Origin of the sequence: Collinsella aerofaciens (assembly GCF_015555045.1) — a bacterium.
Lineage (GTDB): Bacteria > Actinomycetota > Coriobacteriia > Coriobacteriales > Coriobacteriaceae > Collinsella > Collinsella aerofaciens_W.
In genome coordinates this window covers 1-99,109 of the sequence record NZ_JADNJQ010000006.1, presented here as the reverse complement: position 1 = coordinate 99,109, position 99,109 = coordinate 1, and the positions used below count along the sequence as shown (strand labels likewise).

General features: G+C 61.4%; 83 protein-coding genes, 3 tRNA genes and 1 pseudogene. 64 read left to right on the top strand and 23 right to left on the bottom strand.

The annotated features are described in order from the left end of the window. Positions 1 to 56 precede the first annotated feature (56 nt). On the top strand, positions 57 to 1,343 hold the full coding sequence (locus tag I2E45_RS03745; RefSeq protein ID WP_195444358.1) for an MATE family efflux transporter: 1,287 nt from the start codon (positions 57 to 59) through the stop codon (positions 1,341 to 1,343). A gap of 84 nt (positions 1,344 to 1,427) precedes the next feature. Here the strand turns inward: I2E45_RS03745 and I2E45_RS03740 are convergent. Both I2E45_RS03740 and I2E45_RS10600 read right to left on the bottom strand, forming a co-directional pair. Further along, positions 1,428 to 1,586: pseudogene (locus I2E45_RS03740) on the bottom strand (cob(I)yrinic acid a,c-diamide adenosyltransferase); the annotation flags it as partial. Continuing rightward, positions 1,577 to 1,645, bottom strand: coding sequence for a cob(I)yrinic acid a,c-diamide adenosyltransferase (locus I2E45_RS10600; RefSeq protein WP_148331232.1), 69 nt, complete (start codon positions 1,643 to 1,645; stop codon positions 1,577 to 1,579). The pseudogene I2E45_RS03740 and the gene I2E45_RS10600, both read right to left, overlap by 10 nt. A 122-nt stretch (positions 1,646 to 1,767) precedes the next feature. Between I2E45_RS10600 and ftsH the strand changes: the two genes are divergently transcribed. From ftsH to I2E45_RS03720, 3 genes are all read left to right on the top strand, one after another. Further along, positions 1,768 to 3,660, top strand: a complete 1,893-nt coding sequence (ftsH, locus tag I2E45_RS03730) for an ATP-dependent zinc metalloprotease FtsH (protein WP_171021520.1) — start codon at positions 1,768 to 1,770, stop codon at positions 3,658 to 3,660. Positions 3,661 to 3,735: 75 nt separating this feature from the next. Next, a complete protein-coding gene (locus tag I2E45_RS03725) occupies positions 3,736 to 4,227 on the top strand; it encodes a 2-thiouracil desulfurase family protein (protein ID WP_195444357.1) in 492 nt (163 codons plus the stop codon). Between the two features lie 177 nt (positions 4,228 to 4,404). Further along, positions 4,405 to 4,632, top strand: coding sequence for an IS3 family transposase (locus tag I2E45_RS03720; RefSeq protein ID WP_411161276.1), 228 nt, complete (start codon positions 4,405 to 4,407; stop codon positions 4,630 to 4,632). A 114-nt stretch (positions 4,633 to 4,746) separates the two neighbouring features. Here I2E45_RS03720 and I2E45_RS03715 read toward each other — a convergent pair whose 3' ends face one another. Both I2E45_RS03715 and I2E45_RS03710 read right to left on the bottom strand, forming a co-directional pair. After that, on the bottom strand, positions 4,747 to 5,349 hold the full coding sequence (locus I2E45_RS03715) for a Type 1 glutamine amidotransferase-like domain-containing protein (RefSeq protein WP_195444356.1): 603 nt from the start codon (positions 5,347 to 5,349) through the stop codon (positions 4,747 to 4,749). Between the two features lie 517 nt (positions 5,350 to 5,866). Beyond that, positions 5,867 to 6,949 carry an iron-containing alcohol dehydrogenase family protein gene (locus I2E45_RS03710; RefSeq protein WP_195234982.1) on the bottom strand — a complete coding sequence of 361 codons (1,083 nt, stop codon included), beginning with the start codon at positions 6,947 to 6,949 and terminating at the stop codon, positions 5,867 to 5,869. A gap of 510 nt (positions 6,950 to 7,459) precedes the next feature. Between I2E45_RS03710 and ileS the strand changes: the two genes are divergently transcribed. The 25 genes from ileS (at position 7,460) to I2E45_RS03585 (ending at position 33,249) form a co-directional block, all read left to right on the top strand. After that, positions 7,460 to 10,237: an isoleucine--tRNA ligase gene (gene ileS, locus I2E45_RS03705; protein WP_229058814.1), complete on the top strand. Its 2,778-nt coding sequence runs from the start codon at positions 7,460 to 7,462 to the stop codon at positions 10,235 to 10,237. Positions 10,238 to 10,531: 294 nt separating this feature from the next. Further along, on the top strand, positions 10,532 to 11,059 hold the full coding sequence (gene lspA, locus I2E45_RS03700; protein WP_249934429.1) for a signal peptidase II: 528 nt from the start codon (positions 10,532 to 10,534) through the stop codon (positions 11,057 to 11,059). Continuing rightward, positions 11,059 to 12,072 carry an RluA family pseudouridine synthase gene (locus I2E45_RS03695; RefSeq protein ID WP_195444354.1) on the top strand — a complete coding sequence of 338 codons (1,014 nt, stop codon included), beginning with the start codon at positions 11,059 to 11,061 and terminating at the stop codon, positions 12,070 to 12,072. The genes lspA and I2E45_RS03695 overlap by 1 nt, the downstream gene beginning before the upstream one ends. 82 nt (positions 12,073 to 12,154) lie before the next feature. Beyond that, complete coding sequence (locus I2E45_RS03690) at positions 12,155 to 13,450, top strand: glycosyltransferase family 2 protein (RefSeq protein ID WP_195444353.1); 1,296 nt, start codon at positions 12,155 to 12,157, stop codon at positions 13,448 to 13,450. An 81-nt stretch (positions 13,451 to 13,531) separates the two neighbouring features. Continuing rightward, entirely contained in the window at positions 13,532 to 13,954 is a 423-nt protein-coding gene (locus I2E45_RS03685; protein ID WP_006233998.1) for a prepilin peptidase, read from the top strand. Between the two features lie 31 nt (positions 13,955 to 13,985). Then, positions 13,986 to 15,233 (top strand): deoxyguanosinetriphosphate triphosphohydrolase family protein, encoded by a 1,248-nt coding sequence (locus I2E45_RS03680; protein ID WP_195444352.1) that lies wholly within the window; start codon positions 13,986 to 13,988, stop codon positions 15,231 to 15,233. A 61-nt stretch (positions 15,234 to 15,294) separates the two neighbouring features. Further along, positions 15,295 to 16,644: a replication-associated recombination protein A gene (locus tag I2E45_RS03675; RefSeq protein WP_195444351.1), complete on the top strand. Its 1,350-nt coding sequence runs from the start codon at positions 15,295 to 15,297 to the stop codon at positions 16,642 to 16,644. 100 nt (positions 16,645 to 16,744) lie between these two features. Beyond that, positions 16,745 to 17,332, top strand: a complete 588-nt coding sequence (locus tag I2E45_RS03670; protein ID WP_195444350.1) for a hypothetical protein — start codon at positions 16,745 to 16,747, stop codon at positions 17,330 to 17,332. Continuing rightward, positions 17,325 to 17,702, top strand: coding sequence for an ATP-binding protein (locus tag I2E45_RS03665; RefSeq protein ID WP_006233993.1), 378 nt, complete (start codon positions 17,325 to 17,327; stop codon positions 17,700 to 17,702). The genes I2E45_RS03670 and I2E45_RS03665 overlap by 8 nt, the downstream gene beginning before the upstream one ends. 1 nt (position 17,703) lies before the next feature. After that, positions 17,704 to 18,495, top strand: a complete 792-nt coding sequence (locus I2E45_RS03660) for an RNA polymerase sigma factor SigF (protein ID WP_022094589.1) — start codon at positions 17,704 to 17,706, stop codon at positions 18,493 to 18,495. Continuing rightward, the gene (locus I2E45_RS03655) at positions 18,492 to 19,901 is read left to right on the top strand and encodes an AI-2E family transporter (RefSeq protein WP_195444348.1); all 1,410 of its coding nucleotides are present in this window, start codon (positions 18,492 to 18,494) and stop codon (positions 19,899 to 19,901) included. Before I2E45_RS03660 ends, I2E45_RS03655 begins: the two co-directional genes overlap by 4 nt. A 151-nt stretch (positions 19,902 to 20,052) precedes the next feature. Beyond that, on the top strand, positions 20,053 to 22,710 hold the full coding sequence (gene alaS / locus I2E45_RS03650; RefSeq protein WP_195444346.1) for an alanine--tRNA ligase: 2,658 nt from the start codon (positions 20,053 to 20,055) through the stop codon (positions 22,708 to 22,710). A gap of 17 nt (positions 22,711 to 22,727) precedes the next feature. Then, positions 22,728 to 23,156: a Holliday junction resolvase RuvX gene (gene ruvX, locus I2E45_RS03645; protein ID WP_035138185.1), complete on the top strand. Its 429-nt coding sequence runs from the start codon at positions 22,728 to 22,730 to the stop codon at positions 23,154 to 23,156. Then, positions 23,149 to 24,582, top strand: coding sequence for an endolytic transglycosylase MltG (gene mltG / locus I2E45_RS03640; RefSeq protein ID WP_229058810.1), 1,434 nt, complete (start codon positions 23,149 to 23,151; stop codon positions 24,580 to 24,582). Before ruvX ends, mltG begins: the two co-directional genes overlap by 8 nt. A gap of 1 nt (position 24,583) precedes the next feature. Continuing rightward, complete coding sequence (locus I2E45_RS03635) at positions 24,584 to 25,081, top strand: YqeG family HAD IIIA-type phosphatase (RefSeq protein WP_117769616.1); 498 nt, start codon at positions 24,584 to 24,586, stop codon at positions 25,079 to 25,081. An 8-nt stretch (positions 25,082 to 25,089) separates the two neighbouring features. Further along, a complete protein-coding gene (locus I2E45_RS03630) occupies positions 25,090 to 25,623 on the top strand; it encodes a shikimate kinase (protein WP_195444344.1) in 534 nt (177 codons plus the stop codon). Further along, positions 25,620 to 26,729, top strand: a complete 1,110-nt coding sequence (locus I2E45_RS03625) for a hypothetical protein (protein WP_195444342.1) — start codon at positions 25,620 to 25,622, stop codon at positions 26,727 to 26,729. Before I2E45_RS03630 ends, I2E45_RS03625 begins: the two co-directional genes overlap by 4 nt. Before the next feature lie 132 nt (positions 26,730 to 26,861). Continuing rightward, positions 26,862 to 27,992 carry a M24 family metallopeptidase gene (locus tag I2E45_RS03620; protein ID WP_055309495.1) on the top strand — a complete coding sequence of 377 codons (1,131 nt, stop codon included), beginning with the start codon at positions 26,862 to 26,864 and terminating at the stop codon, positions 27,990 to 27,992. Positions 27,993 to 28,151: 159 nt separating this feature from the next. After that, positions 28,152 to 28,715 carry an elongation factor P gene (gene efp / locus I2E45_RS03615; protein ID WP_006233983.1) on the top strand — a complete coding sequence of 188 codons (564 nt, stop codon included), beginning with the start codon at positions 28,152 to 28,154 and terminating at the stop codon, positions 28,713 to 28,715. Positions 28,716 to 28,739: 24 nt separating this feature from the next. Further along, on the top strand, positions 28,740 to 29,102 hold the full coding sequence (locus I2E45_RS03610; protein WP_006233982.1) for an Asp23/Gls24 family envelope stress response protein: 363 nt from the start codon (positions 28,740 to 28,742) through the stop codon (positions 29,100 to 29,102). Between the two features lie 3 nt (positions 29,103 to 29,105). After that, the gene (gene nusB / locus I2E45_RS03605; protein ID WP_195444340.1) at positions 29,106 to 29,693 is read left to right on the top strand and encodes a transcription antitermination factor NusB; all 588 of its coding nucleotides are present in this window, start codon (positions 29,106 to 29,108) and stop codon (positions 29,691 to 29,693) included. A 2-nt stretch (positions 29,694 to 29,695) separates the two neighbouring features. Further along, positions 29,696 to 29,935, top strand: a complete 240-nt coding sequence (locus I2E45_RS03600; RefSeq protein ID WP_006233978.1) for an exodeoxyribonuclease VII small subunit — start codon at positions 29,696 to 29,698, stop codon at positions 29,933 to 29,935. Positions 29,936 to 29,970: 35 nt separating this feature from the next. Further along, positions 29,971 to 30,774, top strand: coding sequence for a TlyA family RNA methyltransferase (locus tag I2E45_RS03595; protein WP_195444370.1), 804 nt, complete (start codon positions 29,971 to 29,973; stop codon positions 30,772 to 30,774). After that, positions 30,771 to 31,631: an NAD(+)/NADH kinase gene (locus I2E45_RS03590; protein ID WP_035138200.1), complete on the top strand. Its 861-nt coding sequence runs from the start codon at positions 30,771 to 30,773 to the stop codon at positions 31,629 to 31,631. The genes I2E45_RS03595 and I2E45_RS03590 overlap by 4 nt, the downstream gene beginning before the upstream one ends. After that, complete coding sequence (locus tag I2E45_RS03585; protein WP_195444338.1) at positions 31,621 to 33,249, top strand: DNA repair protein RecN; 1,629 nt, start codon at positions 31,621 to 31,623, stop codon at positions 33,247 to 33,249. Before I2E45_RS03590 ends, I2E45_RS03585 begins: the two co-directional genes overlap by 11 nt. Positions 33,250 to 33,308: 59 nt before the next feature. Here I2E45_RS03585 and I2E45_RS03580 read toward each other — a convergent pair whose 3' ends face one another. Next, the gene (locus I2E45_RS03580; RefSeq protein WP_229058809.1) at positions 33,309 to 34,166 is read right to left on the bottom strand and encodes a MurR/RpiR family transcriptional regulator; all 858 of its coding nucleotides are present in this window, start codon (positions 34,164 to 34,166) and stop codon (positions 33,309 to 33,311) included. 272 nt (positions 34,167 to 34,438) lie between these two features. Here I2E45_RS03580 and I2E45_RS03575 point away from each other — a divergent pair, with 272 nt between their 5' ends. The 10 genes from I2E45_RS03575 (at position 34,439) to I2E45_RS03530 (ending at position 45,294) form a co-directional block, all read left to right on the top strand. Then, entirely contained in the window at positions 34,439 to 36,442 is a 2,004-nt protein-coding gene (locus I2E45_RS03575) for a fructose-specific PTS transporter subunit EIIC (RefSeq protein ID WP_195444333.1), read from the top strand. A 547-nt stretch (positions 36,443 to 36,989) separates the two neighbouring features. Then, positions 36,990 to 37,253, top strand: a complete 264-nt coding sequence (locus I2E45_RS03570) for an HPr family phosphocarrier protein (RefSeq protein WP_022094575.1) — start codon at positions 36,990 to 36,992, stop codon at positions 37,251 to 37,253. 133 nt (positions 37,254 to 37,386) lie between these two features. Continuing rightward, positions 37,387 to 39,090, top strand: coding sequence for a phosphoenolpyruvate--protein phosphotransferase (gene ptsP, locus I2E45_RS03565; protein WP_035138206.1), 1,704 nt, complete (start codon positions 37,387 to 37,389; stop codon positions 39,088 to 39,090). Positions 39,091 to 39,164: 74 nt separating this feature from the next. Further along, positions 39,165 to 40,097, top strand: coding sequence for a 1-phosphofructokinase family hexose kinase (locus I2E45_RS03560; RefSeq protein WP_006233969.1), 933 nt, complete (start codon positions 39,165 to 39,167; stop codon positions 40,095 to 40,097). Positions 40,098 to 40,282: 185 nt separating this feature from the next. Next, on the top strand, positions 40,283 to 41,215 hold the full coding sequence (locus tag I2E45_RS03555) for a 1-phosphofructokinase family hexose kinase (RefSeq protein WP_195240317.1): 933 nt from the start codon (positions 40,283 to 40,285) through the stop codon (positions 41,213 to 41,215). Between the two features lie 195 nt (positions 41,216 to 41,410). Further along, on the top strand, positions 41,411 to 42,805 hold the full coding sequence (locus tag I2E45_RS03550) for a CCA tRNA nucleotidyltransferase (RefSeq protein WP_195444331.1): 1,395 nt from the start codon (positions 41,411 to 41,413) through the stop codon (positions 42,803 to 42,805). A gap of 127 nt (positions 42,806 to 42,932) precedes the next feature. Continuing rightward, positions 42,933 to 43,009: transfer RNA gene (locus I2E45_RS03545), tRNA-Glu, on the top strand. 22 nt (positions 43,010 to 43,031) lie between these two features. After that, positions 43,032 to 43,108: transfer RNA gene (locus tag I2E45_RS03540), tRNA-Glu, on the top strand. 150 nt (positions 43,109 to 43,258) lie between these two features. After that, entirely contained in the window at positions 43,259 to 44,566 is a 1,308-nt protein-coding gene (locus I2E45_RS03535) for a lysylphosphatidylglycerol synthase transmembrane domain-containing protein (RefSeq protein ID WP_195444328.1), read from the top strand. 116 nt (positions 44,567 to 44,682) lie between these two features. After that, positions 44,683 to 45,294: a TetR/AcrR family transcriptional regulator gene (locus tag I2E45_RS03530; protein WP_195444326.1), complete on the top strand. Its 612-nt coding sequence runs from the start codon at positions 44,683 to 44,685 to the stop codon at positions 45,292 to 45,294. Positions 45,295 to 45,389: 95 nt separating this feature from the next. Here I2E45_RS03530 and I2E45_RS03525 read toward each other — a convergent pair whose 3' ends face one another. From I2E45_RS03525 to I2E45_RS03505, 5 genes are all read right to left on the bottom strand, one after another. Further along, positions 45,390 to 46,724: an ABC transporter ATP-binding protein gene (locus I2E45_RS03525; RefSeq protein WP_195444324.1), complete on the bottom strand. Its 1,335-nt coding sequence runs from the start codon at positions 46,722 to 46,724 to the stop codon at positions 45,390 to 45,392. After that, positions 46,725 to 47,747, bottom strand: coding sequence for a FecCD family ABC transporter permease (locus I2E45_RS03520; RefSeq protein ID WP_195444322.1), 1,023 nt, complete (start codon positions 47,745 to 47,747; stop codon positions 46,725 to 46,727). A gap of 22 nt (positions 47,748 to 47,769) precedes the next feature. Further along, positions 47,770 to 49,341: an ABC transporter substrate-binding protein gene (locus I2E45_RS03515; RefSeq protein ID WP_195444320.1), complete on the bottom strand. Its 1,572-nt coding sequence runs from the start codon at positions 49,339 to 49,341 to the stop codon at positions 47,770 to 47,772. Positions 49,342 to 49,345: 4 nt separating this feature from the next. After that, positions 49,346 to 49,879, bottom strand: a complete 534-nt coding sequence (locus tag I2E45_RS03510) for a hypothetical protein (RefSeq protein ID WP_035138217.1) — start codon at positions 49,877 to 49,879, stop codon at positions 49,346 to 49,348. 145 nt (positions 49,880 to 50,024) lie between these two features. Then, the gene (locus I2E45_RS03505; RefSeq protein ID WP_195444318.1) at positions 50,025 to 50,951 is read right to left on the bottom strand and encodes a sirohydrochlorin cobaltochelatase; all 927 of its coding nucleotides are present in this window, start codon (positions 50,949 to 50,951) and stop codon (positions 50,025 to 50,027) included. 458 nt (positions 50,952 to 51,409) lie between these two features. Here I2E45_RS03505 and cobM point away from each other — a divergent pair, with 458 nt between their 5' ends. The 17 genes from cobM to cobK are packed head-to-tail and all read left to right on the top strand — an operon-like array spanning position 51,410 to position 67,156. Next, positions 51,410 to 52,201 carry a precorrin-4 C(11)-methyltransferase gene (gene cobM / locus I2E45_RS03500; RefSeq protein WP_195361483.1) on the top strand — a complete coding sequence of 264 codons (792 nt, stop codon included), beginning with the start codon at positions 51,410 to 51,412 and terminating at the stop codon, positions 52,199 to 52,201. A 1-nt stretch (position 52,202) separates the two neighbouring features. Next, positions 52,203 to 53,387 (top strand): cobalt-precorrin-5B (C(1))-methyltransferase CbiD, encoded by a 1,185-nt coding sequence (gene cbiD / locus I2E45_RS03495; RefSeq protein WP_271742265.1) that lies wholly within the window; start codon positions 52,203 to 52,205, stop codon positions 53,385 to 53,387. Then, complete coding sequence (locus tag I2E45_RS03490; protein WP_195361484.1) at positions 53,380 to 53,613, top strand: SAM-dependent methyltransferase; 234 nt, start codon at positions 53,380 to 53,382, stop codon at positions 53,611 to 53,613. Before cbiD ends, I2E45_RS03490 begins: the two co-directional genes overlap by 8 nt. A 42-nt stretch (positions 53,614 to 53,655) precedes the next feature. Continuing rightward, positions 53,656 to 54,747, top strand: a complete 1,092-nt coding sequence (locus I2E45_RS03485; protein ID WP_229058808.1) for a cobalt-precorrin 5A hydrolase — start codon at positions 53,656 to 53,658, stop codon at positions 54,745 to 54,747. A gap of 14 nt (positions 54,748 to 54,761) precedes the next feature. Beyond that, entirely contained in the window at positions 54,762 to 55,490 is a 729-nt protein-coding gene (gene cobJ, locus I2E45_RS03480) for a precorrin-3B C(17)-methyltransferase (protein WP_271756188.1), read from the top strand. After that, positions 55,478 to 56,725 carry a precorrin-6y C5,15-methyltransferase (decarboxylating) subunit CbiE gene (gene cbiE, locus I2E45_RS03475; protein ID WP_195444314.1) on the top strand — a complete coding sequence of 416 codons (1,248 nt, stop codon included), beginning with the start codon at positions 55,478 to 55,480 and terminating at the stop codon, positions 56,723 to 56,725. Before cobJ ends, cbiE begins: the two co-directional genes overlap by 13 nt. Continuing rightward, the gene (locus I2E45_RS03470) at positions 56,722 to 58,104 is read left to right on the top strand and encodes a cobyrinate a,c-diamide synthase (RefSeq protein ID WP_271742263.1); all 1,383 of its coding nucleotides are present in this window, start codon (positions 56,722 to 56,724) and stop codon (positions 58,102 to 58,104) included. Before cbiE ends, I2E45_RS03470 begins: the two co-directional genes overlap by 4 nt. Beyond that, positions 58,019 to 59,239 (top strand): nicotinate-nucleotide--dimethylbenzimidazole phosphoribosyltransferase, encoded by a 1,221-nt coding sequence (locus I2E45_RS03465; protein WP_229058807.1) that lies wholly within the window; start codon positions 58,019 to 58,021, stop codon positions 59,237 to 59,239. The genes I2E45_RS03470 and I2E45_RS03465 overlap by 86 nt, the downstream gene beginning before the upstream one ends. Next, positions 59,236 to 59,784 carry a bifunctional adenosylcobinamide kinase/adenosylcobinamide-phosphate guanylyltransferase gene (locus tag I2E45_RS03460; protein WP_195444312.1) on the top strand — a complete coding sequence of 183 codons (549 nt, stop codon included), beginning with the start codon at positions 59,236 to 59,238 and terminating at the stop codon, positions 59,782 to 59,784. Before I2E45_RS03465 ends, I2E45_RS03460 begins: the two co-directional genes overlap by 4 nt. Further along, positions 59,670 to 60,548, top strand: a complete 879-nt coding sequence (locus tag I2E45_RS03455; RefSeq protein ID WP_324249325.1) for an adenosylcobinamide-GDP ribazoletransferase — start codon at positions 59,670 to 59,672, stop codon at positions 60,546 to 60,548. Before I2E45_RS03460 ends, I2E45_RS03455 begins: the two co-directional genes overlap by 115 nt. Continuing rightward, a complete protein-coding gene (locus I2E45_RS03450; RefSeq protein WP_195444308.1) occupies positions 60,545 to 61,546 on the top strand; it encodes a histidine phosphatase family protein in 1,002 nt (333 codons plus the stop codon). Before I2E45_RS03455 ends, I2E45_RS03450 begins: the two co-directional genes overlap by 4 nt. Continuing rightward, positions 61,546 to 62,520, top strand: a complete 975-nt coding sequence (cbiB, locus tag I2E45_RS03445; RefSeq protein ID WP_161161406.1) for an adenosylcobinamide-phosphate synthase CbiB — start codon at positions 61,546 to 61,548, stop codon at positions 62,518 to 62,520. Before I2E45_RS03450 ends, cbiB begins: the two co-directional genes overlap by 1 nt. Beyond that, positions 62,517 to 63,740, top strand: coding sequence for a pyridoxal phosphate-dependent aminotransferase (locus tag I2E45_RS03440; protein ID WP_195444306.1), 1,224 nt, complete (start codon positions 62,517 to 62,519; stop codon positions 63,738 to 63,740). The genes cbiB and I2E45_RS03440 overlap by 4 nt, the downstream gene beginning before the upstream one ends. Further along, entirely contained in the window at positions 63,733 to 65,232 is a 1,500-nt protein-coding gene (locus tag I2E45_RS03435; RefSeq protein ID WP_271742264.1) for a cobyric acid synthase, read from the top strand. Before I2E45_RS03440 ends, I2E45_RS03435 begins: the two co-directional genes overlap by 8 nt. After that, positions 65,229 to 65,744, top strand: a complete 516-nt coding sequence (locus tag I2E45_RS03430) for a cob(I)yrinic acid a,c-diamide adenosyltransferase (protein ID WP_195444303.1) — start codon at positions 65,229 to 65,231, stop codon at positions 65,742 to 65,744. The genes I2E45_RS03435 and I2E45_RS03430 overlap by 4 nt, the downstream gene beginning before the upstream one ends. After that, positions 65,745 to 66,386 carry a precorrin-8X methylmutase gene (locus I2E45_RS03425; RefSeq protein ID WP_195233206.1) on the top strand — a complete coding sequence of 214 codons (642 nt, stop codon included), beginning with the start codon at positions 65,745 to 65,747 and terminating at the stop codon, positions 66,384 to 66,386. Continuing rightward, complete coding sequence (gene cobK, locus I2E45_RS03420) at positions 66,383 to 67,156, top strand: precorrin-6A reductase (protein ID WP_195444301.1); 774 nt, start codon at positions 66,383 to 66,385, stop codon at positions 67,154 to 67,156. Before I2E45_RS03425 ends, cobK begins: the two co-directional genes overlap by 4 nt. Positions 67,157 to 67,367: 211 nt before the next feature. Here the strand turns inward: cobK and I2E45_RS03415 are convergent, their stop codons facing one another. The 6 genes from I2E45_RS03415 to metK all read right to left on the bottom strand — a co-directional run bounded on the left by I2E45_RS03415 (position 67,368) and on the right by metK (position 76,003). Next, positions 67,368 to 68,582 (bottom strand): ABC transporter permease, encoded by a 1,215-nt coding sequence (locus I2E45_RS03415; RefSeq protein WP_195444299.1) that lies wholly within the window; start codon positions 68,580 to 68,582, stop codon positions 67,368 to 67,370. Then, on the bottom strand, positions 68,579 to 69,352 hold the full coding sequence (locus tag I2E45_RS03410) for an ABC transporter ATP-binding protein (protein ID WP_195444297.1): 774 nt from the start codon (positions 69,350 to 69,352) through the stop codon (positions 68,579 to 68,581). The genes I2E45_RS03415 and I2E45_RS03410 overlap by 4 nt, the downstream gene beginning before the upstream one ends. Next, positions 69,352 to 70,788 (bottom strand): efflux RND transporter periplasmic adaptor subunit, encoded by a 1,437-nt coding sequence (locus I2E45_RS03405; protein WP_195444295.1) that lies wholly within the window; start codon positions 70,786 to 70,788, stop codon positions 69,352 to 69,354. Before I2E45_RS03405 ends, I2E45_RS03410 begins: the two co-directional genes overlap by 1 nt. Before the next feature lie 132 nt (positions 70,789 to 70,920). Beyond that, positions 70,921 to 72,654: a L,D-transpeptidase gene (locus I2E45_RS03400; protein ID WP_195444293.1), complete on the bottom strand. Its 1,734-nt coding sequence runs from the start codon at positions 72,652 to 72,654 to the stop codon at positions 70,921 to 70,923. A gap of 149 nt (positions 72,655 to 72,803) precedes the next feature. Continuing rightward, positions 72,804 to 74,411, bottom strand: coding sequence for an L-serine ammonia-lyase, iron-sulfur-dependent, subunit alpha (gene sdaAA, locus I2E45_RS03395; protein WP_195444291.1), 1,608 nt, complete (start codon positions 74,409 to 74,411; stop codon positions 72,804 to 72,806). A 311-nt stretch (positions 74,412 to 74,722) separates the two neighbouring features. Next, complete coding sequence (metK, locus tag I2E45_RS03390) at positions 74,723 to 76,003, bottom strand: methionine adenosyltransferase (RefSeq protein ID WP_195444288.1); 1,281 nt, start codon at positions 76,001 to 76,003, stop codon at positions 74,723 to 74,725. Between the two features lie 403 nt (positions 76,004 to 76,406). Here metK and gltX point away from each other — a divergent pair, with 403 nt between their 5' ends. From gltX to I2E45_RS03365, 5 genes are all read left to right on the top strand, one after another. Next, positions 76,407 to 77,882, top strand: coding sequence for a glutamate--tRNA ligase (gene gltX / locus I2E45_RS03385; RefSeq protein WP_195444286.1), 1,476 nt, complete (start codon positions 76,407 to 76,409; stop codon positions 77,880 to 77,882). Positions 77,883 to 77,971: 89 nt separating this feature from the next. Continuing rightward, complete coding sequence (gene priA / locus I2E45_RS03380; protein ID WP_229058805.1) at positions 77,972 to 80,425, top strand: replication restart helicase PriA; 2,454 nt, start codon at positions 77,972 to 77,974, stop codon at positions 80,423 to 80,425. An 18-nt stretch (positions 80,426 to 80,443) separates the two neighbouring features. After that, the gene (gene def, locus I2E45_RS03375; protein WP_195444284.1) at positions 80,444 to 80,980 is read left to right on the top strand and encodes a peptide deformylase; all 537 of its coding nucleotides are present in this window, start codon (positions 80,444 to 80,446) and stop codon (positions 80,978 to 80,980) included. Positions 80,981 to 81,307: 327 nt separating this feature from the next. Further along, positions 81,308 to 82,228 (top strand): methionyl-tRNA formyltransferase, encoded by a 921-nt coding sequence (gene fmt, locus I2E45_RS03370; RefSeq protein ID WP_195444282.1) that lies wholly within the window; start codon positions 81,308 to 81,310, stop codon positions 82,226 to 82,228. Further along, positions 82,225 to 83,625: an RsmB/NOP family class I SAM-dependent RNA methyltransferase gene (locus I2E45_RS03365; protein WP_195444280.1), complete on the top strand. Its 1,401-nt coding sequence runs from the start codon at positions 82,225 to 82,227 to the stop codon at positions 83,623 to 83,625. Before fmt ends, I2E45_RS03365 begins: the two co-directional genes overlap by 4 nt. Before the next feature lie 139 nt (positions 83,626 to 83,764). On the opposite strand, the gene I2E45_RS03360 is transcribed toward I2E45_RS03365, so the two are convergent. From I2E45_RS03360 to glgB, 7 genes are all read right to left on the bottom strand, one after another. Next, positions 83,765 to 84,001: an FmdB family zinc ribbon protein gene (locus I2E45_RS03360; RefSeq protein ID WP_195444278.1), complete on the bottom strand. Its 237-nt coding sequence runs from the start codon at positions 83,999 to 84,001 to the stop codon at positions 83,765 to 83,767. A gap of 88 nt (positions 84,002 to 84,089) precedes the next feature. Next, positions 84,090 to 87,386, bottom strand: coding sequence for a 4-alpha-glucanotransferase (locus I2E45_RS03355; protein WP_195444276.1), 3,297 nt, complete (start codon positions 87,384 to 87,386; stop codon positions 84,090 to 84,092). A gap of 218 nt (positions 87,387 to 87,604) precedes the next feature. Further along, the gene (gene glgA, locus I2E45_RS03350) at positions 87,605 to 89,929 is read right to left on the bottom strand and encodes a glycogen synthase GlgA (RefSeq protein ID WP_229058804.1); all 2,325 of its coding nucleotides are present in this window, start codon (positions 89,927 to 89,929) and stop codon (positions 87,605 to 87,607) included. Positions 89,930 to 90,019: 90 nt separating this feature from the next. Further along, a complete protein-coding gene (glgD, locus tag I2E45_RS03345) occupies positions 90,020 to 91,147 on the bottom strand; it encodes a glucose-1-phosphate adenylyltransferase subunit GlgD (RefSeq protein ID WP_195444272.1) in 1,128 nt (375 codons plus the stop codon). A gap of 4 nt (positions 91,148 to 91,151) precedes the next feature. Beyond that, a complete protein-coding gene (locus I2E45_RS03340) occupies positions 91,152 to 92,300 on the bottom strand; it encodes a glucose-1-phosphate adenylyltransferase (protein WP_118205661.1) in 1,149 nt (382 codons plus the stop codon). 107 nt (positions 92,301 to 92,407) lie between these two features. Then, complete coding sequence (locus tag I2E45_RS03335) at positions 92,408 to 94,834, bottom strand: glycogen/starch/alpha-glucan phosphorylase (RefSeq protein WP_195444270.1); 2,427 nt, start codon at positions 94,832 to 94,834, stop codon at positions 92,408 to 92,410. Between the two features lie 93 nt (positions 94,835 to 94,927). Continuing rightward, positions 94,928 to 97,177, bottom strand: coding sequence for a 1,4-alpha-glucan branching protein GlgB (glgB, locus tag I2E45_RS03330; protein ID WP_195444360.1), 2,250 nt, complete (start codon positions 97,175 to 97,177; stop codon positions 94,928 to 94,930). A 331-nt stretch (positions 97,178 to 97,508) separates the two neighbouring features. Between glgB and I2E45_RS03325 the strand changes: the two genes are divergently transcribed. The 3 genes from I2E45_RS03325 to I2E45_RS03315 all read left to right on the top strand — a co-directional run bounded on the left by I2E45_RS03325 (position 97,509) and on the right by I2E45_RS03315 (position 98,995). After that, entirely contained in the window at positions 97,509 to 98,198 is a 690-nt protein-coding gene (locus I2E45_RS03325; protein WP_006233915.1) for an HAD family hydrolase, read from the top strand. Positions 98,199 to 98,207: 9 nt separating this feature from the next. Continuing rightward, complete coding sequence (locus I2E45_RS03320; RefSeq protein ID WP_195444268.1) at positions 98,208 to 98,849, top strand: thiamine diphosphokinase; 642 nt, start codon at positions 98,208 to 98,210, stop codon at positions 98,847 to 98,849. Between the two features lie 70 nt (positions 98,850 to 98,919). Beyond that, positions 98,920 to 98,995: transfer RNA gene (locus I2E45_RS03315), tRNA-Ala, on the top strand. Positions 98,996 to 99,109 lie beyond the last annotated feature (114 nt).

Here is a 99,109-nt window from a genome sequence, read left to right as displayed (position 1 = left end):
CATTGTGGCATCCCGAGCCCGCGGAAAGAAGCTGCGCCGCGGGGGAGGCGACCCAAATGGCTTTCTCATATCGTCTTAGTTCGTTTTTTCAGCAGGCCTACACGCTTATCGGTACGTATATCGTCGGCCAGTTTGGCGGCAAGCTCGCGCTGGGTGGCATTCAAGCCACGATGGTGCTCACCGAGCTCTGCATTGGCTTTTGCGTTGGCGTCGGCGCCGGCTGCGCGGTCATTACCGGTCAGTATTTTGGCCAGCACGATGATGAACGACTGAGTCGTTCGGTTCACACGGCCATGACGCTCGCGCTGGTGGGCGGTATCGTCTTCTCCATTCTCGGCATAGTGTTCGTTGAGCCCATGCTGGTGCTTATGAACACGCCGCATGAACTATTGGCAGAGGGCGTGGCCTATGCTCGCTGTTATTTTGCCGCGATGGTTGCGGCACTGCTGCTAAATATGGGAACCGCACTGCTGCGTGCCGTGGGCGACACGCGCGGGCCCGCCGTGATCATTGCCTCTGGCTGCCTTGTTAACGTGGTGCTGGATATCATCTTTGTCGCTGTGTTGCATATGGAGGCGCTGGGCTGCGGCATCGCAGTGGCGCTGACCATTTGCTCCAATGCAACGATGATCGTGTTGCGCATGATGCGCGCTCCGGGTGCATGGCGTCTTTCGCCGTCTAAGTTCGGTATCGATCGCGGTATTTGCAAGAGTATGATCTCGTGTGGTCTGCCACTCGGTTTTCAATCGGCTGCCTATTCGATCTCGAACGTGCTGATCCAGGTGTCGGTTAATTCGTTTGGCGCCGATGTCACGACTGCTTGGGGTCTATCTGGGCGCCTGGATGGCATTATCTGGATGGTGACCGAGGCGCTCGGCGTATCGATCGCTACGTTCTCGGCGCAGAACTTTGGCGCGCGCAACTACGAGCGCATGCGCAAGGGCTACCATACGTCGCTCGTGCTGTCGTTTATGCTCATTGGTGGCCTGTCTGCCGTGCTGCTGGTGTTCTCGGGCCCGCTGTCGCGTTTGTTTGTCGACGATGCTTCGATTTCGGCGTACACCACGACTATCCTCCATTTCATTGCGCCGTTCTATGCGATTTTCTCGATTATCGAGAACGCCTCGGGTTCCATCCGCGGCGCCGGCGTGAGTTTGCAGCCTATGATGCTCACCATCTTTGGCACCGTTGTCTTGAGGGTGATCTGGGTGTTTGCGATCATGCCCTTCGATCCGTCGCTCGAGCATCTACTGCTGGTCTACCCCGTAACGTGGCTCATTACGGCCACGATGTTCACCATCTACCACCACAGCGGCAACTGGCTAGGCCGCGCCACCGCCTAATGATCCCTTGGGGCGGAAGAAAATGGATCATTGCTCTCCGTCGTGATGTCGATGATCCGTTTTCCTCCGTCCCCTTCGGATCAATTAGTATTCGATGCCTTGGCGGGCCAGGAGGCCTTCGTCGAAGTAGTGTTTGACGGGGCGCATTTCGGTGACCAGGTCGGCGAGGTCGGCCAGCGGCAGCAGCCCGCGGCCGGTTAGCACGAGCTCCGTGGTGGCGGGCTTTATCGCAATCAGTTCCTCGACATCCTCTCGCGCCCCAAAGCAGCCTTCGTCTTGCCCTTGCCGTCTCCCGTATAGATTTGAACCTTGCCGACTTACAGTGATGCCATCTCTGTCCTTTCGTGCCCGGCGTCGGTTTATCGCCGTCCGGGTTGGGTATTCTAGAAAGCATTATCAACCCCAGTAGATGGAGTTCAAGCAGATGGAGATGGATGACAACAAGCGTAGACGGAATATGATCCTCTACGTGCTCATCGCCTTCGTCGTCTACCTCGTGCTCTCGACCGTTCTGTTCCCTAACATCGGTCACACGCAGCAGATTACGAAGACCGATTATTCGACGTTTGTCAAAGCGCTCGACAAGAAGAGCGTCGACAAGGTCGAGTACAACACGGACGATTACTCGATTTATTACACCAAGAAGGGCGAGGACGAGAACATCGCCTATAAGACGACCGGTGTGCCGAATGATGCGGGCTTTACCGATCGCGTGCTTGAGTCTGGCGCTTCGCTGGAGTCGGTCGTTCCCGATAAAAACTCGGGTTTGATGACCTACTACCTGCTTACGCTCATTCTTCCCATGGCGATTTTCTTCCTCATCGGTTGGTGGCTCAACCGCCGCATGAAGAAGGCCATGGGTGACGACGGCCCGTCGATGAACTTTGGCGGCGGCGGTTTTGGCGGCGGCGGACTGGGTAAGTCCGGCGCGCGCGTGATCGCCTCCAAGGACGTGGGCGTGACCTTTAAGGACGTCGCCGGCCAGGAAGAGGCCAAGGAGTCTCTCAAGGAGGTCGTCGACTTTCTGGAGAAGCCGCAGCGCTACGAGGAGATCGGCGCCAAGCTGCCGCGCGGTGCTCTCCTTGTTGGCCCTCCGGGTACCGGTAAGACTCTGCTTGCCAAGGCTGTTGCCGGCGAGGCCGGTGTTCCGTTCTTTAGCATTTCGGGCTCTGAGTTCGTTGAGATGTTTGTTGGTCGCGGCGCTGCAAAGGTTCGTGACCTGTTTAAGCAGGCCAAGGAAAAGGCCCCGTGTATCGTCTTTATCGATGAGATCGATACCATCGGTAAGAAGCGCGATGGCGGCGGCTTTAGCGGCAACGACGAGCGCGAGCAGACGCTCAATCAGTTGCTGACCGAGATGGATGGCTTCGATAACCACAAGGGTATCGTTGTCCTTGCCGCAACCAACCGCCCCGACAGTCTCGATCCCGCTCTACTGCGCCCCGGTCGTTTTGACCGCCGCATCCCCGTCGAGTTGCCCGATCTGACCGGCCGTAAGAACATCCTCGAGCTTCACGCCAAGAGTGTGAAGACCGAGCCGCCGATCGATCTGACCGCGATTGCCCGCGCCACGCCTGGTGCCTCGGGCGCCGACCTGGCCAATATCATCAACGAGGGCGCCCTGCGCGCCGTTCGCGAGGGTCGCAAGCGTGCAACCCAGGACGACTTTGAGGAGTCGGTGGAGGTTGTCATCGCCGGCCAGCAGCGCAAGTCCACGGTGCTTTCCGACCATGAGAAGCAGGTCGTTTCCTACCACGAGATCGGTCATGCCATCGTCGCTGCCCGCCAAAAGGGTTCCGCGCCGGTTACCAAGATCACCATCGTGCCGCGCACGAGCGGTGCTCTTGGCTATACCATGCAGGTCGAGGAGGACGAGCGCTTCCTGACGACACGCCAGGAGGTCTTGGACAAGCTTGCCGTCTACTGCGGCGGCCGTGCGGCCGAGGAACTCATCTTTGGCGAGATGACGACCGGTGCCGCCAACGATATCGAACAGGCCACCAAGCTCGCCCGTAACATGGTGACGCGCTTTGGTATGTCCGACGAGTTTGGCATGATGGCGCTCGGTACCGTGCAGAACGCGTATCTCAATCAGGATACGTCGCTCACCTGCGCCCCTGGTACGGCCGAGCGTGTGGACGCGATTGTCGCTAAGCTGATCGAGGATGCGCACGATCGCGCCCTGCAGATCCTCAAGGAGAACAAGTTCAAGCTCCATGAGCTGGCTCGTTATCTGTACAAGAAGGAGACCATCACGGGCGAGGAGTTTATGAATCTCCTCACGCGCGAGAATCCGCTGATGCCAAAGCAGCAGTAAGGCTGGTTACATAGCATCGCACGCCCCATTTGAGCTTTTATCTCAAATGGGGCGTTTTGCGTGGGAGGGATATGTATGAAGATCGTGGTGAGTGCCTGTTTGATGGGCGAGAGCTGCAAGTATAACGGGCTCGACAACTACCACCGCGCGTTGGTCGAGGCCTGCGAACGTACGGGGACCGAGGTCCTCTTGGTGTGCCCTGAGGTCTTTGGCGGCCTGCCCACACCGCGCAAGCCGTCCGAGATCGTGGACGGCGAGGTCCGTACCTGCGAGGGCATCTCGGTCGATCGCGAGTTTCGCCTAGGCGCTCAACGTGCGCTCGATATGTGCGAGCAAGCGGGCGGTCCGGAAGAGATCGCCGGGTGCATCCTGCAGGACCGCAGCCCCTCGTGTGGCGTAGGTCGCATCTACGACGGAACGTTCAGCGGTACGCTCACCGTGGGCAACGGTGTTTTCGTCGACCTGCTCCTGCGCCACGGCTACCGTGTGATCCCGGCAAGCGAGTTCGATCCCAGCATGTTGGAACATTGCCCACAGCACTCGAACCCAACACTTTCTCACGGGTGACCGTTTTGGCATCATCCGTGAATTTGATATTGAGTACGACCCGGTCATCAAAGACGTCGACCGAGTTGACAGGCGCCGTACCCAGGTAGCCCCTCCCCGCGGCCCTCGCGCAGGAACGCGTACACGGCCCTCCCGTCTCTTGCGCCCCTCCCGGAACTGTCCACATCGGTGTAGCCAATCCAGTCCGCCAAGGGCTGCAGCCCGGACAACGCGGCGATGGAGGGCTTCTTCGGCCTGCTCAAGAAGGAGTTCTGGCACGGCAGGGACTGGTCGGACTGGACCCCCGCCCGCTTCATCGAGGAGCTCGGGGGCTGGATCGGCCGATACAATACGGAGAGGCGCAGCGATGCGCTCTGTGGCCGCACGCCGGCCGAGTTCCGCTCCGCGCTGGGAAGGGCCGCGTAACGGTCCAAGAAATCGTCCGCTGTCCCCATTCTTGCCCCTTTGGGACGGCTTCTTGTTGGGGCGTGCCTGCCCCGGACCCTGCTAGGAACGAGTGTAGCAAACTGGAATTTTAAATTAGTCTTTGCAAATAACCTTTGAACCTTCACCATCAATTACAATTCCCTGACGATTGTTAATTGGGCATAGATTCAAATCCGAAAACTCAGTTATTATTTTCTCGGTAACTTTCTTAAATGGTGCTGTAAGAAAATGCGGAAGAACATAGAAATCAATCAAATTAAGCCCTGCATCATCTTCTTGTGAGTAGTCCTCCGGCTTTTCATCCATTTGCTCGATATATTGGATGTTTGGAGCGCATACAATCGCACCTGCTGATTCACCAATCATCAGTTTTCCCTTTGCCAATTCTTTCTTCAACAGCTCATCCGTTCCCGTTTTACGGAGCTGGTCTATAAGGAAAAAAGAATTTCCGCCGGTAAAATAGATCACATCCGCATCTTCAAAAAGAGACTGTATCGTTGAATAAGCCTCCGTTGAAATATCAATTTCAGTTACGATTGCTCCCAACTTTTTGAATAATTTTCGAGCCGAGCCGACATAACCGGTGTAGCCTTCACGCAGCGAAGCTGTTGGAATAAATGCGACTTTTTTATTTTCAATTTCTTCCTTTATCAGGCTTCCTACACTTGAAAAGTGCGAACATAAAAACAGTTTCATCAATATTCTCCTTTATATATAAATTCTTATTTGTTGAACTAAGCCGTGTATACCATACTCTCCAATGAAAGAACGCCCTGATATAGCATAATTTGCTGTTTTCCTACGTACGTGCGTACACACTCCACAGGAATTCTTAGGGCCCTGCCCCCTTAGCACACGGACTTTGGAACAAAGACTAGTGTGTTACGCCTTGCCAGAGGTGTACAGGCTCCCGGTAAGCACGTACGCAGCAATTGCCATCAATGCGCCATATAAGTGGCGATCAAGTTCGCATAAAGCGACCTTGGTTTCGCAAAATAAAAGGCAGGATACCATCATCACCACGATGATATCCTGCCTCTGTTCGTTCCTGTTTACCGTTCCGAATAGTCCTTCCGCAGAATTTCCGATAAACAAAAAACGTACCCGAACCCTTTCTCGTAAAAGAATCGGGTTAGAGTACGAACTGAATGCTGGATCAATAAAAAACCACCAGAAAGGTGCCTGTCCCCTTTGTGGTGGTTTTGGGCCAGTCCTAGAGCGTGTGGCCGTAAGCGTCGGCGGCCTTGATGGCGGCGGCGAACTTTTCGTCAGTGAAGGGCTCGGGGTTTCCCTGCTTCCACTCGTTGGTGGCGTGCGCGTATTCGCACAGGGCCGGGATATCTGCCTCGGTAAGGCCAACCTGCTCAAGCGTTACGGGCAGCCCCATCTGCTTGTTAAAGGCGGCGTAGCGCTCAAGGTTCTCGGTATCGCCCGTATAGGCAAACAGTACCAGCACGCCCAGGCTCACGACCTCGCCATGCAGGTAGGTGCCCTCACGCGGAATGCTGCAGGTGGCGTTGTAGAACGCGTGCGCCACGCTCGAGTTGTAGTAATAATCGTTCTGGTTGGTCAGGTTCGAGACATAGCCCGTGTTGACAACGATGTCGAGCGCGATCTGCTTGACGGCCTCGCTCGACAGATTCTGGCGCACATCCTCAAGACCCTGCACACCATAGGTAAACAGCGGCTCGGAGCAGGTGTGGGCGAGTGCCAGGCCAAGACCGGCGGTGTGCTCCAAATTACCGGCGCTCGTGGCGTACTCGACCTCGGGCTGCTTGGACAGGGCATCGCCTACACCGGCCCAGAAGTACTCTGCTGGCGCCTCGGCGATGATCTTGGGGTTGATGAAGATGTGCGCGGGGCGGTTGGGGTACGAATAGCCCTCGAGCGAGCCGTCGTCGTTGTAGACAACGGCAATGGCGGTCGCGGCGGAGCAGTTGGAGCAGATCGTCGGCACGGTAAAGACGATCTTCTTGAGCTCGATGGCCGCCGTCTTGACGGTATCGAGCGCCTTGCCGCCGCCGCAAGCAATGAGCACGTCGGCTTCCTGGCAGGCGGGGGAGTTTACGACCTTGGCGATATTGGCACGCGTACTGTTGGTACCGTAGACGCGCGTCTCCAGGACCTCGACATCGGTACCTTCAAGTGCCGCCTCGATTCCCGGCAGCGCCGCAGCCAGGGCTCGCTTGCCGCCAATGATGGCGACTTTCTTCGCGCCGTACTCCGCCAGTGCAGTTGGCAGCTTGGTAAAGCAATCCTCGCCAACGGTGTAGTCGCTCATTCCAATTGTGCGCATAGCAGCCTTCTTTCGTTCGATAAAGTGCTTTCAGGTATTTTGCTCCTAGTGAAGGCTTGTAATAGCGAGAAATTTCGAACGTATAAAACCAGTGTTGAGGGTTTTTTGCCGACGCGGAACGTGCTAGCATACACCGCATAAGCGTTGATGGGGACGAGTAGTCGGCCGTCCGCATGCTACAGAGAGCGGGAAGCGCTGAGAACCCGTGCATGCGACCGATGAAAATCACCCCGGAGCTGCGGTCCCAACGGACGTGCCGCGCAGACACGTCTTAGTAGATATCGCCGAGATGGTCGTCGATACAGGCCAGCCGAGTAACGGATGCGAGCGCGCGAATACGCGGGCGAGGGCATCTAAGCTGGGTGGTTAAACGAAGAGCTTTTGCGGGCGTACAGCTCGTTTTGTGGCGCTTCGTCCCAGCTTGTAGGGACGGGCGCTTTTTTGGTGCCCAACGGGCGTGTGCGCCCATGACATGAAAGGGGTACCGTGGCAAACGAGTACAAGCAGACGATGAATCTGCCCAAGACCGGTTTTCCCATGCGTGCCGGTCTTTCCAAGTCCGAGCCCAAGCGACTCAAGGACTGGCAGGACAACAAGGTCTACGAGCAGGTTCTGAAGAAGAACGAGGGTCACAAGAAGTTCGTGCTGCACGACGGTCCTCCGTACGCCAACGGCCCGATTCACATCGGCCATGCCATGAACAAGATCTCCAAGGACATGATCAACCGTTACTGGATGATGCAGGGCTATGAGGTTCCCTATGTTCCCGGTTGGGACTGCCATGGCCAGCCGATCGAGCATAAGGTCGAGGAGAAGCTCGGCACCGAGAAGTTCAACCAGACCTCCACGGCTAAGATCCGTGAGCTTTGCAATAAGTTCGCTGTCGAGAACATCGAGCTGCAGAAGGCCGGCTTCCGTCGCCTGGGCGTGCTCGGCGATTGGGACAACCCCTATCTGACGCTCTATCACCAGCATGACGCCGCCGACATCGAGGTTTTCAAGGCCATGTTCGACAAGGGCATGATCTATCGCGGTCACAAGCCCGTCCACTGGTGCAAGCACTGCCATACCGCACTTGCTGAGGCCGAGATTGAGTACTCCGACGAGACGAGCCCCTCCATCTTCGTTCGCTTTGAGATGACCTCCAAGCCCGCCGGCCTCGAGAACTTCGACGGCCCGGTTGACTTTATCATCTGGACGACCACGCCGTGGACCATCCCCTCCGACCAGGCCGTTTCTCTTAAGCCCGGCGCCGCCTACGTCGCCGTTGAGCACGACGGCCGCGCCGAGGTCATGCTCGAGGACCTGGCTCCCAAGTGCTGCGAGGAGTTTGGCTGGGAGTACACCCCGGTTGTGGTCGACGGCAAGCCCTATGTGGTTCCCGCCGAGACCTTCCACCACATCCACTACAAGCAGCCGATCTTTGACGGCGTTGAGGGCGTGGCGCTGCTGGCCGATTACGTCGGTGTCGATGACGGTACCGGTATCGTCCACAACTCGCCCGGCCACGGCGTCGACGACTACTTCGCCTGCCTCAAGGAGGGCATCACCGACATCTGCATGCCGGTCGATGACGACGGCAAGTTCTACACCGGTGAGGAGTTTGGCACCGGTGGCCCCTTCAGCGGCATGGATACCGATGAGGCCAACCCGCACATCATCGAGTTCCTGCGCGAGCGCGGCACCCTGGTCCTCGAGAAGAAGATCACGCACAGCTATCCGCACTGCTGGCGCTGCAAGCACCCGGTGCTCTTCCGTGCTACCGACCAGTGGTTTGTCTCGATGGACAAGACCGGTTTGCGCGAGCAGGCCGGCAAGGAGGTCCGCGAGAACGTCAAGTGGTATCCGGCCCACGCGGCAAACCGCATCGGCGCCATGGTCGAGCAGCGTCCCGACTGGTGCATCAGCCGTCAGCGCAACTGGGGTGTGCCTATCCCCAGCTACACCTGCGCCGACTGCGGCGAGAAGGTCATGAACGACGCCACGCTCGACGCCGTCATCAAGCTCTTCCACGAGAAGGGCTCCGACGCCTGGTTCACTGACGCTCCCGAGAGCTACCTGGGCGATGCCTGCGTCTGCCCCAAGTGTGGCGGCCATCACCTCAAGGCCGATAAGGACATCCTCGACGTGTGGTGGGACTCCGGCGTGTCTTGGAAGGCCGTTTGCGAGTACCGTCCCGAGCTGGAGTACCCGGCGGACGTGTATCTTGAGGGCTCCGACCAGCATCGTGGCTGGTTCCAGAGCTCGCTGCTCACTTCGGTGGGTGCCAACGGCCACGCTCCGTACAAGGCTGTCGTCTCGCAGGGCTTCACACTCGATGGCCAGGGCCGCAAGATGTCCAAGTCGCTCGGCAATGTCATCGACCCTAATAAGGTCTGTGACGAGATGGGCGCCGACATCATCCGCCTGTGGGTTGCATCTGTCGATACCAGCTCCGACGTGTCCATCGACCACGAGATTCTTGCTCGTACATCCGATGCCTACCGTCGTTTCCGCAACACGCTGCGCTTCCTGCTCTCCGAGCTCGAGGGTCAGTTTGAGCCCGAGACCGACGGCGTCGCCTTTGCCGACCTGCTGCCGCTCGACAAGCTCATGGTTGCCCGTCTGACCCAGGTTCAGGCCGAGGTCGACGATGCCTACGCCAGCTACGAGTTCCCGCGCGCCTACCGTGCGCTCTACGACTTCGTGGTTACCGAGCTCTCCAACGTGTATCTCGACGCCCTGAAGGACCGTCTGTACTGTGAGAAGCCCGGCTCGCTCGAGCGCCGCAGCGCCCAGACCGTGCTGGCCGAGCTCTTCTCGATGCTCATGCGCGACCTGCAGCCGATCCTTTCCTACACGGTCGACGAGGCCATGGCCTATGCGCCCGCCGGCTGCGTCGATCACCAGAAGTACGCCGCGCTGCTCGATTGGTACAAGTCGCCCATCACGTTCGACGAGGCCAATGAGTTTGAGGGCGTGCTCGAGGCTTCACTTGAGCTCCGTAGTGCCGTGACCAAGGCCCTCGAGGATGCCCGTTCTGCCGGCACCTTCACCAAGAGCCAGCAGGTCCGCGTCAAGGCGGTCGTTCCCGCCGAGATGTACGCGCTGCTGACCGGTGATAAGGCCGTCGACCTGGCCGAGTTCTACATCGTCTCCGATGTTGAGCTAACCCAGGGCGAGGAGCTCTCCGTTGCTATCGAGGCTGCCGAGGGCGAGTGCTGCGACCGTTGCTGGAACTACCGCACCACCGTCGGCAAGTACAACGGCCATGCTCACATCTGCGAGAGGTGTGCGAATGCCCTTTAAGGCACGGTAACTCGGCATTTTAGTTATAGGTAGAATTTGGGCGCCTTCGGCCCATTTGCTCCGCTGAATAAAAGCGGCATTCTGTTTTTCGGAATGCCGCTTTCTTTTTATGCTGGTTATTTCGCTTGTGTTGGTGGATATGTCGTGCGCTCTGCGTGTGGCAATATAAGATGGTTAATTGCGTTAAACGGAATTCGATGTTCTTGAGGGTAGGGGATTGATTTGGGTCGTGCTGGGGGTATGACGCCGCCTTTGCGTTGGCGGTTGGGTGTTGCTGGTGGGGTGGCGCTGGTTGTGCTGCTTCTTGACCAGCTGACCAAGCTTGCGGTTCGTGCCGTGGGCGACGCTTTGCATGTGACCGTCATCCCCGGTGTCATTGACTTTATGTTTGTCCGTAATATCGGTGCTGCCTTTAGCATGGGCGAGGGGCATGGCGTTGCGTTCGCTTTGCTGGCGCTTGCGGTCATTGTCGCCATTGCCGTGTACTTGCTTCGCACGCCCCAGCTTGCTCGCTTGGAGGTTGTGGGCATGGCCATGGTCGTGGGTGGCGCCATTGGCAACGCGATCGATCGCCTGGCTTTTGGCTTTGTGACCGATTTTATTGCCACCACCTTCATCGACTTTCCCGTCTTTAACGTGGCCGATATCGGCATCACCGTAGGCGTTGTGCTTGCCCTCATCGGCTACATGTTCTTGAGCCCTGCGGCCCGCGAAGTCGATGCGACTGCCGAGCTCAATGCCCGTGATGAGGCCCGCGCCAAGCGCAAAGCCAAGCAGCGTGGGGAGCGTGCCCGCAAGATTCGCGAAAGGAATGAGCGTTAATGGCCGACATCCATATTCTTGTTGCCGACGATTGCTCTGGCCAGCGTCTCGACGCCTTTCTGGGTGCCAACGACGGCTGCCCCACGCGCTCTGCCTGCGCGCATCTGATCGAGGGCGGCGCCGTAATCGTGAACGGCGAGACCTGCCTATCAAAAAAATATGCTGTGCGCTCCGGTGACCGCATCTCGGTCGACCTGCCCGAGCCGCATGATCCCACTGATGTGATTCCCGAGGCCATCCCCCTCGATATCCGTTACGAGGACGACTACCTCATCGTGCTCTCCAAGCAGCGCGGCCTGGTGTGCCATCCCGCCCATGGCCACGAGAGCGGCACGCTTGCGAACGCTCTGGTCTACCACTGCGGCATTGACCATCTGGGTACCGTGCAGGGTGAGGACCGCCCCGGCATCGTGCATCGTTTAGATCGCGATACCTCGGGCCTCATGCTTGCGGCAAAAGACGACGACACGCAGCGCGCGCTCCAAAATCTCATTCGCACGCGCACGCTCGATCGTCGCTATATCACGCTCGTTCACGGACATATCGCTATGGATGAGGGCACCATTAACACCGGCATTGCCCGTTCTACGCGTGACCGTGTCAAGATGGCCGTTTCGGACGATCCTTTCGCGCGCCAGGCCATTACGACCTTTAAGGTCCTCGAGCGCTTCGATTCCACGCGTTTTGACGACGGCTATACGCTCGTCGAGTGCCACCTGTTTACGGGCCGCACACATCAGATTCGCGTGCATATGCGCCATATCAACCACGCCTGCGTGGGCGATCCGCTCTACGGCAAGTGCGATGCACGCGCCGATCAGGGTCTGACCAGGCAATTCCTTCATTCCTGGCGTGTTGCATTCGACCATCCCGTGACGGGGGAGCGCATTGAGTGCCGCGACGAGCTACCGTGGGATCTCGCCGCGGTTCTTGACGACCTGGCCCCGCGCTCGCTTGGCCGCACCGCTGCCGGCGACGAAATCGTTCCGCAGCTCGGTCTGCTCGAAGCCTAGCCAGTATTAGGTGGTTTCTTGAACTCGGTAAGCCTGCGGTAAGATATACGGTTGTTTACGTAACGCGTTCTCGGGAGCCTGCATGCTCGCCTTTTTACAAACCAACACACCCATCGTGATCTTCAACCAGATTGTTGTCACGCTGCTCACGGTCTGCTTTCTGTACCAGGTGGTCTTCTTTGTCATTGGCGCTCTTCGTGGCGAGGTCGCGCCTCCCAAGGCCAAAAAACTTCACCGCTATGCCTTCTTCATTGCTGCGCATAACGAGGAAGCCGTAATTGCCAATCTCGTACGCTCCATCAAGGACCAGGACTATCCGTCCGAGCTTATCGAGGTCTTTGTCGTTGCCGACGCCTGCACCGACAACACCGCGCAGCTCGCACGCGAGGCCGGTGCCATTGTTTACGAGCGCAATGACCTGGCCCGCAAGGGCAAGAGCTGGGTCATGGACTTTGGCTTCGACCGCATTCTCAACGAGTATCCCGACACGTTTGAGGGCTACTTTATCTTCGATGCCGATAACGTTATCTCCCGCGATTACGTTTCCAAGATGAATGATGCCTTTGACCAGGGCTTCCATGTGGTCACGAGCTATCGCAATTCCAAGAACTTCGGCAGCTCGTGGATCTCGGCTGCTAATGCCACGTGGTATCTACGCGAGGCGCGCTTCCTCAACAACGCGCGTAATATCTGCAAGACGTCCTGCGCTGTTTCGGGTTCGGGTTACCTTATCTCGTCAAGCGTTATCGAGGGCATGCACGGTTGGCAGTTCCACACGCTGACCGAGGACATTCAGTTCACTACGTTCTGCGCCATTCACGGTATTCGCATTGGCTATGCGCCGGCGGAGTTCTTTGACGAGCAACCCGTGACGTTCAAGGCATCCTGGAAGCAGCGTATGCGCTGGACCAAGGGCTTTTACCAGGTGTTCTTTACCTACGGTAAGCATCTGGTCAAGTCGACGTTCCGCTGTCATCGCTTTGCCGCCTACGACATGTTCATGACGATCGCCCCGGGTATGCTGCTGTCGCTCATCTCGATGCTCGCCAATGCGACGTTCCTGATCGTGGGTGGACTCTCGCACGGCTTTTTGGCTACCGAAGTCGAGATGCAGGCCTGTGCCGCTTCGCTCATTATGACCTTCGCCATGATGTATCTGACTTTCTTTATCCTGGCGCTGCTCACGACTATCTTTGAGTACAAGCACATTCACTGCGCGCAAAAGTGGCGTCTGGTGACTAACCTGTTTACCTTCCCGATCTTTATGTTCAGCTATATCCCCATCACGGTGGCCGCGCTGTTCCTGAAGGTCGACTGGGTCCCGACGCAGCACGCCGTCAGCGTTACCCTTGACGAGGTCATGCAAGGCGCCAAATAACCACCACCAAAACCACCGCAAAGGGGACAGGCACCTTTGTGGTGGTTTTTGCTTTTGAGCAGCTGCTCAAGGAGGTTTTCGATGGTCTATATCCCGTTTTGGATTTGCATCTTTGCCGGCGTGGCAATTGATGCCCGAGAGCGACGGTTTCCCAATGGGCTTGCCGGCGCATGTGCCGTGACGGCGTTGGCGGGCGTTTGGCTCGACCTCGGTTTGAACACAGCGCTTGACCACGCCGGTCTTGCGGTCATCGTCTACCTTGGCCTTGTGCTTACCGAGTCGCTCTGGCGTAGAGTTCGCCACGCTCCTGGCATTGGCATGGGGGACGTCAAGGCACTCTTTGCCCTTTGTACCTTCGATCCCCTGGGCGGCGTTGTCGCGTTTGCGGTTGCGCTCCTGACCCTTGCCGTCGCTTGCCTCATCGCAAAATCGCGCTCCCTGCCATTGCTCCCGTTTTTAGTGCCGATTTTTGCCATAATCGAGGTCGTGGGCTGCACTTTGTAACCGATTGCGCATCCTTTTTAAGGAGCATGCCATGGAATCTAATCAAGAAACGGCCGTCATTAAGGCGCGCATGGACCGTATTCCCTCGGCGTTGTCGCCCAAGCTTGTCGAGCGCATTGCCGCCGATCGTGCTTCGGGCTATGTCAACCCGTATCGTTGCAACGACGATCAGGTCATTCGTCGTATTGATCGCGCCGCCGACAAAGGCACGCTTATGCGTCCGGCGTTTATGCGCGATACCGAAAAGATACTTCATCTTCCGGCGTACACCCGTTATGCAGGCAAAACGCAGGTCTTTAGCTTCCGTAGCAATGACGATCTGTCACGCCGCGGTTTGCACGTGCAGCTCGTCTCCCGCATTGCGCACGATATCGGTCGCGCCCTGGGGCTCAATTGCGATCTGATCGAGGCGATCGGCCTGGGTCACGACTTGGGACACACGCCTTTCGGCCATGCCGGCGAGCGCTTCCTCAACGATATCTATCATGAGCGTACGGGGCGTTATTTTTTCCATAACGTGCAGTCGGTCCGCGTGCTCGACACACTGTACGGCCGCAACGTGTCGCTTCAGACGCTCGACGGCGTGCTATGCCATAACGGCGAGTACGAGCAGCGTGTGTTTGAGCTCTCGGACATGAGCTCCTTTGACCAGTTTGACCAGACGGTTGAGGATTGCATTGCCACGGGCTATAGCGCAATTGGGCATCTGCGTCCCATGACGCTCGAGGGCTGCGTCGTTCGCATCTCGGATATTCTTGCCTACGTCGGTCGTGACCGTCAGGATGCGATCGCGGCGGGCCTGCTGTCACCCGACGCTTTTGATGATGGCCGGGGCGGTGCCTACAACAGTTGGATCCTCACGCATGCCTCCATCGATATCGTTGAGCACAGCTATGGTAAGCCGCGCATCGAGATGAGCGAGGACCTGTTTGAGGAAATCCGCCGAGCCAAGCGCGAGAACTACGAGAAGATCTATAGCAAGGGCGGTATCGAAGGCGATTCCGAGGTGGAGTTGCGCGAGGCGTTCGAAAAGCTCTACGACCGTTGCCTGCGGGATCTAAACAGTGGTGACGAGTCCTCGTACATCTTTAAGCACCATATTTCGCGCATTGAGCAGCAGCTTTCCTACTACGATCGCACCTATGCCTGGCAGGACGACAAGGATCAAGCCGTGGTGGATTATATCGCGAGCATGACGGACGGTTATTTCTGCGAACTGACGAGCAAGCTGTTCCCCGGTCTGGAGTTTCCGCACCGTACCTATATTAACGAACGGTAGTTCGTATCCTTTCGGTATACTGGTTAGTTGAAAACGTTTTTGATTGATGCACGGGATGGCTATGGACGACCTTTTTTCTGCCTCGACGCGCGAGCGTTCCTTTAAAAATGCGCCGCTCGCGGTGCGCATGCGTCCCAATTCGCTCGACGAGTACGTGGGTCAGCAAAAGGCCGTCGGTAAGGGCTCGTGGTTGCGTGCCGCGATCGAGCACGACGTGCTTTCGAGCGTGATTCTGTACGGGCCGGCCGGTACGGGTAAGACGACGCTGGCCCACATTATCGCCAACCATACCAAGAGCGAGTTTGTCGAGGTCAGCGCCGTGACGGGTACCGTAAAGGATCTTCGCCGCGTGATTGACGAGGCCAAGACGCGCCTGAATACCTACGACCGCCGCACCATCCTGTTTATCGACGAGATTCACCGCTTCTCCAAGTCTCAGCAGGATGCCTTGCTGCATGCGGTTGAGAACCGTACCGTCATTATGATTGGCGCCACGACGGAGAATCCGTACTTCGAGGTCAACTCGGCATTGCTCTCGCGCGGTCGCGTGGTGGAGCTTGAGCATCTTAAAGACGAGGATATCGCCACGCTTATCGAGCGTGCGCTCGAGGCGCCGCAGGGTTTGAACGGCAAGTTCTCGGCCGATGAGGATACGGTTAAGACCATCTGCACGCTGGCAGCGGGTGACGCTCGCTCGGCGCTCACGACGCTCGAGCTTGCGAGCGAGATTGCAGTCACGCGTCCCGATACCGAGGGAACGCCAGCGCCTGCGGCGGGGGAGCGCTATCCCATCACCGTGGATGACGTGAAGATTGCCAACCCGCGTCGCGGCTTTACGTATGACAAAAACGGCGACATGCACTACGACATCATCAGTGCGTTCATCAAGTCCATGCGCGGTAGTGACCCCGATGCCACGATCTATTGGCTCGCTCGCATGATCGATGCTGGGGAGGATCCTAAGTTTATCGCTCGCCGCATTATGATTCTCGCTTCTGAGGATGTTGGCAACGCCGACCCGCAGGCGCTTTTGGTGGCGCATGCCGCGTTTAAGTCTGCCGAGGTCATTGGCTATCCCGAGTGCCGCATTAACCTGGCTCAGGCTGCACTCTATGTGTGCTTGGCGCCAAAATCCAACGCGTGTGAGGCTTCGATCGATGCGGCGCTGGCCGATATCCATTCTAGTGGGCTTCGCGAGGTGCCGAGTTATCTGCGCGATCGCCATCGCCCGGGCAGCGATGAATACGGTGTGTATAAGTATCCACATGATTATCCCGAAGGCTGGGTCGATCAGCGCTATTTGCCCGAAGGCTTGGAACGCGGTGCATTTTGGCAGCCTGCCGGGCGCGGCTGGGAAGAGTGGCGCGTAGAGCAAAGCGAACGAGACCGCAGCGGGAATGCACCGAGGTAGCTGCTGATAATTTTGTCCCACGTTGCTGCTCTTGGCATGTTCGGTCCCCTTTGGGGTACCATGAAAAGCGTCTGTATTTCGATTCTTCCGGGAGGCTTGTATGAGTCCCATTCAAATCGCCCTGCTGCTGCTCGCCGTTGCCGGCGTGTGGGCCATCGCTGAGCTCGCGCTTACCCTGCGCAAGACCCGCAATGTTGTCGACTCGCTCGATAAGACCGTGAACGACCTCAACAACACCATCGCCGAGGCTCAGCCTGTGGTGGCAAAGCTCGATGGCGCTGTCGATGAGCTTACGCCGGCGCTTGCCCAGATGGAGCCGCTGCTTAAGTCGAGCAAGACGGCAGTTGATGCCCTTACCTCCAATCTCGTAGAGGTCGAAGCCGTGGTTCGCGACATTTCCGAGGTTACGGGCAGCATGGCCGAGGCCAGCAATGCTGTGTCGAGCGTGACCGACTCTGCCGCCGGTGCTGTGCAGAAGCTCTTCAATAAGGTGAAGGCTCCTGCAACCGACGCCGATCGCAAGCTCGCCGCTGCCGCTGCGGAGGCCGAGCAGCCTACCGAGCGCGTCCTAATTGGCGAGGACGAGGCCGCCGCGGGCGACGCTGATGGTCAGAAGTCTGTATCCAAGCCGGCGCAGTATTACACCTATACGCCCGCCGAGACCTTTGAGGAGTCCTGCAATGAGTAGCGAAGCAACCTGCCCTATCACGCTGACCGTTGCCGGTGACCCGCGTCTCGCTCGCCTTGTGCGCATGACGGCAGCCAACGTTGGTGCTCTGTGCTCTATGTCTGTCGATCGCATCGAGGACATCCGCATGGCTGCTGAGGAGGCTTTCATCTTTGGTTGTACCGCGGTCGACTGCGATGACATCACCATCAAATTCGATGTCGATGAGACCCACGTTGGCATGACTATTACCTTTGGCGACCAGGCTACGGTCGATGAAGACGACCAGGCTGCGGTGTATGCCGAGCTCATCCTCGCGAGCGTGTGCGACTCCTACGAAAAGACTACGGCGCCCCTGACGCTTTCCCTCGACCTCAAGGCGGATATCTAATATGACCGAACGTTCCCGGAGCGGCAAGACCGCTTGGGACAAGGAGAAAACCCGCGAGCTGTTTCGTCGTTACAAGGAGACCGGTGATCCGGACGCCCGTGAGCAGCTCGTCATGTCCCATATGAACCTGGTAAGGTTTCTTGCCAACAAATTTAAGAATCGCGGCGAGCCGCTCGACGACCTCATGCAGGTCGGCTATCTGGGCTTGCTCAAGGCTATCGACCGTTTTGATCCCGAGCGCGGACTCGAGTTCACGACGTTTGCGACACCCACTATCCTGGGCGAGATCAAACGCCATTTTCGCGACAAGGGCTGGAGTGTGCGCGTACCGCGTCGTCTGCAGGAGCTCTCGGCCAAGGTCAACCAGGCTACTGACAAACTTACCAACGAGCTGCAGCGTTCGCCCAAGGTTGAGGAGATCGCTGAGTATCTAGATGTGACTGTCGATGAGGTCCTCGAGGCTATGGAATCGTCTTCGGCCTATACCTCGGTGCCCATCGAGGCTCCTGGTGCGTCCGATTCCGACGATGCGCCCTCGATTCTCGACCGTTACGCCGACGATGACAACGAGCTCGACTTTACCGATGACCGCCTGGTGATCGAGGAAGCCATCCGCGATTTCTCGCCGCGCGAGCGCGAGGTGATCGAGCTGCGCTTTGTGAAGGGCATGACCCAGATCGAGATTGCCAAGAAGCTGGGCATCTCGCAGGTGCAGGTCTCGCGTCTGCTGCGCCGCACGCTTAAGAAGATTCAGGACAAGATCGACCCCGACGGAGTGATGATTCGTTCATGAGCGAGCACCCCCAACAAACCGATCGCGTGCTGCGCGACACCCGCGTTCTGACGCTGCGCATTTGGGCTGTTGTCGGCTGCATTGTTATTGCTGCTGTCATCTTTAACCTTATGGGCATCCTGGCGCCGGTTATCGAGTTTCTCGCTGTTGGTTCCATCATTGCCTTTGTGATGTCCCCGATCACCAACTGGCTCGAGCACCATGGCGTGAATCGCGGCATCGGTTCGCTTATCGCGCTTATTGTTGTTGTTGCCGTGCTCGTCGGTGTCGTTTGCATCTTGTCGCCGATTCTCTTTGGTCAGATCATGGAAGTCCTGAGCCGCCTGCCCGAGCAGCTTCGTGTTGCGGGTGGCGATCTCAATGAGATGATCTCGCATGCCAAGACGCTCAACAACACGCCGCTTAAGGAGTATTTGGACGATAATCTTTCGTCGCTGGTTGCCGTGGCATCGAAGTATGTGTCTCAGATCGCTGCCGAGCTTGGCCGCGGTGTGTTCCCGCTCATCACCAATACGGCTTCGCAGTTGTTCGTTATCTTCCTTGGTCTGGTGCTTGCGTACTGGATGGCCTGCGACTACCCTCGCATGCACCACGAGATTTGCACCATCATCGGTCAGGAGAAGGAGACCTCGTACCGCTTTATGGTCGCCATCCTTTCTCGCTCTGTCGGCGGCTACATGCGCGGTATGGTCGTGACGTCCATCTGCGGTGGTTTCCTCGCCTTTATCGGTTTTATGATCATCGGCCATCCGTATGCGGCGCTCATGGCTATCTTTACCGGCATCATGCATTTGGTTCCGGTCGTCGGTCCTTGGGTGAGCGCAGCAATCGCCACGGTGCTCGGTTTCATGTTCAGCCCCATGTTGGCGTTATGGACGCTCATCGTGACGATGGTCGCGCAAAACGTCACCGACAACGTGATTTCTCCTAAGGTCATGCAGAGCTCGGTGCAGGTGCATCCCATCATGAGCCTCACGGCGCTCGTTATTGGCTCGGCACTCATGGGCCCCATCGGCATGATTATTGCCATCCCGCTGTGCGCGGCCCTCAAGGGTATCTTCGTGTACTACTTCGAGAATGAGACCGGCCGCCAGCTTGTGGCCTATGACGGCGCCGTGTTTAAGGGCACACCGTACCGCGATGCCGATGGCAACCCGGTCGCCGCCTACGACGCGCTCGGCGACGACACCTTCATCTACGAGTCCGAGCTCATCGGCAACGAGACTGCACCCGAGGCCAAGGCCATGCCCAAGCCCGAGCTCGATAATCCCTGGATTAAGCTCTTGGGTCTGCAGCCCGATGCCACGGGCTTCTTCAAGAACCCCTTTGCCAAGGACGATGATTCCAACTCGGACGACGATACCAAAACCGGCATCGACGGCTCCATGGACGATGACGACAACTAGCGGGGTAATTCGGGTTAACATTCATACGTGCTAACATGCAATTTCGCTGGAGGGTCGCTGTTTGGCGACCCTCTTTTTTGCATAGGCGCGGTGGGATGGTAATATCGTTACGTTTGAACTGTTTCGATGTGAAACCGAGGAGATTCCCTCTATGAGTGCTGACTACCCGTCGATGACTACGGCCGAGATTCGCTCCAAGTTCCTCAACTTCTTTGAGGAGCGCGGTCTTAAGCTCTATCCTTCTTCGTCCCTTGTTCCCGACGATCCCTCGCTGCTGCTTGCCAACGCTGGCATGAACCAGTTTAAGGAGTACTACCAGGGCAAGAAGACCATGAAGGAGATCGGCGCGATCTCTTGCCAGAAGTGCGTCCGCACCAACGACATCGACTGCATCGGCGAGGACGGCCGTCACCTGTCGTTCTTCGAGATGCTCGGTGACTTCTCCTTTGGCGGCGTCTCCAAGGAGCAGGCCTGCGCTTGGGCTTTTGAGCTCATCACCAAGGAGTTCAAGCTGCCGCTCGACCGCCTGTACTTCACCGTCTTTACCGAGGACGACGAGACCCATGACGTGTGGCGCTCCCTGGGCGTTGCCGAGGATCACATCTCGCGTCTGGGCGAGGACGACAACTTCTGGGCCGCTGGCCCCACCGGCCCCTGCGGTCCGTGCTCCGAGATCTACTTTGACATGGGCGAGGAGGTCGGTTGCGGCAGCCCCGACTGCAAGCCCGGCTGCGACTGCGACCGCTTCTTGGAGTTCTGGAACCTCGTCTTTACCCAGTACGACCGCCAGGAGGACGGCTCCATGCCGGAGCTGCCGCACCGCAACCTCGATACGGGCATGGGTCTGGAGCGCATGGCCGCTATCATGCAGCACAAGACTGCTAACTACGACGGCGATCTGATGCAGCACCTCATCAAGCTCGGTGAGGAGATTAGCGGCAAGACCTATGACGCCGACGATTACTCCGGCGCCAGCCGCTCCCTGCGCATCATCGCCGATCACTCCCGTGCCGTCGACTTTATGATCTCGGACGGCATCCTGCCCGGTAACGAGGGTCGCGAGTACGTCCTTCGCCGTCTGCTCCGCCGTGCCGTGTTCCACGGTCGCCTGCTGGGCATCGAGGGTGCCTTCCTGACCAAGTTCATCGACGAGGTCAATGCTCAGATGGGAGAGGCTTATCCCGAGCTGCTCAAGAACGTCGCCCTCGTCAAGGGTATCGTCGCCTCCGAGGAGGAGCGCTTCTCCACGACGCTCGACAACGGCCGCGTCTATCTGGACGAGGCTCTGGCAGCGCTTTCCGAGGGCGCCGTGCTTCCGGGCGATGTCGCCTTTAAGCTGCACGACACCTTTGGTTTCCCCATCGATCTGACCGTCGAGATCGCCGGCACCGCTGGTCACGACGTCGACATGGATGGCTTTACCGCTTGCATGGAGGACCAGAAGGCCCGCGCCCGCGCCAACGCCAAGGGCGATGCCTGGGGCAGCTTCAACGACGTGTGGGTCGAGCTTTCCGACAAGGTCGCCGCGACCGAGTTCGACGGCTATGACAACGATGTGATCGAGGGCGCCAAGGTCGTCGCCATCGTGCGCAACGGCGAGTCTGTCGATTCCGCTGCCGCCGGCGAGGACGTCGAGGTCGTGCTCGACCGCACCCCGTTCTACGCCGAGATGGGCGGCCAGCAGGGCGACGCCGGCAAGCTTTCCGCCGAGGGCGTTGCACTGACCGTTTCCGATACCAAGAACCACAACGGCCTGTATGCTCATGTCGCCCACGTTGCCGAGGGCTCGCTTTCTGCTGGTGCCGCTGTGACCGCCGCTCTCGACGCCGAGCGCCGTGGCTTCCTGCGCCGCAACCACACCGCCACGCACCTGCTCGACGCCGCCCTTAAGCAGGTCCTGGGCGAGCACGTGTCCCAGGCCGGCTCGCTGGTGACGCCCGAGCACCTGCGCTTTGACTTTACGCACTTCGAGGCCCTTTCCTCCGAGCAGCTCAAGGCTGTCGAGGACCTGGTCAACCAGCAGATCTTCGCTTCCAAGCCGGTCGTGACCCGTGTCATGGGCATCGACGAAGCTAAGGCTGCCGGCGCTGTCGCTCTGTTTGGCGAGAAGTACGGCGATGTCGTCCGCGTCGTCTCCGTGGGCGCCGAGGACCAGCCGTTCTCCCGTGAGCTCTGCGGTGGCACGCACGCTGCCAACACCGCCGAGATCGGCCTGTTCAAGATTATTTCCGAGTCCTCCACAGGCTCCAATGTCCGCCGTATCGAGGCCGTGACCTCTAAGGGCGCTCTCGATTACATGGCCGACCGCCTGGCACTTGTTGACGCCGCTGCCGCTGCGCTCAAGTGCCGCGTCGACGAGGTTCCCGCCCGTGTGGAGAACCTGCAGGCCGAGCTGCGCGAGACGTCCAACAAGCTCAAAAAGGCTCTGACCGGTGGCTCCTCCGACGCCATTTCCAGTGCCATCGAGGGTGCTGTCGAGCTCGGCGGCTACAAGCTGGTCGTTGCTGAGCTCCAGGGCCTTGAAGCTGCCGACTTGCGCAACGTATGGGATACCGTGCACCAGAAGGTCGCCGGCCCTGTCGCTTGTGTCGTCGCCAGCGTGACTGAGAAGGGCACCCCGGCCCTGCTCGCCGCCGGCTCTGATGACGCCGTCAAGGCCGGTTTCCACGCCGGCAACGTGATCAAGCAGATCGCGGGCCTGGTCGACGGTCGCGGTGGCGGCCGTCCCAACATGGCTCAGGCTGGTGGCAAGAACGCCGCCGGCATCGCCGATGCCCTCGCGGCCGCCAAGACCGCGCTCGGCGCCTAAGAATCTAGGTAGTCGCTGTGGTCGCGCTTGCGCTGGACATAGGGGAGACCAGGATCGGCATCGCCGTCTCGAGCCGTGATGGCAAGATGGCGATGCCCGTCAAGGTGCTTCCGGCTGCCGAGGTCACTGGCATGGCAAAGACGTTTCGCTACTTGGTCGAGGACTATGAGCCCGATATCCTGGTAAGCGGACGTCCCTTGACCATGGCCGGTGAGCCCGGCCCCCAGGCCGAGCGCGTTGCCGCCGTGGCGCAAAAGATTGCCGACGAGCTCGATCTTCCGCTGGAGTTTGAGGACGAGCGTCTGTCCTCGCAAGAGGCCAAGCGTATCCTGCGCGAGCAGGGCCTCAACGAAAAGCAGATGAGGGGCAAGATTGACATGATTGCCGCCAGCCTGTTTTTGCAGACGTGGCTCGATCGTAAAAACGAGGAGGTTTCGCATGCCTAGTGCTTCCGATCCGCGCCAGCCGAATCGTACACGTCAGCCGGAGTCGCGCCCTGCCCAGCCTGGCCAGCGTCCGGCACAGCCGACGCAGCGCGCAGCTCAGCCTGCCGCGCGCCCGGTGCAGTCCTTCTCTCGTTCGGCCCAACCTGTTCAACGGACGGGTCAGCAGCCTTCTGCTCGTTCGGTTCAGCATCCGGCTTCTCATGCGGCTCAGCAGCCTTCTGCTCGTACGGCCCAGCCTGCAGGCGGCACCCGCTTTAAGCAGCAGGTACCTACCCAGCGAACGCAGACCCCCCAATCGCATTCGCATCACGCTCGCGGTTCGCATGGCGTTGCTCCGGCGACCCGCTCGAGCTACAACACGCATGCTCGTCGCGGTGCTCAAAAGAAGAGTTCTCCGGTTCCCATGATCATCGGCGTTGTGTTGGCGGTGCTCGCGCTTGCCGCGATCGTTTTCTTTGTCGTGCCAGCCGTCAAGGGCTTCTTTGGCGGTGAGGGTGCGAAAGTCGTTGCAGGCCAGCAGGTTACTATCACGATTCCCGATGGTGCCTCGGGTGACAGCATCGCTTCGATTCTCTCCGAGAACCATATCGTAGAAAATCCCAAGGATTACTATGCGGCGGTGAAAAAGCTCAACGCCGATATGTCGCTCAAGCCTGGTACCTATTCGTTCACCACACTCATGGATGCGACCAAGGTTGTTCAGCAGCTCATGGAAGGTCCCAACGCGGGCTCCAATGCGCTGACTATCCCTGAGGGCCTAACGGTCGATCAAGTCGCCGACCGTGTGGCCCAGGCCTACGACGGCATCTCTAAGGAAGACTTCCTCAATCAGGCCAAGGCCTCCAACTACGTGGATGACTATAGCTTCCTTAAGGGCGCGGCTAACGACTCGCTCGAAGGTTTCTTGTTCCCCAAGACCTATTCGCTGGGCGATTCGCCTACGGCCGATGACGTGATTCGCGCTATGCTCGATCAGTTTAAGACCGAGTATAAGTCGCTAGACTTTGCGAGCTGCGAAGCCAAGATCAAGGAGCGCTACGGTGTGGAGATGTCCGACTACGACATCGTCAACTTGGCTTCTATCGTTGAGCGCGAGGGCCTCAACGCCGATCAACGTGCGCACGTGGCCTCGGTCTTCTACAACCGCCTTGCCGGCAAGCTCGACGGTCTGCGCTATCTCAACAGCGATGCGACCATGATGTATGTCACCGGTGGAGAGGTTACCGCCGACGACCTGCAAAGCGATAGCCCGTATAACACCTATAAGCACGAGGGCCTGCCGCCCACGCCCATCTGCTCTCCGTCGCTCGAGGCGCTCAAGGCCACGCTTGAGCCGACCGACTCCGATGACCTGTATTTCTACATTACGCAGGACGAGGAGTACTTCTCGCAAACCTACGAAGAGCATCAACAGTCTTGGAATTAGCATGAGGATTTTTAGCCCCAAACGATACGTTGCCTCGGTCGATCGCATCGACCTCGATACCCTCTGGGCCGATGGCAAACGCGCCATTCTGCTCGATCGCGATAACACCCTGGTGCCGCGCGACACCGAGCAGGTTCCCGCCGCGGTTTCCGCTTGGCTCGATGCCGCCCGCGCCAAAGGCTTTAAGCTGTGCATGGTGTCCAACAACTGGCATCGCGACCAGGTCATGAGCTCTGCACGTGAGCTGGGACTCGAGGCCATCAGCCACGCCATGAAGCCGGCGCCGTTTGCCCTCAAGGCAGGTCTTAAGCGCCTCGGCGCCACGGCCGACGAGGCGGTGCTGATCGGTGATCAGCTCTACACGGACGTGTGGAGCGGCAACTTCGCCGGCGTCGATACCATCTTGGTAAAGCCGCAGGCGACGCAGGACCTGTGGTATACGCAGATCTTCCGTATCTTTGAGCGCCGGGCCCTGCGCGACCTTCCCTGCGAGGATTAGGTCTCGCTATGTCCCAGCACACCAAACACGGCTGCGACCATATCTTCTTTATCGGCTTTTTGGGCGCGGGCAAATCGACGCTCGCGCGCAACGTCGGCACTATGTTTAAGCGGCGTTTTGTCGATACCGACCGCCTGGTCGTGCGCCGTTGCGGCAAGTCGGTAACCGAGATTTTTGAGACCGAGGGCGAGGATCGTTTTCGCGAGCTCGAGACCTCGGCGCTCCGTTCGCTCCAAAGCGAGCGCAGCCTGTTGGTTTCGTGCGGGGGCGGTATCGTCGAGACGCCGGTGAATATTGAGCTGATGCACGAAATGGGTACGTGCGTGTACCTCGAGGGCGACTTCGAGGATTCAATTCGCCAGATTCGTCGGTCCGACACGCGCCCCGATTTTCGCTCGCCCGAGCATGCTGCGCGCCTGTTTGAGCTTCGCCGTCCGCTGTATCGCCAAGCCGCCGACCTTACCCTTGATATTCGCAACAAGTCCTTCGAGGACGTTTCCTACCTTTGTGCCGAGATGCTTTTGGAGCGTGGACTGCTATGATTCGCCGTCAACTGATCAATTTCCAAAACCGCAGTGTCGATGTCCGCGTCGGATTGGGCGCGTTCGAGGAGCTGTCGCGCATGTTTGCCTCGGTCGTTGGCAAGCCTAAGCGTGCGATGGTAGTTTGGAACGACGTCACATCCGAGCGTTTTGGTGAGGTCGTCGAGCATGCGCTGGTCGATGCCGGCTTTGCCGTGTCGCAGCTCGTCCTCGAGGTTTCGCCTGCCGGTGCTACGCTGGCCGATGCCGATGCTATCTTTGGCGCCCTGTCTGCCAACGGCGTTACCTGCGACGATCTGGTTGTCGCCGTTGGCGATGCCGCAACCTGCTCGGTTGTTAGCTGGTGCGCCAACCAGTGGTGCGGCCGAACCGAGTGCGCCTTGCTGCCGACGACGTTCGACGCCATGCTTACGGTCGCGACGACCATGAAGCCGCTCGTCGCCTCGTCGGCGAATGCACTTCCCGCTATCGCGTTCCGTCCCGAGCCGGGCTTGGTCGTGTGCGACCTCGACCTTGTTCGCGAGGCGGACCCCGAGGGCCTCAAGCTCGGCTATGTGGTACTTGTTGGCACCATGCTTTCGAGCAGCAAGTCCCGCTGGAATCAGTTTACTGAGACCGTCCCCGAGATTCTCGCGGGCGAGGAGGTCGCGCTCGTCAATGCCGTGCAGTGGTCTCAGACTGCCCGCAAGGACGTACTGATGGCCACGAACCCGAGCGCCCGCCATGCGCTCGATTTTGGTAAGACGGGGGAGCGTACCCTGCGCGCCTGCTTGGGCGATGCTGCTTCGCAGGTTCCTGCCTATCAGCTGTTATCCGAGGGCATGCGTTTTGAGGCGCGCGTTGCCCACGATGCTTGTGACTTCGATATCGATTACGTTTTTGAGGTCGATGACTGCCTGGAGGACTTTGGTATCGAGGAGCTTGCCTTCGACCTGGAGCCCACCGCGTTTATCGAGGAGTTCCGCAAGCAGCAGTTCGCCCGCTCAAACCGCAGCATGTTGCCGCTGCCCGCGGCACTCGGCGCCATTCGTCTAACGAGCGTTGAGGACGAGGTTCTTGAGCGCCATGCTCATGCCTACTTGGCTTCTCGCAAAGAACTTCTCTAAGTTTTATTGACATCCTTCGTCTTTCGTATCATGTTGAGGGACGGGTTTCCAATCGGTTGCGGATCGCATGCGATTCTGACGTTCGGTTGAGACCCGTCCCGTCTTTATAGAGACAATAAGAAAGGAATCTGCATGTCTGAGTTTGCTGCCGGTCCTGCCGGTCGTATCGAACGTGTCCGTGCCCTGATGGTCGAGCGCGGCTACGACGCTATCGTGGTGCGCGACGAGGCAAATCTTCGTTGGCTCACGGGCGTGAAGGGCGTCTTCGACTACACCTTCGAGTTCCCGCACGCGGCGTTTATTACGGCTGACCAGTGCCTGTTCCATACCGACTCGCGCTATCTCAACAGCTTTGAGGAGAACACGCCCGCTGGCAGCCCCTGGGTCTACGACATGGACGAGGGCACCATCCCCGGCTGGGTCGCCGGCAAGATTGCGGCTAACAAGTGCCGTGTCTGTGCTGTCGAGGACGATATGCAGATTAACTTCTACCAGGGTATTCAGCGCGGCCTGGAGGATCGCTCCGTTGCCTGCATGCTGCCGCTGATGCACGACGACATTCGCAAGATGCGCGCCATCAAGGATGCCGAGGAGATCGAGCTCATGCGCCATGCGCAGTCGATCACCGATGCCGCCTTCCAGCACATGCTCGGCTTTATTAAGCCCGGTATGACCGAGAAGCAGGTTCGCAACGAGCTCGAGAACTTTATGTTCGCCAACGGCGCCGATAGCCTTGCCTTTGGCTCCATCGTGGCGAGCGGTCCCAACACCGCCAACCCGCATGCCGTGCCGAGCGACCGCGTGATCGAGAAGGGCGATTTCGTTCTTATGGATTACGGTGCGGGCTACTGCGATTACCGCTCCGACATGACACGCACCGTCGTGATGGGCGAGCCCACGCAGGAGCAGCTCGACCTGTACGCACTCGTGCGCCGTACGCACGAGGAATGCGTCGCCGCCATCCATCCGGGCGTCGAGGGCAACGACATCTTCAAGCTCTCCAAGAAGATCATCGGCGATGCCGGTTATGGCGATTACTACAACCATGGCCTGGGCCACGGCGTTGGTATCGACATCCACGAGCTGCCCAACTTCAACCGTAGCAAGAACATCATTGAGGTCGGCTCGGTTATTACCATGGAGCCCGGCGTCTACCTGCCCGGTGTGGGCGGCGTGCGCCTGGAGGACTACGGTGTCGTCACCGAGAACGGCTACGAGCCCTTCACCAAGACCCCGCACGACCTGCACGTCATCGATTGCTAGCCCATTTCGATAGATTTTTGGGGCGGGGCGTCCGGAGTAATTCGGGCGCCCCGCGTTCTCTTTTTATGCGCTCGCTGCAGGCGCCGTCTGCAAGTGTATAATTTCGGTCGTATGTAATTTGGACGCTTGTGCGTTCTGCCCATAACAAGAAAGGTCGCTATGCCTACCATTTCTACCGCCGACTTCAAGAACGGCCTCGGTCTCCGCATCAAGGACAAGGTCTACACCATCGTCGAGTTCCAGCATGTCAAGCCGGGCAAGGGCGGCGCGTTTGTGCGCTACAAGACCCGCGACATCAAGAGCGGCCGCGTTGTCGAGAACACCTGCAACGCCGGCACCAAGTTCGAGAGCGTCATGCTCACCACCCGTGAGTTCCAGTACCTCTACAACGATGGCACTGACTACATCTTCATGGACAACGAGTCCTATGAGCAGGTTCCCGTTCCCGAGGACATGGTGGGCGAGAACTCCAAGTGGCTGCGCGAGAACGACATCTGCCAGCTGCTCTTCGCCGACGATGAGCTCATGGGCGTGACCCCGCCGATGTTCATCGAGACCACCATCGTCCAGACCGACCCGGGCTTTAAGGGCGACACCGTCCAGGGTTCTACCAAGCCGGCCACGATCGACACCGGCGCTGTCATCCAGGTCCCCATGTACCTCAACGAGGGCGAGGTCATCAAGGTTGACACCCGCGACGGCAAGTTCGTCTCCCGCGTCTAGCAACCAACTCTTCTAGGAGGACTCATGCCCCAGGAAATCAAGATTGACGGCATCGGCATTTCGCCCGATGTTCTGACCGCCATCGTCTCGCGCGCCGTGTCGGATGTCGAGGGCATCGCCTCCGTTGGCGTCAAGGACCTTGCCACCAACCTTGTCTCCATGATGCTCTCGTCCAAGGCCCCGGCTTCTGAGCCGGCGGTCGAGGCCGAGGTCGTCGGCGACAAGCTCGCACTCACCGTGCGCGTCGTGGTGTTCTTTGGCTATCCGTTCAAGAAACTCGCCGAGGCCGTTCGCGCCGCCGTGGTCGCCGCCATCGATGCCCAGGTGGGCGTTGAGGTTGAGCGTGTTGACGTTTGCATCGACGGCCTCGTTTTCCCCAAGGAGTAACCTTTGAGCCTTAAGGTTTATCGCGGGCGTACGCTTGCCCGCAGTCAGGCGCTGCAGCTGCTGTTCCAGGCCGAGGCCACGGACAGTCCGCTCGAGCGCGTCCTCGAGGGCGATTTCCTGATCTCGAAGGGTCCCCTCGACCCCTATGCGCTGGAGCTTTGCCGCGGTGCCTACGAGCATATCGACCGCATCGACTGCGCTCTGCGCTCCGTTGCCAAGAACTGGGATCTTATGCGCATGCCCGGCGCCGACCGCAATCTGCTGCGTATCGCCGTTTACGAGATGCGTTTCCTCACCGACGAGGAGGTCTCGGACGCCATCGTGATCAACGAGGCTGTCGAGCTTGCCAAGGCCTATGGCACCGACCAGTCCGCGTCGTTCGTCAACGGCGTGCTGGGCAAGATCGCTCGCAGCGAGGAGCTGCCGGGTGAGGACCTGTACCAGGAGCTGCTGGCCGAAGATCGCGCCCGCGAGGAGGCCCAGGCTGCCGAGGCGGCCGCCAAGGTCGCTGCCGCTCAGGCTGCCGCCGGTGTACTTGCCGAGGATGCGGACGCTGCTGAGGCCGTCGAGGCCGACTCCGTCGAGGAGTAGCCATGCCAGAGGGTTCCGTCCGCAACTTCGATGAGATCTCGGATCGCCTGGACCAGATCATCGCTACCGTTCGCTCCAAGGATACGTCCTTGGAGCGTTCGCTCGATCTGTTTGACGAGGCGATTGAGCTGGGCTCCCGCGCGGTCGATATGGTCGACAAGTTTGAGTTGACGCCGCGTGAGGCCGATAAGCTCGAACAGGAATACGATGAGGATGCGGCAAACGAATCCCAGGATAGCTAGGCCGCATCTCTGGATACGAATGGTTGATGGCATTCATGAAACGCGTGCGTCTTGATGACGAACTGATTTCACAGGGCATCTGCGCCGATCGCGCGGATGCCCTTCGCACTCTTATGGCCGGCTTGGTCTCGAGTGGCGGCGAGCGCTTGACTTCGCCGGGTCTTAAGGTGATGCCGGGGCTGCCGCTGCACGTGAAGGGGCGTATTCCCTATGTTGGCCGCGGCGGTCTTAAGCTCGAAGGCGCGCTTGATGCGTTTGGCATCAATCCGACGGGCCTTGCCTGTTTGGATGTGGGCTGCTCTACCGGCGGTTTTACCGATTGCCTGCTCAAGCGCGGAGCTGCGACTGTTGTCTCTGTGGACGTGGGTCGCGCCCAGTTCGATTGGTCGTTGCGTCAGGACGATCGCGTGACGCTGCATGAGCGCACAAACGTGACGCAGCTGCCTGAGCTTGGCTATGCCGGCGCCATCGACCTGGCTGTGTGTGATGTCTCGTTTACCAGCATCGCGAACATTATCGATGCGGTACTGGCGTGCCTGGCGCCTACGGGTGCATTCTGCACGCTCGTAAAGCCGCAGTTTGAAGCTCCGGCGGCGCTGGTGGGCGAGGGCGGCATTGTGACCGATCCCGCCGTGCGCCGCGATACGCTCGTGGCGGCGGTTGAGCTCTTTGCTGCCAAGGGGCTGTTCCCGGTCGATGTGTGCGTGTCGCCCATTCATGGTGCCAAGGGCAACGTTGAGTTTTTCCTGTACGGCACGAGATTTGAATCTGGCGACCGCTCGCAAGACGTGCTGCAATCTCAGGTATCGGTTTTGAGCGAGAAAGCTGCAACGCTATGAAGGTCTTTCTGGTTCCCAATTACTACAAGCAAGAGGCGGTCGAGAGCGGCCTGATGCTCGAGCTTTGGCTGACGCGCCAGGGCTATGAGGTCGCATGGGCTGCCGACCAGCGATCGAAGATTCAGAGCACGCCTGATATTGACGGCTCCGATCTGGTCATTACGCTCGGCGGTGACGGTACGTTGCTGCGCGCTGCCCGCATCCTCAACCATCGCGAGATTCCTATCCTCGGTCTTTCCTATGGTCACCTGGGCTTTTTAACTGCTGCGAGCCCCGAGGAGCGCGACATTCTGCAGGTCGTGAGCGACGCCCTTTCCGGCGAGCTGCACGTGAGCCGTCGCGCCACCATCGCCGCGGATATCGTGTCCGTGCGCGAAGACGGTACGAAGGATGTCGTGCGCACCTTCGCCCTCAACGACATGGCGCTTACCCGCGGTCCGCTGTCCGATATGGTCGAGTTCGACATCACGGTGTCGGGCCACCATATCGACCGACTGCGTGGCGACGGCGTGGTCGTGTCCACGGCGACTGGTTCTACGGGGTACGCGCTCAGTGCCGGTGGCCCCATCGTGAGCCCCGACTATACGGGTATGGTCTGCGTACCTATTGCGCCGCACACCATTCAGGCCCGTGCCTTCTTGACTTCGCCGAGTGATGTCGTCGAAATCTTTATGTCTGATGACCGTCCGAGCGTTCCGGCGATCGCTATCGATGGACAATTTATTACTTGCGATGGCACCGTTGAGAGCGTGGCGGTGCGTCGCGGGCCCGGTGATGTGCTGCTGCTGGATTACGGCCCCGAGAGCTTCTATAACTCGGTGAGCCGCGTATTCTACGGAGTCCGTCATGATCGATGAGCTGCAGGTTTCTAACATTGCGCTCATTCGCGAGGCGACGCTGCTGCCGAGTGCCGGCCTGACTGTCCTGACCGGCGAGACCGGTGCCGGCAAGACCGCGCTGCTCTCGGCCCTCAAGCTTATTTTGGGTGAGCGCGCGGATTCGTCTATGGTGCGCGAGGGCGAGGCGCTGGCGAGCGTCGAGGCGCGCCTGTTTGACGGCCCGCACGACACGGAGGGCTTCATCGTGCAGCGCAGTCTTTCTGCCGAGGGCCGCAGCCGAGTGAAGATTGACGGACGCATCGCCAGTGTGCGCGAGCTTTCGGAGCGCGTTGGCGTGATGATGGATCTGTGCGGCCAACACGAGCACCAGCGCTTGCTCGATCCGGCGCATCATGTTGCGATGGTCGATGCCTGGGCAGGGCGCCCTGCACTCGAGGCGCTCGAGCACTACCGCGCCTGCTTTAAGGCTTCGCGCGCTGCCGCTAAGGAGGTTCGACGTGTCGAAGAGACCTCGCGTGCGCAGGGGAGCCGCGTCGAGGAAGCGCGCTTTGCGCTCGAGCGTATCGGCGAGGTCGACCCCAAACCGGGCGAGTATGAGGAACTCGAGGAACTGCTGCCGCGCTCCGAACATGCCGAGGTGCTGGTTGCCACAGCTAATGATGCCCATGCATCGCTTGCCTCTGAAGGGGGAGCGCTCGATGCCGTGAACAGCGCCGTGGCAGAACTTTCCCGTATGGCTTCCGTCGATCGCAAACTTGGCGACATTGCCGATTTGCTTTCGGATGCCTGTATCTCCCTTGAGGATTGCGCGAACGAACTTCGTGCCTATCGCGATGGCGTCGCCTTCGATCCGCGCGAGCTCGCTCGCATGCGTGAGCGGTATTCCGACCTCAAGGGCCTGCTGCGTCAGTGGGGTCCTACCATGGACGATGTTTTTGCCATGCGCGATCGCTCGCAAGAGCTGCTGTCCCTGGTCGATGATGGCGATGAACAGATCAGAAAGGCGCGTGAGGCACTCGGGAGCGCCGAGCACGAGTTGTTTGCCGCTGCCAAGGCACTTAAGCGCGCTCGCAATGTGGCGGCCCCGCGCTTCTGCCACGAGGTTTGCCGCCAGATGGCTCGCCTGGAGATGGGCGGCGCCGAGCTCGTCTGGGAGTCGCGTGATCTTCCCCGTGCTGAGTGGACGCCCGTTGGTCCTTCGAGCTACGAGCTGCTATACCGCAGCGGTGCCGGTTTGACTCCACGTCCCCTGCGCCGCATTGCGTCGGGCGGCGAGCTCAGCCGCGTCATGTTGGCAAGTAAGGTTGTCCTCGGTAACGCGGACGGTGTCGATACGCTGGTGTTTGACGAGGTCGATGCTGGTGTCGGCGGCTCCACGGCCCGCGCTCTTGCTGGTGTGCTGGCCGATCTTGCCGCCACGCATCAGGTCATCGTCGTAACACACCTGGCGCAGGTTGCGGTTATGGCCGACAAGCACTACGTGGTCAGTAAAGAGCCCGGCGACGTTCCCCAGACGCATCTGGATGAGGTGGCTGGGGATGCTCGCACTGCCGAGATTGCCCGCATGCTCAGCGGCGACCAATCGGAGGCAAGTCTTGCGCATGCCAAGCAGATGCTTGAAGAAGCTCGAGGTTAGGTCGTATCAGCGGTGTTGGTGGGACAAAATAGACTGAAATTTTTGTCCCACTACGCGTTTTACTCCACAACCTTATCCGGCTGGATGAGCTCTTCGTAGCAGCTGATATGCTCGCGGGCGTCTTCGATTTCGGGCAGCAGGAAGTTGTAGATGACCTCGATGATCATCGTGGCGCTCATCTTGGAGAACGCGAAGTCGCCCGTTGTCAGTAGTGCTTCGTGGTTGACGGTATTAAAGGTGTAGTCTGCCAGGCGCGCGAGCGGGGATTTGCTGTCGCTGCTGATGACGACTACGGTTGCGCCGCAGTCGCGAGCCGCTTTTGACATTCGATTCAGACGGCGCGACTTGCCGGAGTTTGAGATCAGCACGATAACGTCACCGGGGCGCAGCGTGAGCGCAAAACCAATCGAGGTCTCGCTGATGGTGCTTGCCATGCAACGAAGGCCCAGCTGCGAGAACTTGAACGTCGCGTCGAGCGCGACGGCGTTGGTGTTGCCTACGGCCGCAAACTCAATAACGCCGGCATTCTTAAGCGCGTGTACAACTGCGGCCAACGTGTCGTGATCAATGCCGTCGATGGTCGCATTAAGCTCACTCACCTTGGCGGCGAGGATATTTTTAAGGCTCTGCTCCATGTTGTCGAGCGAGACCTCGTCGGTCAGGCCCTCGTTGCGCTGACTCTCTAAGTCGCGCGCCAACGAAAACTGAAAGCTGCGGAAGCTGCCAAAGCCCAGCTTGCGGCAGAAACGCGAAACGGTCGCCTCGGACGTGGCGGCAGCGCGCGAGAGCTGAGCCGCCGTGAGGCGTGGCGCCTCGGACTGGTGCTCCAATATATAGTCGACAATGCGCTGCTCGGACTCGCTGTATCCCTGGTGGGTACTAATGAGGGAAAGTGCGCTTTTGCTACTATCGGTCATGGATGGCTCCTGGTTGGCATGAAAATCTAACTTGATTTGCAATGCCATAGTATACGGGCATTTTCAATTACAAGATACACCTTGCCGTTTCAAGTGTTGATGGTAAACTTTCACTTGCCGTTTACGGTTATGAAAGAACCTTTCACCGGAGAATTGCGCCTTGTCTCTTCTCACGCGGACGGTAGGTTGGTATCTTTCAGTTGTGGAAAAACGCGCATCGAAGCGCGTGTAGGGGAGCGCCCGCGGGCGCTGTACTCAAGAAGGAGGGACACATGGCTAAGTTTGACATCATCGCCGCGACCGGTTGCCCGACCGGCATTGCGCACACCTTCATGGCGAAGGAGGCGCTGGAGAAGGCAGCTGCCGAGCGCGGTCTGACCATTAAGGTCGAGACTCATGGCCAGGTCGGTGTCGAGAACGAGCTCACCAAGAGCGAGATCGCCGGTGCCAAGGCCGTCGTCGTCGCAGCCGATAAGGATGTCCAGGCTGAGCGTTTCGCCGGTAAGCCCATGGTTTCCGTTGGTGTTTCCAAGGCCCTGTCTGTCGAGGCTGCTGGTAAGCTGATCGACCGCGCGCTCGCCGCCAAGGGCGACGACACGGTTGCCGCTGCCGCCGATGTCGAGGACGAGGTCGAGGAGAAGGAGTCCATCGGCCACGTCATCTACAAGCACCTCATGAACGGCGTCAGCCACATGCTGGTCTTCGTCGTTGCCGGTGGTGTTCTGACCGCCATTTCGTTCCTGTGGGGCATCACGTCCTTTGATTCGACGGCTGCCGACTACAACAGCTTTGCTGCGATGCTCAAGATCATCGGCGGCATCGCCATGAACCTTATGGTTCCGGTGCTTTCCGCCTACATCGCCGAATCCATCGGCAAGCGCCCGGCGCTCGTCCCCGGTTTCGTTGCCGGTATGATTGCCATCCAGGGCCTGCCTGTTAACGCCGAGACCGGCATGATCGACGCCGGTGGCGCCGGCGTGGGCTTCGGCTTCCTGGGCGGCATCGTCGGCGGCTTCCTCGCCGGCTATGTCATCCTGCTGCTCGAGAAGGTTTTCTCTAAAATTCCCGCGAGCCTTAATGGCCTGAAGGCAATCTTTCTGTATCCGCTGTGCTCTACCGCCATCGTTGGCCTGGTCATGCTCGGTATTTCCGGCCCCATGGCTGCCATTAACCAGGGTATGATGGATTTCCTGCAGAGCCTCGGTAACTCCGGTCCGGTGATCCTTGGCCTGGCCATCGGCTGCATGTGCGCCTTTGATATGGGCGGCCCGGTCAACAAGGCTGCTTACGCTACTGGCACCTTCCTGCTCGGTACCGCTCTCGAAGCTGGCGTCGGCACCGAGACCTACAACTTCGGCACCAACTTCATGGCTGCCGTCTCCGCCGCTTGCATCGTTCCGCCGCTGATCACCACCTTCGCCGTCGTTGTCGGCAAGAAGTACTTCAGCCAGGAGGATCATGACGCCGGTATCGTCAACCTCATCCTTGGTTGCACCCACATCACCGAGGGCGCCATTCCGTTCATGACCAAGAACATCTGGCCCGTCATGCCCATCATGATGCTCGGTTCTTCCATCGCTTCCATCTTGACCATCTTCTTCAACGTTCACGATCCGGCGCCTCACGGCGGCTTCCTGGTCCTGCCCGTTGTCGAGAACGGTCCGCTGTGGGTCCTCGCGATCCTCATCGGCGCTGTGGTCGGTGGCATCCTGTTCGTGGCCTTCAAGAAGTACGACTTCGAGAAGAATCAGAAGGCCGCTCCTGTAGCCAGGTCCGTTGAGGCCCCCAAGGTCGCTGCCGTCGAGGCCCCCAAGGAAGAGGCTGCCGACTTCGTGAAGGTCGAGAATGTCTTTGTCGCCGAGGACTTCGCTTCTCGTGACGAGGCTCTGAGCTTCGTTTCCAACCAGGCTGTCAAGGCCGGTATCGCCAGCGACGCCGACGCCGTGATGAACGCCTTCCTGGCCCGCGAGGCCGAGGGCACCACGGGCATGATGGAGGGCTTCGCCATCCCGCATGCCAAGTCCGACGCCATTACCGAGGCTGCTGTCATCGTCGTCAAGGACGAGTCCGGTGTGACCGGTTGGGACACCATGGACGGCGCTCCCGTCAACGTGGCCATCGCGCTGCTCATCCCGGGTGCCCAGGCCGGCACCACGCACCTTAAGATCCTGTCCAAGGTCGCCGAGGCGCTCATGGACGAGGACTTCCGTGCCACCGTCAAGGGTTCCACCGACGCCGCCAAGATCGCCAAGACGATCAACGCCCGCCTGGTCTAATCCCGCAACACGCGAATACCATCGCCCCCTGTATATAAGGCGGAGTCCCTATCCAGGGCCTCCGCCTTTTTCTACCCCTCCCATAAGTTGCGGTGAAATAGGGACTGTTTAAACGATTCAACCCCAAATTCAGTCCCTATTTCACCGCAACTTACAAAAGGGCATAGAGGGGGCTACCTATCGAGTCTTTGTCGCGAACAGATCATCAGCCAGATTTCCGTTTGCACGATATTGCTCTGGACCGACCGAGTTTCCGCAGCTTGCTCGCCCACAGGGGCCCGTGCGCGGCCTGTGAGATTTATCGCGAGTTCCGCACGAGCCGAAGAGCACTTAATGTGCTCTTCGTGCGAGCAGGACTGTAGAGCAGGAAATCTCACAGGCCGCGCACGGGCCCCTGTGGGCGAGCAAGCGGACGACAAACACATCTGTCCAATAATTCGTCTGAAACATAATGAAAAACCGTTTGATGTGAGTTAATATAAACAACGTCGTGAATCTGACTCCTGCCACATGCATGACAGGGGTTAAACACAAAAAGGAGTCAATTATGGTTTCTGAGAAGGCTACCCTCGTTAATCCTCAGGGTCTGCACATGCGTCCGGCTGGTCTGTTCGCCTCCACCATGGGCAAGTACGCCTGTGACGTGACGGTCGTCACCCCCGAGAAGGAGGTCAACGGCAAGTCCCCGATGGCCCTCATGGCTGCTGGTATCCCCTGCGGCACCGAGGTCGAGGTAAAGTGCGACGGCGCTGACGAGGCCGAGGCTCTGGCTGCCGCCATCGAGCTCATCAAGAGCGGTCTTGGCGAGTAGAACTCAAACGGGTCGCATGTTGAACAACTAAGTTCATATTTGGGGGCGCAGTGACCTGTTGTAAGGTAACTGCGCTCTTTTGTCATGGATATGGCAAAACGCTTTATCACATGACACGGAGAGAGGAATGGGAATGTATCAGGGAGTCAACGCTTCCGAGGGCATCGGTATCGGCACCGTCATGGTCGCCGTCGATCCCGACTTGACGTTTGAGCCGCACGAGGTTGCTGATTCGGCAGCAGAGAAGGAGCGCTATCAGTCCGCTCTTTCGGTCTTCTGCGAGAAGACCCAGGCTCAGGCCGACCACATGAAGGAGACGGTGGGCGAGGCCGAGGCCGAGATCATGAGCGGACATATTGTCCTGGCTCAGGATCCGGGTATGACCGACGCCATCAACGCCGCCATTGACGGTGGTACCTGCGCCGAGCAGGCGCTTATGGACACCTCGACCATGTTCGAGAACATGTTCCTGTCCATGGACGACGAGATGTTCCGTCTGCGCGCGGCCGACATCGCCGACATCCGCACCGGTATTCTGGCCGAGCTGCTGGGCAAGGAGGTTGTCGACCTCTCCGTCCTGCCCGAGAACACTGTCGTTGTCGTGCACGACCTCACGCCGTCCATGACCGCCACGATCGATAAGGCCCACGTTGCCGGTATCGTCACCGAGACCGGTGGCCGCACGTCGCACTCCGCGATCATTGCGCGCGCCCTCGAGATCCCGGCTGTCCTTTCGGTCTCCAACAGCTGCACCGCACTGCGCAACGGCATGACCGTTGTCGTCGACGGCGGCAAGGGTATCGTCGAGGCCGATCCCGACGAGGAGACGCTCGCTGCCTACACCGCCAAGGCCGAGGCCTTCGCTGCCGAGAAGGCAGCCCTCGAGGCCTTCCGTGGCAAGCCGTCCGTGACTGCTGATGGCATCAAGAAGATCATCGCCTGCAACATCGGTAACCCCGATGACGTGCCCAACGCGCTCGATCACGACGCCGAGGCTATCGGTCTGTTCCGCTCCGAGTTCCTGTTCATGGACTCTGCTGAGCTTCCTTCCGAGGAGGAGCAGTTCAACGCCTACCGTAAGGTCGCCAGCGCGCTCAAGGGTGCTCCGGTCATCATCCGCACGCTCGATGTGGGTGGCGACAAGGAGATTCCGTATCTGCACATGGTCAAGGAAGATAACCCCTTCATGGGCTTCCGCGCCGTGCGTTACTGCCTGGCCAATCCCGACCAGTACAAGGTCCAGCTCCGCGCTCTGCTGCGCGCTAGCGCCTTCGGTGACGTCAAGATCATGATCCCGCTCGTCACCTGCGTCGAGGAGGTCTTGGCTGTCAAGGAGCTCGTCGAGCAGTGCAAGGCCGAGCTGACCGAAGAGGGTCGCAAGTTCAACGAGAACATCGAGGTCGGCATCATGGTCGAGACGCCCGCCGCTTCGCTGCTCGCAGACCGTCTTGCCGAGGTCGCCGACTTCTTCTCCATCGGCACCAACGACCTGATCGGTTACACCATGTGCGCCGACCGTGGTAACGACACCATCTCCAACCTGTACCAGGTTTACTATCCCGCCGTGCTCCGCTCGCTCAAGAACATCATCGAGAGCGGCGTGAAGGCCGGCATCATGGTCGGTATGTGCGGCGAAGCCGCTGCCGATCCGCTGCTCGAGCCGCTGCTGATCAGCTGGGGCCTGGAGGAGTTCTCGATGAGCGCTCCTTCTATCCTGCGCGCCCGCAAGACCATCAGCCAGTGGACCAAGGCCGAGTGCGACGAGCTCGCCGAGAAGGCGCTCGCCTGCAACACCGCAGCCGAGGTCAAGGCACTGCTCGAGTCCGCAGCTCGCTAATTTGGTATCAGAGGTAACCGCGTGGTTGGAATGGGCCGGCCACGCGGCCCTCACATATACAGGGGGTACTGTAAATGTTCTACACGCTAACCGCTAACCCGGCTGTCGACATGACGGTTTCGAGCTCTCCGCTCGAGCCCGACGAGAACGTCCGCACCGGCTCGGCCAGCTACACGGCTAACGGCAAGGGCCTTGACGTGTCCTTCGCCTTTAAGAAGATGGGCGTTGACACCGTCGCACTCGGCTTCTTTGCTGGCTTCACGGGCAAGTTCATCGTTGAGGAGGTCATGAACCTGGGTTGCCTCTGCCGCCCGGTCTGGACCGACGGTATCACGCGCATTAACACCTACGTCAACGATGGCCAGCACGAGTACGGTATCCTGAACCCGGGTGCTCCGATCACGCCGCAGCACCAGGAGGAGCTCTACAACATCCTGGACACCGCGGGCGATCTTGAGTGCCTGATCGTCTCCGGCTCCGTGCCTCCCAAAGCTACGCCCGACTTCCTGGCTCAGGTCATGGAGCACGCTCAGGCTCGTGGCGCCGACGTCGTCCTGGACCTGTCCTCCGACAAGCTCAAGGAGCTCGCTCACAAGAAGCCGCTGCTCATCAAGCCGAACCATCACGAGATGAAGGCCATCTTCGGCGTGCCGGTCGACACCGACGACGAGGTTCGCGTTGCCATGAAGATGGCTCACGACGCTGGCGTTCAGAACGTGCTGCTCACCCGTGGTAGCCGCGGCGACGCTTACTTCTCCAACGGCGAGGACATCTGGTACGCCAAGCGTGAGTTCAACATCAAGCTGGTTTCTTCCGTCTGCGCCGGCGATTGCACCCTCGCTGCGTTCCTGCACAAGTGGTACAGGGATCGCGACAACGTCGAGGAGGCCATGAAGCTCGCTATGGCCACCGGCGCTAACGTTGCCGAGTCCGTCGGCATTGGCGACTTTGGTCACGTCGACGAGTACAGCAAGCGCGTTGCTGTCCGCAAGCTCGATCGTCAGTAATCGAAACGCGACATATTCGTGCACATGCGGCGCCCCGGTTTCGGCCGGGGCGCCTTTTTGTTCCGCCAGGGGGGGGTGTCCTGCTGTACTTCATCGCTTCCACACCGTTCACCGAGTTGTCCTAGCCTTTTGTCGATGCGTGGAATATACTTTCATTAACACGTTGCTTCGTGAAAGGAACATTCATGATTTACACGCTCACTGCAAATCCCGCCATTGACTACAACATTGCCTGCGACGGTCTTTCCGCCAACACAGTCACGCGTACCCGCAACGCGGTCTATACGCCCAATGGCAAGGGCCTCAACGTCTCGTTTACGCTTGACCACTATGGTGTCGACACCACGATCCTGGGTTTCTTCGCCGGCTTCTCGGGTGAGTTTATCGTTAAGGGCGCCGAGGCCCTGGGCGTGCCCGTCAAGCCCGTGTGGACCGACGGTATTACGCGCGTCAACGTGTTCCTCAATGCCGGCCCCGACACCGAGTACAACATGGTCAACGCCGGTGCCGCCATTAACGAGGCCAACGAGCAGGAGATGTTTGAGCTCATCGATTCGCTCGATGACATGACCTGCTTGGTCATCAGCGGCTCGCTACCTCCCAACACTTCCGAGGGCTTCCTGGCCGAGGTCCTGCGCCGCGTCAAGGCCAAGGGGGCCGAGTTCGTCCTCGACATCTCGAGCCATCAGCTGGCAGACCTCATTGCCATGGAGCCGCTGCTGATCAAGCCCAATGACGATGAGCTGCTCGACATCTTTGGCATTAAGGTGAGCGGTGGCGACGACGAGTCCGTCAAGGGCGCGATGGCCGAGCTGCACGCCAAGGGCGCCAAGAACGTGCTGCTGACCCTCGGTGGCGCCGGTGCGTACTTCTCCAACGGCGAGCATATCTGGTTTGCCAACCGCACCTTCGACGTCAAGCTGCTGTCGACCGTCTGCGCCGGCGATTCCTCGCTGGCCGCCTTCCTGTCCGTGTGGCACGACGCCCCCGAGCGAGTCGAGGATGCCTTGCGTCTTTCGATGGCCACCGGCGCCAACGTGGTCGAGTGCCCCGGTCTGGGCGATTTTGCCAAGGTGGACGAATATAAGAAGCACATCGAGGTTCGCCAGGTCTGCTAACCTCATCGTTACATCGTTGCCGAACACCCGCTTTGGATCTCCGAGGCGGGTGTTTTTTGCTCGCTGAACGTATGTGGCGTCTACTGTCTCGTTTTATCGAATCGACGACGCGATTGCGTGTGCGCGCTTTCTCGTTTCTTGTTAGACTTCTTGAGAACTATCGATTAACGCTCACAAGTGCAGGAGGCCATAGGCATGTGCAATGTTTCGCTCAACGGTACTCAACCGTCCGATGCGTCCCTGCGCGTCCTGCGCGCGCTTGAGGCGGCTGGTCTTGAGGCTTGGTACGTGGGCGGTTGGGTGCGCGACGCCCTGATGGGTTGCCCCAGCCACGATGTTGATATGTGCTGTAGCGGCCTGTGGCAGGAGTCCAAGGCGGCGCTCGAGGCCGCTGGTATCGCGGTCGTGGAGTCGGGCATTAAATTTGGCGGAATCACGGCTATTTCCGATGGCGAGCGTATCGAGGTCACCACGTACCGTCTGGATGGCTTTTACACCGATGGTCGCCATCCCCAGAGTGTGGAACGTGCCGCCTCGCTTGAGGACGATCTGGCGCGCCGCGACTTTACCGTCAACGCTATGGCCTGGCATCCCGAGCGCGGGCTTGTCGACCGCTACGACGGCCAGGGTGACTTGGAGCGCAAGCTGATTCGCGCTGTCGGCGATCCCAAGCGTCGCTTTAACGAGGACGCCCTGCGCATGTTGCGTGCGGTGCGCTTTGCCTGCCGCCTGGACTTTATGATTGAGCCCGAGACTAAGCGCGCGCTTGCCGAGTGCGCGCCGCTGCTCGACGCCGTGGCGCGCGAGCGTGTGGGTATTGAGCTTGAGGGCATTCTTTCGACCGGTCATGGGGGAGACGCGATGCTGCGCTACCCCGAGCTCATCTGTGCCTCTGTGCCTGAGCTGGCAGCGGGTCGCGGCTTTGATCAGCGAAGTGTCTATCATGCGTTTAACGTTTACGAGCATATCGCCCGTGTGCTGACGGTGGCAGGGGAGCTTGCGCTGTGCGACGGCGTCGCGCCCTCGTCGAGCCTTATGTGGGCGGCGTTTTTGCACGATGTGTCCAAGCCCGAGTGTTTCACGGTCGATCACGCCGGCAGCGGACACTTCTACGGTCATCCCGAGCTCGGCGCCAAGAAAGCGCGCGTCATTATGGATCGCCTGGCGCTCTCGCACGACCTGGTGCGCGACGTGTGCCTGCTCATCAAATATCACGACAAGCCGCTGCGCCCCGAGCGCTCCTGCCTGCTCAATATGATGCGCGCGCTTTCGGGTGAGGGCGTCGACACGGCCCGCCTGATTGACGAGCTCATGGACCTTAAGCGTGCCGACACACTTGGCAAGGCCCCGTCGTGCTTCTATTATGTTGAGACGATTGAGGAGATGCGCGCGCTGGCGCACGAGCTGCTGAAGGCAGGGGAGCCCTATACGCTCAAGATGCTCGCCATCAACGGCGGCGACCTGATCCGTGCCGGAGTCAAGCCCGGGCCGGAACTGGGTCAGCTTCTCAACTCCGCCCTCGACGCCGTGATCGAAGACGATATTCCCAACGAGCGCGAAGCTCTTTTGGTTCATCTCAACTTGAATTAGCTACCAAGTTTACCTGCGTATTCCATAACCTGCCGACAATTTTTCGGCAATTTGGAATTTCTTCTTGCGCTGACGTTTTTTGTCCCGTAATATATTTCCTCGCAGCACGGCAGTGCAGATGTCATGTGGCCCGTTCGTCTAGCGGTTTAGGATGCCGCCCTCTCAAGGCGGAGATCACCAGTTCGAATCTGGTACGGGCTACCACTTCTTTTCTGCTGAGGCTTATGGCCCGTTCGTCTAGCGGTTTAGGACGCCGCCCTCTCAAGGCGGAGATCACCAGTTCGAATCTGGTACGGGCTACCACGCATCTGATACCCGGACTTCCTATGGAAGGCCGGGTTTTCTATTTTCAAACAACCGTCTGCAATTCCCGTTTGAACCAGAGCTTTGCGTTCTGCCTATGGCCCTTACGGGTACAATATCCAAGATATTTTGACTGTTAGAAGGAGTCTCATGACGGAGTCCTCTCAGCATACGTCTAAGCCCCAGGTCGAGGTTGAGGCCTCGGGCGGAGATGACAATAAGAGCGCACGCCGCGGCGCCATCTTTATCGGCGTCGTGCTGGTGGGTTATATCGTCTATCTGGTGGTAACCGGGCAGATGGGGCAGTTCTGGGCCGCTATGTCGAGCGTCCAGGCGTCATGGCTCGTTGTCGCGTGTCTTTGCATGTTCATGTACCTGTTCTTTGGCATTGTGGCCTATGCGATCGCCGTCTGGCTCGATCCCAATTCGCCCGTCGGCATCCGCGACCTGATCTCGGTCGAGGCGAGTGGCATCTTCTTTGGCAACCTGACGCCCATGATGATGGGCTCCACCCCGGCTCAGATCTATCGCCTGACCAAGGCCGGCCAAAACGTGGGCGAGGCCGGCGCCACGCAATTCACGCGTTTTATCGTGTACCAGTTTGGCCTGGTCGCCTGGGGCGCTATCCTGCTGCTCGCCCGTATGCCGTTTTTTGCCGAACGCTACGGCGACATGACGCTGCTGTGCGTCTTTAGCTTTGGTGGACACTGCTGCATCTTGCTTGGCATCTTCGCCGTCGCGCTCATGCCTAAGACCGTCACGCGCGTCGCCCATTGCATCATCAATTGGCTCGAGCGCATTGGTGTCTCGGCCACTAAGATCGAGAGTTGGCGCACGTTTGTCGATGGCGAGATCTACTCCTTCTCCGAGAAGTTCAAGCTTTCGGCCGGACATTTTTCTTCCATGCTGCTCACCGTGTTTATCACCATGCTGCAGCTCGCGTTTTTCTATCTGGTTCCGTATTTCCTGATGCTTGCCTTTGGCCACCACGAGGTCGACTTTTTCTCGGTCATGGCCGCGAGCGCCTTTGTCCAGCTGTTAAGCTCTGCGGTTCCCTTGCCCGGTGGAACTGGTGGCGCTGAGGGCGGCTTTGCATTGTTCTTGGGTCATTTCTTTGGGTCGGCTTCGACCGCCGGCTATCTGCTGTGGCGTCTCATTACGTTTATTGCGCCTACCATTTTGGCTGCGCCCCTGCTGGGACTTAAGAGCGCCCACAACGAGAGCATCCATGCACGCTGGGATCGCGTGATGCGCAAGCTCGGCCGCACGCCTCAGACGCCCTCTGCGCCCACTAAGCCGCACCCCATGAATGCTGTTACCGTTGATCCCAAGAAGCACGCTCAGAAGGCTTCTGGGACCGCTAAGCCTGCTCATAAAGCCTATGTGCGCCAGACAGGCGATGGTATTCGCGTATCTCCGTCGGCACTCAATAAGAAGAAGCACCCTAAGTCGCAGTAGGGCAGTCGTGCGTTCTTCATGATGCGGGGCATATTTGTGCCGTATGGGGGATAATCCTCTTACGTAGATTATCTCTCATCTGTTGATGAATGCTCGCATATCGAAGGGACACGCCCATGGCAACCAGCAAACCGCGTCTTGATCGTCGCATCGTTCGCAGCCGTAATGCCATCCTTTCGGCTTTCGAGCGCCTGCTCATGGAAAAGCCGCTGGCAGACATTACGGTGAGTGCCATCGCGCGCGAGGCCAATGTCGACCGCAAGACCTTTTACGTACACTTTGGTACGGTTGACGGCCTGCTCGATGCCATTGCCGTCGATGTAGTGGAGATGATTGTCGATTCGGTCGAGAAGACGCTTTCCTCCATGGACGGCGACACCAACGAGTGCGCCCTGAGCGCGGCGGCGACCTTCTTTAAAACCGTTAACGAGGCACTGTGCAACAACTTGGTGCTCAATCGTCAGCTGATCGAGAATATTCCGCTCGATGATTTCATGGCTCGTCTTCGTGCGCCGCTCGAGCACGAGATTGCCGAGCGAGATCTGCTGCCCCAAGGTCTCAAGGACGAAATGTTCGACTACTATCTGGCGTTTTTGCTGTCGGGTATTATCGGTATCTATCGCACGTGGGCGCTGTCTGACGGCTCGGTTCCTATCGAGCGCGTCTCTGAGGTCGCCAACGATCTGACTCTCAATGGTCTGTCGAGTCTGGAATCTCGCTTGGATTAGGCCTAGTTGGGCTCGTCGGCGTGGAAATTCCTGTTCCTGAGGTTCTCCGGCGCCTTGGAGACCTTGCCGGCGTAGGAGCTGTAGCCTGAGGATCCTTAAAAGAAAGTCCAGTTTATCCTTCCCACTCCAATTTTGGAATCCTCCGATGCGCCTTCGCACGCTCGCATGACCTCGATACCATGCGAGCGTGCGAACTCGACGAGCTCTGCGTTGCGGGCGTTTATGGTGCCGAAGGCGGCGGGGCACACGATAAGACGCGCGCAGTGGACGAGGAGCTCTTTGGCGCGGGCTATGGTTTTATCCCCGATCGGCTCGAAGGCGCGCTCGGCCACGCATTCCGTCGCCAGGTCGCGCGCAAGCTCGCAGTCGATGTCCCCTTCGTGCAGAACGCCCGCGTAGAACGCCTTGCCCTGCCGGATTAGCTGGCGAAACACAGCTGACCCCGTACCTGCGCCGGCGATGACGAACGTGTGCGCATCGCCGTGTGGGCGCCCAATTTCCACGCTGCCGAAGCGCTCGTTGAAGGTGCCATGTTTAAGGCCGTAGAGCTCGCCAATCGTCTCGCGCGTGAATATGTCCTCGGGTGCGCCGGCGCGGAAGACCCGGCCGTCCTTCACGCAAATCACCTTGTCGGCGCTTTTCTGCGCGAGCTCGAGTTCGTGGATGGACATGATGACAGCAACATTCCGCGATTTCGCAAGGTGGCGAAGTATTCGCAGCAGGTCGATCTGGTAGCGGATATCGAGATACGACGTGGGCTCGTCGAGCACGAGCACACGCGGATCCTGCGCGATGGCGCGTGCGAGCATGACGCGCTGGCGTTGCCCGTCGCTTATCTGCATGAAGTCGCGCTCGGCGAACTCTTCCACATGTGCGGTTTTCATGGCCTCGTCGACCCGACTATGGTCGTCGGGCGAGAGTGTGCCCATTCGCCCGGTGTAGGGATGCCTTCCCGCCTCTACGATATCGCGGCAGGTGAGGAGCTCGGTCCGGGGTCGATCTGTCAGCATAACGGCAAGGTTCCTTGCGAACTCCGCCGTCTTCCATCGGGAAATCTCCCGCCCGTCGAGCTCGACCGCGCCGGCAAGCGGTGCCAGATGGCGTGTGATGGTTTTCAAGATGGTCGACTTGCCCGAGCCGTTCGGCCCGATGAGCGCCACGACGTCGCCCGCGCGAACCTCTAGCTCGACGCCTTCGACTACGACCTTCTTGTCGTAGCCCGCCGACAGGTCGCTTATGCGGAAAAGCGGCGCTCCGTCAGCCTTCGTTGCGACCGGGGTTTCGAGGTTCGACTCCGCTCGGAGGAGGCGTTTCGCGCGCAGTTCCGCGCGAGTCGAAAGTGCCTTCTGGCGCTTTCGTGCGAGCTTAGGACTGTTTAAGCATGGAATGTCCCCTCCGAGCGTTTTGGGCTGCGGCACGAATTTCCCCATCTACCTCACCCGCTTCTTCAACATGAGTGCGATAACCACCGGCGCGCCGAAGATGGCGGTGACGGCGCTGATGGAAAGCTCGACGGGGGAAAACAGCGTGCGCGCGATCAAATCGCAGCCCGCGCAGAAGATGGCGCCTCCCAAGAAGCACGCAGGAATCACTCGGATGGGCTTCGACGACTTCAGCGCCGACTTAACGAGATGCGGAACCGCGATGCCTACGAACGACACCGGACCAGCGAACGCGGTCACGCAGGCGGAGAGCATGCTCGCTAGAAGGACGAGCACCACGCGGAAGCGTGCGACGTTCACGCCGACGCTTTTCGCGTAGGCTTCTCCCAGCTGGAAGGCGGAAAGGGGCTTCGATATCGCGAATACGCATGCGCTCACGGTGATCACCACGACCGTGATGACCGCGACGTCGTCCCAGCCCGAACCCGAGAAGCTACCCAAAGACCAGTTGTGCAGGTTCACGATGGACTGGTCGTCGGCGAAGGCGATGAGGAAGTTCGTCGCCGCCGAGCAGATGTATCCCACCATGACGCCCGCCACGATAAGCATGGCCATGGAACTTATGCGCCGTGCGATGAGGAGCACGAAGCCGATGGTGATAAGCGATCCCAGAAACGCTGCGGCCACCATGGCCGGCGAGGACATGGCCTGGTTCGCGCCCAGAAGCACGATCATCGTAAGCGCGACGACGAACTTTGCGCCCGAGGAGACGCCCAAGATGAACGGGTCGGCGATGGGGTTGTTGAAAAACGTCTGCAGCAGGAACCCGGAGAGCGAAAGTGCCCCGCCGAGAAGCACGGCTGAAAGCACGCGCGGCAGGCGAATCTCCCAGATGACTTGGCTTTCCATGGAATTGGCCGCGCCGCCCGAAAGGATGCCGGGGATGTGGTCTGCGGGCACGAGCACGCTCCCGATGCACAGGTTGGCCCCGACGAGCACGATGAGGACAACAGCGAGCAGCGCCGTCACGACGCGACACCGCGCGGCGCGCCCCGATTCGTCGTATGTCATGGAAAGCCGGCTTCTCATGACGCTAGCCAAGCTTCCTCAGATAATGGAAGTCGCTCGCGTCATCGCCGGTGAACGCCCCGTGCAGCTCGTCGATAATGTCGGCGGTAGAAGTCATCTGCTGGTACATGTCGGCGCTTGTGACCCAGACGTTGCCGTTCTTTACAGCTTTGAACTGCGACAATAGCGCGTTTTTGCCTACGAAGTCTTTCAAGGTGGCAACCGATTCGTCGATGGTGCCGTTGTAGACGATGATGTCGGCATCCTTCGCCGTCGCGTAGAAGCGCTCCATTTCGAGCGTTACTGACGAACCTGACGTCGACGCCGTCTGCGCGTCATCGAGCGCGTAGCTGCCGCCTGCAAGCTCGATCATCTGCGCCACGTAGTCGCCCGCCCGCCGCGTGACGGCGGCCCCGTTCGAGTTAATGTAGAAATACGCCACGGTTTTACCTGACGACGCGAGCCTCGACGTTTGCTCGACGCGGGCCTTCTGCTCGTTGAACAGGTGCGCGGCCTCGTCTTCCTTGTCGAACAGGACGCCGAAAAGCTTAATCCACTCGACGCGCCCGAGTGCTTCGGGCTCGCTCGACGACTGTTCGGTGAGCACGACGAGCCCGAGCTTCTGCAGCTTTTCCTTCACATCGGGCGTGTGGTTGATCATGGTGTTCTCGATGGCGAGCGTGCAGCCCGAGGCCGATATTCGCTCGTAGTCGGGCGCGCTGTACTTGCCGCCGTAGGCGATCGCCCCACTTTCGAGCGCGCTTTTGAAGCCCCCGACCGAGCAATCGTCGGCCTTCGTGCCCGACATGAGGATATTGTCGTTCGCATCGAGCGCGTCGACCAGGCACATCGTCGCCGACGACACGAGGTACACCTTGTCGGCGGGGCGCCTTATGACCGCGATGTCGGAGCTCAACCCATCAGGTACCTTTGCATTTTGCGGCACCACGAGGAAGCGCTCCCCGTTCGAAATGCAGATAAGCCGCAGGCCGCCTTCGTACTCGTCGACAGTGAAGTGCTTGGCGTATTCAAGCTGAAGCGCCCCCGTCGGCTCCCAGCCGCAGCCCAAATCGGCGTTGTGGAAGTCGGCCGCGGCGCTTGAAGCCGTTCCCGCAGGGGAGTCGCCGCTTGCATCGTCGCCCGTTTTCTTCTTCATGGTGGATGAGTCGAAGTAGAGCGTGTAGTCGATGGTGTGCGGCGTCGACATGGCGACGGTCTCGGCCGACACGGCGATGTCCTCGTCGAGCGTGACGGGTATCTCGAACGTGGAGTTGCCGCCGTCGTTTACGGGCGCGTAGTCTACGCCGTCGACGGTCATCTTGTCGTAGTTCGAACTCGACCAGGTGATGGTCGCGGTGTAGGTGTCGCCATCCTTCACAATTGTGGTGGGTGAGGCGATGCTTGCGCGCCCTGACCCGCCGGAGAGCGAGACGCTCACAGTGTATTCCTGAGAGCCTGCCGTGCCACCGGTCGCGTTCGGGCTCGCACTGCACCCCGCGAAGGGAAGCGCGAGCAGGGCGACGAGAACGCAGGCGATCGCGCGCACCGCGATGCTGCGACGCTTCCTGCTTTCCCCCTTGGGAAGAATCGACCGCATGGCGTTACTTCAGTGCGTCGGCGCGCAGATCGACGCCGGCGGATTCGAACACGAGCGTGCGGTCATACCACTGCTCTTTTCTAATACTCCACGCGGCGCAGGCGGTGTCCTCGTCGAGCGCTTCAACGGGCACGTCGTAGGTGTACTTGCCTTCCGCGTTTTCCACATAGGGGATGAAGTCGGCCTCGCTCGCGGCGGCAGCCTCGTCGCCCGTGCCCATGAAGAGCTTGCCGTAGCCCGTGCCGGAAAGCGTCATCACGCAGTGCATGGAGCCGTTTTCCACGATGAGCTGGGCGTCCACAATCCTGAACATGTTCGAGCTGGAATCTACGGTGATCGGATAGGTGCCGTCGGCCACCTTGTCGGCGGTGATGGGGGCAGCGCTTGCGCCCTCGGGCGCATCGGCCGCCTGTTCGGTCTTTTCCTGGGAATCGGCATCGCTTGCCTTTGCGCTGTCGATTGAATTTCCGCCGCAGCCGGCGAGCGAGAACGCGAAAAGCGCCGCTGACAGGGCGAAGGCGAGGGTTTTCTTCAACATGGAGGGGGTTCCTTTCAATCGCTTCGACCGCCCGCGCCGTGCGGTGGGCTGACGGGATGCGAATGCAACGGGCATGCGCCGTCAGTCGGGGAAGGCGCATGCCCGTTGCACGGGGACGCGACCGGCGCCCCCGTGCGCGGTGAGTTTACAGCTTGGCGATGGCGTCGTCCACGTGTGAGACGTAGATGTCGTCGACCGCGGCGTTCTGTCCCAGACCCTGGAGCAGGCACGTCACTTCGAAGCCGGCGGCCACGAACTTCGCAGCCCAGCTGTCGGGGTCGGTCTCGTCTGCCATGTCGTTGTTCGCGTGGTCGCCCGCGACCACCATGAACGGCGCGAGCACGGCCTTCTTGTACCCTGCGGCGCTCGCGGCGGCGATAACATCCTCGCAGGTCGGTTCAGCCTCGACGGTGCCGACGAAGAACTGCGTCAAGCCCTCGTTCTTGAACACTTCCTGCATCTTGGCATAGTCGGTGTTGGAATCGGCTTCGGTGCCGTGGCCCATGAGGCACAGCGCCGTCTTGCCGTCGTCGAAGGACGCCATGTTCTCCTTAATGGCGGCGGCCACCTTCTTGTAGTCGTCGTCGGAGGTGAGCAGCGGGTCGCCGAGCGAGATCTTGTCGAACTTGTCGGCGTACTTGTCGAGCTCGTCTTTCACGTCGGCGTATTCCAGGCCAGCCATGAGATGCGTCGGCTGCACGACGATTTCCTTCACGCCGTCTTCCACGCAGCGGTCGAGCGCCTCGGTCATGTTGTCGATCGTGATGCCGTCGCGCTTCTTCAGCTTGTCGATGATGATCTGCGCGGTGAAGGCGCGGCGGATGTCGTAGTCCTGCCAGTACTTCTCGCGGATAGCGTCTTCGATGGCGCCGATGGTGATGTGGCGCGAGTCGTTGTAGCTCGTGCCGAAGCTCGTGACGAGGATGACCGGCTTCACGGCCTTCTCCTTTTCGCTCGATTTCTCGGAACTCGCGGAGGTGCTGGAGCAGCCCGCGAGCGCGACTCCGGCGAGCGCGAAGGCTCCGGTTGCTGCGGCGCCCATGAAGCCGCGGCGTGACATCTGGTCGGACATGGTTTTTCCTTTCCTCGGTTTGCCGGTCCCCCGGCGACAGTTGCTTGTCGGCACAAGCGAAAGAAAAGCGCACCCCTCGGGGTTCACAAGGAGCTAACGCCACGGCGATGCCGTGAGGAAAAGGCGAAGCAGTCTGGCTTGGGGCGCGAGGCGGTTCGCCCGTGCGTCCTATACAGTAATGTCCCTTGCCCAGGATTCCCACCTGGTTCCCTCCGCAAGCCAGCGCGGGCTGTGCGGGCGCCGCGCCGGTCATTTCCTTTTATCCGATTGTCATATGCTCGTTGCCGAATCTTTTACTATGATAGTGGGCACTTTTGAACGTGTCAAAGCCAGGGCGGGCGGCATTGCGCCTCCTGCCTGCGTATTTGCGCCGATTGCCGCTGCGGGCGCCGTGTTTTGGCCGCTGCGCGAATGGCAGCGTAAACGGTTGCGATGAGAAACGGGAAGGGAAGGCTCGGATGATTCATATCGTTGGCGCTGGCTCGGGCGCCGCCGACCTTATCACGCTGCGCGGGGCGCGCCTTTTGCGCGCGGCCGACGTGGTCGTTTGGGCGGGGAGCCTTGTGAACCCCGAGCTGCTCGCCGAGTGCAAGGAATCCTGCATCGTCTACGACAGCGCGCACATGACCTTGGAGGAAGTGCTCGACGTGATGTGCGCGGCAGATGCGCGGGGCGAGGAAGTGGTGCGCCTGCACACGGGCGACCCGTGCCTGTACGGCGCCATCCAGGAGCAGATGGACGCGCTCGACGCGCGCGGCGTGGACTACGAGGTGGTGCCCGGCGTGTCGAGCTTTTGCGGTGCCGCGGCGGCGCTTCGCCAGGAATATACGCTGCCGGGAATCAGCCAGTCGGTCGTGATCACGCGGCTTTCCGGGCGCACCCCCATGCCCGCGGGCGAGGGCATGCGCACCATGGCGGAAAGCGGCTCGACTATGGTCATCTTCCTGAGCTCGGGTATGCTCGCCGAGCTTTCCGCCGAGCTTTTGGCCGCGGGCCGCAGCTCCGATGAGCCGGCGGCGCTCGTGTACAAGGCGACCTGGCCTGAGGAGCGCGTGGTGCGATGCACAGTGGGCACGCTCGCCGATGCGGGCGCGCGAGAGGGCATCGACCGCACGGCGCTCGTGGTGGTGGGCCGCGTGCTCGGAGCTCGCGGCAGGCTTGCACACAACGGCGCGCAAGCGGAGTCGTACGAGCGCAGCAAGCTTTACGACCCTTCGTTTTCCACGGGGTATCGGAAGGCGAGCAGCTAGCGTGGCCTTCGAGCACTACATATATACCGGGACGACCCGCCTGCGCTGCGGCTACACCACGGGGAGCTGCGCCGCGCTCGCGGCGAAGGCGGCCTGCGAGATGCTCTTGTCACGAAAGCCCGTCGGCCTCGTGTCGATCGTCACCCCCGGCGGGCTGCCCGTCGAGGCGAACGTGGTCGACGCATGCATCGGCGAGGGGTGCGCCCAGTGTGCCGTGCGAAAGGACGCAGGCGACGATGCCGATGTGACCGACGGCGTGCTCGTGTACGCGCGCGTGGAACATGCGGGGTCGGGCACGGGCGCCGCGGGCAGCAAGGACGTACCCGCGCACGAATCGGAAGTTTCCGTCGACGGCGGCGTGGGCGTGGGGCGCGTGACGTTGCCCGGGCTCGAGCAGCCGGTGGGGGCGGCCGCCATCAACGCGACGCCGCGCGCGATGATCACTTCGGCGGTGCGCGAGGTGTGCGCCGCGCACGGCTTTTCTGGAGATATTGCTGTGACAATTTCGGTACCCGAGGGTGTTGCCCTTGCCGAAAAGACCTTCAACCCGCACCTGGGGATAAAGGACGGCATCTCCATCCTGGGCACGACGGGCATCGTCGAGCCGCGCAGCCTCGCTGCCTTGCGCGACAGTATCGAGCTCGAGATCCGGCAGCATGCGGCTATGGGGCGGTGCGGAGTCGTGCTCACGCCCGGCAACTACGGCGCGCAGTTCATCTCAGGGCATTTCCACCTAAACGGTGCGCCGGTGGTCTTCATCTCCAACTTCGTGGGCGATGCGATTGATTGCTGCATTCGCGAGGGATTTACCAATGTCCTTCTTGTGGGACACATCGGCAAGTTGGTGAAGGTCGCGGGCGGTATCATGGACACCCATTCGCGTACCGCCGACTGCCGCGCGGAGATTCTGGCCGCCCACGCGGCCATGGCCGGCGCGGGCGCGAAGACCGTGCGCGAGATCATGACGTCCGTCACGACCACGGCGGCACTCGAGGTAATCGAGGCCGCCGGCGTGGGGGACGCTGCGTGCGCCTCGCTCGCTGCGGCAATCGAGGACAGGTTGCGCCGCCGCGCGGCGGGCGCATGCGACATCGCCGCGGTCGTGTTCGACGCCGAGCGCCGCGAGCTTTTCCGCACGTCGGGCGCCGATGCAGTTATCGGGGTATTGGGGGCGACGTATGAGTAAAGGCGTGCTGTACGAGGTGGGCCGCGCAATCGGCTGGCCGGGGACGAAGGTGGTCATGAAGGCGCGCCGCTCGCTTGCGGACACGAAGCGCATTCTTCGCGAGGAGGGCGCCTTTGACGGTGCCGAGCTCGTAGAGGACTGTGGGCTTCCGGGCGAGCGCGTGTACCGCTCGCTTGACGATGTGCCCGATCGGGGCAGCTACTTCTCGACGATGGTGGTGCGCTAGATGAGGATTTCCTGCATAGCGTTCACTGAGAGGGGGTATGCGTTGGCGGAGCGCACCGCACGCGCGCTTTCCGATTGCGCGCAGACAGGTGAAGATGACCCTGGCTGGGACGTTTCCGTTTCGCGCGGGTTCGGCGAGGGGAAGGCCGACCTGCGCGCATGGACGGCGCTCGCGTGGGAAGCGTCGGACGCGCTTCTGTTCGTGGGCGCGGCGGGCATCGCCGTGCGGGCGATCGCGCCGCATGTCGCTTCGAAGGCAACCGATTCCGCGGTTGTGGTGATTGACGAGGCGGGGCGCTTTGCCGTCCCGCTTTTGTCGGGGCATTTGGGCGGTGCGAACGAGCTTGCGCAAACTGTGGCCCGCGCGGTAGGGGCCATCCCCGTCATCACCACGGCGACCGACGTCCGCGGCGTGTGGGCGGTGGATACGTGGGCGCGCTGTGCGGGGCTCGCCGTTTCGAATCCCGAGGCCATCAAGCGAGTGTCGGCGCGGCTGCTTTCGGGCGGGCGCGTGGCACTCTATTCCGACATGCCGATTTCGGGACAGCCGCCTGAGGGGGTAGACATTGCGTCCGACCGCGCTCGGGCCGATATCGTCGTGTCGCCGTTCGCTGGCGCGAATGCAGGCGCGTTCGTTCGCGCGGCGGAGACAACGGACGAGGTCGTGCCCGCCGGTGAGACGGGGATGCCGGCGGGCATGCGGGTGCAGGCGCCTGCGCCCGAGCCGCTTCGCCTTGTCGTGCCCTGTATCGTTGCGGGCATAGGGTGCCGTCGCGGTGCGTGCGCCGAAGCGATCGGGGAGGCGTTTCTTCTCGCGTGCGGGCAGGCGGGCATCTCGCCTTTGGCCGTGCGCGAGGCGGCGACGATCGACGTGAAGGCGCACGAGGAGGGTCTGCTCGCCTTCTGCCGCGCGCGCAATATCCCGCTTGCGACGTATTCCGCAGAGGAGTTGTCGCAGGTCGAAGGCAGCGTTTCGCCATCTGATTTCGTACGCGCGACGGTGGGGGTCGACAATGTGTGCGAGCGCGCGGCGCTCGCGGGCGGGGGCAAACTTATCTTCCCGAAGCTCGCTCACGGCGGCGTGACCGTCGCGTTTTCCAAAGTATCTATCGAACTTTCGTTTAAGGAGCGGTGATGGGAAAGCTCTTCGTGGTGGGGATCGGCCCGGGCGGCCCCGACGGCATGACGATTGCGGCTCGGCGCGCGCTCGAGGCGGCCGACATCGTTGTTGGGTACACGAAATACGTGGAGCTCGCGCTCGCCGCCGTGCCCGACGCGGCGCATCTCGCGACGCCGATGATGCACGAGGTCGAACGATGCCGCCTGGCGCTTTCGCGCGCGCAGAGCGGAGAAGCCGTGGCGCTCGTGTGCAGCGGTGACGCGGGCGTGTACGGCATGGCGAGCCCTGTGCTGGAGCTTGCGGAGGACTACCCCGATGTAGACGTGGAAGTTATCGCCGGGGCCACCGCGGCTCAGAGCGGGTCGGCGGTGCTCGGCGCCCCGCTTGCCCACGACTTCGCGGTCGTGTCGCTCTCCGACCTACTCACGCCATGGGAGGTCATCGAGCGCAGGCTCGCCGCCGTGGCGAGCGCCGACTTCTGCATCTGTTTGTACAACCCGCGCAGCAGAAAGCGCGCCGACAGGCTCTCACGCGCGGCGAAGATTATGCTCGAATGGAAGGCCCCCGACACGCTCTGCGGCTGGGTACGCAACATCGGGCGCGAGGGGCAGCAGTCGGGCATGTGCAGGCTCTCCGAGCTGGGGGAGATCGACGCCGACATGTTCACCACCGTGTTCGTCGGCAACGCGGACACGAAGCTCGTAGGCGGCCGTATGGTCACGCCGCGCGGGTATCGGGAGATTCCATGCGAAAGGTAACGATCATCGGGGCGGGGCCCGGAAACCCCGACTTGCTCTCGCGCGCGGCGCTCGACGCGATCGACATCGCCGACGTGGTCATCGGCGCTCATCGCGCGCTTGTCGGCATCGACGTGCCGCCCGGCGTGGTGAGATGCGAGCTCGTGAAGACGGCGGACATCGTCGCCGCGCTCACCGATGCGGCGTCGTGGCTGCGCGCCGTGGTCGTGATGACGGGCGATGTGGGGCTGTTCAGCGGCGCGCGCCGCCTGGTGGAGACGCTCTCCGGCGACGCGCAGGTGGACGTGTGCGTCATTCCCGGTATAAGCTCAGCGTCGTATCTCGCCGCGCGCCTCGCGCGTCCATGGCAGGATTGGCGCTTCGTGAGCGCTCACGGCGTGGCGTGCGACATCGTGGCCGAGGCCGAGCGCGCAGGTGAGCTCTTCCTCGTCACGTCGGGCGGGGAAGACCCCTCGCGGCTTTCGGGCGTGCTTGTGCAGGCGGGCTTCGGGGACGCGCGCGTGACGGTGGCCGAGCGCCTGTCGTACCCCGACGAGCGCATCACCTGCGCGACCGCAAGTGAAATTGCAGGTCAGACGTTCGACGACTTGAACGTTATGCTTATCGAGTTCGCAGGCGGCGCCGCGAGCTCCCGCTGGCCGTACGCTTCCTCGGGCATTCCCGACGAGCTCTTTATCCGCGGCGACGTTCCCATGACCAAGCAGGAGGTGCGCGCCGTCGCGCTCGCGAAGCTGCGCCTTACCGCGACCGACACCGTGTGGGACGTCGGCGCCGGCACGGGGAGCGTGTCGATCGAGGCGGCGCTCGTCGCGCGAGCGGGGTCGGTATGGGCGGTTGAGCGCAACGCAGCCGGCGTGCGGCTCATTCGAGAGAACGCGGATGCATTCGGGTGCGGCAACGTGCATCCGGTTCCCGGTGTCGCCCCCGAAGCGCTCGCGAAACTGCCCGTCCCCGACGCCGTGTTCGTCGGCGGGAGCGCGGGCGAGCTTCCCTCTATCTTGGAGGCGGCGCTCGAGAAGAACTCGCAGGTTCGCCTGTGCGTGCCATGCGTCACCGTTGAGACGCTCACCGAGGCGTGCGCGCTCCTCTCAGGTTCGCGCTTTAAGGGGTTCGAGGCGTGCCAGGTGTCGGCCGCCCGCGCCGAGGCTGTAGGCTCGCACCATCTTATGAAGGCGCAAAACCCCGTGTTCCTCGTCAGTGCGCGTGGTGCAGGTGGGGAAGGCGGCGTCCGGTGAGCACGACCATCCCGCGCTTCATGGTCGCTGCGCCCTCGAGCGGGAGCGGCAAGACGGTCGTTACGTGCGCGCTCTTGCGCGCGCTCGCGCGCCGCGGCCTTGCATGCGCGGCCTTCAAATGCGGCCCCGACTACATTGACCCGCTCTTTCATCGCCGCGTCGTGGGTGCGCGCTCGGGCAACTTAGACGGCTTCTTCACCGACGCCCCGACGCTGCGCGCCCTGCTCGCACGCGGCGCCGCGGGCGCGGATGTCGCGGTGCTCGAGGGGGTCATGGGCCTCTACGACGGCATGGCGCCCGGCGTGGCCGACGCGAGCAGCTACCAGGTTGCGCGCGACACGGAAACGCCGGTCGTTTTAGTGGTGAACGGGCGCGGGGCGTCTTTATCGCTCGCCGCCGTAATCCGCGGCATCGCCGAGTTCCTGCCTTGTGCGAACGTGCGCGGCGTCGTGCTGAACAAGACGAGCGACGCTGCCTGCGCCTACGCGACGCCTGCGATCGAGAAGCACACGGGCGTCGCGGTTTTGGGTAATATCCCCGCCGACGAGGCGTTCTCGCTCGAAAGCCGGCATCTGGGGCTTGTGACCGCCGACGAGGTCAAGCAGCTCTCCGCGCGCATCGACAAGATGGCCGAGCTGGTGGAAAAGAGCGTCGACGTCGACCGCTTGCTCGAAATAGCGGCGACGGCACCCGATATCCGCGAGGAACCATACCGGTTGGAGCCGATCGCGGGAGCGCGGCCCATCGTCGCCGTCGCGCGTGACGAGGCGTTCTCGTTCTACTACGAGGAGAACCTGCGCGCACTCGAGGACCTGGGTTGCGAGCTGGTCTTTTTCAGCCCCCTGTGTGATAGCGAGTTGCCCCGGGGGACAAGCGCCCTCTATCTGGGAGGCGGCTACCCGGAGCTCCATGCGCGGCAGCTCTCCGAGAACGCGCCGATGCGCGAGGCGGTGCGTCGCGCGGTGGAATCCGGCATGCCGACGGTCGCCGAATGCGGTGGGTTTCTGTACCTGCAGCGCGAAATCGCCGATAACGAGGGGCGGCGCTGGCCTGTTGCGGGCGCCCTTGAGGGCGCAAGCGAGAACGGGGGAAGGCTGTCCCGTTTCGGGTACGTGGAGCTCGCTTCCCAACGTGACGGTCTCTACGGGCCGCGCGGCACACGCATCCGCGCGCACGAGTTCCACTACTGGCAGTCCACCTGCCCGGGCGGCGACTTCTGGGCGCAGAAGCCTCGGCGCGACAAGGGCTGGCCGTGCATGGCGACCACCCCGTCCCTGGTGGCGGGCTTCCCGCATGTGTACTATCCTACGAACCCCGACGTTGTGCGCGCGTTCGCGTCTGCCGCAGCGTCGTTCGCAGAGAGGAGACGGCATGGCTGAAGCAACCGAAACTGCGCTTGCCTGCATCCGCGAGGAAGTCGAGCGCGCGTTCTCGTCGGCGCCGGGTGCCGTGCTCGAAGCCGCGCTCTCCCGGATCGCGCCCGCAGACGAGTGCGCCCGCGCCGCCGCGTACGCCGCGTGGGACTCCATCGCGCACCCCTTGGGGGGATTGGGCGACTTTGAAGACGCCGTCGCGTGTATCGCCGCAGCTCAGGGGAGCGCCGAGGTGGCCGAGTTTCCCCGTGCGCTCGCGGTATTCTTCTCCGACAACGGGGTCGTTGCCGAAGGCGTGTCGCAAAGCGGGCAAGACGTGACGCGAGCCGTCGCGCGCAACATGTGCGAGGGGGCCACGAGCGCCTGCCGCATGGCGGCGTTCGCGGGTGCCGAGGTCGTGCCCGTCGACGTGGGTATGGCCCGGGGCATAGAAGACGCGCGCATGGTGCGCGCGAACGTGCGGCGGGGGAGCGGCAACATCGCGCACGGCTCCGCTATGTCTCGCGATGGGGCCGTGCGCGCGATCGAGGTCGGAATCGCCGTCGCGTGCGGGCTTGCCCGCGCCGGCGTGCGCCTTCTCGCCGCGGGCGAGATGGGCATCGGCAACACGACCACCTCGGCGGCGGTGGCCGCAGTGCTCATCCGGGCGGACGCGCGGAGCCTCGTCGGGCGCGGCGCGGGGCTCTCGGACGCCTCGCTCGCGCGCAAGCGCGACGTGGTCGAGCGCGCTATCGACGCGAACTCGCCCGATCCCGCCGACCCGATCGACGTGCTCTCGAAGGTGGGCGGCTTCGACATCGCGGCGATGTGCGGCTTCTACCTGGGGGCCGCGGCCTCGAAGGCGCCGGCGCTCCTCGACGGGGTCATATCCTGCACGGCGGCCCTGTGCGCGGCGCGCCTGTGCCCCAACGCCTTGGGCTACCTCGTGGGCACCCACGCATCAAGCGAACCCGCAAGCCAGGAGCTCCTTCGCGAGCTCGGCATAAAGGCACCCCTCGTCGCAGGCATGCACTTGGGCGAGGGCGCGGGCGCCATGGCGTATCTGCCCCTTCTGGATTCGGCGCTGCGCGTGTACCGGGATGGGAAGACGTTCACGGCGACTGGCATGGCTGCTTACGAGCATTTCGAGGCTGGGAAATGACGGTGACACTCGTCATCGGCGCCGCCGCGAGCGGCAAGAGCGCCTATGCCGAGTCCCTGTGCCTCGGGCACGACGGCCCCCGCGTGTACCTGGCAACGATGGAGCCCTTCGGGGAAGAGGGCGCCCGCCGCATCGCGCGCCATCGGGCGCTGCGCGAGGGCAAGGGGTTTTCCACCCTCGAGCGCACGCGTGACGTGGGCGCCGCAGCGTCCGGGCTTCCGTGCGGCTGCACGCTTCTTTTGGAGGACGTGGGCAACCTGGTTGCGAACGAGCTCTTCGCGGAAGGCGGCTTGTCCCCACGTGACCCCGACGCTGCGGCGCGCGAGGTGCTCGGAGGCATCGAACGGCTCGCTCAGGCCGCTGCGTATACGGTGGTGGTCACCGTCGACGTGTTCGCCGATGGGATGCGCTACGATGAGGGGACCGAGGCATGGAGGCGCGCGCTCGCGCGCGTGAACGCGGGCGTGGCGGCGCTGGCCGACCGCGCAGTCGAAGTGGTATGCGGGATTCCCGTGTGGATGAAAGGCGAAGGACCTACAAGGTGAAGATAGCAGAGGCAATCGGCGCGGCGTTCGGAACGTTCTCGCGCATCCCCGTCCCGAAATCGGCCTGGACCGATTTCGGGTCAACCCATGCGCTTGCCGCGTTTCCCCTGGTGGGCCTTGCGGAAGGCTTCCTCATGACGGCGTGGGGGCACGTGGCGAACCTGCTCGGCGTGTCCGCGACCATCGTCGCGGCCGTGCTCGTGGCGTTGCCTGTGGCGGTGACGGGAGGCATCCACCTAGACGGGCTCTGCGACACCTCCGATGCGCTTGCAAGTTGGGCCCCGCGCGAGCGAAAGCTCGAGATTATGCACGACCCGCGGGCGGGCGCCTTCGGGGTCATCGGTGTTGTCGTGTACCTTATTCTGCAGTTTTCCCTGTTCACCGCGCTGCCGCTTACGGCGGGGGCGTTCCTCGCGCTTCTGTGCTCGCTCGTGTTCTCCCGCGCGCTTTCGGGGCTCGCCGTAGAATGCTGGCCTGCCGCGCGGGCGGACGGCATGGCCGTGGGGCTCTCGCCTGCGAAGAAGCGCGCGGCGATCGTCGTGCCGCTTTGCGCTTTCGCTGCGGCTTCGGCTGCAGGGATGGTCGCGTGCGCTCAGGCCGTCGGCGCCCTTATGGCGGTGGCGGGGCTTTTGGCGCTCGCGTGGTACCGCCATGTTGCCCTGTCCCGCTTCGGCGGGGTGACGGGTGATTTGGCCGGATGGTTTCTGCAATGGGCCGAGCTCGCGATGCTTGCCATGCTGGTGGCGGGGGGCATGCTCCTATGATTCTCGTGGTAGGTGGCGCGCATTCGGGGAAGAGGACCTTCGTGCGCGAAAGGCTCGGGTTCGCGGCGGACGATTTCGTCGACGCGGCGCAGCTTGCGGAGGGCGGCGTGCCCGCGGCTTTTGCCGGCCGTGTCGCGTACCGTGCTGAGGAACTCGTACGCGCGCTCGACGCTGACCGGGCGCTCGAGCGGCTGATCGGCTTCGACGCAGTGATTCTGCCCTTGGTCGGCTCGGGGGTCGTCCCCATGCGTGCGGAAGACGCCCAATGGCGCGAGCGCGCGGGGCGCCTGGGATGCGCGCTCGCTGCGCGCGCCGACGTCGTCGTGCGCATGACGTGCGGGATTCCCCAGGTCATCAAAGGAAACCTTGCCGATGCGCCTCGAGGGACGCAGGGCGCGGGCGCGCCTTTGGAAGTCGTCTTCGTGCGCCATGGTGCCACGGCGGGCACGGAAGACCATCGCTACAGCGGGGCGGGCACCGACGAGCCCCTGTCGAGTGCGGGCGAGCGCGCTTTGCGCGACCTCGCGTGCGATCGTGACGTGTTCCGTGTTATCACGAGCGGCATGGCCCGCACCGACCAGACGGCTCGCATCCTCTTCCCGAACGCGGAGCTTATGGCGTGCCCCGGTCTGCGCGAGATGGATTTCGGTGACTTCGAGGGGCGAAGCGCTGCCGAGCTTAAAGAGGATGTGCGTTACCGCGCCTGGGTAGACTCCTGGTGCGAGACGCGCTGCCCGCATGGCGAGGGCAAGAGCGATTTCACCCGCCGCGTCGTCGCGGCGTTTCGGGAGGCGTGCGAATCGGAGCGCGCCCAGGGGAGTGGGCGCGCCGTCTTCGTCGTTCACGCGGGTACCGTGAAAGCGCTACTCTCCGAGCTAGCTGTCCCGAAAATGGGATATTTCGACGTGCATACCGAGCCGGGCGGCGCATGGGCCGCCACCTGGGATGGGCGCTGCCTTCGCGACGTTCGCCCCGCTTCGGGGGGCGATGCCCGGTGATGACGATTCTTGCCGTCGCCGCCGGGTTCGCGGCCGACCTTGCCTTCGGCGACCCGCGCTGGCTTCCCCATCCCGTCGTCGCCATGGGGCGCGCGATCACGTGGGCCGAAGGCCGCCTTCGAGGCGCATTCCCGCAAACGTCCGCGGGCACGCGTGCCGCAGGGCTTGTGCTCGCCGTGGCGCTTCCGCTTGCGTGTGGGCTTTTGACCTGGGGTATCCTACATCTTTGCGGCATGGTTCACTCCGGCTTGCGCTTCGTGGCCGAGGCATGGGCGAGCTATCAGGTTCTCGCGACATGCGAGCTGCGCCGCCAGAGCCTGGCCGTGGCCCACGCGTTCTCGAAGGGCGGCCTTGTCGCGGCGCGCGAAGCCGTCGGGCTCATCGTGGGACGCGACACGTCTGTTCTCGACGAGCAGGGCGTCGCGCGCGCCGCCGTGGAAACGGTGGCGGAGAACGCGAGCGACGGCGTCATTGCGCCACTTTTCTACCTTATGATCGGGGGTGCGCCCTTGGGCATGGCGTACAAGGCGGTGAACACGCTCGACAGCATGGTGGGCTACAAAAACGAGCGCTACATCGACTTCGGTCGCGCCTCGGCGCGCCTCGACGATGCGGTTAACTGGATTCCCTCGCGCTTATCGGCCCTGTTCATGATCGCCGTGTGCCCGATCGTCGGGCTCGACGCGCGCGGGGCGGCGCGCATCTGGCGCCGCGACAGGCGTCGCCATGCGAGCCCCAACTCGGCGCAGACCGAGTCAGCGTGTGCGGGCGCGCTCGGGCTGCGCCTGGCAGGACCCGCGGTGTATTTCGGCAAGCTCGTTGAGAAACCGACGATAGGCGACGCGTCCCGCGAAATCGAGTGGGGCGACATCGCCCGGGCGACTAGGCTCATGCTCGCCGCGTCCGTATGCGCGCTCGTCGTCTTCGGCGCCGCGCGCGCGGCGGTCGTGCTCGCCTTGGGGGCGATGGCATGAGGGAAGACCACGCCGCGCTCCGGGCTGCCGGGGGAATCCTGCGCGCCCGTACGCATGGGGGCAGCGCGCAATCGCTCGGCATCGGTTGCGAAGGGGGCGCCTCCGATCTCATCGACTTCTCGGTGAACGTGAATCCGGCAGGCCCCTCGCCGCGCGCCGTCGCCGCAGCTTGCAAGTCGCTTTCTCGAATCGACGCCTACCCCGATAGGGAAAGCCTCGCCCTCGTTCGCGCCCTAGCGCGCGCCCAGGGCATTCCCGAAGATACTATCGTCTGCGGCGCGGGCGCGTCCGACATCATCTGGCGGCTCGCTGCGGCGGTGCGCCCGAAACGCATCGTCGTGTGCGCGCCGACGTTCTCTGAATATGCGGAGGCGGCATCTTACTACGGCGCATGCGTGCAGGAGTTCCCGCTCTCCGAAGCGGACGACTTCGACGTGCCTGCCTCCTTCGCCCGCGCGATCGAGGGGCCGGGAGACGTGGCGTACCTCTGCAATCCGAACAACCCGACGGGGCGCCTCGTCGACCCCCGCGTGATCGATGCCGTGGCATGCCGCTGCGAGCAGGCGGGCGCGCTGCTCGTCGTGGACGAGTGCTTCCTCGGATTTGCGCCCGACGCCCGCGAAAGGAGCGTGGCCGCACGCGCCGCGTGTTCGCGCCATGTGGCCGTGCTCTCCGCGTTCACCAAGCTCTACGGAATGGCGGGGTTGCGGTTGGGATATCTGATCAGCGGAAACGCCCAACTCCTCGAGGGGATTCGCCGGGCGGGGCAGGCGTGGCCCGTCTCCTCGGTCGCCGAGGCCGCGGGTATCGCCGCCCTGGAAGACGTCGAATACGTCTCGCGCACGCGCGATGTATTGGCGGGCGAGCGAGCGTGGCTTTCCCACGAGCTCTCCTCGCTCGGGCTTTCCGTCGTGCCGTCGGATGCGAACTTCCTTTTAGTCCGCACACCGGCGAAAGACATCCCCGAGCGCCTGTATAAACAGGGGGTTTTGGTCCGCACGTGCGACTCGTTTTCGGTACTGTCCCGTTTCTGGTGCCGCGTCGCGGTGCGCACGCGCAAGGAGAATGCCCGGCTTGCGATGGCGTTCAGCCGCGCGCTTCGGGCGGAAGGCGCATCGGGCGAAGGCGAACCCGACGAACGGGGCTGCGCTTCTTGCAGCGGCGCTATGGCGGGCGCGTATGGCCGAGGCTCGACGAAGGAGGTCGATACCCGTGGGTAGGGCGAAGCCCATCATGATTCAGGGCACCATGTCGAACGCGGGGAAGAGCCTGCTTGCGGCGGGGCTGTGCCGTGTGCTTTCGCAGGACGGCCTGCGCGTGGCTCCCTTCAAGAGCCAGAACATGGCGCTCAACAGCGGTGTCACGGCCGACGGGCTCGAGATGGGGCGCGCCCAGATCATGCAGGCCGAGGCGTGCAGCATCGCGCCCGACGTGCGCATGAACCCCATTCTGCTCAAGCCCGAAAGCGGCCACCGAAGCCAGCTCATCGTGGCCGGCAAGGAGCAGGGAGCCTTCGCTGCGAGGGACTACTTCGCGCGAAAGAAGGCGCTCATGCCGCAGATTTTGGAGGCGTTCGATTCGCTCGCGGAGGAAAACGACGTCATCGTTATCGAGGGCGCCGGCAGCCCCGCCGAAATCAACCTTGCCGAAAACGACATCGTCAACATGGGGCTCGCGCGCGCCGTGTCCTCCCCCGTGCTGCTTGCGGGCGACATCGACCCAGGCGGGGTGTTTGCCCAGCTTTACGGCACGGTCGCGCTCCTTGCGCCCGAGGATCGCGCTCTTTTGCGGGGGCTTGTGGTGAACAAGTTCCGCGGCGATGTGGAAATCCTGCGCCCGGGTTTGGCCCCGCTCGAGAAGATGTGCGGGGTTCCCGTCGTGGGGGTCGTGCCGTATCTTACGCTCGACCTGGACGACGAGGACTCGCTCGCGCCGCGCCTATCTGCCCGCGAGGCGCGCGGCGTCATCGACGTCGCCGTCGTGCGCCTTCCGCATCTGTCGAACTTCACCGACTTCGACCCGCTTTCGCGCGTGCCCGGCGTAGGCGTGCGCTACGTTTCCTCGACGACCGATCTGGGCCGACCCGACCTGGTGGTGCTCCCCGGCTCGAAGACCACGCTCGACGACGCGCGCTGGCTTGCGGCTAGCGGCATCGGAGCCTGTGTACGCGCGCTTTCGGGTGCGGGCACGCCGGTGCTCGGCATATGCGGAGGCTACCAGCTTTTGGGTGACGAGCTTTCCGACCCGCACGGCAGGGAAGGCGCTGGCACCGCGCGCGGGCTCGGGCTCATCCCTGCAAGTACGGTGTTCAGGGAGGAAAAGCGCCTCGCCCAGTCGGAGCTGCGCATCACAGGCGCCCAAGGCGCGTTCTCGGTGTGGAACGGCATGACGGCTCGCGGGTACGAGATCCACGACGGCGAAACGACCGTCTCCTGCGCCCCTGCGGGCACGATTGGCGGCAAACCAGAAGGCGCGGCCTGCGGAAACGTGTTTGGAACCTATCTCCACGGCCTGTTCGACGAACCGGGGGTGGCGCTCGCCCTCGCGCGCTCGCTCGCGCGCATGCGTGGCCTGCCCGAGAGCGTCGTGGGTGCTGCGGGCGCGGCGTCCGCGGCCGATCACCGTGCGCGCGAGTTCGACCGCCTGGCCGACTCCGTGCGTGGGGCGCTCGACATGGAGTATGTCTACCGCATTATCGAGGAGGGCGTATGATCCACGTGTATCATGGCGACGGCAAAGGCAAGACCACGGCGGCGATGGGCCTCGCCCTTCGCATGCTCGCCGCAGGCCGCCGCGTCGTCGTCGTGCAGTTCCTGAAAGACGGCGAAAGCGGGGAGGTGTGCCTGCTCGCCGAGCATTTCGGCGTGCCCGTGTTCGCGGGGAAGGCGTCGGACAAGTTTACCTGGTCCATGACGTCGGAAGAACTTGCCGCGACGCGCGAGCTGCACGATGGGAACCTCGCTTCCGCGCTCGCCGAGCTCGAGGGCGCGCAGGAGGGGCTGCTCGTGCTCGACGAGGCGCTCGACGCGCTTTCGAAGGGGCTTGTCGACGAGGCGCTCGTGGACCGCGCGCTCGATATGTCCGCGCGCGGCGTCGAAGTAGCGCTCACCGGGCGCGCGCCTTCCCGCAAGATCGTGGAGAAGGCCGACTACATAACCGAGATGCGGTGCGAGAAACACCCCTACGAGCAGGGGATATGTGCAAGGGAAGGAGTGGAGTACTAGATGGATTCCAAGGAGATGGCGCCCGGCGACATCGAGCGTCGCAGCTTCGAGATCATCACCGAAGAGCTCGGCGGCCGCACGTTCCCGCCGCTCGAAGAGCCCGTCGTGAAGCGCGTCATCCACACCACTGCCGACTTCTCGTACGCCGATTCCCTCGTGTTCACCCATGACGCCGCGCACTGTGCGCTCGACGCACTGCGCGCAGGGGCCACGGTGCTCACCGACACGAACATGGCGCTCGCAGGCATAAGCAAGCCCGCGCTCGCGAAGATCGGCTGCCAGGCCGTGTGCTATATGGCCGACCCGGATGTCGCCGCAACGGCGCGCGCCGCGGGCACGACTCGCGCCGTTGCGAGCATGGACAAAGCTTGCGGCATCGAGGGTCCGCTCATCGTGGCCGTCGGCAACGCTCCCACAGCACTTCTGCGTCTCGCCGAGCTCATGGACGCGGGGAAGATCGCGCCCGCGCTCGTCGTTGGGGTGCCAGTTGGGTTTGTGAACGTGGTCGAGGCGAAAGAGGAGCTACTCGCGCGACGCGTGCCGGCCATCGTCGCGAGGGGTCGCAAGGGCGGCTCGACCGTGGCGGCTGCCATTATGAACGCGCTGCTCTACCAGATCACGCGCCCAGGGGGCCCGAAGTGACGGCGCCCGCATCCGCGCCGGCGCTGCGCATCTTCGCCGGCACCACCGAGGGCCGCCTTCTGTGCGAATGGGCGAGCGGGGCGGGCATCCCCGCCCGTGCCTACGCGGCAACCGATTACGGAGGCGAGCTTTTGGGCGAGCTTCCGGGTATCGAGGTGCATGCGGGCAGGCTCGACGAGGCCGACATGGAGCGCGAGCTTTCCGGCGCGCACATCGTCGTCGACGCCACGCACCCCTACGCTACGCTCGCAAGCGGCAACATCCGGGCCGCTTCGCTCGCCGTGGGTGCACGATGCCTGCGCCTTGCGCGCCCGGCCGAGGCGCTGCCCAAAGGCGTCGTGTCGGTCGCGTCGATCGCCTGCGCGGCGCGCTTTCTCTCCGAGAACCCGGGTCGCGCGCTTCTCGCGACGGGGAGCAAGGAGCTTGCTCCCTACACGCGCGTCGCCGATTTCGCGGAGCGCTTCTTCGTGCGTGTGCTCCCGCTGCCCGGCGCTATAACGAAGTGCATCGACGCGGGGTTTTCGCCGTCGCACGTCATCGGCATGCAGGGGCCCTTCACCCGCGAGCTCAACGAGGCGATGCTTCGGCAGGTGGGCGCCCAGTGGCTTGTGACCAAGGACTCGGGAACCGTAGGCGGCACGGCCGAGAAGCTCGCCGCCGCGCGCGACGTGGGAGCGCGCTGCATCGTGGTCGCCCGTCCCGCCGAGGGAGGCGGCGCCCTTTCGCTTCGGGAAGTGGAAGACGCGCTCTTACGGGAGCTCGCGCGCTAGGCGCTCGCCGCGCCTGCGCGCCCTCCCGCCCGCGAAGAGGAGCGCCCCGAGCAAGCTCGACTCGTACAAGCCCGTCATCCGCCAATAGCTCGAGGACGACGCCCGGAACTGGCGCAAGCAGCCCTTCAATAAGTTGCGGTGAAATAGTGTCTGTTTTTGAAGCTAGATAGCATATCCAGTCCCTAATTCACCGCAACTTGTTGGTGGTGGCTTACTGGTAGCGTAGGCACTCCACCGGGTCGAGCTTTGCCGCGCGGCGAGCGGGATAGAAGCCAAAGATTACGCCGATGCCGACGGAGACGGCGAAGGCCAGCAGTACCGTGGCGATTGAAAAGCTCGGTGTGATTTGCCCGCTGGCACCGAGCTCGCCGAGAACCCCTGATCCTGCGGCAAACATCGCAAGAGCCCAGGCCAGCAGATAGCCAATCAGGACACCTAGCAGTCCGCCGGTGACGCACAGCGCCGAGGATTCGGCCAAAAACTGCGCAGTGATATCGCGACGACTTGCGCCCAGAGCGCGGCGGATGCCGATCTCGCGGATGCGCTCCGTTACGTTGGTAAGCATCATATTCATAATGCCGATACCGCCGACAAGCAGCGAGATGCTGGCGACAGCACCCATGATGAGCGAAAACGCGCCCATAAAGGAGTTGAGTGCATCGATGGCGCTTTTCATGGAGGTCGCCGATACACTGTTGTACTCATCCTCCTCCTCGATGCCCTTCATCGCGCGCACCTTGGACTCGATGGTCTTGCAGAGCTCATCCATGTCCGTGCCCTCGGCGGCGAGCGCCGTCACGCTGGGGAATGAAGGATTCTCGTCGCCAAACAGGCCGGAGATGGTTTCGCGTGGCATATACAGCGTGAGCGAGCCCATGGAGTCGCTGCCGCCGTCAATCACGCCGACAATCTGCACCTCGCCGTTGGACACCTTGATGGTTTTCCCCAGCGCATCCTGTTCGTTGCCGTAAAGCTGATCGGCGCCGCCGCGGCTGATGAGCGCCACGCGCGAGCCTGATTGAGACTCGGCCTGGGAATAGGTACGCCCCGCAACGAGCTTTCCGGCCCCCATGGCGTCGAGCATGTCGCTATCGACACCCTGTGCCATGACGGTATAGCTTTTATCGCCGGTCTTGTACTCGGTATACGCGCTGTCGACAATGCCGATCTGCTCTATCTGCGGCACCAGTTTTTGAAGCTTCTCGATGTCCGACTCTGTGAGTTCTTGCGACGAATAGATTTGCACCATGCGTGCCGCATTGAGGCCCAGGCTGTTGACCAGGCTGTTTTGGATGCCGCCGATGAGCGAAGTCATGGCGATAACCGAGGCGATGCCGATGACAATGCCCAGGATGGTGAGCAGGCTGCGCCCCTTGTTGGCCTCGAGCGAGTGAAGGGCTTCCTGGATGAGATCGCGGGCGCTCATGCCATCTCTCCTTTCGGCGGGTTGGCGGAGGCGGAAATCATGGGCAGGCTATCCACGGCGCTGCGCAGGGTCCGCGGTGCATGTGGAATATACGCGCCATCGTGAATGCGACCGTCGCGGATGGTCACGGCACGGTCGGCCTCGGCGGCGATGCCGGGGTCGTGTGTGATAAGCACGATGGTTTTGCCGCGCTTCTGGAGCTTATGGAAGGTCTCCATCACAAGCGCTCCGGTAGCGGAGTCCAGGTTTCCCGTCGGCTCATCGGCCAGGATGATGGGCGGGTCATTGACGAGGGCGCGCGCGATTGCGACGCGCTGCATCTGGCCGCCCGAGAGCTCGGATATGCGGTGGTCCCAGTGGTCGACGGGCAGCGTGACAGCCTGCAGCGCGTGAACGGCGCGCATTTCGCGCTGGCTACGGGGCACATTGGTGTAGGCCAGCGGCAGCATCACGTTTTCGATAACCGACAGGCGCGGCAGCAGGTTGAAGCTCTGAAAGACAAAGCCAATACTCAGGGCGCGGACTTCGGTGAGCTCGTCATCATCGAGCTCGGCCACGTTGAGCCCTTGCAGGTAATAGTCGCCCGCCGTCGGTTTGTCCAGGCAGCCCAGGATGTTCATGAGCGTTGATTTGCCCGAGCCCGAGGGGCCAGTGATAGCGACGAATTCGCCGGGATTTACCGCCAGGCTCACGTTGTGCAGGATGTGGGCGCAACCTGCCTCGCTCTCAAAGATGCGGTGCACGTTGCGGATGTCGATAACGGGACGCATTACATGTCCTCATCGGCAGACATACTGCCAGAATCTGCGCTGTAGCCGCCGTCAGCCGTTGCGTCCGCTCCGGTGTCCATGACGACGGTGTCGCCATCGCGCAGCTTGGTAACCGGCACGTTGGGGTTGATCTCGTTGCCCTGGTCGTCGCGCTTGACCTGCGTCTTGCCGACTACGGCTTCGTTGTCGTTTTGCGTCACGACGGTCACCTTCACGCGACGGGATTGCTTGCCCTCGTCGTCGGTTGCCACGTTGACGTAATAGTGTTCGCCGTCTTCGGTCATGAGCGCCATCGTCGGCACCATCACCACGTCGTCGAGCTGCTCGGTCACCACCGATACCTCGGCCGTCATGCCCGGCTTCAGGCGCGCGTCGGGCGCCTCGATGAGAATGTCGACGTTAAAGGTTACGCTGCCGCCGCCACCGTTGGCGGCGTCGGAGTTTGCCACCGACGCGATAGCCGTGACGGTGCCCTGGCTCACGATATCGGGAAACGCGGGATACGTGACGTTGGCGCTCTGCCCAACGGCGATCTTGGCGATGTCCTTTTCGCCCACCTGCACGGTCACCTTCATCTTAGATAGGTCGGCGATCTGCATGCACTGCTTGCCGCCACTCGTAACGCTTTCGCCCATGATCATGCCGCCTGTTACCGTGGCGCCCACCTTGGCGTTGAGCTCCACGATGCTACCCGAGCTCGGGGCCGTTACCGTGCGACTGGCGGCCTTGGCGTTCGCCTGGTCGAGGTTTGCCTGGGCCGATGCGAGGCTGCGCTGCGCGGCCGATACGGCGTTCGTGTCCGCTGATGCGGCGGAGACGTCAGCCGCTGCGGAAGCTCCATCGACGTCCGTCGTTGGGGTGGCCTGCGCGACAGCGGCGGCTTTCTGCGCGTTGGTGAGGTCTTCCTGGGCGGCTGCAACTGCACGCTGCGCCTCGGCAACGTTGCGATCTAACTCGTCGTTTTTAATGGTCATAAGCACGTCGCCCTCGTTGACGGATTGGCCTGCCTGCACGTTGATCGAATCGACCGTGCCGTCGACAGAAGGGGAGACCACTGAGGACGAAATGGGTTTGAGCTGGCCTTTCGCCTCGACCGTTGAGCTAAACGTGCCCTCGGTCACCATGTCGGTCACAGGCCCGCTAGCGCCTTGTGGCTGCGCATTGATAACCAGGGTTGCGACAATGGCAATGAGCGCGATGGCACCTACGACGCCGGCGGCAATACCGCGTCGAATCAGCTTTTTGCGTCGACGTTCGGCGCGTTTTGCCTTGAGCTTGGCATATGCCTCTTCATCGGAAATCTCGGCCGTATCGTTCGCGCGTCCGCTCTGCTTGTCGGCATGTACGTTTGTAATCAGAGGAATCGTTTCGGTGGCACCTTCGGGCGTGCGCTCGGTATCATCTGGGCCCGGGGCGATCGTTGGGACATTCGGCATAGCGTCTCCTTTATAGAAAGAACCTCGATAATTATAAGCGCCCACCGGTTGGGGCGGGCGCATAGGACGGTTTCTTTCGGAACTGTTAGATTGGTTGCGGCAGTTCCACGTTGTAGGAATGCGCGCGTTGCACTACGAGTGGACAACCACGCACAGGCCGACTTTGATGCAGTCGTGAAGTGCCTTGGCGTCGGCCAGGCGCAGGTTGATGCAGCCGTGGCTGCCGCACCACTTGTACGACTCGGCGTTATCGAAGCTCTTGTTGTTTTGCCAGGTGGCATCGTGGAAGCCGATCATGTTGCCCTCAAACGGCATCCAGTAGCTCACCGGGCTCTCGTATTTGGGCTTACCGGTTTCGGGGTCCTTGGCTCCAATCAGGGTGCTGCCGCCGTCGTTGCTGTTGATCTGCCACACGCCCTCGGGGGTTGCGTCTTCGCCCGGTTTGCCGGAAATAAAGTTGGCCTCCCAAACGATATTACCGTTCTCGTCATAGTAGCGCGCGTGCTGCTCGGACAGGTCGACGTCGATATACGCCTTCCAGTCGGGCTCTCCCTTTGCGGTAAAGGTGTCGGCCTTCTGGGAGTACTTGATCTCGATTTCGCCGGTCTGCTTGTTGTTAATGGCGTCCTCGACCTGCTTGGCGAGCGAGCTGCTGTCGATGGACCAACCAAAGTCACCGCCTTCGACGGCGCACTGCTTGCCATCGGCGCGCGTCCACCAGCGAGTGGAGCCCACGGTATTAAAGCCGTTGGCGAGCTCGGCTGCCCAGCTGCTGATCTGCGTCGTATCGAGCGTGGGGTTGGCCGGATCGGCAAAGCTGATCCACTGCAATACGGAGCCGCCATCAACCTTGCCGGCATCTTCGCCGTTGAGCTTGAGGGTCACGTTGACGCCCAAGAAGTTGTTGGCGGCATCGCATGCGGCCTGAATCTGATCATCTGTCAGCGTTCCATTGAGTGGCTCATAGGCATCGTTGCCGAGCTTGGAAAGATCTACGGTCTCGGCCAGCGAGGCGAGCTCGAGCTCGGCATATTTAATGACATGCTCGCGGTTGAGTTTTTCGTTGGAGCGCGCCTTCTCGACGGTAAACTTGCCCGCTTGCTCGTCATAGGAGCTATTGGCCTCGAACGTGCCCGAACGTCCTTCGTTAAACTCGTCGATGGCGGCGCCCAGATCCTTCTCAAACTTCTTTTGGTCAAAGGTGTCGGAAAGCATGGACAGGTCGACGTCTTGATCAAGATCGACTTCGTTGGAGGTAGCAGTTGTTTTGGTCTTGCCGCTTAAGGATTCCACAAGGCGGACCGGCCAAATAAAGGCTTCGTTGTGGTTGATGATTTCTTTTGCAGCAGCTTCACCGTCGACGATGGGTTCATCGGACTCGGGCTGATAGGTCCAGCTAAAGTCATCGCCTGTCACGGTGAGCTTATAATGCTTCCAAGCCGAGTTGACCTTGGTGGCGGCAGACGAAGCGTTGGAGAACGAGACATCGACGCCGGCGATGGTGGTGTTGGGGTAGGCTACCTGCGAAAATGCTACGACGCCTACGATATAGACAATGACGATTAGACCCAGGACGACAAAGAGCGTCGTCTTTTTGCCCGACTTATTGTTCTCGGCGGGTTTGCGCGCGGGGCCACGATCGCCTCGAGCGTGCGTGGGGGGCTGCTTGGGCGCATTGCCGTTTGCCTGGCGCTGCTGACGTTGTTGACGCTGCTGTCGCTGTTGGTTCGGGCGTTGGGAAGCGTTTGCCGCACCACGCTGCTGACCGTGGCTCGGCGCGATAGGACGCGGTGACTGAACGCCGCCGGTGTGCCTGCTCGGCTGCTGCGGATCGGGAATAAGTTGAGTTCGATCGTTTTGCGACATCGTATGCATATCCTTCGATTTTCGCCTTGCGGTTCATCGTGTTTTTACTGGGCTTGCATTATAGCGATTGCCCTGCTGTTTGTGGTACGGAAACGGTGGCATTCAAAAGAGGTGGGACATTTGTCCCACCTTTGAGTCGTTCTTAGCCGTTATCCGCACACACCGCATTTTGCACAGGCTGAAAGTGCGGCCGGAGCCTGCGCGATGCCGCCCTTTGCCGTCTCTCGCAGCGTTGCCGGCAACGCGTGGCCCACCGAGAGCATGACATGTGCCATCTGGTCAAACGGCACCAAGCTCTTAATGCCTGCGAGGGCGAGTTGTGCCGAACTAAAGGCCGCTGCCACGCCGATGGCGTTGCGGTTTTGGCAGGGCACCTCCACGAGGCCACCGACGGGGTCACAAACGAGGCCCAGCAAGTTACTCAGCGCGATGGAACTGGCGTCGAGCGCCTGCTCGGGCGTGCCGCCGAGCATCTGCACCAGCGCGGCGGCTGCCATGGCGGCGGCGCTTCCCACCTCGGCCTGGCAGCCGCCCTCGGCGCCGGCGACGCAGGCGCTCGTGGTGAGGTTGAGGCCGATGGCGGCTGCGCAGTAGAGCGCGTCCATGATCTGCTCGTCGTCGAGCTGAAGGTGATCGGCGAGCGCCAGCACGCAGCCGGGCACGACACCCGCGGAGCCTGCCGTGGGGGCGGCGACGATCACTCCCATCGTGGCGGAGCGCTCGAGCACGGCCATCGCGCGGGCCACGGCGTCGGTTTGAACGGGGCCCATCAGGCTCGTGCTCAAATCGTTGCGGCCAGTGGCATCGACGAGCTTGGCTTCGCCGCCGATAAGCCCACCGAGCGATCGCTGCGGATTGGCGATGGGGGCCGTGGTCTCCTCGCGCATGACGTCGAGCACGCGGCGCATGGCAGCGACGGCGTGGGCCTCGCCGGTCAGACGCGCCTCGCGAACGGCCATGACGGCGCCGATGCTGAGCCCCAGTTCCTCGCACGCATCGAGCAGCTGCTCGCCGTCGTCGAAGATTTCCTTGGCCGAGACGCCGGGGGAGAGCGACGAGGCAGAACCGGGGAGCTCGATAAACGTTGCGTAATCGACATTGTCGAGCTTGCGCAGCATGGGGACGACGGTGTCGTCGGGCGCGCCGTCGGTCTCAAAGACGGAGTAGGCCTGGCCGCCCACTTCGGTGCGGTAGGTGCGGCAGAAGGCGATGTTCACGTGTGCGTAGGCTAGCAGGTTGGTGAGCGCGGCGAGTACACCGGGGACGTCCTTGTGCGCCACGAAGAGCGTGGAATACATGCCCGAGATGTCGACGCCGACGCCGTTAATGCGGCTGATGCGCATCTTGCCGCCGCCCAGGCTCTCGCCTCGGACCTGTGCCGTGGCGCCCGTGTCGTCGACCATGTCGATGTCGACGGTGTTGGGGTGGATGGAGGCGTCGTCGCCCTTGATGTCAAAGTGATATTCAAGGCCCTGCTCGCGCGCGAGGTCGAAGGCCTGCTTGATGTTCTCGTCATCGGTGTCGAGGCCCAAGATACCCGCGACGAGCGCACGATCGGTGCCGTGGCCGCGGTAGGTGTGGGCGAAGGAGTTCCACAGGCCAAAGGTGACTTTGGTGATGCGGCCTTCCAGCAGGCTGGCAGCAACTTGGGCGCAGCGCAGGGCGCCGGCGGTGTGCGATGAGCTGGGGCCGACCATGACGGGGCCCAAGATCTCGAATGCCGAGGTCGTAGCTAATGTTTGCGGCTTGCCTGCCATATGCGCTCCTGTTCTATCCCGTCGTCCCGAGGGGCGGGGCATAAGGTCGCCTGCTCGGACAGTCCTGCTCGCACGGAGAGCACATTAAGTGCTCTCCGGCTCGTGCGGAACTCGCGATCGACCTTATGCCCCGCCCCTCGGGACTAAGGATACATGGTAGAAGGGCGCGTGCTGCAAAATTCATTAGCTGGTGACGCAGCGTGGGCTCATATCGAAATATCTTCACCACCGGATTAATAAAAAAGAAGTACCGCTTGGGGGCGGTACTTCTTTTGGTGCGTTGCTATTTGGCTGCGGCTTTTCTCGTTAGCTTACAGACCGCAGGCTGCCTTGAGTTCTTCGACTCGATCGGTTTTCTCCCAGGTGAAGTCGGGGTCTTCGCGGCCGAAGTGACCGTAGGCTGCCGTCTTTTCGTAGATGGGGCGACGCAGGTCTAGGTCGCGGATGATTGCACCCGGGCGCAAGTCGAAGGTCTTCTCTACGGCCTCGACGATCTTGTCCTCGGCAACATGTGCGGTACCGAAGGTGTCGACCATGATTGAGAGGGGCTTGGAAACGCCAATGGCATAGGCAAGCTCGACCTCGCAACGGTCGGCCAGGCCGGCGGCGACCACGTTCTTGGCGACCCAGCGCGCGGCATACGCGGCGGAGCGGTCGACCTTGGTGCAGTCCTTGCCGCTAAAGGCACCGCCGCCGTGACGGCCGTAGCCGCCGTAGGTGTCAACGATGATCTTGCGGCCGGTCAGGCCCGTGTCGCCCATGGGGCCGCCCACGACAAAGCGACCGGTGGGGTTCACATAGATGTCGGCGTTATCCCACGGCATGTTCTCGGCGGCCATGACCGGGGTGATGACGTGCTCGATGAGGTCGGCCTTGATCTTGCCCATGTCCTCGATCTCGGCGGCGTGCTGCGTGGAGATGACGATGGTCGTGACCTCCACAGGTTTGCCGTCTTCGTAGCGCACGGTGACCTGGGTCTTGCCGTCGGGGCGCAGATAGGCGAGGGTACCGTCGTGGCGCACGGCAGACAGGCGCTCCGCCAGGCGGCTTGCCAGGTAGTGCGGCATGGGCATGAGGGTCTTGGTCTCGTTGGAGGCATAACCGAACATCATGCCCTGGTCGCCGGCACCAATCAGGTCGATCGGGTCGGTGGTAGCGCCGGTCTGGGTCTCGAAGGATTCGTCGACGCCTTGGGCGATATCGGGCGACTGCTCATGGATGAGGCTCATAACGCCGCAGGTGTCGCAGTCAAAACCGAACTTGGCACGGTTGTAGCCAATGCGGCGGATAACGCCGCGGGCGATTTCCTGCACGTCGACGTAGGCCTGGGTGCGGATCTCGCCGGCGACGATAACAGTGCCGGTGGTAACGAGGGTCTCGCAAGCGCAGCGGACGTTCTCCACGTTGGCAGGCACGCCGTTGGGGGCGATGTAGCCCTGCTCCTGCAGCTCTATTTCTTTGGCGAGGATTGCATCGAGGACGGCGTCGCTGATCTGGTCAGCGATCTTATCGGGATGGCCTTCGGTCACCGACTCCGACGTAAAAACAAAGGACCCGTGTTGGGGCGGGATGGAACGAAGTTCTTCTGACATGATTGTCCTTTCAAAAACGTGTACCGGCGACCGTTACCATTCCGCCGGGCTCTCTATGCAAGGGCACATCATAGCGCGTAAATCAAACATTCACACCCTTTCCGCACCTACTCATTGGGGACAGACATAAATGACCAGCCAATAGGAACACTCTTACGGCACCTGGGGACGTTCCTTATGTGTCGGCACTTGGGGACGGTCCTTTTCTGCCGGCAGTTTAGGAACGTCCCCAAGTGACGGCAGTTTGGGACACTCCTGTTCAGTTAGCTTCGAAGAACGTCCCCAACGAATGGTCATTTAAGTCTGTCCCCAATGAGTGGGTCGGTGCCCTTTGTGCGGAGGTGGGCATTGTTGCTTTATACTGATGCGGTTAGACATCCATCCTGCAATCGAGGAGATTTCCATGGCATCAGACGTTCGCGTCCGCTTTGCACCCTCACCGACGGGCAAGCTGCACATCGGCGGCGCCCGCACCGCTATCTATAACTGGGCTTTCGCCCGTGCAAACGGCGGCACGTTCATCCTGCGCATCGACGACACCGACCCCACCCGCTCCACCGACGAGAACACGCAGATCATCCTGCGCGCCATGCGTTGGCTGGGCCTGGACTGGGACGAGGGTCCCGAGGTTGGCGGCGACTTTGGTCCCTACGCCCAGACCGAGCGCCTGGACCTGTACAAGCAGGCCGCCCAGAAGCTTTGGGACGAGGGCAATGCATATCCCTGTTTCTGCACCAAGGAGCAGCTCGACGCCGACCGTAAGGCCGCGCAGGAGCGCAAGGACCCCTTCCAGGGCTATCAGCGCCGTTGCCGCGATCTTGATCCCGAGGAGGCCCGCCGTCGCATCGAGGCCGGCGAGTCCTACGTCCTGCGTATCAAGGTTCCCGAGGACCGCGGCGACGTCGTCATCCACGACGCCGTCCACGGCGAGGTGACCTTCGACGCCAAGGAGCTCGACGACTTTGTCATCTTCCGCTCCGATGGCACGCCCACGTACAACTTCGCGACTGTCGTCGACGACGCCATGATGAAGATCACCCATGTCATCCGCGGCGACGACCACCTGTCCAACACCCCGCGTCAGGTCATGGTCTACGAGGCCCTCGGCGCGCCCGTGCCCACGTTCGCCCACATCTCCATGATCTTGGGTGCCGACGGCAAAAAGCTCTCCAAGCGCCACGGCGCCACCTCGGTGGAGGAGTACCGCGACGCCGGTTACCTGTCCGACGCCTTCGTCAACTATCTGGCGCTGCTCGGCTGGTCGCTCGACGGCGAGACCACGATCATCCCGCGCGATGTCCTGGCCAGCAAGTTCTCGCTCGACCGCATCTCCAAGAACCCGGCGACCTTCGACCCCAAGAAGCTTGATTGGGTTAATGCCGAGTACATCAATGGCATGTCCGATGCTCAGTTTGCCGATGAGATCATGGTCCCCGAGCTGCACGAGGCGGGTCTTATCGAGGGTAATGTCGAGTACGGCGAGGATTGGATCGATGCGCTTGCTGCCATCGTTAAGCCGCGCACCAAGATGCCGGCCGACGCCGTGACCGTCGCCGCTCCCATCTTTGCTACGGCCGAGACGCTTGAGTATGACGAGAAGTCCGTCAACAAGGGCCTGGCCAAGGAAGGCATGGGTGCCATTCTGGATGCCGCCAAGGCCGCGCTCGAGGGCGTGGACGAGTGGACGGCTGTCAACATTGACGCCGCGCTTGAGCCGCTTCCCGAGCAGATGGACCTTAAGAAGCGCGTGGTGTTCCAGGCCGTGCGCGTCGCCGTCTGCGGCAACATGGTGAGTCCTCCGCTGGGCGAGACCATGGCGCTCGTCGGCCGCGACGACTGCCTGGCGCGCATCGACCGCGCCCGCACGATGGCGCTGTAATCGCTGCGCAAATGTATGTATCCGAGCCCCGTTCACTCAGAGCGGGGCTCTTGTTTCTGTAGACGTATGGGATAGGAGGTGCTGGGGCCATGGCCGAGCAACTTTCGCTGTTTGGTTCGCCGGAACCAAAACAGGCCCTCGAAAAGCCCGACCGCTCGGCCGAGCAGGCCAAGCCCGAGTCCGCGCCCGAGCCCGTTGCCGCCTACGCGAGCGTGGTCCTCGACATCCCGACCCGTGCGCTGTCCGAGCCATTCGCCTACGGTATCCCCCGGTCCCTTGCCAACGAGGCGCAGATCGGATCCACGGTCCTGGTCCACTTTGGTAACCGTGCTGCCGCGGGCTATATCGTCGACATTGCGCCTGAGCTGGGCGACCTGCAGGGCAACAACGCCCTCGACCTTTCGCGCATTAAGCCCGTCGAAGCCATCCTCAGCAAACCGCTCTTTACCGCCGAGGCTGCCCGTATCGCACGCTGGATGAGCCGCGAGTACGTCGCAACGCTTTCCGAGTGCCTGCGTTTGTTCTTGCCCCCGGGTGGAAGCCCGCGCGTGGTCAAGGGCGGTGACGGCGTGTGGGCCGTTGAGCGCCCCGCCGTCAAGCCTATCCAAAACCGCTGGGTCATGCTCACGCCCGAGGGTTTCGACTATACGCCGCCCAAGACTGCAGTTCGTCAGCGTCAGCTCATTGAGGCGCTCCAGTGCGGCCCGGTCACGACGCGCGACCTCAACCTTCTCTATAACAGCATGTCGGCGACCATCAAGGCGCTCGAAAAACGCGGCGTCGTGGTGGTGGAGGAGCGCCGTGCTTGGCGTGGCTGCAGCGAGCAGACCTCGCTGTCCTCGGCAAGTGGCAAGGCGCCGGTCTTCCTTACCAACGGCCAGCAGCAGGCGCTCGCGCAGATTGAGCGCGCCCGTCTTGACGCCCACGGAGACGTGGTCCTTGTCGACGGCGTCACCGGCTCCGGCAAAACCGAGGTTTACCTTTCGGCGATTGAGCGCGTGCTGGCGGCCGGCCGATCGGCTTGCGTGCTCGTGCCCGAGATATCGCTGACGGCCCAGACCGTCGGCCGTTTCCGCTCGCGCTTTGGCGAGACGGTCGCAGTTTTCCATTCACGCCTTTCGGCCGGCGAGCGCCTGGACCAGTGGGATATGGTTGCCAGCGGTGCCGCGCGTGTGGTCGTGGGTGCCCGTTCGGCTCTCTTTTGCCCGCTCAGCGACCTGGGCCTCATCATCATCGACGAGGAGCACGAGACCAGCTACAAGCAGGGCTCCAGTCCGCGCTACCACGCGCGCGAGGTGGCGGCCGAGATGGCGCGGCGCTACCGCTGCCCGCTCGTGCTGGGCTCCGCCACGCCTTCAGCCGAGGCCCTCGACCGCTGCCGCCGTGGCACGTATAACGGCGCCACCTGGACGCGCATCGAGATGCCCGAGCGCCCGGGACACGCCGTGCTGCCGACAGTCCGCATTGCCGACCTGCGCCGCGAGTTCTCGCACGGCAGCCGCTCCATGTTCTCAAAACCGCTCATGGAAGGTCTGGAGCGCGTTGTTGAGCGGCGCGAGAAGGCTGTGCTGCTGCATAACCGCCGCGGCTTTGCGCCGTTCCTGATGTGCCGCGAATGCGGCTGCGTCCCCACCTGTAACCACTGCTCCACCGCGCTTACGTATCACGAGCGCACCCATACACTGCAGTGCCACACCTGCGGTTCGTCTTGGCGCGTGCAGCCGTATCCCGCGCCCACGAGCCGTTGCCCCAAATGTGGCAGTCGCTACCTGGCAAAAATGGGTCTGGGCACTCAACAGATCGAGGACGCGCTGCACCAGATGCTTCCCGAGGACGTCGCCATTATTCGCATGGATGCCGATTCCACGCGCGGCAAGGATGCGCACAAAAAGCTGCTCGAGCAGTTCGATGCCGCCGATTGTGCGGTGCTGTTGGGCACCCAGATGATCGCCAAGGGCCTCGACTTTCCCGAGGTCACGCTCGTGGGCGTGGTCAATGCCGATTTCGCCCTCAAGCTGCCGGACTTCCGCGCAGGAGAGCGCGCCTACGACTTGCTGGAGCAGGTTGCGGGCCGCGCCGGCCGCGGCGATCGCCCCGGTGAGGTGATCATCCAGACCTACCTGCCCGAAGATCCGGTCATTCGCGCTGTCGCTGAGCACGACCGTTCGATCTTTACCGACTACGACCTGGACCAGCGCCGCGACGCGCTGTACCCGCCGTTTGTTCGCTTGGTCAACATTTTGGTGTGGTCGGCGAGCCGAGACGACGCGCAGGATTACATCGGACGCATCGCGAAGCTCCTCAAGCGCCGCTGGCATGTCTCCGCGCCCAACTTTTTGCGGGCGGGGAGCGCCGTGCCGCAGGTGCTGGGCCCGGCTTCGTGTGTAATCGAGAGAGCCAAGGACCGTTACCGCTTCCATCTGCTTGTGAAGTCGCCCGTGGGGTACCATATCTCTGATGATATCGACGCCTGTCTCAAAGAAGCGGGCTCCGTGCGCGGCGTGAGCGTGAGCGTTGATGTCGACGCCTATGATTTGATGTAACAATCCGAAAGGATGGCCATGGAAGCCAACGGAATCGTACTGTCGCCCGACCCTCGTCTGCGCCAGGAGTGCGCCGTCATCGAGGAGATCACCCCGGCAATCGAGGCGCTTGCCGAGAAGATGAAGAAGATGATGTTTGAGAACGGCGGCTGCGGCCTGGCTGCCCCGCAGATCGGTGAGCTCATTCAGCTCGTCACCATCGACTGCGACTACAGCGACAAGAGCGACTATGATCCGTACGTGCTCATTAACCCTGTCATTGTTGAGCAGAGTGACCATCTGGTGCCGTTTAGCGAGGGCTGCCTTTCCATTCCTGGCATTAGCTGCGAGATCGAGCGTCCCGACCATGTCGTCGTCGAGGCGTACGACTTGGATGCCAACCTTATTCGCTATGAGGCCACGGGCGATCTGTTCTGCGTGTGCCTGCAGCACGAGATCGATCACCTGCACGGTAACACCATGTTCGAGCGACTGAAGCCGATGCAGCGCATCAAGGCAGTCAAGGAGTACCAGGACGCCCTGGCCCGCGGCGCTCGACCGGGCGAGACAGAGTAGGTCCCACCGTCCCCGGTGCTGAGCGCCCACATATCATCCCGTGCTCAAACATTCTCGCTGCGCTGCGAAACTGCGCGCGGGACGATATGTGGGCGCTCAGCACCGGGGACTGCGTTGTTCTGGCTCGGTTCGCCCGGGTGCCGTTGGGTCAGGGAGGGGCGTCTTCTCTGATAATTGCTTTGTTGGAAGAGCTGCTTTTATTGCGGCTCTTTTTTTTGGTTTTGGGTATATTTGTTCTTGTTGACTGTTCTTGCGGATGGGCTGGGTACTTGGCTTTCCGCTGTTATTTGTAGCCGTCTCGGCTTTGGTTGAGGGGAGACGTCCTTTATGCGTATTGTGTTTATGGGTACGCCTGATTTTGCTGTGCCTTCGTTGACTTCGCTTGTTGCGGCTGGGAATGAGATTGCGCTTGTTGTTACTCGTCCTGATGCTGTTCGTGGGCGTGGTAAGAAGCTTGAGCCTTCTCCTGTTAAGGCTAAGGCGCTTGAGCTGGGGTTGCCGGTTGTTGAAGCTAATCGTATGACGGCCGAGGTTGTTGAGGCGCTCCAGGCTGCCCAGGCTGACATTTTCTGCGTGGCTGCCTATGGTTGTATTTTGCCTGATGAGGTCTTGAATATGGCGCCGCTTGGCATTGTGAATGTTCATGCGTCCTTGCTGCCTCGTTGGCGAGGGGCTGCTCCTATTCAGCGTGCGATTCTCGCTGGTGATGAGGTTGCTGGCGTTTCCATTATGCGTATTGGGCATGGCGTGGATACCGGCGCTTATTGCGCACAGGCCTCGACCTCGGTTGCCGGTAAGCATGCTGAGGCGCTGACCATGGAGCTTGGTGAGCTTGGCGGCAAACTGCTTGCCGATACGCTTCTTTCTGTTGCCGATGGCACCGCCGTGTGGACTGAGCAGGATGAGGCACTCGTTACCCATGCTGCCAAGATTTCCAAGAAGGAGATGCGTCTGGATCCGCAAATGACGGCGCTTGATTGCGTGCGTCATGTGCTGGCCTCGTCCGATACCGCGCCTGCTCGTTGCGTGATTGCCGGCAAGACCGTGCGCGTGCTCGATGCTGCGCCGGCTGATGTGTCGCTTGGCGAGGATCAGGTTCTCGTTAAGGCCAAGCGTGTTTACCTGGGTCTTAACGATGGTTCGGTTGAGCTGCTCGAGGTTAAGCCTGATGGCAAGCGTGCTATGGCCGCTTCTGCTTGGGCTGCTGGCCTGCAGGGCGCCGATCTTATCTGGGGTGTTTTGTCATGAGCAAGTTGTCTCCCGCGCGTAAGCTTGCGCTCGATGTGCTGATGGAGGCCGATCGCCGCGGCATGTATGCGCGCGACGTGCTGTCCTCTCGCGCATCGGCCAAGGCTATTGATCAGCGCGATTCCGCTTTTGCCGCCCGCTTGGCGCTTGGTGTGGCCGCCACGCAGGGTATTTTGGACGAGCTGCTCGACCAGTTTCTCGATAAGCCTAAAAAGGTTGCGCCGCGTGTTCGCATGGCGCTTCGTATCTCGGCCTTCGAGATGCTCTATCTGCATACGCCTGGCCGCGTCGCCGTAAGTCAGGGTGTTGAGCTGGTTCGCTGCGGTGCTAAGTCCGCCGCTGGCTTGGCCAATGCTGTACTGCATAAGGTTGCGAACAATGTTGAGGACTTTGCTACGGCATCCGATGTGGATGAGTCTGAGCGACGCCTGGTACGTCTGTCGCGCCTGATGGGTCTGCCGCGTTGGCTGTGCGCTCGTATTATGGCTTCGTTTGACACGCCAGAGGGTGCGCTCAACTTTGCCGGTAACTTGGCACCTGCGCCGCTGGCTTTGCATGAGAACGCCTTTACGACTAAGCCTGATCCGTATATCTCGCAGCTCGTCGCGCCTGTCTTCCCGGGCTGCCATGCCCCGGTTGATGCCCAGGTTACCGTTGCTTCGGGTGTGTTTGAGCGTGCTGCCGCGGTGGCATCTGATCTCAACGCGCAGCTTATCGCCACGGCAGCCACGCGCCCTGGAAGCTGCCTTGAGATTGGTGCCGGTCGTGGCACCAAGACCTATGTGATGATGTGTCAGGCCAAGCGTGTGGGCTATGAACGTCAGCATACGGCGCTTGACCTGCATGATCGTAAATGTGATCAGAATCTCGCGCGCCTGCATAAGGCGGGTATTACGGGTGTTCGCACGGTCTCGGGCGATGCTTGCGAGCTTGATGAGGTGCTCACATCGTTTGATGCCATGCTCGGCGAGCCGGTTAAGTTCGACACGGTCTTTATCGATGCGCCGTGCTCGGGCACCGGAACCATGCGTCGTCATCCCGAGATTCCGTGGCGTCTGACCGAAAAGGATGTGACGGTTGAGCTGCCCAAACTGCAGCTTACGATGCTCAAAGAGGCCGCTGCGCGCGTGGTTGCCGGCGGCGAGCTCATCTATGCGACGTGTTCTGTCTTCGACGAGGAGAACACGCAGGTGGTGGAAGCGTTTCTCGCTTCTCCCGAGGGTGCCGGCTTTAGCGTGTCGCCGCTCTCCGATGCACAGATTCTGCAACTTCCCGAGTTCGATCAGGCCAAGAAGCTCGTATCCGTACGCCAGAACGATCGAGGCATCTTCCAAAGCGTCCCTGTAAACGCCGACTCCTACGACGGCCACTTCTGCGCCAGGCTGGTCCGCAACTAACTACTAATTTGCGGTGAAATAGGGATTGAATAGCGGCTTAAGCCCGCCAAACAGTCCTTATTTCACCGCAACTCATAGAGCTACCTGCAACAGAAAGAGGCAGCCCTCGATCGGTGTCGGTCGCGGGGCTGTTTGGTTCCTAGCGGCTATGCGGGCAGTTGGCGCAGCAGCCACTGGTGGCGTTGGTACTGGAGCCGCCGCTTCGTTGATCGGTGTTGTAGAAACCGCTGCCCTCAAATTTAATGCCGCTGGCCGAGAACGTCTTGGCCGCCGGGGCACCGCAGCTGGGGCACACGACCTCGGGAGTCTCGGACATGGGATGCTCAACCTCAAACACGTTGCCGCAGCTCGAGCACTTGTAATCGTAGCGCGCCATAATACTTCCTTTTCAGCACAAAGCGGGCAGATTACTCTGCCCGCATAAATTCAAACGTCTGTAACTGTACCCTATATCGGGGGTTTTATCACGCTTCGCCCCAGAATCTATGGTTGTTGCGCAGGAGCTGTGCGGTTTTGTTCTCGGCGGCTGCAATGTCCGCCTCGTCAGCCTGCCAGGTCCAGTTGCCCGTGGCCACGCCCGGAACGTTCATGCGCGCGTCGTCGCCAAGCCCCAGGACATCCTGCAGTGGCATCATCACCAGGGGAGCGTCGCTTGCCAGCGCGTCGCTCATCAGCTTGGCCGCCACCTCAACACCGCTCGGTTCATCGCCGCCCGCAAAGGTACGGGTGCACCAACCGGCCAGCGTCGACGTATCGTGCGTCGAGGTGTACAGAATCTTGCCGGGCGTGGGATGCACACCGCAACGAACGTCGTAGTCGCTAAACTCCAGCACGTCCATGCCGGGGAAACCGCAGGTCGATGCCATGGCGCGAACACCGGGCGTCAGATAGCCCAAGTCCTCAGCGATAAAGTTGAGCGGACCCAGTTCGTCATAGGCGGTCTGGAACAGGTCCTTGCCCGGGCCCGCCAGCCAGCGGCCGTCGGCGCATGCCTTGCCCGCGGGAATGCTGTAATAGCTGTGGAATCCCAGGAAGTGATCCAGACGCACGCGGTCGTAGAGCGAGAACGCGCGGCGCAGGCGATCCATCCACCAACTATAGCCGTTCTGCTTCATGTGGTCCCAGCGGAACGTCGGGTTGCCCCACACCTGGCCCTCGGGTGCAAAGTTGTCGGGCGGCGCACCGGAAATCTCAATCGCCTTGCCGGTATCGGACAGCCAGAAGTTCTCGGGTTCGCTCCACGCGTCTGCCGAATCGTCGGACACGTACATAGGAATATCGCCGATGACCTCGATGCCCTTCTTGTGCGCATAGTTCATGAGCTCGCACCAAGCCAGGTCAAAGCGGTACTGCATGTACGCCTGCAGCTCGGCCTCGTTATGGAAGCGCTTGTCGTCGATCAGATGCTCGTTGTAGCGCGCGACATCTGCCGGCCAATCGTGGCGCGACTCGCCTTCAAAGTACTTTTTGACGGCCATATAGACGCAGTATTTCTCGAGCCAATCGGCATTGCGATGTTTAAACGCTGTGTACAACGGATCGGCATCTTCGCCGCCGCGGGCCTTCCAAGTCTCAAAGTCGGCGGCCAGCTCCTCGTGACTCTCGGGTAGCAGGTCGATATTGCCTGCAAAGGCCGAAGGACCGGCGTAAGGGGAGCGGAAGAAGTCCGTGGGGTTGACGGGGAGAACCTGCCAGTAGCGCATGCCCATGGCGGCCAGATGGTCGATAAAACGACGCGTGGGCGCGCCGATCGTACCGGGCTTGCCTTCGTCGGTCGGCACCGATGTGATATGGCACACAACACCCGCACCGTGATCGAGCGGCTCCTGCAGGCGCTGCTCGGCATGGTGATAGATGATCGACGAGCCCAGCGGATACAGATCGAGCGTGACCGTACCGCTGTGGATCTCGCACTCGTGACCGCTGATCACATCGCTCGTACATTCGCCGAGCGCTGGAATCGTCACGCGATGTGAATTGCGCAGGCTACGGTTGATGATAACCGTCGCGGACTCGCCGTCTTTACCGGTGCGCGTATAGGCGAGTACTTCGTCATTGAGCGCGAAGGCCTTGATTTCACCGTCGATCATAAACGGCAGCGCGCGGCGCACAGCAGATGCGTTCTTGACGATCGCGAACGTATCGAAGTCGTGCAGGTCTTCCTTGGTCGGCATGGTGCGGCGATTACCCGGATCGGTGAGACCCTCCAAGCCGTACTCGTCACCGTAATAGATTGAGGGAACGCCCGGGAACGTCATCTGCATGAGCGTCGCGAGCCAAAAACGACTCTTGGCCAGGCCCATGGAGTTCTCGTCCAGGCGCCACTTGCTGCGCTCGCTCTCAGGTAGTTGCGACTCGTCGGGGCCGCCGCCGAGCACCGAGATGATACGTGGGCGGTCGTGGCTCGACAGCAGGTTGAGCGCGCAGGATAGGGCCTCGCGCGGATAATTCTCGCGTAGGGTCTCAATATCCTCGGCAGCTTGGTAGGCGTTTTTGTAGCCCATCAAAAAGCCGATGACCATGTCGCGGAAGGGGTAATCCATGGCCGAGTCGAGCTCGAAGCCTTGCAGATAGCGACGCAGATGGCCGTAGCTGATCTTGTTGGAGGCGTCTTCCCAGACTTCGCCGAGCAGCAGCGCGTCGGGCTTCTCGGCGAGCACGGCCTTTTTGATCTCGGCTAGGAAATCATCGGAAAGCTCGTCGGCCACATCCAGGCGCCAGCCGTGAGCGCCGGCGCGCAGCCATTTACGAATGACGCCGTCCTTGCCCAGGAGCCGCTCGCGTACCAGTTCGGAACTCTCATTGATGGCGGGCATATTGCCCACGCCCCACCAACAGTCGTACGAGCCGTCCTCGTGGAAATAAAACGCATCGCGATACGGCGAATCCTCGCTCTGCCACGCGCCCACGCCGGGGTAGTTGCCGTAGCGGTTAAAATAGATCGAGTCGTCGCCCGTATGGTTGAAGACACCGTCCAGGATGATGGAAATGCCGAGCTTCTCGGCCGCCTCGCACAACTCGGTAAAGTCCTGCTCGGTGCCCAGAATCGGATCGATCTTGGTGTAATCGGCGGTGTCGTAGCGGTGGTTGCTCGCGGCTTCAAAAATGGGGTTGAGGTAGATGGCTGTAAAGCCCAGCTCGGCGATGCGAGGCAGGTCTTCCTGAATGCCCTTGAGCGATCCGCCGTAAAAGTCCCAAGTCTTTATGGAGCCGTCCTCGGCGCGCTCGTACACAGGCGGCTCGTTCCAGTCCTCGACCATGCGGCGCTGGATTCCGTTGCGCGGTTTTTCGACCTCGGCCAGCGTGCGCTCGCGCCAGTGCTCGTCGCGGGCATAGCGATCGGGGAAGATCTGGTAGACCATTCCGCGCTCGTACCACTCGGGTCGAACTTCGCGGTGCTTGTAGACGGTGACCTGGAATGACGGCACCTCTGCGTAATCGTAGGTTACGCCCTCGCCGCCGGTGCGGCCCTGTGGTGCGCCCAGACGAACCTCGGGCTGGCCCTCGATATTGCAGATAAAGCTGTACCAGATGAGACAGGGCTCGGTGCACTCAAGCTCTACGGTAAATATGCCGTCGCCCTCGTGCGTCATGGGATACCGAGACTCACCGATCTCATCGACCCAGGTGCGCAGCGTAAGCGTTGCCTGCGCAGGATCGGCATCCTCCAGAATCACGGAGAGCGAAAGGGTAGTTCCTGTGGTCACAGCGCCAAACGGAGTGCGAAACTGCGGCAGACGGCTGTTGTGTATCAATCTCATATTACGGTCCAGTTCAATAGAATCATGGCCTGCTGGCCATGGGCTTTACGCACAGGATGTAAGTATATCTGTTGTACACACGCTGTATAAACAACATCCGTTTACCATCGGCGAACGGTTGTCCTAGAAAATCGTTTTACCAACTACCTACAGAGAAGGGGCGCCCGGTTGGAGCGCCCCTTACATAGGGTTTGATTAGGTTTTGGATCGTCTGTGGGCTAGCGGCGCTTGCGGGTGGCCGTGGCCTTGCGGACGGACGTCTTCTTGGACGGAGCCTTTTTCTCTGCCGGAGCGGCGGGGGAGACCGGGGTCTCCTTGGCGGGCTCGGTCTTTGCAGTAGCCTTCGGAGCGGTCTTGACCTCAGCGGCCTTCGGTGCCGGCTCGGCCTTTACTGCGGGCTTGTCCTCGGCCGTAGCCTCTGCCTTGGGAGCAGCGGCCTTGGTCGTGGCCTTTTTGGCCGTCGTCGTAGCGCGCTTGCGCGTGGTGGTCTTGGCGGCCGGCTTTGCCTCGGCCTTGGGCTCGGCACCCGCCTCCTCGACCTTGACGGCGGGCTTTGCAGCAGCCTTCGTAGTGGTCTTCGTAGCAGCCTTCGTCGCAGCGGCCTTGGTCGTTGTCGACTTCGTAGCCGTGGCCTTCTTGGCGGTCGTGGTCTTGGTCGTGGTCGTCTTCTTGGCAGCGGTCTTTACCGGAGCCTTGGCGGCCGGCTTGGCATCAGCGACCTCGGCCTTTACCTCGGGAGCAGCCTCGGCTTCTGCGGCCTTCTTAGCAGCGGCGGTCGTGCGCTTGCGCGTGGTCGTTGCCTTGGCAGCAGTCGTCTTTGCTGCGGCGGTCTTGGTGGCGGCAGTCTTGGTTGTCGTAGCCTTCTTGGCCGTCGTCTTGCGAGTCGTGGTCTTCTTAGCTGCGGGCTTTGCAGCGGGCTTGACCTCGGTCTCTGCCTCAGGAGCAACCTCAGCCTTCACCTCAGGCTCGGCCTTTGCGGGCTCAGCTTCAACCGGCTTCTCCTCGGCCTTGGGCTCCTCTGCGGCCACCGGATCAGGTGCAGCCTCAGGCTCGTCGACAACCGCCGCCGGGCGCTCAATCTCCGGGTGCATAAAGAAGTACAGGTCCAGATATTTATCGGCCGAGCGCGTCCAGCTAAAGTCCTGGCTCATGGCCTGCGTGACCAGCTGGTTCCAGGCGTCGCGGTTATCCCAGAACAGACGCGCCGCGCGGAATACCGCATCGCCCATCTCGTCGCCGTTAAAGTTGCTAAACGAGAAGCCCGTGCCCTCGCCGGTAAACTCGTTGTACGGCTGCACGGTGTCCTTCAGGCCACCGGTCTCGCGAACAATCGGCAGCGTGCCGTAGCGCATGGCGATGATCTGCGACAGGCCGCAGGGCTCAAACTTCGAAGGCATCAGGAACATGTCGGCAGCAGCATACATGCGCTGCGACAGCGCCGGATCGAACTCGATGCGTGCGGCCATGTTGCCGGGGTACTTGTCCTGGAAGTAGCGCAGGCCGTCCTCGTAGTCGCGGTCGCCGGTGCCCAGCACCGCCACCTGCACGCCGCCGGACAGGATGCGGTCGAGCGCGTACATGACCAGATCCATGCCCTTCTGGCGCGTCAGGCGCGTGACCATCACCATGAGCGGACGGTCGTCGCGAACCTCGAGGCCCAGTTCCTCCTGCAGCTTGGCCTTGCACACGGCCTTGCCAGAACGGTCCTCGACGGTGTAGTTGGCGGCAATGCGCTTGTCGGTCGCCGGGTCAAAGCCCGCGACGTCGATGCCATTCAAAATGCCCTGCAGCGCGTACGAACGCTCGCGCAGAACGCCGTCCAGGCCTTCACCAAATTCGGGCGTCTGGATCTCGTTGGCATAGGTAGGGCTCACCGTAGTGATGGCGTCGGCATAGCGCAGGGCGCCCAGCATGTAGTTAATGCTGCAGGCGTCGCAACGCAGCTGCGAGGCGGCCGCCGGAATATGCGCCACGCCCAGGATGTCCTCCATCACGGTGTCGCTAAACTGGCCCTGGAAAGCCACGTTGTGGATCGAGAAGACGGTCTTGACGCGATCGTACAGCGGCAGGCCCTGGTAGAACTCGCGCAAGAACACGGGCGCCAGTGCCGTCTGCCAGTCGTTGCAGTGCAGGATGTCGCACTCAAAGCCGGCCGGCAGGTGCTGCAGGCTCTCGGTGATGGCCTTGGAGAAGAACGCAAAACGCTCGCCGTCGTCAAAGAAGCCGTACGGATAGTCGCGCGCAAAGTACCGCTCGTTGTCGATAAACATATAGGTGACGCCGTCGTGCTCGAGCTTCTCAAGCCCGCAGTACTCGTTGCGCCAACCCAGGCTCACGTAAAAGTCGGAGAAGTGCTCCATCTGCGCCTTGTACTCGTCCTTGATGGTGGCGTACTTGGGCACCATGACGATGACTTCGGCGCCGGCGCGCACAAGCGCCGCTGGCAGCGAACCCGCCACGTCGCCCAGGCCACCGGTCTTCACAAACGGCGCGCACTCGGCCGAGGCAAACACGATCTGCATCTTTTTGCTGGAATCAGCCATATTGTCTCCCATGTTGTTATTCGAGAATAGCCGCCTGGCGCGAACCGGGCGGCTATTCTGCATGTTACGTGCGATGTTGCGGTACCAACGTTAACGCACGATCGTGGTATCAGAAGTTAACGGAGCCTTGCCCAGCACCAGGATGTTCTCGGGCGTGCCGCGAAGCTCGGTGTTGATGGGAACCACGTTGTTCTTGTCCAGGATAGCGTTCTCAACACGGGCGCCGCTCTTGATGATGCAGCTCTGGTTGATGATCGAGTTGGTCACGGAGGCGCCTTCCTCGACCACGACGCCGCGCGACAGGATCGAGTTGCGCACGGTGCCCTTGATGATGCAGCCGGCCGAGATGATCGAGTTGCACGCGTGGCTGCCGGTCGCATAGCGCGAAGGCGGCACGTCGTGAGCCTTGGTCAGGATCGGGCGCTCGGGGTCAAAGAGCTGGTCGGCCACGGTCTGGTCGAGCAGGTCCATGCTACGGCGATAGAGCGACTTCTCGCTAAACACGCCCACGACTTCGCTCTTGTACTCGTAGCTGCACACGTCGATGTTGCCAAAGTCGCCCTGGAGTGCCTCGAGCAGGTCCAGATAGTCGGCGGCCTGGTAGTGATCGATAATCTCGAGCAGCGTCTCGCGGTTGACGATGCAGCAGTCCATGGAGGCGTTGTCGCCGTACACGACGCCGGCGCTCACGCCCGTCAGGCGGCCGTTCTCGTTAATCTCGAGCTTGGTCTCGTCATCGACGTTGCGCGTGGCCTTGCAGTACACCACGGTCATCTGGGCGCCGGAGTTCTCGTGCGCGTCGATGATGGTGTTGAGGTCCATGTTAAAGATGATGTTGGTGCCCATCATCACAACATAGGGCTTGTCCGATCGCTGGAACAGCGTCTTGTTGGAGATGATGTCGCGCAGCAAGAAGCGCATGCCGCCCTTAGTGGTGCCATACGCGTTGCCGGGCACCATGAACAGGCCGCCCTTCTTGCGGTCCAGGCCCCAGTCCTTGCCCGAGCCCACGTGGTCGATCAGCGAGCGGTAGTTGCCCGGCATGACGACGCCGACGGTCTTGATGCCGGCATTCATCATGTTGGACAGCGGGAAGTCGATCAGGCGGTAGCGGCCCAAAAACGGAACGGACGCGATGGGGCGGTCCTTGAGCAGCACGCTGCCGTAAGTCGAAGAGTAGTTAGCGGTGATATAACCGATGGCCTTGCGATTGATCATCGGATCATTCCCCCTTCCCGATAACGACGTCATTTCCAACGACGGCCGTATCCTTGGTGGTATCGACAGAGCCGAGCTTCACGCCCTCTTCGACCGTGGAGTTCTCGCCCAAAATAGCGCGGCAGATGTGCGCGCCGCTCTTAACATGCGCACCCGGCAGCAGCACGGAGTCCTCGACCACCGCACGCTCCTCGATGATGACATCGGTCGAAAGGATCGAGTGGCGAGCGGTGCCGTAGATCTTGCAGCCGTTGGAGACCAGGCAGTCGTCCAGGCGGCCGTCCGGGCCAATGTAGTGCGGCGGACGCGTGGTGATGTTGGACATGATGGGGAAGTTCTTGTCAAACAGATCGAACTCGGGGTTGTTGCCCAGCAGGTCCATCGAGGTCTCGTGGAAGCTGGCGATGGTGCCGACGTCCTTCCAAAAGCCGTGGAACTCGTAGCTGTACAGGCGCTTGCCCTCGCCGAGCAGCTTGGGGATGATGTCCTTGCCAAAGTCGTGGCTCGAGCGCTGGTCCAGAGCGTCCTCCTCGAGCGCCTCGATCAGCACGTCGGCCGAGAAGATGTAGATGCCCATTGACGCGAGGTTCGAATCGGGCTTATCGGGCTTCTCGGTGAACTTGGTGATGCGGCCGTCCTCGGGGTCGGTGGTCAGGATGCCAAAACGGCTGGCCTCCTCCCACGGCACGGGCATAACGCTCACCGTGAGGTCGGCGTTGTTCTCGATGTGCGTCTTGAGCATCTTGCGGTAATCCATGCGATACAGATGGTCGCCGGAAAGAATCAGGACGTACTTGGGGTCGTTGGCCTTGATGTAGTCGAGGTTTTGCGTAATGGCGTCGGCCGTGCCCGCATACCAGGCGCCGCCGGTCTGCGTCTCGTACGGCGGCAGGATCGACACGCCGCCGTCACGGCTGTCCAGATCCCAGGCCTCGCCGGATCCCACATAGGCATGCAGCAGGTAGGGGCGATACTGCGTCAGAACGCCCACCGTGTCGATGCCCGAGTTGGAGCAGTTGGACAGCGAAAAGTCGATAATGCGGAACTTGCCACCAAAGCTAACCGCCGGCTTAGCGATCTTTTGGGTGAGTGCCCCCAATCGGCTGCCCTGTCCTCCTGCGAGGAGCATCGCGATGCATTCTTTCTTACTCATCGATTTCTCCTTCTGTCATCGATGTTCCTAAACCCATTAGCGACGGGCGCGGCGCTCGGTCGCGCCCGTCGAGTAATGCCGTGCTGGCAAAGGGAACTCGCACGCCTTTACGCGTGCCAGATCTCGTCGCGGTACTCGCGAATGGTGCGGTCGCTCGAGAACCAGCCGCTCGAGGCGGTGTTGAGCAGTGCTTTGCGGTTCCAGGTCTCCTGGTCGCCGTAGCTGCCAGTAAGCTTCTCCCACGCATCCACATAGCTGCGGAAATCGGCCATGACCAGGTCGGGGTCGTTGTTGTTCATGAGCTCGTTGTAGATGCTCTCGAAGTTGCCCGAAAGCCCCGCAAAGGTGTTGTCCTTTAGCTCGTCCATCACGCGGCCCAGACGCTCGCGGTCGCCGTTGAGGGTATCCCACGCAAAGTAGCTGTTAGACGCCCAGAGCTGCTCGACCTCGGGAGCGGTCAGGCCAAAGATGGCCTCGTTCTCGCGGCCGGCCAGATCGGCGATCTCGATGTTGGCGCCGTCGAGGGTGCCTAGCGTAATGGCGCCGTTCATCATGAGCTTCATGTTGGACGTGCCCGAGGCCTCCTTACCGGCGGTCGAAATCTGCTCAGAGATCTCGGCGGCGGGGTAGATGAGCTGGGCGTTGCTCACGCGGAAGTTGGGGATAAAGCAGACCTTCATGACCTCGTTGACGCGTGGGTCGTTGTTGACGACCTCGGCGACGGAGTTGATGAGGCGGATGGTCTCCTTGGCGAAGGTGTAGCTCGAGGCAGCCTTGCCGCTAAAGATGAAGGTCGTCGGCGTCACGTGGAAGTTGGGGTCGGCGATGCGACGGTTGTAGACGTCCATCACCTTCATGATGTTCATGAGCTGACGCTTGTAGGCGTGGAAGCGCTTCACCTGAACATCGAAGACGGTGTTGGGGTCAATGACCAGACCGGTCTCGGCCTTAACGTAGGCGGCCAGACGCTCCTTGTTGGCGCGCTTGGAGGCACCCACGGCCTTCAGGAACTCGCTGTCGTTCTGGAACTCTTTGAGTTTCTCCAGCTCAAAGGCGTCCCTCAGCCAGCCGTCGCCAATGGCCTCGGTCACGAGCTTGGCATAGGTGGGGTTGGCCTCGGCAAAGAAGCGACGGTGCGAGATACCGTTGGTCTTGTTGTTGAACTTCTCGGGCGTCAGGGCGTAGAAGTCCTTGAGCACAATGTTCTTGATGATGTCGGAGTGGATCTTGGCCACGCCGTTAACGCTGTGACTGCAGATCACGGACAGGTTGGCCATGCGAATCTCGCCGTCCCACAGGATGGCAGTCTGGCGCAGACGCTCCTGCCAGCCCTCCTGCGTGGTGTCGAACGACTCGTGCCAACGACGGCTGATCTCGTCGATGATCTGGTACACGCGGGGGAGGAGCTTGGAGAACGTGCCGATGGGCCACTTCTCCAGGGCCTCGGGCAGGATGGTGTGGTTGGTGTAGCTCACGACCTGCGTCACGATGTTCCAGGCGTCGTCCCACTCGAGCTTCTTCTCGTCGATGAGGATACGCATGAGCTCGGGGCCGCACATGGCGGGGTGGGTATCGTTGGTATGGATGGCCACAAACAGCGGCAGCAGCTCCCAGTTCGCGCCGTGCTCTTTCTCAAAGGTGTCGAGCAGGCTGTAGATGCCGGCCGAGACAAACAGGTACTCCTGCTTCAGGCGCAGCAGACGGCCGTGCTCGCCGGCGTCGTTGGGGTAGAGGATGGCGCTGATGGCTTCGGCCTCGGCGCGCTCGGCGTCGGCCAGGGCGTAGTCGCCGCGGTTGAAGGCCTCCAGATCGAAGTGCTCCTCGACCGGCTCTGCGGCCCAGACGCGCAGCTTGTTGACGGTCTCGCCGGCATAGCCCACAACGGGGATGTCATATGGGACGGCCAGGATGTCCTGCGTGTCCACCGTGCGGTAGAACGTGCGGCCGTTCTCCTCAAAGCCCTCGACGTGGCCACCAAACTTAATGGTCACGGCCTTGTCCTGACGGCGGACCTCCCAGGGATAGCCGTGGGTGAGCCACTCGTCGGTGGCCTCGACCTGGCTGCCGTTGACGATCTCCTGCTTAAACAGGCCGTAGCGGTAGCGCATACCGTTGCCGTAGCCGGCAATGCCCTCGGCTGCCATAGAATCCAGGAAGCACGCGGCCAGACGGCCCAGACCACCGTTGCCCAGAGCCGGATCGGGCTCCTGGTTCTCGATGACGGACAGGTCAAAGCCCATGTCGTCGAGCGCCTCGGCGACCATGTCGCGCACGCCAAAGTTGAGCAGGTAGTTGTCGAGCAGGCGGCCGATCAAAAACTCGATCGAGAAGTAGTACACGCGCTTCTTGCCCTCGGCGGCCGCACGGGCGTCGCTCTTGGTGGCAACGGTGCGGGCCTTCTCGGCCACGAGCTTGGCCAGGGCGTTAAAGCGGTCGAGGTCGCTGGCGGCCTCGACGCTCTTGCCGCTAATGCTCATGACGGCATCGCGATAGAGCTCGGTAAACTCCTGCTTGTTGTCGAAGATCTTATTCATACGTTCCTTTCCCCCGGGGATGTTTCTCCCGGAACGGTTATGACTTGTATCCTACGCCCGGCGGGGCGGGTAAATGCAGAGGTAACGCCTTTGTTACGCTTTCTTAGCAGGAGTCTTAACAGCACCTGCCTTGGCCTTGGGAGCAGCCTTTTTGGTGGCTGCCTTTTTGGCCGTGCTGGACTTGGCCGAAGCCTTGGCAGCCTTCGCCTTAGCCGGAGCCTTCTTAGCAGCCGCGGACTTGGGCTTTACCGAGGACGTACGTTTGCGCGTCGCCTTCTTGGGCTCCTCGACCACGGGCGGCTTATAGCTGCTGGGACCGCGGCGCTTAAGCACCACGCCAGCCAGGCCGGGCACCTTAATCTCGATGGAGTCCATCTGCCCGTTCCAGGGATAGGGCTCGCTCGAGCAGGTGTAGGGCTCCTCACCGGCATAGCCGCTGCCGCCAAACTCGGGACGGTCAGAGTCAAAGATGACCTCCCAGTCACCCTCGCGCGGCACGCCCACGCGGAAGCTCTCGTAGCTCGCCGGGTCAAAGTTGATCAGGATCACCAGGTCGTCATCGACGTCCTCGCCCTGGCGTACAAAGCTCACGATGGACTGCTTGGAGTTGTCAGCGTCGATCCAGGTGAAGCCGTCGTCGGTGTAGCCGCGCTCGTACAGGGCGGGCTCGGCGGTGTACAGGTGGTTGAGCGCCTTGATAAACGCCTGATGATGACGATGGGTCTCGTATTCCTCGGTCAGGAACCACTGGATGGACTCGTAGTAGCGCCACTCAATAAACTGGCCGATCTCGTTGCCCATAAAGTTGAGCTTGGCACCGGGATGCGTCATCTGGTAGAAAGCCAGCGTGCGCAGGCCGGCAAACTGGCGCCACCAGTCGCCCGGCATGCGGCCGATGAGCGAGCACTTGCCGTGCACGACCTCGTCGTGGCTCAGCGGGCAGATAAAGTTCTCGGTAAAGGCATACATGATGGAGAACGTGAGCAGCCCGTGGTTGCCGGGGCGCCACGGAAAATCGGTCTGCATGTAGTGCAGGGTATCGTTCATCCAGCCCATGTCCCACTTGTAGTGGAAGCCCAGGCCGCCGTCCTGCGGCGGGTAGGTCACGAGCGGCCACGCGGTGGACTCCTCGGCCATCATCATCACGTCGGGGAAGTGAGCCTCAACGGCGCAGTTGACCTGGCGAATGAACGCGCTGGCGTCCAGGTCCTCCTCGGTACCGTACTTGTTGAACTTCTTTTGACCCGGATCGTCGATGCCAAAGTTGAGGTACAGCATACTGGACACGCCGTCCATGCGAATGCCGTCAACGTGGAAGTTCTCGAGCCAGTACAGCACGTTGGAGACCAGGAAGGAGCGGACCTCGCCGCGAGCGAAGTCAAACTTGTGCGTGCCCCAGTTGGGGTGAATCTCGTGCTCAAACAGCATGTGGCCGTTAAAGGTGGCAAGGCCGTGGGAGTCGGCACAAAAGCCGCCGGGCACCCAGTCCATGATCACGCCGATGCCCGCCTCGTGACACGCATCGATAAAGTGCATGAGCTGCTGCGGGTTGCCGTAGCGCGACGTGGCGGCATAGTAGCCGGTCGTCTGGTAGCCCCAGGAGCCATCGAAGGGGTGCTCCATGAGCGGCATGACCTCGATATGCGTGTAGCCCATGTCGCGCACGTAGTCCACGAGCTCCACCGACAAGTCGTCGTAGGTGTAGAACTCGCCGCGCTGCGCGGGGAAAGGATCCATGGGGCCGGGGTAGTTGCCGTACTCGTCGGGCTCGCCCTGTGGCGTGTCGCCGTGGCGCTTCCACGAGCCAATATGCACCTCGTAGATGTTGAGCGGCTGCGACATGTGGTTGTGGCTGGCGCGGCGCTTGAGCCACGCGGCGTCGTTCCACTTGTAGCCATCGAGGGTCCACAGCACGCTCGCGGTACCCGGAGGGCACTCGGCCTTAAAGGCATACGGATCGGCCTTGTAGAGCTTTTCACCCTCGTTGGTCTCAATAAGATATTTATAGAGCTGACCCTGCTCGGCGCCAGGAATAAAGCCTTCCCAAATAGCGCTCGTATGCACGGGCACCAGCGGGTTGGCCTGCTCATCCCAGTCGTTAAATTCACCAATGACATGGACACTCTTTACGTCGGGCGCCCAAACGCAAAAGCGCCAGCCGCGCGTGCGCTGCTGCGTGTCGGGATGCGCGCCCATCTTTTCCCAGCTGCGCTCCCACATTCCAATGCCAAACAGGTAGACATCGTCCTTGGAGAGCTCCGGTGTGTGCGGAGCCGGTTTGCGGGTTGCGGGCTTTTTAGCCGTTGGCTTTAGCTTTGTATCGCTCACGTTTGATCCCATCATGACGCGGCAGCGTGTTGCCTTGGTGACTAGATGCGAAAGGTCCAAGGCTGCACGAATCGAAGGGACGGCGAAGTTTCTGTGATTCGTTCCACCTCGCGTGCTCGGTGGAACTTTCGGCAGAAACTACGATAACACCTGTGCGTTAGTTTTATGGACGAAAGCGGATTTGCGGGGGCGTTTAATCGGTAAGCGACATGTTTATACCACTGGCAGATTTGACGTGGTAAAACTCTTGACAGTTTTACCAATTTGGGTTTCAAAATTGTTTGGCTGACGTTTGGTAAAACGTTTTTAGCAGGATGTTTACCATTTGATATCGAAAGGTTCGTTTATGTCCCATACCGCCGCTCCCAAGGTTGCTTTTGTTTTCGATTGCGACGGCACGCTGGTAAATAGCACGCCCGTTTGGGCCTATGCCCAGCCCGAGTTATTGCACCGCCACGGTGTCGACGTGACGGTCGACGATTTTGCCCAGTTTGAGCATTTGTCGCTCGAGGACGAGTGCCAGGCCTACCACGACACGTGGGGCATTGGCGCGAATGGCGAGGAGCTGTATCGCGAGCTTAGCGACATCCTGATCGATGGCTACTCCAAGGTGCCGCCGCGCGAGGGGCTCCTGGCGTTTTTGGAGCAGGCGAAGGCGGCAGGCATTGCCATGTGCGTGGCTACGTCCACGCCGGCCGAGCTGGTGCAGTCTGCGCTCGCTGGCGCCGGGCTCGACGCCTACATGGAGTTTGTGACCACCACGGGCGAGGCAGGTCGTTCCAAGCAGTTCCCCGACGTATACGAGCTGGCGCTGTGCCGTCTGGAGGAGCGTCATGGGCACAAGTTTGAGTGCGCATGGGTGTTTGAGGACGCCGTCTTTGGCCTTAAGAGCTCTGGCACCGCCGGCTTTAAGCGTGTGGGCATCTATGACCCGCATGGCCGCATGAAGCGCGACGACGTACGCGCCAACTGCGATATCTTTATCGACAGCTACGAGGAGCTGGATCTGGCCCGCGTTCTTTCGTTTGAGGGATAGGCGAGGGCTGTGGCTTGCAAAGTACTTGTAGTCTGCGGCTCGCCCGTGGTGGCGAGCGCTGATCTGTTGCGTAGGCTAGCGAAGGAGTGCGATTACGTTGTCGCCGTGGACCGTGGACTCGACGCGCTACTGAGTGCCGGCCTGGGCTGCGACGTGTATGTGGGGGATGCCGACACGGTGAGTGATGCGGGTCGTGCGTTGGTCGATGCCGCCACCGACTTTGAAGTTGAGCGCCACGACCCATACAAGGACTATACCGATCTGGCGCTGGCGCTCGATTCCGTCCGCCGTCGCTGGCCGGGTGCCGAAGTGGTTGCGACCTGCGCCACCGGCGGTCGTCCCGACATCGCCCTGTCCGTACTAGGGTTGCTCGCGGGCTACGATGACGCCGCAGTCTGGATTGCCGAGGACAAGGTGGTCGCCCGTATTCTTCACGCTGACGAGTCGTGGACCATCGAAGGTGCCGAAGGCAAGACGTTCTCCATCATCGCCATAGCCCCCAACACCGAGGTAAGCGAGCACGGCCTAGAGTGGGAACTAGATCACAGCCCCCTGGACCTGTTAGCCGACACGGGCATCAGCAACGTCGTCAGATCAACAGCCACAATCCAAGTCCGCACCGGCACCGCCATCGCTTACCTATATCAATAGGCATTTAGAAACTGACCCAAAAAAGTCCTTGCACGCCGCGCCAACTTCCCCTATAGTATCTCCTCGTCACGGGGGCGTAGCTCAGCTGGGAGAGCGCTTGACTGGCAGTCAAGAGGTCAGGGGTTCGATCCCCCTCGTCTCCACCATCGTGAATGCAAAGGCCTTCGGAATTCCGAAGGTCTTTTAATATGAGAAAGCCATTGTCAATAGGCGTGTTTGTTCGAGCCCGGTTTTAAACCGGGCTTTTTCGTTTCCCGTCG

What these genes read in the sequence shown, in the direction of transcription:
- I2E45_RS03505 (WP_195444318.1), bottom strand. Translation starts at nt 50,951, where the DNA reads ATGTCCGACCAGATGTCACGCCGCGGCTTCATGGGCGCCGCAGCAACC.
- I2E45_RS03710 (WP_195234982.1), bottom strand. Translation starts at nt 6,949, where the DNA reads ATGCGCACAATTGGAATGAGCGACTACACCGTTGGCGAGGATTGCTTT.
- I2E45_RS03675 (WP_195444351.1), top strand. Translation starts at nt 15,295, where the DNA reads ATGGACGACCTTTTTTCTGCCTCGACGCGCGAGCGTTCCTTTAAAAAT.
- ptsP (WP_035138206.1), top strand. Translation starts at nt 37,387, where the DNA reads ATGTATCAGGGAGTCAACGCTTCCGAGGGCATCGGTATCGGCACCGTC.
- ileS (WP_229058814.1), top strand. Translation starts at nt 7,460, where the DNA reads ATGAATCTGCCCAAGACCGGTTTTCCCATGCGTGCCGGTCTTTCCAAG.
- alaS (WP_195444346.1), top strand. Translation starts at nt 20,053, where the DNA reads ATGAGTGCTGACTACCCGTCGATGACTACGGCCGAGATTCGCTCCAAG.
- I2E45_RS03520 (WP_195444322.1), bottom strand. Translation starts at nt 47,747, where the DNA reads ATGACATACGACGAATCGGGGCGCGCCGCGCGGTGTCGCGTCGTGACG.
- I2E45_RS03410 (WP_195444297.1), bottom strand. Translation starts at nt 69,352, where the DNA reads ATGCGTCCCGTTATCGACATCCGCAACGTGCACCGCATCTTTGAGAGC.
- I2E45_RS03620 (WP_055309495.1), top strand. Translation starts at nt 26,862, where the DNA reads ATGTCTGAGTTTGCTGCCGGTCCTGCCGGTCGTATCGAACGTGTCCGT.
- I2E45_RS03400 (WP_195444293.1), bottom strand. Translation starts at nt 72,654, where the DNA reads ATGTCGCAAAACGATCGAACTCAACTTATTCCCGATCCGCAGCAGCCG.
- metK (WP_195444288.1), bottom strand. Translation starts at nt 76,003, where the DNA reads ATGTCAGAAGAACTTCGTTCCATCCCGCCCCAACACGGGTCCTTTGTT.
- cbiB (WP_161161406.1), top strand. Translation starts at nt 61,546, where the DNA reads ATGACGATTCTTGCCGTCGCCGCCGGGTTCGCGGCCGACCTTGCCTTC.
- I2E45_RS03570 (WP_022094575.1), top strand. Translation starts at nt 36,990, where the DNA reads ATGGTTTCTGAGAAGGCTACCCTCGTTAATCCTCAGGGTCTGCACATG.
- I2E45_RS03690 (WP_195444353.1), top strand. Translation starts at nt 12,155, where the DNA reads ATGCTCGCCTTTTTACAAACCAACACACCCATCGTGATCTTCAACCAG.
- I2E45_RS03415 (WP_195444299.1), bottom strand. Translation starts at nt 68,582, where the DNA reads ATGAGCGCCCGCGATCTCATCCAGGAAGCCCTTCACTCGCTCGAGGCC.
- I2E45_RS03745 (WP_195444358.1), top strand. Translation starts at nt 57, where the DNA reads ATGGCTTTCTCATATCGTCTTAGTTCGTTTTTTCAGCAGGCCTACACG.
- I2E45_RS03590 (WP_035138200.1), top strand. Translation starts at nt 30,771, where the DNA reads ATGAAGGTCTTTCTGGTTCCCAATTACTACAAGCAAGAGGCGGTCGAG.
- I2E45_RS03660 (WP_022094589.1), top strand. Translation starts at nt 17,704, where the DNA reads ATGACCGAACGTTCCCGGAGCGGCAAGACCGCTTGGGACAAGGAGAAA.
- ftsH (WP_171021520.1), top strand. Translation starts at nt 1,768, where the DNA reads ATGGAGATGGATGACAACAAGCGTAGACGGAATATGATCCTCTACGTG.
- glgD (WP_195444272.1), bottom strand. Translation starts at nt 91,147, where the DNA reads ATGATCAATCGCAAGGCCATCGGTTATATCACCGCTAACTACTCTTCG.
- mltG (WP_229058810.1), top strand. Translation starts at nt 23,149, where the DNA reads ATGCCTAGTGCTTCCGATCCGCGCCAGCCGAATCGTACACGTCAGCCG.
- I2E45_RS03510 (WP_035138217.1), bottom strand. Translation starts at nt 49,879, where the DNA reads ATGTTGAAGAAAACCCTCGCCTTCGCCCTGTCAGCGGCGCTTTTCGCG.
- I2E45_RS03715 (WP_195444356.1), bottom strand. Translation starts at nt 5,349, where the DNA reads ATGAAACTGTTTTTATGTTCGCACTTTTCAAGTGTAGGAAGCCTGATA.
- gltX (WP_195444286.1), top strand. Translation starts at nt 76,407, where the DNA reads ATGGCATCAGACGTTCGCGTCCGCTTTGCACCCTCACCGACGGGCAAG.
- glgB (WP_195444360.1), bottom strand. Translation starts at nt 97,177, where the DNA reads ATGATGGGATCAAACGTGAGCGATACAAAGCTAAAGCCAACGGCTAAA.
- I2E45_RS03685 (WP_006233998.1), top strand. Translation starts at nt 13,532, where the DNA reads ATGGTCTATATCCCGTTTTGGATTTGCATCTTTGCCGGCGTGGCAATT.
- I2E45_RS03460 (WP_195444312.1), top strand. Translation starts at nt 59,236, where the DNA reads ATGACGGTGACACTCGTCATCGGCGCCGCCGCGAGCGGCAAGAGCGCC.
- sdaAA (WP_195444291.1), bottom strand. Translation starts at nt 74,411, where the DNA reads ATGGCAGGCAAGCCGCAAACATTAGCTACGACCTCGGCATTCGAGATC.
- I2E45_RS03560 (WP_006233969.1), top strand. Translation starts at nt 39,165, where the DNA reads ATGTTCTACACGCTAACCGCTAACCCGGCTGTCGACATGACGGTTTCG.
- I2E45_RS03365 (WP_195444280.1), top strand. Translation starts at nt 82,225, where the DNA reads ATGAGCAAGTTGTCTCCCGCGCGTAAGCTTGCGCTCGATGTGCTGATG.
- I2E45_RS03425 (WP_195233206.1), top strand. Translation starts at nt 65,745, where the DNA reads ATGGATTCCAAGGAGATGGCGCCCGGCGACATCGAGCGTCGCAGCTTC.
- I2E45_RS03440 (WP_195444306.1), top strand. Translation starts at nt 62,517, where the DNA reads ATGAGGGAAGACCACGCCGCGCTCCGGGCTGCCGGGGGAATCCTGCGC.
- I2E45_RS03635 (WP_117769616.1), top strand. Translation starts at nt 24,584, where the DNA reads ATGAGGATTTTTAGCCCCAAACGATACGTTGCCTCGGTCGATCGCATC.
- glgA (WP_229058804.1), bottom strand. Translation starts at nt 89,929, where the DNA reads ATGGCTGATTCCAGCAAAAAGATGCAGATCGTGTTTGCCTCGGCCGAG.
- I2E45_RS03610 (WP_006233982.1), top strand. Translation starts at nt 28,740, where the DNA reads ATGCCCCAGGAAATCAAGATTGACGGCATCGGCATTTCGCCCGATGTT.
- I2E45_RS03725 (WP_195444357.1), top strand. Translation starts at nt 3,736, where the DNA reads ATGAAGATCGTGGTGAGTGCCTGTTTGATGGGCGAGAGCTGCAAGTAT.
- I2E45_RS03455 (WP_324249325.1), top strand. Translation starts at nt 59,670, where the DNA reads ATGGAGGCGCGCGCTCGCGCGCGTGAACGCGGGCGTGGCGGCGCTGGC.
- I2E45_RS03600 (WP_006233978.1), top strand. Translation starts at nt 29,696, where the DNA reads ATGCCAGAGGGTTCCGTCCGCAACTTCGATGAGATCTCGGATCGCCTG.
- I2E45_RS03530 (WP_195444326.1), top strand. Translation starts at nt 44,683, where the DNA reads ATGGCAACCAGCAAACCGCGTCTTGATCGTCGCATCGTTCGCAGCCGT.
- I2E45_RS03515 (WP_195444320.1), bottom strand. Translation starts at nt 49,341, where the DNA reads ATGCGGTCGATTCTTCCCAAGGGGGAAAGCAGGAAGCGTCGCAGCATC.
- I2E45_RS03575 (WP_195444333.1), top strand. Translation starts at nt 34,439, where the DNA reads ATGGCTAAGTTTGACATCATCGCCGCGACCGGTTGCCCGACCGGCATT.
- I2E45_RS03535 (WP_195444328.1), top strand. Translation starts at nt 43,259, where the DNA reads ATGACGGAGTCCTCTCAGCATACGTCTAAGCCCCAGGTCGAGGTTGAG.
- I2E45_RS03325 (WP_006233915.1), top strand. Translation starts at nt 97,509, where the DNA reads ATGTCCCATACCGCCGCTCCCAAGGTTGCTTTTGTTTTCGATTGCGAC.
- priA (WP_229058805.1), top strand. Translation starts at nt 77,972, where the DNA reads ATGGCCGAGCAACTTTCGCTGTTTGGTTCGCCGGAACCAAAACAGGCC.
- I2E45_RS03625 (WP_195444342.1), top strand. Translation starts at nt 25,620, where the DNA reads ATGATTCGCCGTCAACTGATCAATTTCCAAAACCGCAGTGTCGATGTC.
- I2E45_RS03550 (WP_195444331.1), top strand. Translation starts at nt 41,411, where the DNA reads ATGTGCAATGTTTCGCTCAACGGTACTCAACCGTCCGATGCGTCCCTG.
- fmt (WP_195444282.1), top strand. Translation starts at nt 81,308, where the DNA reads ATGCGTATTGTGTTTATGGGTACGCCTGATTTTGCTGTGCCTTCGTTG.
- I2E45_RS03580 (WP_229058809.1), bottom strand. Translation starts at nt 34,166, where the DNA reads ATGACCGATAGTAGCAAAAGCGCACTTTCCCTCATTAGTACCCACCAG.
- I2E45_RS03465 (WP_229058807.1), top strand. Translation starts at nt 58,019, where the DNA reads ATGTGTACTATCCTACGAACCCCGACGTTGTGCGCGCGTTCGCGTCTG.
- cbiE (WP_195444314.1), top strand. Translation starts at nt 55,478, where the DNA reads ATGCGAAAGGTAACGATCATCGGGGCGGGGCCCGGAAACCCCGACTTG.
- I2E45_RS03340 (WP_118205661.1), bottom strand. Translation starts at nt 92,300, where the DNA reads ATGAGTAAGAAAGAATGCATCGCGATGCTCCTCGCAGGAGGACAGGGC.
- def (WP_195444284.1), top strand. Translation starts at nt 80,444, where the DNA reads ATGGAAGCCAACGGAATCGTACTGTCGCCCGACCCTCGTCTGCGCCAG.
- I2E45_RS03335 (WP_195444270.1), bottom strand. Translation starts at nt 94,834, where the DNA reads ATGAATAAGATCTTCGACAACAAGCAGGAGTTTACCGAGCTCTATCGC.
- I2E45_RS03670 (WP_195444350.1), top strand. Translation starts at nt 16,745, where the DNA reads ATGAGTCCCATTCAAATCGCCCTGCTGCTGCTCGCCGTTGCCGGCGTG.
- I2E45_RS03355 (WP_195444276.1), bottom strand. Translation starts at nt 87,386, where the DNA reads ATGAGATTGATACACAACAGCCGTCTGCCGCAGTTTCGCACTCCGTTT.
- I2E45_RS03555 (WP_195240317.1), top strand. Translation starts at nt 40,283, where the DNA reads ATGATTTACACGCTCACTGCAAATCCCGCCATTGACTACAACATTGCC.
- I2E45_RS03430 (WP_195444303.1), top strand. Translation starts at nt 65,229, where the DNA reads ATGATCCACGTGTATCATGGCGACGGCAAAGGCAAGACCACGGCGGCG.
- I2E45_RS03595 (WP_195444370.1), top strand. Translation starts at nt 29,971, where the DNA reads ATGAAACGCGTGCGTCTTGATGACGAACTGATTTCACAGGGCATCTGC.
- I2E45_RS03680 (WP_195444352.1), top strand. Translation starts at nt 13,986, where the DNA reads ATGGAATCTAATCAAGAAACGGCCGTCATTAAGGCGCGCATGGACCGT.
- I2E45_RS03490 (WP_195361484.1), top strand. Translation starts at nt 53,380, where the DNA reads ATGAGTAAAGGCGTGCTGTACGAGGTGGGCCGCGCAATCGGCTGGCCG.
- I2E45_RS03665 (WP_006233993.1), top strand. Translation starts at nt 17,325, where the DNA reads ATGAGTAGCGAAGCAACCTGCCCTATCACGCTGACCGTTGCCGGTGAC.
- I2E45_RS03450 (WP_195444308.1), top strand. Translation starts at nt 60,545, where the DNA reads ATGATTCTCGTGGTAGGTGGCGCGCATTCGGGGAAGAGGACCTTCGTG.
- I2E45_RS03585 (WP_195444338.1), top strand. Translation starts at nt 31,621, where the DNA reads ATGATCGATGAGCTGCAGGTTTCTAACATTGCGCTCATTCGCGAGGCG.
- I2E45_RS03405 (WP_195444295.1), bottom strand. Translation starts at nt 70,788, where the DNA reads ATGCCGAATGTCCCAACGATCGCCCCGGGCCCAGATGATACCGAGCGC.
- I2E45_RS03630 (WP_195444344.1), top strand. Translation starts at nt 25,090, where the DNA reads ATGTCCCAGCACACCAAACACGGCTGCGACCATATCTTCTTTATCGGC.
- cobM (WP_195361483.1), top strand. Translation starts at nt 51,410, where the DNA reads ATGATTCATATCGTTGGCGCTGGCTCGGGCGCCGCCGACCTTATCACG.
- I2E45_RS03525 (WP_195444324.1), bottom strand. Translation starts at nt 46,724, where the DNA reads ATGGGGAAATTCGTGCCGCAGCCCAAAACGCTCGGAGGGGACATTCCA.
- efp (WP_006233983.1), top strand. Translation starts at nt 28,152, where the DNA reads ATGCCTACCATTTCTACCGCCGACTTCAAGAACGGCCTCGGTCTCCGC.
- I2E45_RS03360 (WP_195444278.1), bottom strand. Translation starts at nt 84,001, where the DNA reads ATGGCGCGCTACGATTACAAGTGCTCGAGCTGCGGCAACGTGTTTGAG.
- I2E45_RS03655 (WP_195444348.1), top strand. Translation starts at nt 18,492, where the DNA reads ATGAGCGAGCACCCCCAACAAACCGATCGCGTGCTGCGCGACACCCGC.
- I2E45_RS03695 (WP_195444354.1), top strand. Translation starts at nt 11,059, where the DNA reads ATGGCCGACATCCATATTCTTGTTGCCGACGATTGCTCTGGCCAGCGT.